This is a genomic window from Vibrio sp. Isolate33, from assembly GCF_022397895.1.
In the GTDB taxonomy this organism is placed as follows: domain Bacteria; phylum Pseudomonadota; class Gammaproteobacteria; order Enterobacterales; family Vibrionaceae; genus Vibrio; species Vibrio pomeroyi.
Genome location: NZ_JAKEUP010000020.1, coordinates 1 through 85,875, shown reverse-complemented (window position 1 = coordinate 85,875; position 85,875 = coordinate 1). Strand labels below are relative to the sequence as shown.

General features: G+C 44.5%; 76 protein-coding genes and 1 pseudogene. 40 read left to right on the top strand and 37 right to left on the bottom strand.

What is annotated here, in order from left to right; all coding sequences use genetic code 11:
• Positions 1 to 218 precede the first annotated feature (218 nt).
• The 10 genes from L1D37_RS20805 to L1D37_RS20760 form a co-directional block, all read right to left on the bottom strand.
• Positions 219 to 1,439 (bottom strand): ammonium transporter, encoded by a 1,221-nt coding sequence (locus L1D37_RS20805; RefSeq protein ID WP_239849037.1) that lies wholly within the window; start codon positions 1,437 to 1,439, stop codon positions 219 to 221.
• A 377-nt stretch (positions 1,440 to 1,816) separates the two neighbouring features.
• Positions 1,817 to 2,233: a hypothetical protein gene (locus tag L1D37_RS20800; RefSeq protein ID WP_048658737.1), complete on the bottom strand. Its 417-nt coding sequence runs from the start codon at positions 2,231 to 2,233 to the stop codon at positions 1,817 to 1,819.
• Positions 2,217 to 3,290 (bottom strand): formate dehydrogenase subunit gamma, encoded by a 1,074-nt coding sequence (locus L1D37_RS20795; protein WP_102478359.1) that lies wholly within the window; start codon positions 3,288 to 3,290, stop codon positions 2,217 to 2,219. The genes L1D37_RS20800 and L1D37_RS20795 overlap by 17 nt, the downstream gene beginning before the upstream one ends.
• Before the next feature lie 13 nt (positions 3,291 to 3,303).
• Positions 3,304 to 3,912 carry a formate dehydrogenase FDH3 subunit beta gene (gene fdh3B, locus L1D37_RS20790; protein ID WP_004742271.1) on the bottom strand — a complete coding sequence of 203 codons (609 nt, stop codon included), beginning with the start codon at positions 3,910 to 3,912 and terminating at the stop codon, positions 3,304 to 3,306.
• Between the two features lie 11 nt (positions 3,913 to 3,923).
• Positions 3,924 to 6,779, bottom strand: coding sequence for a formate dehydrogenase subunit alpha (locus tag L1D37_RS20785; protein WP_239849036.1), 2,856 nt, complete (start codon positions 6,777 to 6,779; stop codon positions 3,924 to 3,926).
• Between the two features lie 10 nt (positions 6,780 to 6,789).
• Positions 6,790 to 6,990, bottom strand: a complete 201-nt coding sequence (locus L1D37_RS20780; protein WP_008217926.1) for a twin-arginine translocation signal domain-containing protein — start codon at positions 6,988 to 6,990, stop codon at positions 6,790 to 6,792.
• 78 nt (positions 6,991 to 7,068) lie between these two features.
• Positions 7,069 to 7,722 carry a molecular chaperone TorD family protein gene (locus L1D37_RS20775; RefSeq protein ID WP_239849035.1) on the bottom strand — a complete coding sequence of 218 codons (654 nt, stop codon included), beginning with the start codon at positions 7,720 to 7,722 and terminating at the stop codon, positions 7,069 to 7,071.
• Positions 7,723 to 7,731: 9 nt separating this feature from the next.
• Positions 7,732 to 9,399 carry a 4Fe-4S dicluster domain-containing protein gene (locus L1D37_RS20770; RefSeq protein WP_239849034.1) on the bottom strand — a complete coding sequence of 556 codons (1,668 nt, stop codon included), beginning with the start codon at positions 9,397 to 9,399 and terminating at the stop codon, positions 7,732 to 7,734.
• 301 nt (positions 9,400 to 9,700) lie between these two features.
• Positions 9,701 to 10,369, bottom strand: coding sequence for a DUF3306 domain-containing protein (locus L1D37_RS20765; protein WP_239849033.1), 669 nt, complete (start codon positions 10,367 to 10,369; stop codon positions 9,701 to 9,703).
• On the bottom strand, positions 10,359 to 10,823 hold the full coding sequence (locus L1D37_RS20760) for a DUF3305 domain-containing protein (protein WP_239849032.1): 465 nt from the start codon (positions 10,821 to 10,823) through the stop codon (positions 10,359 to 10,361). The genes L1D37_RS20765 and L1D37_RS20760 overlap by 11 nt, the downstream gene beginning before the upstream one ends.
• Positions 10,824 to 11,221: 398 nt before the next feature.
• Here L1D37_RS20760 and L1D37_RS20755 point away from each other — a divergent pair, with 398 nt between their 5' ends.
• The gene (locus L1D37_RS20755) at positions 11,222 to 12,046 is read left to right on the top strand and encodes a formate dehydrogenase accessory sulfurtransferase FdhD (protein ID WP_239849031.1); all 825 of its coding nucleotides are present in this window, start codon (positions 11,222 to 11,224) and stop codon (positions 12,044 to 12,046) included.
• A 250-nt stretch (positions 12,047 to 12,296) separates the two neighbouring features.
• The gene (locus L1D37_RS20750; RefSeq protein WP_239849030.1) at positions 12,297 to 14,162 is read left to right on the top strand and encodes a methyl-accepting chemotaxis protein; all 1,866 of its coding nucleotides are present in this window, start codon (positions 12,297 to 12,299) and stop codon (positions 14,160 to 14,162) included.
• A gap of 159 nt (positions 14,163 to 14,321) precedes the next feature.
• Here L1D37_RS20750 and L1D37_RS20745 read toward each other — a convergent pair whose 3' ends face one another.
• Entirely contained in the window at positions 14,322 to 15,905 is a 1,584-nt protein-coding gene (locus tag L1D37_RS20745; RefSeq protein WP_176681954.1) for an ABC-F family ATPase, read from the bottom strand.
• A gap of 461 nt (positions 15,906 to 16,366) precedes the next feature.
• On the opposite strand from L1D37_RS20745, the gene L1D37_RS20740 reads away from it, so the two are divergent.
• Both L1D37_RS20740 and L1D37_RS20735 read left to right on the top strand, forming a co-directional pair.
• Entirely contained in the window at positions 16,367 to 18,712 is a 2,346-nt protein-coding gene (locus L1D37_RS20740) for an ATP-binding protein (RefSeq protein WP_239849029.1), read from the top strand.
• 1 nt (position 18,713) lies between these two features.
• Complete coding sequence (locus L1D37_RS20735; RefSeq protein WP_123301710.1) at positions 18,714 to 19,601, top strand: mechanosensitive ion channel domain-containing protein; 888 nt, start codon at positions 18,714 to 18,716, stop codon at positions 19,599 to 19,601.
• Positions 19,602 to 19,733: 132 nt separating this feature from the next.
• Here the strand turns inward: L1D37_RS20735 and L1D37_RS20730 are convergent, their stop codons facing one another.
• The 3 genes from L1D37_RS20730 to L1D37_RS20720 form a co-directional block, all read right to left on the bottom strand.
• A complete protein-coding gene (locus tag L1D37_RS20730; protein WP_239849028.1) occupies positions 19,734 to 21,353 on the bottom strand; it encodes a methyl-accepting chemotaxis protein in 1,620 nt (539 codons plus the stop codon).
• A 273-nt stretch (positions 21,354 to 21,626) separates the two neighbouring features.
• On the bottom strand, positions 21,627 to 23,654 hold the full coding sequence (locus L1D37_RS20725; protein ID WP_239849027.1) for a cache domain-containing protein: 2,028 nt from the start codon (positions 23,652 to 23,654) through the stop codon (positions 21,627 to 21,629).
• Positions 23,644 to 25,107, bottom strand: a complete 1,464-nt coding sequence (locus tag L1D37_RS20720) for a sigma-54 dependent transcriptional regulator (RefSeq protein WP_239849026.1) — start codon at positions 25,105 to 25,107, stop codon at positions 23,644 to 23,646. The genes L1D37_RS20725 and L1D37_RS20720 overlap by 11 nt, the downstream gene beginning before the upstream one ends.
• A gap of 302 nt (positions 25,108 to 25,409) precedes the next feature.
• On the opposite strand from L1D37_RS20720, the gene L1D37_RS20715 reads away from it, so the two are divergent.
• The 5 genes from L1D37_RS20715 to L1D37_RS20695 all read left to right on the top strand — a co-directional run bounded on the left by L1D37_RS20715 (position 25,410) and on the right by L1D37_RS20695 (position 30,237).
• Positions 25,410 to 26,216 carry a substrate-binding domain-containing protein gene (locus tag L1D37_RS20715; RefSeq protein ID WP_150878019.1) on the top strand — a complete coding sequence of 269 codons (807 nt, stop codon included), beginning with the start codon at positions 25,410 to 25,412 and terminating at the stop codon, positions 26,214 to 26,216.
• Positions 26,217 to 26,429: 213 nt separating this feature from the next.
• Complete coding sequence (locus L1D37_RS20710) at positions 26,430 to 27,128, top strand: ABC transporter permease (RefSeq protein ID WP_239829805.1); 699 nt, start codon at positions 26,430 to 26,432, stop codon at positions 27,126 to 27,128.
• Positions 27,129 to 27,138: 10 nt separating this feature from the next.
• Complete coding sequence (locus tag L1D37_RS20705) at positions 27,139 to 27,858, top strand: energy-coupling factor ABC transporter ATP-binding protein (protein ID WP_176681197.1); 720 nt, start codon at positions 27,139 to 27,141, stop codon at positions 27,856 to 27,858.
• On the top strand, positions 27,836 to 28,420 hold the full coding sequence (gene mobA / locus L1D37_RS20700; RefSeq protein ID WP_239849025.1) for a molybdenum cofactor guanylyltransferase MobA: 585 nt from the start codon (positions 27,836 to 27,838) through the stop codon (positions 28,418 to 28,420). Before L1D37_RS20705 ends, mobA begins: the two co-directional genes overlap by 23 nt.
• Positions 28,420 to 30,237 (top strand): bifunctional molybdopterin-guanine dinucleotide biosynthesis adaptor protein MobB/molybdopterin molybdotransferase MoeA, encoded by a 1,818-nt coding sequence (locus L1D37_RS20695; protein WP_239849024.1) that lies wholly within the window; start codon positions 28,420 to 28,422, stop codon positions 30,235 to 30,237. Before mobA ends, L1D37_RS20695 begins: the two co-directional genes overlap by 1 nt.
• A gap of 119 nt (positions 30,238 to 30,356) precedes the next feature.
• Here the strand turns inward: L1D37_RS20695 and L1D37_RS20690 are convergent, their stop codons facing one another.
• On the bottom strand, positions 30,357 to 32,567 hold the full coding sequence (locus L1D37_RS20690; protein ID WP_239849023.1) for a GGDEF domain-containing protein: 2,211 nt from the start codon (positions 32,565 to 32,567) through the stop codon (positions 30,357 to 30,359).
• Between the two features lie 179 nt (positions 32,568 to 32,746).
• On the opposite strand from L1D37_RS20690, the gene L1D37_RS20685 reads away from it, so the two are divergent.
• Positions 32,747 to 33,013 (top strand): DUF2960 family protein, encoded by a 267-nt coding sequence (locus L1D37_RS20685; protein WP_017063882.1) that lies wholly within the window; start codon positions 32,747 to 32,749, stop codon positions 33,011 to 33,013.
• 181 nt (positions 33,014 to 33,194) lie between these two features.
• Here L1D37_RS20685 and nagK read toward each other — a convergent pair whose 3' ends face one another.
• Both nagK and L1D37_RS20675 read right to left on the bottom strand, forming a co-directional pair.
• Positions 33,195 to 34,103 carry an N-acetylglucosamine kinase gene (gene nagK / locus L1D37_RS20680; protein ID WP_048658721.1) on the bottom strand — a complete coding sequence of 303 codons (909 nt, stop codon included), beginning with the start codon at positions 34,101 to 34,103 and terminating at the stop codon, positions 33,195 to 33,197.
• A gap of 163 nt (positions 34,104 to 34,266) precedes the next feature.
• A complete protein-coding gene (locus L1D37_RS20675; protein WP_080967676.1) occupies positions 34,267 to 35,013 on the bottom strand; it encodes a tRNA-uridine aminocarboxypropyltransferase in 747 nt (248 codons plus the stop codon).
• Between the two features lie 72 nt (positions 35,014 to 35,085).
• Here L1D37_RS20675 and L1D37_RS20670 point away from each other — a divergent pair, with 72 nt between their 5' ends.
• Complete coding sequence (locus L1D37_RS20670; RefSeq protein WP_239849022.1) at positions 35,086 to 35,883, top strand: sterol desaturase family protein; 798 nt, start codon at positions 35,086 to 35,088, stop codon at positions 35,881 to 35,883.
• Between the two features lie 24 nt (positions 35,884 to 35,907).
• On the opposite strand, the gene L1D37_RS20665 is transcribed toward L1D37_RS20670, so the two are convergent.
• The 3 genes from L1D37_RS20665 to L1D37_RS20655 form a co-directional block, all read right to left on the bottom strand.
• Positions 35,908 to 36,555, bottom strand: coding sequence for a PAS domain-containing protein (locus L1D37_RS20665; RefSeq protein WP_176681202.1), 648 nt, complete (start codon positions 36,553 to 36,555; stop codon positions 35,908 to 35,910).
• Positions 36,556 to 36,645: 90 nt separating this feature from the next.
• The gene (locus L1D37_RS20660; protein WP_239849021.1) at positions 36,646 to 37,920 is read right to left on the bottom strand and encodes an L-serine ammonia-lyase, iron-sulfur-dependent, subunit alpha; all 1,275 of its coding nucleotides are present in this window, start codon (positions 37,918 to 37,920) and stop codon (positions 36,646 to 36,648) included.
• A gap of 40 nt (positions 37,921 to 37,960) precedes the next feature.
• Positions 37,961 to 38,341, bottom strand: a complete 381-nt coding sequence (locus tag L1D37_RS20655; protein ID WP_176681204.1) for a RidA family protein — start codon at positions 38,339 to 38,341, stop codon at positions 37,961 to 37,963.
• A gap of 303 nt (positions 38,342 to 38,644) precedes the next feature.
• Between L1D37_RS20655 and L1D37_RS20650 the strand changes: the two genes are divergently transcribed.
• Both L1D37_RS20650 and L1D37_RS20645 read left to right on the top strand, forming a co-directional pair.
• Positions 38,645 to 39,382, top strand: a complete 738-nt coding sequence (locus tag L1D37_RS20650) for an AzlC family ABC transporter permease (protein WP_176681205.1) — start codon at positions 38,645 to 38,647, stop codon at positions 39,380 to 39,382.
• A 2-nt stretch (positions 39,383 to 39,384) separates the two neighbouring features.
• A complete protein-coding gene (locus L1D37_RS20645; RefSeq protein WP_176681206.1) occupies positions 39,385 to 39,720 on the top strand; it encodes an AzlD domain-containing protein in 336 nt (111 codons plus the stop codon).
• 104 nt (positions 39,721 to 39,824) lie between these two features.
• On the opposite strand, the gene L1D37_RS20640 is transcribed toward L1D37_RS20645, so the two are convergent.
• The gene (locus L1D37_RS20640; RefSeq protein ID WP_239849020.1) at positions 39,825 to 41,879 is read right to left on the bottom strand and encodes a methyl-accepting chemotaxis protein; all 2,055 of its coding nucleotides are present in this window, start codon (positions 41,877 to 41,879) and stop codon (positions 39,825 to 39,827) included.
• A gap of 104 nt (positions 41,880 to 41,983) precedes the next feature.
• On the opposite strand from L1D37_RS20640, the gene L1D37_RS20635 reads away from it, so the two are divergent.
• A complete protein-coding gene (locus L1D37_RS20635; protein ID WP_057622409.1) occupies positions 41,984 to 42,469 on the top strand; it encodes an NlpC/P60 family protein in 486 nt (161 codons plus the stop codon).
• Between the two features lie 87 nt (positions 42,470 to 42,556).
• Here L1D37_RS20635 and L1D37_RS20630 read toward each other — a convergent pair whose 3' ends face one another.
• The gene (locus L1D37_RS20630) at positions 42,557 to 42,901 is read right to left on the bottom strand and encodes a DUF3802 family protein (protein WP_017629902.1); all 345 of its coding nucleotides are present in this window, start codon (positions 42,899 to 42,901) and stop codon (positions 42,557 to 42,559) included.
• 546 nt (positions 42,902 to 43,447) lie between these two features.
• On the opposite strand from L1D37_RS20630, the gene L1D37_RS20625 reads away from it, so the two are divergent.
• The gene (locus L1D37_RS20625) at positions 43,448 to 44,314 is read left to right on the top strand and encodes a fructosamine kinase family protein (RefSeq protein WP_132761904.1); all 867 of its coding nucleotides are present in this window, start codon (positions 43,448 to 43,450) and stop codon (positions 44,312 to 44,314) included.
• 63 nt (positions 44,315 to 44,377) lie between these two features.
• Positions 44,378 to 44,581: a CPXCG motif-containing cysteine-rich protein gene (locus L1D37_RS20620; protein WP_017059600.1), complete on the top strand. Its 204-nt coding sequence runs from the start codon at positions 44,378 to 44,380 to the stop codon at positions 44,579 to 44,581.
• Between the two features lie 108 nt (positions 44,582 to 44,689).
• Here L1D37_RS20620 and L1D37_RS20615 read toward each other — a convergent pair whose 3' ends face one another.
• Positions 44,690 to 45,298, bottom strand: coding sequence for a riboflavin synthase subunit alpha (locus L1D37_RS20615; protein WP_239849019.1), 609 nt, complete (start codon positions 45,296 to 45,298; stop codon positions 44,690 to 44,692).
• A 439-nt stretch (positions 45,299 to 45,737) separates the two neighbouring features.
• Here L1D37_RS20615 and L1D37_RS20610 point away from each other — a divergent pair, with 439 nt between their 5' ends.
• A complete protein-coding gene (locus L1D37_RS20610; protein ID WP_176681209.1) occupies positions 45,738 to 47,108 on the top strand; it encodes an MATE family efflux transporter in 1,371 nt (456 codons plus the stop codon).
• A gap of 124 nt (positions 47,109 to 47,232) precedes the next feature.
• Here the strand turns inward: L1D37_RS20610 and L1D37_RS20605 are convergent, their stop codons facing one another.
• Positions 47,233 to 48,078, bottom strand: a complete 846-nt coding sequence (locus tag L1D37_RS20605; protein WP_345779451.1) for a DNA ligase — start codon at positions 48,076 to 48,078, stop codon at positions 47,233 to 47,235.
• 334 nt (positions 48,079 to 48,412) lie between these two features.
• On the opposite strand from L1D37_RS20605, the gene L1D37_RS20600 reads away from it, so the two are divergent.
• The 21 genes from L1D37_RS20600 (at position 48,413) to L1D37_RS20500 (ending at position 74,943) form a co-directional block, all read left to right on the top strand.
• Positions 48,413 to 48,742 carry an STAS domain-containing protein gene (locus L1D37_RS20600; RefSeq protein WP_019823092.1) on the top strand — a complete coding sequence of 110 codons (330 nt, stop codon included), beginning with the start codon at positions 48,413 to 48,415 and terminating at the stop codon, positions 48,740 to 48,742.
• A 62-nt stretch (positions 48,743 to 48,804) separates the two neighbouring features.
• Positions 48,805 to 49,638 (top strand): OmpA family protein, encoded by an 834-nt coding sequence (locus L1D37_RS20595; protein ID WP_239849017.1) that lies wholly within the window; start codon positions 48,805 to 48,807, stop codon positions 49,636 to 49,638.
• A complete protein-coding gene (locus L1D37_RS20590; protein WP_239849016.1) occupies positions 49,635 to 51,734 on the top strand; it encodes an SLBB domain-containing protein in 2,100 nt (699 codons plus the stop codon). Before L1D37_RS20595 ends, L1D37_RS20590 begins: the two co-directional genes overlap by 4 nt.
• Complete coding sequence (locus tag L1D37_RS20585; RefSeq protein WP_048658709.1) at positions 51,734 to 52,423, top strand: tyrosine-protein kinase family protein; 690 nt, start codon at positions 51,734 to 51,736, stop codon at positions 52,421 to 52,423. Before L1D37_RS20590 ends, L1D37_RS20585 begins: the two co-directional genes overlap by 1 nt.
• Before the next feature lie 552 nt (positions 52,424 to 52,975).
• Entirely contained in the window at positions 52,976 to 53,968 is a 993-nt protein-coding gene (locus tag L1D37_RS20580) for an ABC transporter substrate-binding protein (RefSeq protein ID WP_048658708.1), read from the top strand.
• 159 nt (positions 53,969 to 54,127) lie between these two features.
• Positions 54,128 to 55,027, top strand: a complete 900-nt coding sequence (locus tag L1D37_RS20575) for a proline/glycine betaine ABC transporter permease (RefSeq protein ID WP_048658707.1) — start codon at positions 54,128 to 54,130, stop codon at positions 55,025 to 55,027.
• On the top strand, positions 55,020 to 56,252 hold the full coding sequence (locus L1D37_RS20570) for a glycine betaine/L-proline ABC transporter ATP-binding protein (protein WP_239849015.1): 1,233 nt from the start codon (positions 55,020 to 55,022) through the stop codon (positions 56,250 to 56,252). Before L1D37_RS20575 ends, L1D37_RS20570 begins: the two co-directional genes overlap by 8 nt.
• Positions 56,253 to 56,587: 335 nt before the next feature.
• Complete coding sequence (locus L1D37_RS20565) at positions 56,588 to 56,992, top strand: Hpt domain-containing protein (protein WP_239849014.1); 405 nt, start codon at positions 56,588 to 56,590, stop codon at positions 56,990 to 56,992.
• Between the two features lie 164 nt (positions 56,993 to 57,156).
• Entirely contained in the window at positions 57,157 to 58,671 is a 1,515-nt protein-coding gene (locus L1D37_RS20560; RefSeq protein WP_239849013.1) for a sigma-54 dependent transcriptional regulator, read from the top strand.
• Positions 58,652 to 59,794: a glycosyltransferase family 4 protein gene (locus L1D37_RS20555; protein ID WP_239849012.1), complete on the top strand. Its 1,143-nt coding sequence runs from the start codon at positions 58,652 to 58,654 to the stop codon at positions 59,792 to 59,794. Before L1D37_RS20560 ends, L1D37_RS20555 begins: the two co-directional genes overlap by 20 nt.
• Before the next feature lie 195 nt (positions 59,795 to 59,989).
• Positions 59,990 to 61,363: an O-antigen ligase family protein gene (locus L1D37_RS20550; protein ID WP_239849011.1), complete on the top strand. Its 1,374-nt coding sequence runs from the start codon at positions 59,990 to 59,992 to the stop codon at positions 61,361 to 61,363.
• Positions 61,364 to 61,456: 93 nt separating this feature from the next.
• Positions 61,457 to 62,242, top strand: coding sequence for an acyltransferase (locus L1D37_RS20545; protein WP_239849010.1), 786 nt, complete (start codon positions 61,457 to 61,459; stop codon positions 62,240 to 62,242).
• Positions 62,235 to 63,353: a glycosyltransferase gene (locus tag L1D37_RS20540; RefSeq protein ID WP_239849009.1), complete on the top strand. Its 1,119-nt coding sequence runs from the start codon at positions 62,235 to 62,237 to the stop codon at positions 63,351 to 63,353. Before L1D37_RS20545 ends, L1D37_RS20540 begins: the two co-directional genes overlap by 8 nt.
• The gene (locus tag L1D37_RS20535; protein WP_239849008.1) at positions 63,350 to 64,774 is read left to right on the top strand and encodes a chain-length determining protein; all 1,425 of its coding nucleotides are present in this window, start codon (positions 63,350 to 63,352) and stop codon (positions 64,772 to 64,774) included. The genes L1D37_RS20540 and L1D37_RS20535 overlap by 4 nt, the downstream gene beginning before the upstream one ends.
• A gap of 316 nt (positions 64,775 to 65,090) precedes the next feature.
• The gene (locus L1D37_RS20530) at positions 65,091 to 66,191 is read left to right on the top strand and encodes a glycosyltransferase (protein ID WP_239849007.1); all 1,101 of its coding nucleotides are present in this window, start codon (positions 65,091 to 65,093) and stop codon (positions 66,189 to 66,191) included.
• Positions 66,188 to 67,375, top strand: a complete 1,188-nt coding sequence (locus L1D37_RS20525; RefSeq protein WP_239849006.1) for a glycosyltransferase family 2 protein — start codon at positions 66,188 to 66,190, stop codon at positions 67,373 to 67,375. Before L1D37_RS20530 ends, L1D37_RS20525 begins: the two co-directional genes overlap by 4 nt.
• A gap of 9 nt (positions 67,376 to 67,384) precedes the next feature.
• Positions 67,385 to 68,044 carry a sugar transferase gene (locus tag L1D37_RS20520; RefSeq protein WP_239849005.1) on the top strand — a complete coding sequence of 220 codons (660 nt, stop codon included), beginning with the start codon at positions 67,385 to 67,387 and terminating at the stop codon, positions 68,042 to 68,044.
• 176 nt (positions 68,045 to 68,220) lie between these two features.
• Positions 68,221 to 69,099: a LysR family transcriptional regulator gene (locus L1D37_RS20515; protein WP_048658695.1), complete on the top strand. Its 879-nt coding sequence runs from the start codon at positions 68,221 to 68,223 to the stop codon at positions 69,097 to 69,099.
• A gap of 99 nt (positions 69,100 to 69,198) precedes the next feature.
• Positions 69,199 to 70,308, top strand: coding sequence for an efflux RND transporter periplasmic adaptor subunit (locus L1D37_RS20510; protein ID WP_239849004.1), 1,110 nt, complete (start codon positions 69,199 to 69,201; stop codon positions 70,306 to 70,308).
• A 9-nt stretch (positions 70,309 to 70,317) separates the two neighbouring features.
• Positions 70,318 to 73,428, top strand: a complete 3,111-nt coding sequence (locus L1D37_RS20505; RefSeq protein ID WP_239849003.1) for an efflux RND transporter permease subunit — start codon at positions 70,318 to 70,320, stop codon at positions 73,426 to 73,428.
• A gap of 12 nt (positions 73,429 to 73,440) precedes the next feature.
• Positions 73,441 to 74,943 (top strand): efflux transporter outer membrane subunit, encoded by a 1,503-nt coding sequence (locus L1D37_RS20500; RefSeq protein WP_239849002.1) that lies wholly within the window; start codon positions 73,441 to 73,443, stop codon positions 74,941 to 74,943.
• A gap of 94 nt (positions 74,944 to 75,037) precedes the next feature.
• Here L1D37_RS20500 and L1D37_RS20495 read toward each other — a convergent pair whose 3' ends face one another.
• The 13 genes and pseudogenes from L1D37_RS20495 to artP all read right to left on the bottom strand — a co-directional run bounded on the left by L1D37_RS20495 (position 75,038) and on the right by artP (position 82,659).
• Complete coding sequence (locus tag L1D37_RS20495; RefSeq protein ID WP_239849001.1) at positions 75,038 to 75,253, bottom strand: DUF6434 domain-containing protein; 216 nt, start codon at positions 75,251 to 75,253, stop codon at positions 75,038 to 75,040.
• A 58-nt stretch (positions 75,254 to 75,311) separates the two neighbouring features.
• Positions 75,312 to 75,644: a YnfA family protein gene (locus L1D37_RS20490; protein ID WP_132968395.1), complete on the bottom strand. Its 333-nt coding sequence runs from the start codon at positions 75,642 to 75,644 to the stop codon at positions 75,312 to 75,314.
• A gap of 43 nt (positions 75,645 to 75,687) precedes the next feature.
• Positions 75,688 to 76,101 carry a hypothetical protein gene (locus tag L1D37_RS20485; RefSeq protein ID WP_239849000.1) on the bottom strand — a complete coding sequence of 138 codons (414 nt, stop codon included), beginning with the start codon at positions 76,099 to 76,101 and terminating at the stop codon, positions 75,688 to 75,690.
• A gap of 44 nt (positions 76,102 to 76,145) precedes the next feature.
• Complete coding sequence (locus L1D37_RS20480) at positions 76,146 to 76,568, bottom strand: hypothetical protein (protein ID WP_210444150.1); 423 nt, start codon at positions 76,566 to 76,568, stop codon at positions 76,146 to 76,148.
• 242 nt (positions 76,569 to 76,810) lie between these two features.
• Positions 76,811 to 77,029 carry a hypothetical protein gene (locus tag L1D37_RS20475; protein ID WP_239848999.1) on the bottom strand — a complete coding sequence of 73 codons (219 nt, stop codon included), beginning with the start codon at positions 77,027 to 77,029 and terminating at the stop codon, positions 76,811 to 76,813.
• A gap of 66 nt (positions 77,030 to 77,095) precedes the next feature.
• A complete protein-coding gene (locus tag L1D37_RS24045; protein ID WP_275665548.1) occupies positions 77,096 to 77,230 on the bottom strand; it encodes a hypothetical protein in 135 nt (44 codons plus the stop codon).
• Between the two features lie 186 nt (positions 77,231 to 77,416).
• A pseudogene (locus L1D37_RS20470) lies at positions 77,417 to 77,877 on the bottom strand (GNAT family N-acetyltransferase).
• Positions 77,878 to 78,034: 157 nt separating this feature from the next.
• Positions 78,035 to 78,472, bottom strand: coding sequence for an NUDIX pyrophosphatase (locus L1D37_RS20465; protein ID WP_239848998.1), 438 nt, complete (start codon positions 78,470 to 78,472; stop codon positions 78,035 to 78,037).
• Between the two features lie 128 nt (positions 78,473 to 78,600).
• The gene (locus L1D37_RS20460; RefSeq protein ID WP_239848997.1) at positions 78,601 to 79,485 is read right to left on the bottom strand and encodes a hypothetical protein; all 885 of its coding nucleotides are present in this window, start codon (positions 79,483 to 79,485) and stop codon (positions 78,601 to 78,603) included.
• 228 nt (positions 79,486 to 79,713) lie between these two features.
• Positions 79,714 to 80,382: an arginine ABC transporter permease ArtM gene (gene artM / locus L1D37_RS20455; protein ID WP_176681233.1), complete on the bottom strand. Its 669-nt coding sequence runs from the start codon at positions 80,380 to 80,382 to the stop codon at positions 79,714 to 79,716.
• A complete protein-coding gene (gene artQ, locus L1D37_RS20450) occupies positions 80,379 to 81,065 on the bottom strand; it encodes an arginine ABC transporter permease ArtQ (protein ID WP_176681234.1) in 687 nt (228 codons plus the stop codon). Before artQ ends, artM begins: the two co-directional genes overlap by 4 nt.
• A gap of 1 nt (position 81,066) precedes the next feature.
• Positions 81,067 to 81,798 (bottom strand): arginine ABC transporter substrate-binding protein, encoded by a 732-nt coding sequence (locus tag L1D37_RS20445; protein WP_008217791.1) that lies wholly within the window; start codon positions 81,796 to 81,798, stop codon positions 81,067 to 81,069.
• Between the two features lie 132 nt (positions 81,799 to 81,930).
• Complete coding sequence (gene artP, locus L1D37_RS20440; RefSeq protein ID WP_239848996.1) at positions 81,931 to 82,659, bottom strand: arginine ABC transporter ATP-binding protein ArtP; 729 nt, start codon at positions 82,657 to 82,659, stop codon at positions 81,931 to 81,933.
• Positions 82,660 to 83,183: 524 nt separating this feature from the next.
• Between artP and L1D37_RS20435 the strand changes: the two genes are divergently transcribed.
• Complete coding sequence (locus tag L1D37_RS20435) at positions 83,184 to 85,019, top strand: ABC transporter ATP-binding protein/permease (protein WP_239848995.1); 1,836 nt, start codon at positions 83,184 to 83,186, stop codon at positions 85,017 to 85,019.
• Positions 85,020 to 85,181: 162 nt separating this feature from the next.
• On the top strand, positions 85,182 to 85,646 hold the full coding sequence (locus L1D37_RS20430; RefSeq protein WP_017061819.1) for an acyl-CoA thioesterase: 465 nt from the start codon (positions 85,182 to 85,184) through the stop codon (positions 85,644 to 85,646).
• Positions 85,647 to 85,875: the final 229 nt, after the last annotated feature.

The following is an 85,875-nucleotide window of genomic DNA, read 5'->3' as shown; positions in this document are numbered from 1 at the left end:
CGCCACAACGGTTATGTGCGATAGCATGGAAGCAATGTTTACCTAGGTCGATACCTAAAATATGAATAGAAGACATATGGTTCACCTCATTCTGAGAGCCTACTCTAAGCTTAAGGGCTTGAGAGTGAGGCGGACCATATAATTAAGCGACCGAGGCCGCTTAGTTCTATATAACAGTTGTCTACTTGGTTCACTTTAACCCATCAAAGTGAACAAGGTTAGTCTTCGTTGATAGACGAGATCTTATGGATTGAAAGATCCGCACCGTTGAACTCATCTTCTTCACTCAAACGTAGGCCTGTTAGTTTGCTCAGTACGCCATAAACAATCAAAGCGCCAATTAGAGCAACGGAAATACCCGCTAGAGTGCCGACAACTTGAGAAGCAAAGCTCACACCGCCTAAGCCCCAGAATGTTTGCGAGCCGAAGATACCTGCTGCAATGCCACCCCAAGCGCCACATACGCCGTGTAGAGGCCACACACCTAATACATCATCAATTTGTGTTTTGTTTTGCATGTAAGTGAACAGGTAAACGAACAATGCGCCTGCCACGCCGCCAGTCACTAACGCGCCCAATGGGTGCATTAAGTCTGAACCTGCGCAAATCGCTACTAAGCCAGCCAAAGGACCATTATGGATAAAGCCCGGGTCATTCTTACCTGCAACAAGCGCCGCTAGAATACCGCCGACCATTGCCATCAGAGAGTTCATCGCTACCAAACCGCTGATACCATTGATCGCTTGTGCAGACATCACGTTAAAGCCAAACCAACCCACACATAAGATCCATGAACCTAGAGCTAGGAAAGGAATGTTCGATGGTGCAAAGTTAGTGTGTTTACCCGCGCGGATACGACCTTTACGCATACCAAGGAAGTAAACCGCAACCAATGCAATCCAACCGCCAACACCATGAACAACCACAGAACCTGCGAAGTCATGAAATCCATAGCCAAATTGACCTTCTAACCAATCTTGGAAGCCAAAATTACCATTCCAAATGATGCCTTCGAAAAATGGATAGATGAAACCGACCGTAAACAGTGTCGCAATCAAAATTGGATAGAAACGAGCACGCTCTGCGATACCACCAGAAACAATCGCAGGAATTGCAGCCGCGAAGGTCATTAGGAAGAAGAACTTAACCAGTTCGTATCCATTACCTTGTGAGAGCGTTTCAGCGTCGGCAAAAAAGTGAGCGCCGTAAGCAACCCAGTAACCGATAAAGAAATAAGCGATGGCGGAGACACCAAAGTCGGAAAGGATCTTAACCAGCGCGTTGACTTGGTTCTTCTTTCGGACGGTACCGACTTCGAGAAACGCAAAGCCAGCGTGCATCAGGAAGACCATGATTGCGCCGAGTAATAGGAATAAAGTGTCTGAACTTTGGGTAAGGGTTTGTACTGCACTATGAACTTGAGTCACCGTTTCACTCATTAAAGCATTCTCCTTCGCTTTATCTGATTTGCACTGATATCGTGCGATTTAATGTTGTAATTAATTAAAGACTCAACAGTGAACGCAAGATGTGTTCCAAGTGTGAAGGGTAATTTTCGTGCAACAGATTTCGTTTTTAACTTATTGATTATTAGAGTCTAAATATTTAGGTGCACTTTTATGGTTCTTGAACCCCCAAAAAATCACAACGACAATTGCACCAAATAAGGGAGTTGCACCATATTGAAGCGGTCAATAAGTAGGTTCTGATGCAGATAGCGGCTGACGACTATTTACTGTTCTAGAGGCTTAAAAACAAAAAGCCCAGTGAAATGAATCACTGGGCTTTCTTTAGGTATGTCGTAAACGTGTTAGCGTTACAGGTTTGGTCCTGTCGACGGGTTTTGCGGTAGATTTTGACTTAAACGCTGCATGCCTTGATACATGCGGATAAACCAAACCACAATCGCAACACCACCGAACAGCATGCCTACATACGGGATGTAGTAAGCGATGTCATCGATAATATGGTTTTGATACCAGTAATCGTTCACACCGATTAACACGCCATTAGAGGTCGCTACCGTTACGATAAGCACCACAAAGAACGTCAGGTTCAAGAAGAACGAGCGAATCAAGCCATAGTAATGGGTATCCACTACTTCGCCGTCTTCGCCTTTATCTAAACGATAGCCCGCGTAGATGATGGCAACCACACCAGAGAGGAGGCAAGTAAATGGTGTAAAGCAGCTTAGTATGTAAGCGACCCAAATACCTTTATGAGGTTTGTTCATTCTTATTCACCCCTTCCGTTTTCTCTGTAGTTGCGTTAGCGCTTTGTTCAACGCCGTTTTTCTCTTGTTCCATCACTTCTTTGTACCAAAGGTCATGGTGCTCTTTAGCCCAAGTCTCATCAACTTCGCCTGTTACCATGCCTTCTAGTGCCCCTTCCATACCGAACAAGCCGATGTAGATGTGGAACACGAAACCACAGATAAGGATCAAAGCAGCCAGCATGTGGACTAAGTTTGAAAGCTCCATATCTCGACGCGTTTGACCGAAGATTGGGAAGTCTAAAACCAAGCCACTGATCGCAGCCACACTACCCATAACAATCAATAACCAGAACAGTGCTTTTTCACCCGCGTTCGAAAACTCTGCAGATGGATGAGAACCTTTATGTTTTCCGACCATACCACCCAGCTTCATGAACCACTGGATATCGACCATCTTGAAGATAGACTTGCGCCACCACTTGATAAGAACAGCCATCAACAGCACGTAGAAAATCGGGCCGATGTAGTTATGGTATTGCTTAGCCAGTAGAACGATGAAGCCCCATAGATCCGTTGGGATATAAGGTTTCAAGAAGTGTTTACCGTAAACCAACATCAAACCACTGAAAGCCAGTGTTAAGAAGGTAAACGCCATGCTCCAGTGCAATGCACGATCAAGTCGAGACCAACGTTTGATCTTACGCCCTGTTCTTGGTGCACTTAGCATAAGCGGGCCAATCACAACGTACATCAAAGTCACAAAAGCAATACTGCCAAAGATAGCGACAGCACCGGCTGGTGACATCCACTTCTCTTTCAATATGTACCACGTTTGACCTGGAGTACTGATTAACACACCGTGCTCAGCCGATTGAGATGTGGTGTAACCTTCCTCACCATTTCTTACTTGTCGCCAAAAATCGGCACCAGCAAGTTGTGTGATTTCTCGTTGAGCAGAGCTCGATTGAGTTTGTGATGAGTTCGTCTCAGATGCATGACTCATAGGAGAAAGCATTGTTAGTGCTGCCAACATTGGCAGCACAACAAGGAAGAGACGCTTAAACATTGTAAGCATATGTCTCTCCTACTTAGCTCTTAGTCGCATCGTAAGAAAGGTCGTTGCCGTCTGTCCAACCTGCACCTTTCGCACCACGTTCAACTACACGCTGACGGAAAACATCAGAAACTTTCTCTGCGTCACCCGCTAGCAGTGCTTTTGTTGAACAAAGCGAAGCACACATTGGCAGTTTGCCTTCAGCAATACGGTTCGCACCGTACTTTTGACGCTCTTCAACAGAACCTGGCTCTGTTTCTGGGCCGCCAGCACAGAAGGTACATTTGTCCATCTTACCGCGCTCACCAAACGCTTCCTGTTTAGGGAATTGAGGTGCGCCAAACGGACAAGCAAACAAGCAGTAACCACAACCGATACAAAGATCTTTATTGTGAAGTACGATGCCGTCTTCTGTATGTTCAAAACAGTCTGCAGGACAAACTGCCATACAAGGCGCATCAGTACAGTGCATACACGCTACTGAGATAGAGTTTTCACCCGGTTCGCCATCGTTCAGTGTCACAACGCGGCGACGTTGAATACCCCATTCCAGAGCATCATCATTTTCATTCTTACATGCAGTGACACAACCGTTACATTCGATACAACGCTTGGTGTCACAAAGAAATTTCATTCTAGCCATTTTAAGACTCCTTACGCTTTACGAATATTACAAAGGGTTACTTTCGTTTCCTGCATCAACGTGACAGGGTCGTAACCATAAGTGGTTGCTGTGTTAGCAGCTTCACCAATAACGTAAGGATCAGTGCCTTCTGGGTATTTAGAACGCAAATCTTCGCCTTGGAACTTACCACCGAAGTGGAATGGAATGAACGCCAGACCTGGTTTCACACGACGTGTTACCATCGCTTTCACCTTAATACGGCCCTTCTCTGCGCCCTCAACCCAAACATCGTCACCGTCTTTAAAGCCGATGTCGTTTGCGTCTTTCGGGTTCACTTCAACAAACATCTCTTGTTGAAGTTCAGCTAGCCATGGGTTTGAACGTGTCTCTTCACCACCACCTTCGTACTCAACCAGACGACCAGAAGTCAGGATAATCGGGTATTCACCAGACTTGTCTTGCTCTTGAATCGACTTGTAAAGCGTAGGTACACGGAAGATCGCTTCTTTGTCGTCCCACGTTGGGTAGTCAGCAACTAGGTCGCGACGTGGCGTGTAAAGCGGCTCACGGTGCAGTGGTACGCGGTCTGGGAATGTCCAAACAATCGCACGTGCTTTTGCATTACCAAACGGGATACAACCGTGCTTGATAGCCACACGTTGAATACCGCCAGAAACGTCGGTCTTCCAGTTTTTACCTTCAGCTGAGGCTTTCTCTTCTGCTGTTAGGTCATCCCACCAACCCAGTTGTTTCAGTAGTTTGTCACTGAACTCTGGGTAACCGTCTTTGATTTCGCTGCCTTTCGAGTAGCTGTCTTCAGCCAGTAGACTTTGACCTTCAAACTCCACACCGAAACGAGTACGGAAGTTACCGCCGCCCTCTGCAACAGGCTTAGACGTATCGTAAAGGATATGTGTGCCTGGGTGTTTCATCTCTGGGTTGCCCCAACATGGCCAAGGAAGACCGTAAGTCTCGCCATTCGCTGGGCCGCCTTCTGCAGCAAGTGTGGTTTTGTGGAACGTGTGCCAGTTTTGTTGGTGCTCTTTCAAGCGCTCTGGGCTTTGACCTGTGTAGCCGATCGTCCACATACCTTTGTTGAATTCACGTGTGATGTCTTCAATCAATGGTTGGTTGTTCTCAACACGGATGTTTTTGAACAGCTGATCAGAGAAACCAAGCTTCTTAGAAAGAAGGTACATGATTTCGTGGTCAGGCTTAGATTCGAACAGAGGATCTACAACTTTGTCACGCCATTGTAGAGAACGATTTGATGCCGTTACACTGCCGTAGGTTTCAAACTGAGTCGTTGCTGGAAGCAGGTAAACGCCGTCAGTACGATCGTTCATTACCGCTGCAACGGTTGGGTATGGGTCAACAATAACCATCATATCCAGCTTCTGCATCGCCTTCTTCATCTCTGGACCACGAGTCTGAGAGTTCACCGCGTGACCCCAGTAGAACATCGCGCGGATGTTTTCGCGCTGACGAATCTTGTCTTTATCTTCAAGTACACCATCAACCCAACGAGATACAGGGATACCTGCACTGTTCATTGGTTTTTGACCGCCGTATGCGTTGTCGTCGAAACGGCCTTTGATCCAATCAAAGTCTACGTCCCAAACTTTAGACCAGTGACGCCAAGAACCTTCAGATAAGCCGTAGTAGCCTGGAAGTGTGTCAGACAGTACGCCAAGGTCAGTTGCGCCTTGTACGTTATCGTGACCACGGAAGATGTTTGCACCGCCACCTGATTTACCGATGTTACCCAGCGCAAGCTCAAGTACACAGTAAGCACGTGTGTTGTTGTTACCTGTCGTGTGCTGAGTACCACCCATACACCAAACGATACAACCCGGACGGTTTTCAGAAAGTAGTTTCGCTGTGTGGTAAACGTCTTCTTCGCTCACGCCTGTTACGCGCTCAACTTCTGCTGGGCTCCATTTCGCGACTTCTTCACGGATCTCATCCATGCCGAATACACGTTGGCGGATGAATTCTTGGTCTTCCCATTTGTTAGCAAAGACATGCCATAACACGCCCCAGATAAACGCAACGTCTGAACCTGGGCGAAGTGATACATAGTGATCAGATTTCGCAGCAGTACGCGTACGACGAGGATCCGCAACAACGATCTTACAGTTGTTCTTCTCTTTCGCGATCAAGATGTGTTGCATCGCTACTGGGTGAGCTTCTGCTGGGTTTGAACCAATGAACAGCATCGACTTACAGTTGTGCATATCATTGAACGAGTTTGTCATTGCACCGTAACCCCAAGTGTTCGCAACACCGGCTACTGTGGTTGAGTGACAAATACGCGCTTGGTGGTCAACGTTGTTGGTGCCCCAAAGCGACGCCATCTTACGGAATGCGTAAGCTTGCTCATTACTGTGTTTTGCACTACCTAAGAAGTAAACCGAGTCAGGGCCAGACTCTTTGCGAAGTTCTAGCGCTTTGTTACCGATCTCTTCAATTGCTTGTTCCCAAGAAAGCTTCTTCCACTTACCGCCTTCCAATTTCATTGGGTACTTAAGACGACGCTCACCGTGGCCGTGCTCACGAAGTGCTGCACCTTTCGCACAGTGTCCACCAGCGTTAAATGGGTGATCGAATGCAGGCTCTTGACCTGTCCATACGCCATTTTGAACTTCAGCGTAGATACCACAACCCACAGAACAGTGAGAACAGATAGTACGTTTCACTTCTGTTTTCGCTTCAGGGTCGACTGCTTTAGCCTGTGCTTTCTTCATCATGCCCGGTGCGAATAGACTTGCACCTACCACTGCGCCACCAGCGGCTAATGAAGTGTTTTTCATGAAGGCACGTCGAGACACGCCTAACTGATTGGTTTCTTTGCTCACACTATCGGAGCGTTTGACAAGTTTCATCCGTTATCTCCTAAAGTGTGTCGTAGTAATCGCGAATATGTTGCGTTTCACGATACCCAGTCTTCTTCACGTCTTCTTTCGAAATTTCAACAGTTTCTGAAGCGGTTGCCACTTTAGTTGTACCAGCGACAACGGCACCAGCTACGGCTGCAGTCGTCAAGCCTTTGAGTAAGTCCCTACGGCTTGTATTTATATCTTTATTATCTTTCATCATTGCTTCCTTACCTTACGGTAGATCTTTTTTTGGAGGCTTAATGCCCCTCTATCGATATAATCGCGTACTGCTCGATTACTCGTAATCAGTGACGTTTTTCACATCAATCTTTAATTTGTGCTTACTGCTTCTTGTATTCACGCTAAAACGAACTTGCTCTAACGTTAGGAATGCTTCACACAGCTGAGCTGCGGCTTTGTAGAAGTTCGCGCTTTCTGCCCCTTCAAGCTGACGCGTGAAAGGGTTAAACCAAGGGCCAAGGTGCTTATTGAACACCGCTTGTTGCAGGGCTTCTTCTTCAGCCGTTAGCATGGCCATGACTTCACACAATGCTGCGATATGATCTTCTGGCTCTTTCACTTGCTCGTCACGCTCAATGCCTAAAAGCTCTAAGTCATGACGAATCTCTGCCAATGGTTTTTCCATCATGGCGCCAGTGCGATGCCAAGAACCAAATGGAACGACCTCTCCACGACCAATGCCGATGAACAAATCTTGATATTCGTCTTCAAGAGCTTCACGGTTTGATTCTGTTGCCGCTTGTTGAATGGCAATCCAAGCCTTTTGCATAGCACTTTCAGACGCTTCAATGTCTAGTGTTTTTAGAAAGTCGATCACCTCTTCAGAAGGTGCGCTACGAAACAGTGCTGATAGAACCAAATAGATCTCTGTTCTTAGTGTCTGTTCTTGATCCGACTCGCTTTGTGCTTGATCTAAATGAGTATTCAAGGCCAACTCCTAGTATTTCAATTGTTTCAATGGGTCTTGAGCCATTGAATCGAACATATCCACCACACGACAGTCTTCACACATCGCGATACGATTAATCGCTGCTTCATCTGAAAAGTGAGAGTGACCGCGTAACTTGTTCTGTAACATGTCAATCATAGATTGTGGTGCGAATGGTTTATGGCAACGTACACATTCCGCTGCTTTCTCTTCATGAATCACAACCGCTTTCTGACGCTCCTCTTTCACCCAGTTCATACGAGGCGTTAGAGTCAGAACATTCTCAGGACATGCTTTTTCACACAGACCACATTGAATACAGTCTTGTTCTACAAATTTAAGTGATGGAGAAGCACCATCGGTATGAAGCGCACGTGTTGGACATACAGCCACACAACTCATACACAACGTACAATCTTTGCTTTCACACGAAACCGTGCCATATGGCGCATTCGATGGAAGCTCAACAATGTTCTCAACTGGAATACGAGCCGAAGACATCGCATCAAGTGCAGTGAATAGACGTTGACGCTTATTACCGTGAAGAACGCCAAGTGCTAGGTCGAACGAATCAACACACAATGTTGGAGGACCTTCACGTAGAGATTCTAAGTACAGAATATCGATCGTTTCTTTTGGAATACCGATTTGGTCTAGTAGCTCTTGTGCAATCCCTACTTCGTTATTCAGAACACGAATGATCGTTTCTGGCATAAAGCGAGATGCGGCAAACAGAACTTGAGTCGCGCCATTGACGAGAGCTGCAAACCAAGTATCGATACCAATAGAAGGCAGTTCTTCGACAACAATCGGAATCACGTTATCTGGTAGCGCTTTAAGAGCCATCACGTTGTAAGTTTCATGACGTGAGCTACAGATAAGTACGATTGGATCCAGACCGCCCGCTTGCTCGTAGTTAGCTAGCGTACGTTCGATGAATTTTTGAGTATCGTCAGGATTAGGCAATGCGTAAGAGATAGCTTCTGTAGGACAGCTCGTAGCACAAGTACCCACGCCTTGACATAGGTAAGGGTTAATCTCGATCTTGTGACCCGTCTTATCTGAGCCTTCACTTGAAAGCGCGCCAGCAGGACAAGCATCAACACAACGCTCACAACCTTTCACGCCACGAGAACTGTGCGCACATAGGTCTGTGTCTAAACGGAAGAATTTAGGCTTATCAAACGTGCCCATTAACGTAGGAATCTCTTCCAACGCTTCAGCCAATTTAGGATAGCCGCGCCCTACTGGGTAATAACCAGGGACAGGCACTTCTTCAGTCATACAGCTGCTTAGGCATAAATCCAAAACCACATCGAAGCAGTCATGATTAATCGCCACTTTCGCTAGGTTATTGGTTAGGCCTTTGCTCTCGATAAGAACTTCGAACGTACCAAGGAAACCAGAAACTTGAACCGCGTTTGCGTAGTAAAGCTCTGACTCAGTATTCGTCGCTTTCACACCATCGGTTGAAAGCAGTGTCAGGCTTGTTAACTGAGGTAATTGCGCCGCAGCACTTTCGATGATCGCAGTTGGACCAATAATCAGCGTATTACCACCGCTTTCATAACTGACTGTCGGTGGAATAAGGTTTGTTAACTCAACTGTATTTTCAAATGCATACAGCCTTGCTTTCGCGTTATTTGAAGTTGCTTGTTCTAATAATTGTTTAAGCATTGCTCAGTTCCATCTTTGGATATGGATAATCTGTACAACCTTCATTGTAGTTAGCGTTAGAGAACTTGCTGAGTAATCAGTTAACAACTAACGGTCTCGCTAGCTATTCATTATCCAGTCAACCTTACTCAGGCTATCTACAAAAAAGTTGATAATGAACGATATTTAGCAAATGCCATGCCAATTTAATAATTCATTATTTTCAATGAATTAGCGTAAATTTAAGTCTGTTTGGACAATAAAAAAACCGCTTGGGACATTTTGTCGCAAGCGGCTCATTGAGTGTTTAGTCAAAATGTACCTATTCTTTGTGTGGTATATTTTGTCCCACCTCTTTTAAGTCATCTTCTATAGATTCGGTGTCGTTATTATTCGATACTGTGTTTTTATACAGCTCTTTTTCTTGCCCGGTAATTTCGTCACTTTCAACAAGCTCTGATTCTGTTTCTTCAACGTTATTAGCTGAGTCTTCTTCTTTATTTTCAATGTCTTGAGATGATTCCTCATCGGTATCTTCTTCCGTCTTATCTTTGACCCAATCACGTAATGTTTCAGCGACATCTTCGGAAAGTGACTTAAGATTGCTGTAATCGTCATCATAATCATCTAAGCCATCACGCACATTAAACTCCTCTGAGAGAAATAATTTACGCAATGCGGCTTTTTTTACGCTTTCTGAGGCTTCTGATACCAATAGTTGAGCAACAGACAAATTTTCACTTGCTTCAGTGGCTCCATCTTGCGTGGCTTCAATCTCAGTATCTGGAGCGTTTTCTAATGACTCAGATGTTTCTACGTCAGCAGAAGAAAGCGCATCAGACGAGGTTTCAGAAGTTGGAGTCTCTGAGGGCGTCACTTGAACATCTTCAAGCTTTTGCTCGGTTTCTAATGTTTGTTCTGCTTGTGGCGCTTGATCGGCAGAGTCATCGAGTTTTCGTTGAGACCAACGGCTAAAGAAATTAGTTGCCATTTGATCTGCCCGCCCCTTTGCGCTTCTTACGTCTTGCTTCTAATAGCTCGCCATGACGGCCGATAAAGGCTTCCATCCAGGCTTGTACAGGCAAAGGCATGTCGTAAGACAGTACTTGGTTATCTCCGTCCATGTATTGCCCTGCAACGGTTTGTGAGGCTGTCAGCAATTGAATGATTGGCTTAACGCCTGAATCGACATTATCCATCACTAAGAAAAGCTTCGGTTGTTGAGAGCTTAAATTGAATCGGTAGTCAGTACGTTCGTCTTTGTGTAACTGAAGCAAACACACGTCTTGAGTCTCGTCTTCGGGTGACAGTTCAAATCCGGTCAATTCCCATTGAGTGGTTACCCAGATGCCCGTTTTGATCTCTTTCTCTATTCTTTGGACGCCGATAGGCCAAGCTGCTTCTGTTTTCTCATATTGTTCTTTGAATTCTTTTATCTCAGACATACTTCACCCAATTGATTTTCTTTGGTCTGAATGCACTTAGGACATTTTGTACTGAGCGCAATCATATAAGCCCTATAAAGCAATAAACACGCCAATAACCGCTAACCTACATCAACAAACATTGCTGCTTTTGTTAGTCAGGCACCCTTATAACGGTAGTCGATACGCGTAAATTCAGACAGCTCTACCCGTGAACTCTCATATTTTGCTCTATTTTAATCGAATGCTTCATGTTTTCTCGAATAGCCGCTATTTTGGAATGAGAATTGCTAAATGCTTGAGTTAAAGCTAAGACTGACTAAGTGACAGAGAACGCATGTATTCTAAAGAGTCGTATGATGACTCTTGCCTAACTCCTTATCTCTTAAAATCGCTATCTCATTAAGTAGGACGTGACTGTGGTAAAACCAAACATAATAAAAACCAGTGAAAACCCACTTCAGACCATCGAAGTTGAAGTGTTTGATGAATATGGCGAAAAGCTAACGAAACAAATCGCGTGCGAGCGCCCTCTTACCGTTATGTTGAACTGGAAAGAGATCGTAACCCTGATGACATTAGGCTCACGCCCAGAAGCGTTAGTCTTAGGTTACTTGAAAAACCAAAGCTTCTTGTCTGATCCAGAAGCCGTTGAATCAATCATCATCGATTGGGAAACCAGCTCTGCAGCGGTTATCACCAAAGAAGATACCAGCCAACTTGAACAAGCATTGAAGAAGAAGACGGTAACGTCTGGTTGTGGCCAAGGTACCATGTATGGCAACGTAATGAAGCAGTTGGAAGATTACCAAGTGCCTCAAACTAAGATTAAGCAATCTGAAATCTACACGGCTCTAGAAGCGCTGACTCATTACAACGATACCTACAAAAAAGCGGGTGCCGTTCATGGTTGTGCTGTTTGCAAAGACGATCAAGTGTTGTCGTTTGTGGAAGATGTGGGTCGTCATAATGCGGTTGATACCCTAGCGGGTGAGATGTGGCTTAACAAAGAAGATGGCGCAGATAAGATCTTCTACACCACGGGCCGTCTAACCTCTGAAATGGTCATCAAAGTAGCGCAAATGGGCATCCCTGTTCTGTTATCACGCTCAGGTGTTACACAAATGGGTTTGGACTTGGCGCAGAAGTTCGGCATCACTACGATCGCTCGTGCTAAAGGCTTACGCTTCCAAGTGTTTACTGGTGCAGACAAGATTAGCTTTGATGTCAAAGGCGAACAGTAAGCTTCAAATAGTGCTTACCTAATGATTAATGGTGCAGTATCAGCTGCACCTTTTTTTCATGCTTTTTAGTTTCTATCCAAATTTAGCTTCTAATCAAATATCCCCCACTATTTCCTTAAATAACCGATAGTTTGTTCATAGTTTGAGCGACTCTCCCTATCGTAAATCTTCTCGACATTAACGTTCATAAAATCTGAACGTAACAGCGCTACTTCCTGTTTTAGGGAAATCTGAAGTAGAACGACGAATTATGATCAATTCGATTGCGCCACACTGGGATGAGTTCATTCTAATCAACCTCACCCTATTCATTTCTGTGTTCATTTATGCCATCTATGAGCAGATGAGTTTGGACAAGCTCGAGTCATTAGAACGGGCTGCGAATGAAAATCTCAGGAGCTCGGTCGATCTCTTGATGTTGAGGCGACACGAAAAAGACTTCTTAGCTCGCAACGACCAAAAATACGCAGAACATTTTGATAAAACGGCCAACACGTTAAACCAAAGGCTGGTCACCTTGAACCAAACCCTCACCTCGCATGAGCTTCACTTATCCGATCAAATGACTCGGATTTCAGACACTCTCCATCAGTATCAAAAGCAGTTTCATCAGATAGTCGAACAAGTGAATGACATAGAACGCACAACCACACCATTGGGTTTTGTCGCTGTGTTAGATAGTAAAAGAACAGATTTAAAATCGGCAATTGAGCATGAATCCAGTTTGTCGCTAGAACTCGCTTTATTGGAACTGATTGAAAAAGACTTTCATTACCTTGCTCATACTAATGACCAAACCAACCGAGCTTTAGAAAATGCGCTCAAAGAGTTTGAACCTTACGCTCAAACCTCTATTGCGACAGAACAAGCTTTTGCAGACTACAAAGCTGCCGTTCAAGCGCTCTTAGTTGCCAATACCAACCTAGGCTTATCTGCCGATCTTGGCCTAAGAGGCGCGCTGCGTAGCAACGTACATGAAACGGAGCAAGCGATTGAAGCCGTTCAGACAGAAATAAGCCAAGCCATTACTTCGGCGAGTACCCACACCAAAAACACACTCCACCTTTTCGGCGCGGCTATCGTCGCTCTACTCTCTTTGTTATTGGTGTTCATTGGTCGAAACATACTTGCACGTATAAAAGCAATCAACGTGATGATGGAGTCGATTGCGAATGGCGATGGTGATTTAACGGTTCGAATGAACGCAAAAGGCACCGATGAATTAGCACAACTTGCGCATTCGTTCGATACCTTCATCAATAAACTGCATGGCAATATCAAAGAGCTGTCGAGTGTGATGAAAGTGTTGACCGATAGTTCGTGTAGCTCTGAGGAAGCTGCCATCAAAAGCATGAGCAACGCAGAAAAACAGAAGCAGCAATCTGAATCAGTAGCGACGGCAGTTAATGAGTTGGTGATGACCAGTAATGAGGTCACTGCGAACATAGAAAATGCAGCAACCAATGCCGAGACGATCAAAGACAACGCACATCAAGCGCTGCAAGAAACACAATCAACCAACGACAGCATTAATGTTTTGGTAGAGAACATTGCAGAGTCACAAAACTTCATTGTTCAGCTCGAAGAACAGAGTCGTGAAATCAATCAGGTCGTCACCACCATTCAGGGGATTGCGGAGCAAACCAACCTACTCGCACTTAACGCTGCGATAGAAGCTGCACGCGCTGGCGATCATGGACGCGGCTTTGCAGTCGTTGCTTCTGAAGTGAGAGAGCTTTCATTAATGACCAACGATTCAACCCATCAAATAGAATCGACCATTCACGGTTTAACCTCTGGAATCACCAAGACAGTTGCGAAAATGTCGGCAAGCTTAGAACAAACCGAGTTGGTGAAACACCAAACTAAAGATGTGGTTAACGCGATTGAAGGAATACACTTTCAGGTTGGGGAGATGTTCGACTTGAATAGCCAGATAGCGACTGCGTCTGAAGAGCAATCCATGGTATCTGTTGAGATTGATCGTAACATCACCGACATCGCTCACCTCGCGAGTGATACACATACTGTGGTGTCAGGGTCAGTGCGTTGCAGTGAACAAGTGTCAAACGTGAGTGTGAAATTAGAAAAGATTGTGGCTCAGTTTAAGTACTAATGCTTTCTCGCCTTGCTTGTAGGACATAACCAGTTTAGGCAACAAACCGCGGAAATAAAAAACGCCCTTATAGCTTTCACTATAAGGGCGTTTTAGTAATCGTAACTGCGGTTATCAATAGACAAGCAGCTCTAGCCTAAAAGACATGTCTGCTAGATATTAGCCACGAGCTTTTAGGAATTCAGCGTAAGTACCGCGGAAGTCGTTGATCTTACCGTCACGGATCTCAAGGATACGAGTTGCTAGAGAGTCTACGAATACACGGTCGTGAGATACGAAGAACAATGTGCCTTTGTAGTTCTCAAGAGCCAAGTTAAGCGCTTCGATAGATTCCATATCCATGTGGTTCGTTGGTTCATCCATAAGAAGGATGTTTGGCTTGTGCATCATGATCTTACCAAGAAGCATACGACCTTGCTCACCACCAGAGATAACCTTTACAGATTTCTTGATGTCGTCTTGGCCAAACAGCATACGACCTAGGAAGCCACGAACAACTTGCTCGTCTTCGCCTTCTTGGCGCCATTGGCTCATCCAATCAAACAGGTTCATGTCTGTCTCGAAATCGTGTGCGTGATCTTGAGCGTAGTAACCGATGTTTGAGTTTTCAGACCACTTGTACTCACCAGTGCGCGGCTCTAGAGCGCCAGCTAGTGTGTTAAGTAGCGTTGTTTTACCTACACCGTTTTCACCGATGATAGCAACACGCTCACCTACTTCGAAGATACCGTCGAACTTGTTGTATAGGTCTTCTTCAAAACCTTGAGATAGGTTTTCAACCACAAGTGCGTTACGGAATAGCTCTTTAGACTGTTCAAAACGAATGAATGGGTTTTGACGGCTAGACGCTTTAACTTCGTCTAGTTGGATCTTGTCGATTTGCTTAGCACGAGACGTTGCTTGTTTCGCTTTAGATGCGTTAGCAGAGAAACGAGATACGAACGTTTGAAGTTCAGCAATTTGTGCTTTCTTCTTAGCGTTGTCAGACAGTAGACGTTCACGCGCTTGAGTCGCAGCCGTCATGTACTCATCGTAGTTACCTGGGAATAGACGAAGTTCGCCGTAATCAAGGTCAGCCATGTGTGTACAAACAGAGTTTAGGAAGTGACGGTCGTGCGAAATGATGATCATTGTGCAGTTACGTTGGTTTAGCGTATCTTCCAACCACTTGATTGTGTCCATATCCAGGTTGTTCGTTGGTTCGTCAAGAAGCATGATATGCGGGTCTGCAAACAGTACTTGAGACAATAGAACACGAAGTTTCCAACCTGGTGCTACTTCGCTCATTAGACCGAAGTGCATAGATTCTTCAATACCTACAGCAAGAAGAAGCTCACCCGCTTTCGCTTCTGCCATGTAACCGTCCATTTCAGCGAACTGAACTTCAAGGTCGGCTACTTTCATGCCGTCTTCTTCGCTCATTTCTGGCAAAGAGTAAATGCGGTCACGCTCTTGCTTAATAGCCCAAAGCTCTTTGTGACCCATGATAACCGTGTCGATTACCGTGAATTCTTCGTAAGCAAATTGGTCTTGGTTTAGCTTAGCAACACGCTCGTTTGGATCGTAGCTTACGTTGCCAGAAGTCGGCTCTAGTTCACCAGATAGGATCTTCATGAACGTCGATTTACCACAGCCATTCGCGCCGATTAAACCGTAGCGGTTGCCTTCGCCGAACTTAACTGAAATATTTTCGAAAAGTGGCTTAGCGCCGAATTGTTGGGTGATATTTGCTGTGGAGATCAATGCCATTACCTTCTTAATGTGAAAAACGTCGCAACGTTACTTGTTCAGGGCTTTAACTGCAAGTATTGATTGCATTTACCCGCTATTAAGTGAGTGATAACCCAGCCAAATCATAGTTTGAGCTGACTCACATTTTTGATTTCTATTTTAAGCGCAATAAAACGCCAATATTCAATAGCTAGAAAGTCGCGAATGGCTGAGCAAAATCCGGTTTATATAAAGACATATACTGTGTAAATAATTAAATATATCGCACAATAAACTGTTACAACCAAACCTTCTTAATACCAAGCTATTTACAACATCATCTGATGCTCCAATATTAGCCTAACCTCTGACAATTTCATGACAAAGACCCAAGAATCAGGGATAAAGTACTCGCCCCTAAAAATGGGTTCGATTTCACAAAGCGAAATTAACTAACTATAGTAATCCTAACCTCATAATTTTAAGAGACTTTTATGCGTTCATTCATGCGCTTCTTATTATTCACTTTAGCCATCGTTTCTTGGCCGGGTCTTGCTAACTTAGACTACGACTTACAATCCCAACCTCAGGTGTCTGAAGCGGCCCAAGATCTGGCTAACCGGATTGATGAACTCCCCGATCCTCTGTTTATGAATATGGCAGACAAACGCAAGGTCAACATTTTGTTGTCCCAAGTGCTCCGTATCCAAAAGCAACAGATCGCGACGTTCGACCAGCAGCTAAAAACGTATCGAGAGAAGAACGATGCCGAGCAATGGTTTGAGGTGGAGTCGAGTTACATCACGCTAAACAGCCTGAACGTCAGCAAGCAATATCTGCTTGAGCAAACCACGACCGCCAACAAAGAACGCCTTACTGGTTTCGGGCCTTATGGTGTGACTCAATTTAAGCAAGAGTGGCAATTGACTCAGTTGAACGTGGAGTATCTTGTCTATTTCCAGACTCGTAGCTTCAAGGCGTTGATCCAAGACATCTTCATTTCACCGGTTCCAGTGATTTGGGCATCTCTGAAAGTCTTGTTTATCTACTTTGGTTTGGTGTGGTGGCTTTCAAACGGCACTCGTTTAATCGAACTGTTTAGAATCAACTTCCTAGAAACTAAACAGAGCCCACCGTTTTGGGTGCGTTTGATCTGGTATGTGAGCCGCGCGCACAGAGCGATCGCTTGGTTAATCGCGATTACGATCTCTTTGCGTATTCTGTCGAGCTTGCCAAGCCTGCAGCACTTAATCTTCCTAGAGATTTTTACATGGTGGATTCTTGGTGGCTCGATTGCGATCAGCTTCATTCTTGAATTTGCGTATCGCATTAGTCGTACCTCAAACAACGAAGTGAGAGCGCTTCGACTGTCGAGCATCCGCCGCTATGTGTGGAGCTTCATTGTCGCTGGTGTGATCATGCAGGTCTCTATCAGAACCTTAGGTAAAGGCACGATTTACAGCTGGATCTACAGTGCCCTGTTCTTCTGGTTTGTTCTGGTAACAATTTCTGTTTTAAGACTGTGGCGAGCGAAAGTCTTTGAAGCTTTAGAACACATCACTGACAGACCAGTGTGGGTGAATTGGGCGGTTAACCGTCAGAATACCTTCGCGCTTAATATTGTCGCGACAGCGATTGGCGCAGTGTGGTTGATGGTCTACAGCTTCCAACATCGGATCATGGCGCTGTTGTCTGGCTTTACTCTGTTTAGTCAGGCTCTTGCTTACCTGTTTAGAATTGAAGTGGCTAAACAGTCTGACTTGGATAAGAACCAACAGAATCTAGTCAGAATCAAGGGCGACCAAACCTTTGAATACGTTCTACCGGGTTCAATAGACAGTGAACTGATTGATTATGCTGGCGATGAAGTGAAACAGCTTTCTCGTTACCTAATGTCTGACAGCCCTGCGATTTGTATTCTGTCTGGCGAGCGTGGCGTTGGTTCAACGACTTTGCTTTACACCCTATTACACAAGGTATCGAATGCTGAGCCTATCTACGTAAGTTGCCCTTATGCGGGTTACCAAGAACTGCTTTGTCACTTAGCGGTAAGTATTGGTTTAGAAGAGGACGCGACTGAGATTCAAATTTTGGCGCACCTACGTAAAAGTGAAACAACTTACTTAATCGCGATTGATAATGCGCAGCGTCTTGTTAAACCTATGGTTGGCGGCCTATCCGATTTGATTCGCTTAACCAACTTGTTACGTCGTTCTAAAAAGAACCACCGCATTGTAATGTCGATTGCGAAATCGAGCTGGCGCTTTGTAGACAGAGCGCGTGGTGAGCGTCTGTTGTTTGATTTGGTTTGCTTCCTTCCTCGTTGGACAGAGAAGCAAGTCGGTGAACTGCTAACAAGCCGTATCAACACACAACTGGAAAAGCCTCTGTCGTTTGATGGTTTGGTCGTACCTAAACAGTGGGACCAAGATGAGATGTCAGAGGAAGAACGTGCGCGCCAAGGCTTCTATCGTATCTTGTGGCACTACTCAGATGGTAACCCAACTGTTGCCCTGCGTTTCTTCCGTTTGTCTCTGAATCGAAACAAAGAGACGGATCAGGCCGTCGTGAGATTGTTCCACGTACCTGAAGCACAGGAGCTGGAAAACATGCCGAAACCTATGTTGGCTGTGTTGCGCTCTATTGTGCAACTGGAGATTGCGTCTCCTGAGGTATTGTCTGAATGTACTCAGTTAAGCATTGCGGAAATAACCGGGATTCTGCGCTACTTCGAGAGCCGTGGTTACATTGGTTGGAATGAAGACAAGGCCAAGATCTCCGATCACTGGTTCCGTCATATTACTAACGTTCTTGACCGTCAACATTTATTGGTGAAGTAAAATGAAGAAGTTATTTGTCCTATTACTTGTTGGCTTAGCGACGGCGGTGAGTTTCCCGACTTACGCAACGGAAGAGTTAGCCAATGTAGAAAACATCTCAAAGATTGCGAGCCTAGTACGATGGAGCGGCGTGTTCTTCTCGCTCATCGTGATTGGTGCGATGTGGTTATTGCTTAAGTTCATCAACTCGATGGTGACAAGCTTTGGTAGCCAATTCGTGCAATACCGAATGCTGCTGCAAAAGCTTCAGTCGTTCATGCAGTTCTTCATCTACGTGAGCACGGGTCTTATCGTGTTCATGATGAGCTTTAGAATCAATGACCAAATACTGGCCCTGATTGGTGGTACCCTCGCCGTGTCTGTCGGTTTTGCGCTTAAAGACTTGGCAGCATCATTCATCGCCGGTATCACGGTAATGATTGATAGACCGTTCCAAGTTGGTGACCGTGTCACGTTTGAAGGTAACTACGGCGACATTATCACTATCGGTTTACGTTCTGTTCGTATGAGGACTTTGAATGACGACATCATTACGATTCCGAACAACAAGTTCTTAAACGAAGTGACCACCAGTGGTAACTATGGTGCCTTGGATATGCAGGTGGTGATTCCGTTTTATGTTGGAATGAATGAAGACATCACCCTAGCCCGCGACTTGATTCAAGAAGCGGCGTCTTCGAGTCGTTACATCCACTTACCAAAGCCAGTCACTGTGCTAGTTAAACAGACGATCACCGACAACTACCTCGCGATACAGTTGACGTGTAAGGCTTATGTGGTGGATACCGCGTATGAGAAGTTGTTTGAAACCGATATTACCTTGCGTGTGATGAAAGAGTTTAAGAAGCACAACATCAACCCACCGAAGATTTCAGTGGCAGCGCATTAGTCGCAGTTGGTTTAACGCTCGGAGAGTGAATTAATCTCTTAGCCAGCAACAAACAAAAACACCTCCGAACTTATGTGCGGAGTTGTTTTTTTTATGAGGTTTTGTCTGTGGTAACGCTAAGTGGTTTTGGATTTACACCTTAAAGTACTTCAACTGTTCTGTTAGATGCTCTGTGGTATTGGCCATTTTCTGACTGTCCTCCGCCAACGATTGTGAGGCTTGCAGAACTTCATTAGCGGCTAAGTGAATACCAGTGACACTCTCACTCATTTCAGTGGCTACTGTGCTCTGTTGTTCCGACGCTGCGGCAATCTGAGCCACCATGTCATTTGCGTTGTGCAGCTCATTTACTATCACATCCAATTGCTGTCGTGTTTCGTTAGAAGCAACAACACTGTGATCCACTTTCTCATTACTGCTTTGCATCGCTTTAAAGGTACGCTCAGCTTGCTGAGTCAATTTTTCAATGGTTGATTGCACTTCGTTGGTCGAGTTCTGAGTGCGACTCGCTAGGTTACGCACTTCATCTGCAACAACCGCAAAACCCCTACCTTGCTCACCCGCACGTGCTGCTTCTATCGCTGCGTTGAGTGCTAACAAGTTTGTTTGTTCTGATACATCACGAATCACACCAACAACTTGGCTAATCTCAGTCACACCAGATTGCAGATCTTTGACTAGGTTATTCGCTGTCGAGGTGTTCTCTGAAACCTGAGAGATGGTTGTCGACGTTACCTGCATGTTTTCGTCGTTCTGATTTGCATGGTCGACGACCTTATTGGTGCTTGCGGCTGTGTTCTCTGCATTGACTGCTACATCTGAGATAGTGACGCTCATCTCTGTCATCGCAGTAGACAGTAATTCCAGCTGCGCGTGTTGGGAGTTAACACTGGTTGCGGCCTCTTCACTGGCTTGTGCAATGTGACTCGCCATGTTGCTAGACAAATCTGCAGATTCATTGGCAGTGCGAAGCGTGCTTTGAAGTTTATCGAGCATGGTATCGATCTGATGGCTCATATCACCTAGCTCATCTTTGCGTGTCATGTTCATTCGCACACGAAGGTCGCCATCGGCAATCTTATGGGTGTTATCGATAAGCTTATTCAGTGGCACAAGGATGTTGTTGGAAATAGCGTAACCCATTGCGAACAGTAAGCCTGACAAAACAACCGCAACCATTCCTTCCTTAATGGCTAAGGCATAAAACGCCTCTTGGATATCCGCGACTAAGATTCCAGAGCCGATCACCCAGTTCCATTCTGGAAACAGCTGAACGTATGAGATCTTGTCTTTGAGTTCGCCTTGGGGGCTCATCCATTGGTAATCAAGAAAGCCTTTCTCTTCAGGTGTACGAGAGATGGTGACCATTTCTCGCCAGTGATGCTTACCCGCGCCATCTCGTAGGTTTCCGGCATTGGTGCCATTGAGTTCAGGCTTTAATGGATGGCTGATGATGTTGAGCTGCTGGTTTAGAATCCAGAAGTAATTGGTGTTGTCATAGCGAAGCGTCTTGATAGCTTGTAGCGCACGATCCTTTGCGACTTCTTCACCCAGTACACCGCGTTGGCTGTAATAATAGCTTGCCAAACTTACTGCGGTTTCGACTTGTGCACTGAGCTTATCTTGTCGCTCTTCCATAGAGCTTGCTCGCTGCTGCATTAAATTAAAGGTGGATGCCATTACCAGTAGAACGACCGATAAAATGACGATTGATACGAGTTTTGATTTGATAGATAGGTTACTTAATTTCATAGCTGACTGACTTTATTATTTGTTTTGATTATGGATTTTCGACCAAGTTATCAAAAATTCGTACAGTTCAGATGATATGCATCAAGATCGAAAGATATACACTGTGTTACATAACCAAAAAGAGGTATACGTCAAACAGGCAGAGGTTGAGATTTGGCTGGCGATAGATTAGTAGTGCGGGAATTTCGTGCTTGGGCTAAAACGTTCGTGTAATAGCCCAAGCGCGTTAGAAATATTATCGGGTGATAATATCGGTGAATGGGTTGTTAGAACTTATAGATTTGATACCAGCAATTGAGGCGTGGCTTTTTGTTGGAGGTAGATGCTAAAGCGACTTCCTTTACCGACTTCGGATTCAACACGTATTTCACCGCCCGTTTGGCTCAAGATACTTTGAGAAACGGATAAGCCTAAGCCTGTACCATCTCGCTTGGTGGTGTAGAAAGGCGAGAAAATGCGTTTCAGCTGCTCTTCCTTGATGCCGCAACCTTCATCTTCCACGTGAACAATTGCCCCATGAGACACGCCATTCTCGACCCAGTCTTCACTTGAGATCGTTAATGTACCCTGTCCGTCCATTGCGTGAATCGCGTTCATCTGTAGGTTAACCAGAATTTGCAGCAATTGATTGCGGTTAACTTCGACAGACGTTTTTGCGTGTAGCTGTGACACGTACACAATCCCTTTCTTCTTGGCACCCGTTTTCACAAGCGTAATACTCTCATCCACGATTGGGTTGATGTGTTGCCAAGTAATTTCATCTTGTACACCGCCGTGTCGGCTGTATTGAAGCAGACTTCGTGTGATGTTTCGGATGCGATCAATCTGCTCCATGATGGCGTGGACTTCTTCTTCTACACGGCTCACTTCATCACCCAGCTCAAACTTCATCAGCTCAACGTTGCCAAGAATCACAGCCGTTGGGTTGTTGATCTCGTGGGCAATGCCCGCGGTCAATTCACCTAGCGCAGCTAACTTTTCATTCACCACCAGCTTATCTCTGGCTTGATTGAGAAGTTTGATGTGCAGCTCGAGCTCTTCCGTTTTCTCTTTCAAGCTCGCCGTGCGTGAGTGAACTTTACATTCCAGCTCAGAAGCCGCTTGTTGAATCTCTTGATTACGTTCATGAAGCAAATCCAACATCTTGTCGAACTGTTTAGCGAGCAATGTTAGCTCGTGTTGATCATCTAAACCGAGCGTACCAATTCGCTTGTCTTGCCCCATCTGGACTAGCTTGACCACTTTATGGATGCGTTCGATTGGGTTGAAAAGATCACGCGCGCCACGATGAACGATCAAACCTGAAGCCAACAATAACAGCACAATGGTAATGCTGATTTCACCAAGGTTAGTCAGATACGTTTCGATAAGCGGCCAGATGAGATAGCCGGTATAAAGCATGCCAATCACGTTATCGAATTGGTCATGTATGGGTTGATACGCGGTGATGTACCACGCGTCGTAAACATACGCACGGTCTAACCATTCTTTACCTTCGTTTAAGACTTTGGAGTGAACCTCATGTGATACACGCGTACCAATCGCGCGCCCTGCGCTGTCTTCACTGCTCAGCGGTACATTGGTGCTAACACGCAGGTCATCAAGGAACACAGTGACGGTACCAATACGGCGGTTGAACCCATCGCGTTGCGGATAGATCAGGTTGCTGATTTGATCGACAAGCTGCGTGCTGTTGTTGAGCAGAATGCCGCCATCAAGAAAGCCAATCACGTGTTCATTCTTATCTCGAATAGAAACCACGGTGCGACTGACCAAGCCTCGTGTTTCAACGCTCTTCCCTTTTAGCATCGGCACTTCAGCTTTCTTTGCGAGCTCACGATCTAAGGTATTGAGCTCTTCTTGACTCAATACGCTGAAAAACGATTCTTTGTGAGTCAAGTTTAGGTATTCGAGCTTCTTCTCCATGCTCTCAACACTTCGCCAGCGAAGAAAGTCGAGTTCATAGCGAGATTTGTTTTCAGAAACCCAACGAATAAGATCCTCTTGCGAAAGATCACTCGCGAGTTTGACTCGGAAGTTGTATGACTCGGCAAACGCACGCACGTTGTAAGCTTGTTGACTTTGAATCAGATGAATACTGTTATCCGCTACGTCTAGGCGCTCATCGACATCGATCAACGCACCCTGCCACGTGTAATGAACCGACCAATACAACGTGATAGCAACAAGTGCACACAATGTCAGAATGATCGGCGCAGATGTCAGAAACAATAAACGGTAACGCACCATGGTCTTGAAGCGGAACGCCCACTTTGACCACCACTGACGTCTAATCGGCATATTCAGAGCCTTCTGTATTCCAATCTTTGTATTTACGCTCTAGCGTTTTACGTGCAACGCCAAGATCTCTTGCTGCAGCAGACTTATTGCCATCATGGAAACTTACCAACTGTTCTATATGGGATTTTTCCACTTCTTTAAGCGTCCAAGTGTTTGGGTAGCCCTCCGCGGCGTCAGAGTTATTCAAGTTTGGCACTTCCGCGCCGTGTGACACCGTCACTGAAATACTGGCTGGTGCTGGGTCGCCATTTACTTCACGCCAATAATGAGCTGGTGGCTTGTCTAGCAGAATGCAGCGCTCTACTAAGTTCTTAAGTTCACGGATATTGCCCGGCCATTCGTATTCGTTCATCGCCAAGATGTCTTCATGTGCCCAGTTTGGAACCGGTATGCCTAGCTCACTCGATAATAGACGAGTGAAGTATGGAACCAGCTCAATCAGATCCGATGGACGCTCTCTTAGTGGCACCACATCAATCTTCAATACATTCAATCGATAGAACAGATCGCGACGGAAGTGTCCTTTATCTACCTCTTCCTGAAGGTTTCGGTTGGTCGCCGCAACGACACGTACGTCGACTGCAATCTCTTTCTCGCTGCCGACGGGTCGGATTGTGCGTTGTTCTAACACACGTAAAAGCGCAGCTTGCATTGGCAGTGGCATTTCACCAATCTCGTCAAGGAAAAGTGTGCCGCCGCTCGCCACTCTGAATAAACCTTCACGGTTCTTCTTGGCACCAGTAAACGCGCCAGAGGTGTGACCAAACAATTCGCTTTCGAGAAGTTCTGGGGCAATCGCACCACAGTTAATTGGTACAAACGGCCCTATTCGCTTGCTGGCTTCATGCACGCCACGTGCAACCAACTCTTTACCCGTGCCTGACTCACCTTCAATAAGAACCGATGCTCGTGATGGCGCGAATTGGCTGATGAGCAGCTTTAGCTGTTTGGTTTTGTCTGAACTGCCGATCAACTCGGTTTTAATATGACGGCTAACATCACGCTTCAACGCGTATTGCATTCTTTGGTCTAGGCGTTTATCCATGCAACGCAGCACAGCTTGTATCATCTGCTCTAGATTGAACGGTTTTAGAATGAAGTCAGAAGCACCAAGCTTAAGTGCCGAGATGGTCATCTCTAAATCGGCATAGCCAGTCATGAAGATCACATCAGCTTTTCGGTCACTGTCGTTAAAGGCTTCTTCCCATTCAATACCAGAACGCCCTGGAAGGTTGATATCGAGAACAATGAGATCGAAGTGTTCGTTGCAACGTAGAACCTCTGCTTCTTCTACTGAACCTGCGCTCGACACCTTGCCAAAGTACTTACCTAGTGCTTTTTTAAGAATTGCCTGCATGCCAATTTCATCATCAACAACCAAGACAGAAAATGCCTGATATTGAGTCAATGTGTTTGAATTGAGATGAGACGTACTTGAACTAGGTAAAGACATAATGATCGGCCGATAGGGAAAGTTGGGACAGAGTGTACCAATTAACCTTTTGATCAACAGGGTCAAAGTGCGACATTTTGTCCTAGCTCATGTTTTGATTCATTTTATAGGGTCAAATGGCGCAGTTTTGTCCGAAATAACAGCAATTTAATGAAATCTGATGCATCATTTATTGGCATTAAGCTTGCTTATAAGGTGATGATTTCTAATTACAAGAATTAGCATCTTATGTACATGCCCTTCTTTGAGCCCTTTAAAACGAAGGCATGTCATTCATTTATAACAGAATGGACATAATAATAATGAAAGCAATTCCCCTAACTATTGCAGCTCTATCTATCGTCAGTTACTCGGCTAGCAGCGCAGAAGACACCACGCATATTAAGCTTGCGACAACGACAAGTACTTATCACTCTGGCCTACTGGATTACCTACTGCCTGAATTTGAAAAAGATTCTGGCATCAAAGTAGATGTTCTAGCTGCGGGTACGGGTAAATCTCTTCGCATGGGTGAAAATGGCGATGTGGATTTGGTGATGACACACGCACCAAAGGCTGAAGCGAACTTTGTTGAAAAAGGCTACGGCGTTTTACCTCGTAAACTGATGTACAACGACTTTGTGATTGTTGGCCCTCAAAGCGATCCGGCAAAAATTGAATCTCAAAAAGCGGTAGCTGATGTGTTCAAAGCAATCGCAACCAACAACGTGACGTTTGTGTCTCGTGGTGACGATTCAGGTACGCACAAGAAAGAGATGGGCATTTGGGCACAGACCAAAATGGAACCAAACTTTGGTGGCTACCGCAGTGTTGGTCAAGGCATGGGCCCTACTCTGAACATGGCGTCTGAAATGCAAGGCTACACCATGACAGACCGTGGCACGTGGTTGGCTTACCAAAACAAACTGGATCTTAAAATCCTTTTCCAAGGCGATAAGAACCTATTTAACCCTTACCAAGTAATCCTTGTTAACCCTGAGCGCTACCCAAGCATTAACTATCAAGCGGCGAAAGTATTCAGTGATTGGTTGGTGAACCCTAAAGGTCAGAAACTGATTAACGACTTTAAACTGCATGGCAAACAGCTGTTTGTCGCGAGCGCAGAGTAGTTTTTAGTAAGCGTAGATTCGTTTATAACAAGCTGAGAATGGTTTGTTATAAGTGCTAATGCCAATTAGCACTACGCTTAACTAATCAGTTAACTGAAGCAATTAAAGAAACAATAGCTGGCCAATATAATAGGCTCAATAATATTGTGTCAGCTATGATTAACATCAGTCATTACCGATAAAGACCCATTATCGATTCACACGAGATACTTCATGACCCTATGGCAAACAACGCTTGATGCATTGAATTTACTAGTCAGTTTTGACCACGAACTGTGGCAAATTGTAGCGGTATCCTTCAGCGTATCTTTGTCCGCCATTTCATTGGTGATTATTCCTGCAATCATCATGGCTTTCATCTTGGCTTATACCGAGTTCCCCGGTAAATGGGCGCTGCTGTCGGTGATCAACACCTTACAAGCTATCCCTACCGTGGTAATTGGCTTGCTGATGTACATGATGCTCTCTCGTTCTGGCCCACTCGGTGACTGGCAATTGCTGTTCACTCAAAAGGCGATGATTCTGGGTCAGATGCTGATCTGTTTCCCTATTCTGGTTGCTATGATGCACGGTGCGCTGCAAGCCAGTGACCGTCGCGCGGTAGAAACGGCACGTACTCTTGGAGTTTCTACTACTCGAGTTGCGTGTACCTTGATCTGGGAAACCCGTTTTCCTCTACTTGCGGCTGCCATTGCTGCCTTCTCTCGTATCGTCACTGAGGTGGGTTGTTCAATGATGGTAGGTGGCAACATTATGGGAATGACTCGAAATATCCCAACGGCTATTGCTATGGAAAGTCACAAAGGCGCATTCGCACAAGGTGTCGCGCTTGGCATGGTTTTATTGGCATTGGCATTAGCCCTTAACTTTTTCCTTTCCAGTGTGCGAGGAAAAGGCTATCTAAGAACTTAGGAACGCTGTCATGAGTATAAAAATAACAACGCAGCAAATTTCAATGCGCTACAAAGAGCGTGTTTTGTTCCATATCCCTGAACTGTCGATCGGCCCTAACGATGCTATTTATCTGAAGGGTGACAACGGTGTTGGCAAAACGACCCTACTTAAAATATTGTCAGGTTTGATCAAACCAAGCTCTGGCCGTATTCAATGCCCAACACAAAGTTGGCAACACAACCTGTTTCCTAGACTAAAATTCAAAGACATCATCTATCTCCATCAAACCCCTTACCTATTTGATGGCTCTGTGTACCAAAATGTCGCTTATGGCATTCGCTTTAACAAAGAGAGCCAAAAAGATAAGCGAGCTCAAATAATTAATGCTTTGAGGATGGTAGGTTTAGAAACCCTAGCAGACGAGCACATTTCCGTGTTGTCTGGTGGTGAGCGTCAACGCGTAGCAATGGCAAGAGCTTGGATTCTCAAGCCTTCAATCTTGCTAATGGACGAACCAAGTGCTTCTTTAGACAAAGAATCTATTGAAAGATTGGTGATTATGGCCGAAGATCTTCTTCAGAGAGGCGCGAGTTTAGTCATTACCAGTCACCAAACCAACGCGTTAACCGATTTGTGCAAGAAGCAATGGTGGATCAAAGACAATACCTTGACCGAATCACCGCTTCTGCAAGTAATTAAAAAGAACAAAGCACAAGAGAATATTTATGCTGCTTCCAACGCAAACTAGTTGGGTTATTTTGGCTGGCGGACAAGCCAGCCGTATGGGCGGAAAAGATAAAGGACTCGTTGAGCTCAACGGTTCCCCGCTTATTCAATACGTTATAGACAAGCTGTCACAACAAGATGTCAGCATCACCATCAATGCCAACCGTAACCTCGACAGTTACCAAGCATTCGCTCCGGTTGTTTCCGATTCGTTCCCTGATTACCCAGGTCCTTTGGGTGGCATTCACGCTGGCCTTAAAAACGCGTCGACAGATTGGGTTGGCTTTGTTCCTTGTGACAGCCCGCAAATCAGTGACGACCTTGTTGAGCGTTTTTGCGCTGCAGTAAAAGAAGATAGCGACATTCTTGTGGCTCACGATGGTGAATATAAACAGCCGGTTTTTACCCTATTTCACAAGCGCGTACTTCCAAAGTTAGAAGCCTTTTTAGAACGTGGCGACCGCAAGATTATCTTGCTGTACAAAGAGTGTGTGACGGAATACGTCGATTTTAGCGACGCGCCAAACTGCTTTGTAAATCTAAATACGCCAGAAGAACTCACCCAATTCGGAATGCTTCAATAATGAAAGATTCAAAACAACGCCCTAACCTGCCTTTATTAGGTTTTGCTGCTTACAGCGGTACAGGTAAAACAACCGTACTTGAAGCGTTACTGCCTTTGCTTACCAACGCCGGTTTGAAAGTGGGTGTTCTTAAACACGCTCACCACGATTTCGATGTCGATAAGCCAGGTAAAGACAGCTACCGCTTACGTAAAGCGGGCGCAAATCAAATGCTGATCGCTTCGCGTAACCGTCATGTCATGATGACAGAAACGCCAGAAGCCGAAGCAGACTTTGATTATCTGCTTACGCGTTTCGATACCAACACGCTGGACTTAATTTTGGTTGAAGGCTGCAAGAACATCGCCTTTCCTAAGATTGAGCTTCACCGTGATGAAGTGGGTAAACCTTGGCTTTATCCAAACGATGACAACATCATTGCTATCGCTGCAGACAGCAACGTTGAATCTGACCTGCCACAAATGGCGATCAGCGACTTAGAAGCGATTCGTGATTTCATCATCGACTACGCTCAATCGTTCGACCCTGTTTCGAAAACAAATAAAGTCGCCGCGTGTGCGTCTTCAAAAGACAACACGCCAGTTGTGTGTTGTGACTCTTTCTCTCCAACCGGCTTAACGGTGACTCAAGGTCAGCAAAAGATTGTTGATAGCATTGACGCACTAGAGCTTGTTGAATCTGTTTCGCTAGAACAAGGCTATGGTCGAGTATTGGCCGAAGATGTAATCTCCCCAATCAACGTGCCTCAGAACACTAACTCTGCGATGGACGGCTATGCCATTCGTGGTGAAGATTTAGAGCTAGATAGCTACCACGTTGTTGCTGAAGTGATGGCAGGACACAGCTACGACAAGGCCGTTCAACAGGGTGAAGCTGTTAAGATCATGACTGGCGCGCCAATGCCTGAAGGTGTTGATGTGGTTGTGATGCGTGAGCAAGCCGTTCAAGAAGGCGATACAGTTAGCTTTCCAGATGCGAAAATCTCAGTAGGACAAAATGTCCGTATGGCGGGTGAAGACCTCGAAATTGGTCAACCTGTCTTTACGCGTGGAACACGAATTGAAGCACCAGAAATGGGCATGATGGCGTCACTGGGTTTCGGTACCTGCCCTGTTTTGCGTAAAGTGAAAGTCGGCGTGTTCTCGACAGGTGATGAAGTTCAAGCTCCGGGTAGCGAGCAGAAGCCAAACTCTATCTACGACTCAAACCGTTTTACTATTATCGGTATGCTTCAGAAGCTAGGTTGTGACATCGTTGATTACGGCATCATTGAAGATGACGAACAGAAGATGATGGATGTACTTCACGCGGCTTCTTTAGAAACGGATATGGTTCTGACGTCTGGCGGTGTGTCTGTTGGTGATGCTGACTACATTAAACTTGCGTTAGACAAACTAGGCGAGATTAACTTCTGGCGTATCAACATGCGTCCGGGGCGCCCTCTTGCTTACGGTAAAATTGAAGACAAACCTTTCTTTGGCTTACCGGGTAACCCAGTTGCTGTGATGGTGTCGTTCATTAACTTTGTTGAGCCTGCAATTCGTAAGCTGCAAGGTCAAACTAATTGGACACCAGTGAAAGCAAACGCGGTTGCAACAGAGCAATTACGTTCTCGCCAAGGTCGTACTGAGTTCAGCCGTGGTGTGTTCTCAATGAATGAATCTGGTGTGCTTGAAGTGAAGACGACGGGTAAACAAGGCTCAGGTATTCTGCGCTCAATGAGTGAAGCAAACTGCTTAATCGAAATCTCACCAGCGGTTGATACTGTCAAAGTCGGTGAGACAGTGACGATCATTCCACTGCAAGGTCGTGTTTGATTTAGCACGCCTCGATTCAACACAGCTTCACAAGAAACAGAGACGCCGGCTTATATCAAATATAAGCGGGCGTCTTTTTTGGTTCGTATTGAGAAAACTAGAGTGATAGACCGAGTAGCTTAAACAACCGTGGGTTTATCTAACGGACAATTGGATAAGTCACAGTTATTCAGATAGCAGTCGATAAGGTTGTAATTGTTACGTCCACTCTCTTTCACTCGGTACAATTGCTTGTCTGCAATGTCACAAATCATCTTGAAGTTGCTATCCACGTTGTCGCTAACAAGTTCAACGTTTACCCCACCGATTGATAAGGTAAGCTGCTTGGCTCTGATCGCTTTCGGGCTAACCAACGCCAACTCAGACAATGTATTTCTAAGCGTAACGACTTTCTCTTCGATATCTTGGCTACTTTGACCAAAGCAGATAGCCATAAACTCATCCCCACCATATCGGAACAAGTAATCGTTCTTGGTCGAGAATGTACTTCTCAGTAAACGACTAAGAATACGCAGCGCTTCATCACCTTGTAAGTGACCGTGAAAATCGTTGTAGGCTTTGTACTCATCAATATCAATCATCAATACTGCAAGTGACCGTTTTTGCGTATAAGCATTACGAATCAACACTGGTGTAATTTTGTCGAGTTGATATCGATTCGATAAACCCGTTAATGGGTCTGTCGTGCTCAACACTTCAAGCGTTTGATTGGCATTCTCTAAGCGCTGTCGTTGCTTTTGATTCTCAAGCGACACGGCAATGAAACTCGCCAGATGCTCGATTAGTTGACAATGGTGTTGTTGATACTGATTAGGTAAATGATGCTGTACGGATAACAGTCCTATCACTCTTTCATTGAGAATAATCGGCGTCAGAATGATGGAGTTGGTGTCCGGTTTGTCTTTAACAACCACCAAGTCATCATCTTTACGCGAGGCCTTATCAACATAGGGCTCTAGTGCATCATCGGTGACACTGTTCAAATGCACGGTCGCGCGCTTGCGAATCACATAAGTGCCGACGGTTTGATTATCTTGGCAAGTGACCTTGAGGTTTTGTACCAAGCCTTGAGTATCAACAAAGTATTGGTAGTCGAGTATGTCAGACTCGTCGTCGTACAGTGCAATACCAAATTCGAACGTCGGCAGAATCGTGTTTATCTTGCTTAGGATCTCAGGAAGCACGTTATAAAGGTCAGGAGCGGTAGCAATGAACTGACCAATATCAGTAATCGCGCCCATGTACTTTTGCATTTGGGTAAACACTTCGTGCTGTTGTTTGTCTCTAAGAGTATCCACGCTTTGCAAAATACGATCGCTTTGTTTGCGTTCGTATGCCTTTAGGTATTTTTCTGAAAGCTCGATATGTTCCGTTTGCAGTGATGCGAGACCATTACAGTCTTGTTGATGGTGAAAGATTTTCGCCTTGGCCTTCGCGTAAATACTGTAGAAGTGGTAACTGTTTTTTAGCTCAAAGTTTTGCTCAAGGAAAAGACATCGTTCTTGAGCTTGCTCAAGCTCCCCTATTTCCACCAAATATTGAAACCAACACACCAAGTTTTCCATTCGATTATGGTCGTCGTTGATTTTCAGGAAATACTGTTCCGCTTGATAAAACGCATCGAGCACATCACTTGGAGTAAAACCGCCCTGTTGAACTTCATCTTGCTGAACCCTACCTTGCTGAACCATAGTTTGAGCTAGGTATCCGTGACACAGTGCGAACGTTCTATTGCTTGAGAGTGACTCGGCTATCTTCTTCGCTTCAGCGATTGCTCGAATCGCTTGGTCAAACTCTCCGGTATACGCACAACCATAAGCGAGGTTAAGGTGGCTCACTGCACAATCTAACTGGCGGTTAGCATTCTGAGATGACGTTACCGCTTTACGTGCATATTGTTTGGCTTCTTCGAACTTCCCTAAGCTCAAATGCATGTCGCTTAGGTTGCAGTAGATGAGCGCTCGAATGTTGTCATCAACAAGATGTAAGTTCTCTAACGTCTTTGCATAACACGCATAAGCCGATTGGTAGTCGCCACAGTCGTTATAAACCGATGCTAATAGACCGTTGACGAAAACAGTGAGTTGAACTTCTTCTGGTTGGGTTGCATTTAGGCAGGTTTTATAATGTTCGACAGCATCAAGTAGATTGTCTTGGCGATCACTTTTGTACGCCTTCAGAAAAAGCGCAATAGATTCTGGGAACGGTTGATTATGGTCACGGCATATCTTTCTTACTCGCGCATCAACTTCTTCTAATCCTTTGATTCCAGGATAGTTTTGAATTCGAGTGATGATTCCCATAATCTGAGGGTAAAGCGTATTGATCATAAATTAGATTTAAGCCGATCAAACATATAAATTGTACATAGTGTACCATAAAATATTTTTGCGACTTACTGCACGCTTTATTGATATCGCTAATATTTCAAGATTTTTTATCATAACCTTGAGCCACGTACTGTTTTTATGTAGAGTGCGCGAAAGTAATAATCCTATTGGAGAGCATCATGGCTCGTACCATTCTGTATACCTATAAAGACGAAGACAAAGAGTTACTGTTTTCTAAACAAGAACACCGCACGATCCAAGAAGCTGTAGCTGCAGCTGAAGGCATCGATATCTCTGAGTATCTTAAAACTGAGCAACAGCTTGAGTTGATTTCTGATACGAAAGCGGTTCGTAACTACCAAGATAACTACTTCCGCAAGCTTGGCTTTACTAAGCTTACGTTGAAGCAAAAAGACAACCTTGGTGTTGGTAAAAAGAAGAAGTAAGCCCTCTGGCTCTTTTTCTTGATATTTAGCTTCTAAGCTCTAGCTTCAGGCTTTTCGTTTTGGCGTTACTAGTTAAGAGTTAAAGAAACGAAAACACCAAACAATAAAAAATGCCGCAACCTCTTTCGAGATTGCGGCATTTTTATTTATGCTTTTCAACTAGCTCAACGTTAAGTCGCGATTACTTAATGTTAAGGAATGCAGCACCACGAACGCCGCCTGAATCACCGTGTTTCGCTTTGATGATCTTAGGACACTTCGCTACAGACAGTAGGTACTTAGGCACACGCTTTGGCATCTCTTCATAGATAAGCTCGAAGTTTGAAAGACCGCCACCCAGTGCAACAACATGTGGGTCAAGACCGGTAAACAGGTTCGCGAAACAGATAGCCAATAGTTCCATGAAGCGATCAACGTGCTCAGCCGCTTTTGCTTCGCCTTCGTTGTATGCTTGAATGATCTCAATCGCTTTCTTCTTCTCGCCGTAGTAATGCTCGTAAATCAACTCAAAGCCACGACCGGATAGGTAGCTGTCTAGACAACCTTTCTTGCCACAGCCACAGCCTAGTAGCGGTGCGTTGTCGCCAAGGTGGAACCATGCATCGATAGGAAGGCGCATATGACCTAGCTCACCTGCAACGTGGTTACGACCAGAGAACACTTTACCTTCGTAAACTAAACCACCACCGAAGCCAGTACCTAAAATTAGGCCAGCAACTGATGGTTCATCTTTAAGCTCATCATCCCACGCTTCTGAAAGCGCAAAACAGTTTGCGTCGTTCTCGATTTTTACACTACGACCAATAAGCGCTTCTAAATCTTTACGTAGTGGCTTACCTGTTGAAGCTGGTACGTTAACAACCAGCATTGTGCCGTCGTCTGCGTTTTCCATGCCAGGAAGACCAAGGCCAATTTTGCCTTCGCAAGAGAATTCGCTATCGTACTTTTTTACTAAACCAGCAATCGTATCAAGCAGTAATTGATAATCGTCTGTTGGTGTTGGAACACGCTCTGTTGCTACTCGCTCAAGTTTCTCATTGAATGCACCAAACTCAATTTTTGTGCCGCCAACATCGAAGCCGTAATACATGAAATCTCTCCAATTTTTCCCTAAATTCGGGCAAATAAATTCTTTAAATAAAACAACTGAGGAACATTATCCATAACACTCCCCCTACAAACCGTGATAGATAACAAACTTATCTCGTGTTCGAGTCTGTTTGAACAACAAGTCAGCACAAAGCGGTTAAAGGTTAGAGTGAAGTCTCACTTTTACTGTGCTCTATGAAAGCGTTCAGGCTAGGTTTGGTCGGATCCGACTTATAACGCGTCTTACTTAGCATGTAGCTTTCGCGAAATGCTTCAAACCAAAGTTGTAAAGTCTTAGCGCCCTGCTCTTCACCAGCTTGTTTTAATACCAAGCTCGCCACTTCCGCCGTTGAAAGGTGTTGGTCGTTGTCTGACTTACGCATCATGTATTGAGAAACCGACTCAGGCTCAATCGATAACACAGGTAAATCTTGAAGGTACTCAGAACGTCTAAAGATGCGTCTTGCTTCACGCCAGCTACCATCGATGAAAATCAGCAGCAGCTTTTTATTTGGGTCACGCATTTGTGGCAAGTCTTGCACCACTCGCGTTTTGTCATCGGTGTAATCTTCAGGGAATACAATGACAGGTTGATACTTTTCGTCTTTCAGTACATCCAACATTTCTGCGTTGGGTTCAGTTCTGTGCCAAAGGTAAACGTGGCTGTCTTTTACGGTATCCACAATCAAACGGCCTGTGTTACTCGGCTTTAAGATTTCGTTGTCTGACAAGATCAACATGGTCGCGACGTTCGTATCTATGTCTGGTTGATGTTCACAGATACAACTGTCTTGTTTGATTTTGCAGTATTCACATCGCACCACTTTACATCCGCGCGCGTTAAACGGTTTGGTTGAAAGAGATAAACGGTGTTGGTATAAACGGTGGAAAGCGTGGATTCTCATGGACAATAACGACAGATAGAACTAGAAAAGTGGCACGATTGTACTTACAGTGGCTTGATAATGATAGAAGGAATTCTTATGCAGGACCCATCGCTACTTCGCCTTGTCTGTTTTATCACCGCTTTCATCTTGTGTGCGCTGTGGGAGTACCGTGCTCCTAGAAAAACACTGACTCAAAACAAGTGGTTTCGTTGGGGAAATAACTTCTCGTTGATGGCGGTTAATAGCATTTTGTTGGCAACATTAATCCCCGTTGCAGCGTTTCAAGCGGCGCTGATTGCTGAGCAAAACCAATGGGGACTGTTTAATAACATCGCGCTTCCTTTTGAACTCACGGTGTTTCTTTGTGTCGTGTTGTTAGATCTTGCCATTTATACTCAGCATCTTGTCTTCCACCGCATTCCTCTGCTTTGGAAGCTTCATCGTGTTCATCACGCAGACTTGGATATTGATGTAACGACAGGCACACGCTTCCACCCGATTGAGATGATCTTATCGATGCTGATTAAAGTGGCGTTGATTTTTGTACTCGGTGTTCCGGCATTAGCGGTGGTGATCTTTGAAGTGGTGTTGAATGTGAGTGCGATGTTCAACCATAGCAATGCCCGTTTACCACTATGGTTCGATAAGCAATTACGTAAAGTGATTGTCACGCCAGACATGCATCGAGTTCATCACTCTGTGATCGTCAAAGAAACGCACTCTAATTTTGGTTTCTTCATATCAGTGTGGGATATCTGGTTTAAGACGTATCGCGCTCAACCTAAGCTTGGTCACGATAAGGTAAACATCGGTGTACCGGAAATTCGTGATGGGAAGGAACAGAGGCTGGATAAACTGATTACCCAGCCATTTAGATACAGCCAGAACAAATAGACTTAGATAGCTAACCAATAAACATTAGGCTTTTAGCTCACGCAGGTAGCGGTAGATGGTATGGATAGAAATATCGAGCCCTTTTGCCGCGATTTGCGCACTGTCTTTCAAATCAAAAATACCCATCTCATGCAATCGAGTCACAATCTCACGGCTCTTCTTCGACGGTGCGATATCTGCGTCTCCAGTCACCTGCTCTCGCACAGTTTCAATTGAGCTGTGCATCATCTCTTCGTTACTGCGAGCAAAAGTCTCAGGCGTAGTTTGAGGTCTTTCTAAGTGTGGAAGTAAACAAGGAACCAGTGAATGCATTACTTCTTGGAACGGTGCATCGAGGTTGGTGTTAATGCATAGCAAGCCGATGGCTTTTTGCTGCGGGTTACGAATTATGGTGGTCATCGAACGCAAAGTTTTGCCATCGGGACATTTTGTCATGTAAGCGCCCGATACATCTTTACCCTGAGTCAGCTTCATTAGCGCTAAGTTAGTAATAGGTGCACCTACGTCTCGGCCTGTGACATGACTGTTCGCGATTTTGATAATCGAAGGATTACGAACATCTAAACTGTGCAATAACACTTCCGTATGCTCGCCATACATTGCAGCAATCCCGTCAACGATGTTTTCGATTGAGTGCAAAATATCATAATCACTTTGAGCTAATTCGAACACTGAGTCCTTCCTCTTCTGGCGAAAAAACCGCTAAGTAGCAATTACCAAGCGGTTTGATTTATTAAAATCATCTGATTCTAAAACGTTTGATTACGCAGACATTATATCAATAATCGTTGAGTCTGTAACACTCATACCAGCGGTAACCAATTTTCCAATATTGCGGATACTGGTCTCGACATCATCGGCAACAATGCCTTGGTTGTGCGCTTCATTACAACGCATCGCCATTAAGAACCCGTTTACCGCAGCACTGGTCGAGGTTTTCACCTTCATCGCACATGTCGACTTAGCACCATCACAAACCATTCCAGAACAATCACTTAGAACGTTCTGAATCGCGTAGCAACTCTGTTCAAATGAACCCTTAGCCAGATACACCATTGCCATCGCAGCAGCAGCACTGGTCACCGTGTTACCACAAAACGCAGAAAGCGGTGGATAGTACGATTTAATGTAGATCGCGCCAAGGTGACTCATGATAAGTGCACGCGCCAGTTGCTCTTGAGATGATTTGAAATGCTCAGCAATTACCGCGACAGGAATCGTTGCAGCAATGCCTTGGTTACCACTGCCGAAGTTACTCATCGCAGGCAGAGTTGCACCACCCATTCGAGCGTCAGACGCGGCAGCAGTTTGCATGATGATCTTGTTCATCAAGTCTTCACTCATCAGGCCGAGCTGAATACCCTGTTCCATAGTGCGACCAACCTCCAGCCCATAAGCGTGAGCCAGGCCTTCTTGCGATAGCTTGCCGTTAAGGTCAGAAGCTTCGAGGATAAACTCAATGTCTTTGAATTCAGCACTGGTGGCATAGTTATAGATGTTACCGATATCAATATCGATTCCTTCACAAATCGAACCTGTTGAAACGGTTTGGTCGCAATCTTGACTGAAAAGAACCGTGCCATTTAAGGTTTTTTTGATGATTTGTGTATGGCCGCCGCTGATTTCAACTGTCGCGACTTGCCCTTCACATTCCACTTCAGCGTAACAATAGATGAATTCGTCTACATCTTTACGATGCGCACTCACCTGTCCGGCATCGATAAGAGCTTGCGCTTTCTCAACATCTTTTGTGCTGATCTTCGCTAACACCTCTAAACCAGCGTGTGGGTCCCCACCAATCGCACCAACAGCAGCAGCAATGGGTAAGCCTATCTTTCCTGTCCCCGGAACGAACACGCCCATAGAGTTTTTGTATAAATTGTCCGACACATACACTCGAACTTTATCCGGTGTACCCACAAGCATCTTGGCAGCGACTGAACAAGCGTAAGCTGCGGAGATGGGTTCTGTGCAGCCAAGAGCTGGTTTAACGACGGTATTTAAAATCTCTTTATACTGTTGCCATTGTTGTTTCATAGTAAGGACCTCACACTATTCTTTGTTTACTTACGACTAGCTATTTACGACCAGCAATCGCTTCAATTTCGATTTTCACACCTAGAGGAAGATCCTTCACTGCAAAGCAGCTACGAGCAGGACAATCCTTTTCAAAAAACTCTTTGTAGACTTCATTGAAAGCCGCAAAATCGCTAATGTCTGATAAGTAACACGTTGTTTTTAGTACCGCGTCTAGGTCACTGCCCGCCGCTTGTAAAACATATTGAAGGTTTAGTAACGACTGACGGGATTGTTCACTAACGCCACCTTCTACAACACCGCCTTTTTCTCTACACACGGGTAATTGACCTGATGTGAAAACGAGGTTTCCGAATGCGTTGCCGTGCGAGTATGGGCCGATGGCTTCTGGTGCTTTGTCTGCTGTAATGACTTCTTTCATGTTTATTCCTGTTCAGAGTTGCTAAATATTTCAACTACAGTTTAAACATTGAAATCGTTAAAATGCAAAAATAGTTGCAATAATTATCATAAAATACCTTCAATCAAAGATCTCAAAAATGAAATCCACCCTAAATCATTGATTTTTAGGTTTTTATTTAATTGGCAATGATTTGCTGATTTGAGAATAACGATCTAAATCAAATAAATTTTAATCTTGGTTTGAAAAATATTTTAATCAGCAATACGATTCTCGCCATAATTTGCAAATAAATTTGAATTTTTTAATTTTGGGTGAGCAGTCATGAATAAACAACAGATCCAGGCAGGGTTAAGAGCAATCTTTCCTTTATGTGTAGGCGCATTTCCATTTTCATTCATCGTAGGAGCAGTCAGTATCACAGCGGGAATGACCGTTACGCAAAGTACTTTATGGTCGTTCACTGTGTTTGCAGGATCTTCGCAAATGGTGGCGCTAGGGTTAGTTCAATCCTCTGCGAGCATCGTCGTTATCATGTTTACAACGTTCATCATCAACCTACGACACATGCTCTACAGCGCGTCGATGTCGGAACACATGAAGGCGTATCCCATTCATATGCGTATGTTGATGTCTTATGGCTTAACGGATGAGGTTTATGCCGCAACGATTAACGACATGAAGCAAGAGAAACAAGGTCGCCATTGGTTTTACCTAGCAGCGATGGGCGGGTTTTGGCTTAACTGGGTGGTAGCTGATTTCCTTGGTGCTCTGATTGGTTCGTCGTTCCCAGAGATCGCAAACTACGGCTTAGATTTCGCGATGGTTGCAGCCTTTATCGCCATTGTGATTCCACAAGTGAAAAGCCGTGAATGCATTGTGGCAGCCATTGTCGCGACTTTCACCGGTGTGCTTCTTGCTGAACTTCCCTACTCACTTGGTCTCGTTATTGCGGCTGTGGTTGGTGTTTATGCAGGCTACCGCATGGACTTGTCGACAGAGAAAGCAGAACAAGAATCCGCACAAACAGGCCTATTAATTGAAGAAAATGGAGTAGCGTAACCATGAATACTACAACTTTTATTCTTATTACATTCGCGATGGCGGCCGCAACCTTCATCATTCGTTTTTCTGTGATTGGTATGGCGGGCAAGTTTGAGATGTCAGAGCGTTTTAAAAAGACGTTGCGCTTTGTACCCGTTACGGTTCTGCCTGCGATAATCGCTGTGGAGATTCTAGGCGCTGGGCCTGAAATGGAATTCGACCTACACAACCCAAAGGTTTTGGCTGCGATTGTTTGTACGCTGGTCAGCCTTCGTTTCGATCTGATTTGGGTGGTGATCAGTGGTGTTGCATCACTTATCTTCTTTCAACACATCATGCCTACTCTGTTTATGTAAACATGAATCATTAATAGGCAGCAAACAAACGAAAGGCAGAGTATCGAACTCTGCCTTTCTGCTTTTGCTTAATGAGTGAATACTGAAGCCGTCAGTACTTGTGGTTATTTCACTGCATCAAACTGGTATTTATGAAGCATAGCTTGCTGGTGTCCAGCGATTTCTGCCACTTGCTCTGAGCTTTCAATCATGGATTCAAGCTGTAACTTAGTATTCTCGCCTTGTTCAGAAACACGAGTGATCGAATGTGTCACATCGACTGTTGCACGCGCTTGTTGCTCTGTTGCCACCATGATTTGTTCAACACGTCCTTTAATCTGGCTAACCGCAACCTCAATTTTTTCAAAAGCTTGCTTCACATCACCACTGGTTTGCAGTGCGTTGGCCATTTCACTTCGAGATTCAGTCACAGACGTTCGAGAACGGTCAGCCGCAGCCACCAGCTCATTCATCATATTGCGAATATTGGTAGTTTGTTGAGATGTGCCACTCGCCAATTTACGCACTTCGTCGGCAACGACAGCAAAGCCGCGGCCTTGCTCTCCTGCTCGCGCAGCTTCAATGGCAGCATTCAGTGCTAACAAGTTTGTGTTTTCTGCAATGCCACTGATCATATCGACCATTTCACGAATCTGCTTCACACGGCCATCAAGGTCGGCCATTGATTCTTCGTTCATGCTTAGTGAATATTCTAACGCTTGCAAACGTTGCTGGTTAAGCCCTACCACCTGGCTACCATTGACTGACTCGTCTTCGGCAACCTGTGCATCGTCATTGGATGCATTCGAAATACGTGCAATTTCACCGATTGACGCTTCCAGCTCAGTAATCGTGGTGATCATGTTCTGCAGCGATTCGTTTTGCTCGTTCAAGCTAGAATTGGTTTGCTCCGCAGCGTCGTGGCTAACTTCAGCTGTTTGGTAAAGCGTTTCACAGTTACGAGTCACCAAGCGAACTGAGTCTGCGGTCGAATCGACAACGGTATTCAGTTTCGAGGCAATCACTTGTAACTCTAATGGACCTACCAATGCACTGTGTTTCGAGAAATCGTGGTTTGCGAGCAAGCTTAATTGTTGCGTAATGTTTTTCAGCCCTTTGTTTACCCAGCGGCGCAGTACTAACCATGAGATCACAATGATCACGGCGATCACTAGTCCACTAATAAACAACACACGGTCGATGTTGGTGATGGTTTGATTTACGACCAATTCGCTTTCATCAATCAGGTGTGCAGCGGTCGAAGATAATTGGTTGAGTGTACTAATAACGGTATTCGCCAAGGTAATTACTTGGGCTAGGTTCTGCTCTTGCTGCTTAACCAGTTCCAATTTAAGCAGTATTTGTCTAATCACGCCTTCTTCTGTGAAGCCCTCTTTAACCATCTCATAAGGTGCGGTAAGGCTTGCGAACTCCGCGATGTCTGGGTGCCAATCAGCAAAGTCGCTGTAAGCTAAGTTAAGGCCCGCGATTCGGTTTCTCAGTTGGCGGTATTCGTCTTGTGCTTTATCGATATCAGATTGCATCATTAGCATTAAGAAGGTGTTGGCCATTGCTGACGCGCTCGATGTAAAGCGGTTCGCAGCATCACTTGCTTCTGGGTTGTCTTCGACTAAAAATGAACTGATACGGTTCATTTCTGGTCCGATAGAGCCGACACCGTAACGAAACTCGCCCATTTTGCTGTCGATCAGATTCTGTTTACTTTGAATATCAATTTGCGCCAACAGAACCGTATTAGTCATCTGTTGAAGCTGTGCCATATCATCAATAAGGGTTTGTTGCTGTTCTAACGAGATCGCATCAGGAAAAGATTGGGAAATAAAAAGGAGTTCCTCTAGGATTGCGTTACTCTCGGAAGCGAGTTGATCAATGGAGCCTCGTGTTGCGTTAAGTGTGTCTAAATCGGTTGATTGGGTGCTGTAAGTGAGAAGTTTGACTTGTTCTAATACGCTTTGTGTTAATTCTGCGTTGTGAAGTGCGAGTGGTAACGCCTGTTCCGATAGCGTATCGAAATACCCTCCTACTCGCTCAACACCTCTTATACTGACCATAGATAAAAAGCTGACAAGTAACAGAATGGAAATAAAGACAGCACTAACGGTTTGGATGAGCGAGAATGTATAACGTGAGGGTTTTATTGATAAATTTGTGTCGGGCATGTGAAATCCAGTTTGACTACGAAAAGAGATATCCTTAAGTTAGTCCGTATACTAGAAGTCCTTGATGACGTTTTTATTTCATTTTTTTTTCAGAAGAGTTACATATGAAATTCAGAAAAATGCTTGCAGTTACAATAACTTTCGCAACATTAGCTGCATGTAGCTCGACCCCGTCTCCTTCTCAGCTTAGTCAAACCGCACAGAAACCTTTATCAAAGTCAGAACAATTGACTACAAATGCTTATATGAGCGTGTATGAGCAGTGGAAAGGTGTGCCGTACCATTTCGGCGGAACTTCATTTAGAGGTGTCGATTGCTCCGCTTTTGTACAGATTGCCGTCCAAAATGCGACCCAACAAGCCCTACCAAGAACCACAAAAGACCAGAGTCAAAAGGGAAAAGAAATTGCGTATGAACAGGCAACGAGTGGCGACTTGGTGTTTTTTAAGACATCGATGACTGTGCGACACGTTGGCGTTTACTTAGGAAACAATCAATTCCTACATGCTTCTACATCGAAAGGTGTGATTATATCGAGGCTGGACAACCCTTATTGGGCTTCTAAGTTTTGGCACTTTAGGCGTTTATAGCGGTTCAAGAGATTCACCGCTGAACGACATAACATCAAACGTTACGGCTTAAACGCCTTTTACTATTTTGGATTGATACGCGAATAGCTAGTCGTATTTAGCGACAGCCGTATCAAACAGGTTTTTCACTAACGCGATGTACTCGTCTAGGAATACGATCTGTTCGTTAGTCGCTTTCTTAGCCCATACACCAGCTAATACTTCACCTAAATCCGCAACAACGGCGTCTGCTTCTTTCAGCAGTTGAAAACGTACACTCGCGTGCAGTTCAGGGTTTTGTTCGAAGATAGCCATGATGTTCGTTGAAATCATGTCTGTAATAATGTCTTCGACACTTTCATTTCCTGTATCACCATTACCATTGGTAAATACATCTAGGTTGAATGATAGGTGCTCGATTAAAGCTAGGTAGCCATCGGTTTCTACAACCACAATAAATCTCCGTTTTAAGCTCTTAAGCAGATTAACACGTTCTAGGCTAATACTATGTAAATGAAGTCATTTGTCATCATTTTATTGCTAAAAGTAATATTAAAATGATCTTTGCTAGCATTTAAGCTCAAAATTGAATCAATCTACAAACAAAGCAGAGAAATAGGACTTAACAACGGTTTCAAGTGCAATCTTGATGGGCACTCACCCCGCCTTCTACACGACGCAATTAGTGGACTATTAGTAATAGCTAAAATTTAAGCGTAGACAATAGCAACCCACCTGCGATTTTCTAGTGAACGACCTCGAATTCGATGTCGAATGTGAAGCTAGTTCCAAACTGAAACTCATTGCCACTCTGCATTTTTTGTCGATTAATCAAAGGCATTGAAACAGTGCGAGTTCACAAATCCACCAATTGATTCATATTGATATGAATTAGAGCTGAGAACATTGACCAGTACGTCTATAAATTACTCAGATTTATCCTAAACTATTGCTATTAAACGATAGTATTTCAAATCAACAGTTCTGTGAGGATTTCCTATGTGGCAGGCCATTTCTCAACAGCTTTCAGATACGCTTTTGTTCAACTTTCAAATTACTGAACGTACGAAGGTCTCTGGTGGTGACATTAACGATTGCTATATGATCAGTGATGGTAATGAACGTTACTTTGTTAAAGTGAATCAGCGTGAATTTCTACCCAAGTTTGAAATTGAAGCTGAGAACCTGCGTTTATTAAGAAATACTTCCACCGTGTATGTGCCCGAGTTGGTTCTTATTGGGAAAACCAAAGAGTGCTCGTTCATTATCCTCAATTACTTACCAACCAAACCACTAGAAACAGGTAACAACAGTTTCGATTTTGGTGTTCAACTCGCTCAGCTTCATCAGTGGGGAGAGCAAAAAGAGTTTGGTTGCGATCAAGACAACTACATCGGCAGTACCCTTCAGCCTAATCCGTGGCATAAAAAATGGGGACGCTTTTTCTCAGAGCAACGCATCGGTTTCCAACTTCAATTGTTAAAAGAGAAAGGCATTGAGTTTGGTGACATCGACGATATTGTCGATGTGGTGAATATGCGACTTGCAGGCCACAACCCCCGCCCTTCTTTGCTTCACGGCGATCTTTGGAATGGCAATGTCGCGAACTCTGCGTTTGGCCCAATTTGTTACGACCCGGCTTGTTACTGGGGTGACCATGAGTGTGATTTGGCGTTAACCGAATTGTTCGAAGGCTTCCCTAAAGAGTTTTATGAAGGTTACCAAAGCGTCATGCCGCTCGACGTTGGCTATACTGATCGAAAAGATATTTATAACTTGTACCATCTTCTCAATCACTGTAATCAATTTGGCGGTCATTACTTGGCACAAACCGAAGCGTGTATTCAGAAGATTCAAGCAGTTTAATACCAATTACAGCTGTTTATAACCGAATACGATTGGTATCAGTTACAGTGAGGAGAATTTGCCATGCATAAATACACAGAGAAACATGTCTCCTGTCCGCATTGTGGACACGGTATCAACATCACGCTTGATGCATCTAATGGTAGCCAAGACTTCTATGATGATTGTCCAGCGTGTTGCAATGCCATTCATTTGGATATGCAGGTCGACGAGGTAAGAGACAGAATCAACCTTTCGATTGATGCCGATGATGAACAAGTATTTTGACAATCAGTTTCTCGTTTAAACCAAGATCAAAAAAGAGCACCTCATGTGCTCTTTTTTAATTTGGTCATCGATATGATTTTATCGCCACCGATTCAATGCGCTTACTGGCTATTTCTGGCTCGCTAATACACGCTCTACCGTATCAACGATAGCTTGAGTTTGTGGGTCGAACTCGATGTTTACTTGGTCACCGACTTCACGGCCGCCAAACAGAGTACGATTCAGCGTTTCTGGAATTAGATGGACAGAGAAACGGTTCTCTTCCACTTCACCTATCGTCAATGAACAACCATCAACGCCAATATAGCCCTTGCTCAACACGTACTTCATCGATTCTTCTGGCAGTTCGAACCAAAGTGTACGGTTGTTCTCAGTCTTAATCACATCAACTAGGTCAGCCATCAGAGTAATATGGCCAGACATGCTATGGCCGCCAATTTCGTCACCAAACTTTGCTGCACGCTCAACATTCACTTTATCACCAACATTCAGCTGGCCTAAGTTCGTCAATCGCAATGTCGCTTGCATTAAATCAAAAGCAATCTGGTTACCTGAAATTTCCGTTACCGTTAAGCAACAACCGTTATGAGCTACTGAAGCTCCAATGGCTAATCCTTCAGCCATTTCGTCACTTAGCTCAATGGTATGAGTTTGAAACGACTCTTTTTTGTTGATAGCAACCAGTGTTGCCATGCCTTGAACGATACCTGTAAACATAAGATTCCTATTTAGCATTCTAGGGCGTGTTGACCTTTCGTGGTTAAATTTTGTTCGGATGGGGACGCCCAGTCAAAAGCGTTTTAATCGCGGCGAGGGGGAAGTAGCCTAGTCATTCTAAGTAAATCTCCCTCAACAAAGAGTAAAACGCTTTTTGCGGGGGCGCCCAGCTCGAACCCTTCGGGCAGCGTTTGCTGGTCATTTTTACTACGTTATCGGCTTCTCATGTAGGCTAGCTACACATCGACAAACACCCAGCAACTCGCTGCAAAAATCAGCTCGAAAGATCAACACGCCCTAATAACAGTTTTTCATAGCAGTTATTGTGACATTTCTTTATGATTCGTCCAGTGGAAGCTTAAGATCATTGTCTCTGATTCCTTCAGAATGTCCTTTCCTACACTATTATTCTAATTTTCTCTCTTATTTGGAGTTGTTTGTGCATCGTTACAAAGAAGAATCCTCGAATCTAATCAAACTTGCGACCCCAGTATTGATCGCATCCGTTGCACAAACTGGAATGGGTTTTGTTGATACCGTAATGGCCGGTGGCGTAAGTGCTATCGATATGGCGGCGGTTTCGATTGCAGCAAGTATCTGGCTACCATCAATCTTATTTGGTGTTGGTCTATTGATGGCGTTGGTTCCTGTCGTTGCACAACTGAATGGTTCTGGTCGACAAGTAAAAATTCCATTCGAAATTCAACAAGGCGCATTTTTAGCGCTCGTCATCTCCCTTCCAATCATTGGCGTACTTTTTCAGACACAATTGATATTGGAGTGGATGGACATTGAACAACTCATGGCAGAAAAAACCATCGGTTATATGAATGCGGTGATGTTTGCTGTACCCGCTTTCTTGTTGTTCCAAACCTTGAGAAGCTTTACCGATGGTATGTCTCTAACTAAGCCTGCAATGGTGATTGGTTTTATTGGCTTGCTATTAAACATCCCGCTTAACTGGATGTTCGTATACGGAAAGCTTGGTGCTCCTGCATTGGGTGGTGTTGGCTGTGGCGTTGCAACGGCTATCGTGTACTGGGTGATGTTTGCACTGCTGTTTGCTTACGTTTTAACTTCAAAACGTTTAGCGAAAATCAACATCTTCGGTACGTTCCATAAGCCGCAACTTAAAGCTCAAATTCGTCTGTTTAGACTTGGCTTCCCTGTCGCAGCCGCAATCTTCTTCGAGGTAACCTTGTTTGCGGTTGTTTCCTTGTTGGTAGCCCCACTTGGCTCATTGATTGTTGCCGCGCACCAAGTCGCGATCAACTTCTCTTCACTGGTCTTCATGATTCCAATGAGTATTGGTGCCGCCGTGAGTATTCGTGTTGGCCATAAGCTAGGTGAAAATAATACCGAAGGTGCGAAGATCGCGACACACGTGGGTATCATTGTTGGTTTAGTGACTGCATTAATGACGGCAGCATTGACGGCAATTTTCAGAGAGCAGGTTTCATTACTGTACACAGAGAATACCGCGGTAATTACCGTTGCAATGCAATTACTGTTGTTCGCAGCGGTTTATCAATGTACCGACGCCATTCAAGTTATCGCTGCAGGTGCTTTGCGTGGCTACAAAGATATGCGTTCGATCTTTAATATTACCTTTGTGGCTTACTGGTTGCTTGGTCTTCCTATCGGCTACATCTTAGGAATGACAGATTGGATTGTTGAGCCTATGGGAGCACATGGTTTCTGGGTTGGCTTCATTATTGGTTTATCTTCAGCGGCGACCATGCTTGGTATGCGCCTTCATTGGATGCATAAACAAAGTGATGAAGTACAACTGGAATTCAGTTCTCGATAATCTAGCCAGAAACAATTGTCATAACTAGCATTCGTGTAACCCGTTAAGACATAAAACAAAAAAGAGCTCTGATTTTCAGGGCTCTTTTACTTTCTAAATGATTAAAATCGGATGACTAAACGACTCAATAATCACTCTTCTCTCTGACAAACCTTGCGAACTTTGGCTTTCCGTTTTGAGTGAGGCCGTTGTAGCGAAAAGTAATACGACTACCAATCTCGGGTGGCGACAATCTCATTTTGTCAGTAAACCCGCTGCCAATGTAAAACTCAACGCCCTGCTCGTTGTGAACTAAGATTGAGCCCATCATTCCTTTGTGTTTGCCCGTCCCTGTTTTATAACCAATCACAGTGGCTTCAGCATCATGGTGTCTTTTGAGTTTTAATAAGTCATTGCTGCGACCTGCTTGATAACGGCTAGTGATCTTGCGAAGCATCAAACCCTCGCCGTGTCGCTCATCTACGTTGTCTAGTTGGTGAAACAACGCTTCTTCATTCTTTATGGGTGAATGTTCAACATAACCGACGTGTGACTCATCGATTACGCTCACCCAATGCAATATGTTGTAATAACGCTTTTGGTAATCTCCGGCTGCACCTGGCATATCGAAGAGCATGAAGTCGATCTGTCGCCAAGCGTTATCGCTAGGTGTGTGATCTAACACAGTAGATTGAACAAGATGGAATTTCCCTCGTCCAGCCCACAGCTCTCCCTCTAAGTGCACTTGTGGCAAGCTCTCTGTAAACCACTTTGGTGCGTAAATTCGATTACCATTTCTTGTATAAAGATGCTTTCCATCCCATAAGGCTCGAATACCATCGAGTTTCTCACTCGTCCAATACTCAGAGACATCTATTCCTTGTTTATAGGTATTGGCTAATACTAACTGTTCAGGTGGTAAATAAGATGAGTGAGATGGCAATGAAAATGCCCAGAGTGTTGCGACCGCCAATTTGGTTAATCTCATCATCTACTCCCTATTCGTTCACTGTCTCGATTTACTCTTTATCTCGAGTACTTTTTCCTTCAAGTATTTTTATCCTATGTGGTCTCGAATTGCGGTACGTGAGATTTCCTTAGAGATGCGATCCAATCTTCAGTCTTATTTAACTTAACGTTTCATTCGCAATATCAATCAATTGTAACTCTCAAAAATTCATTCATTTTTACTTCTCATATTGAGAAGTGGCGTTTCTCAATATGACACCCACCCACAGAAAAACTCTAACTCATTGAAAATAAACAATATAAAAGTTGGCACATTCAGTGCAATTCTAAACTCATGCATTCAAGGAGATATCATTATGGAATTACGTAAAATTGACCTAAACACAACAACGCTGACTCTTTCTATTTTCGGAGATTTAGACGCAGCGGGTAGCCGCGATGCACAGACAGACATTGACGATGTGATTTCAAATGATGGTCACCAAGAGATTGAAGTCGATTTCAGTGAAGTGCAGTTTTTGGACTCTTCAGGTGTAGGCGCGATTGTTTATATGTTCAAACGCCTAACTGAACGTGAAAGAAATATGCGCTTGGAAAACGTATCAGGTCAGCCACTAGAAATTATGAATCTACTGCGTATTGGTCACGCTATCCCTGTTAACTCAAAAAATCCTACCAATTCATGAAGATCCACTAAGCTAGAAGTAACTAAAAATAATAATAAAAAGAAAAAACAAAGGACGTTGGCATGAAAAAACTTAAAAACTACATAGCCCTTTCTCTGTCTGTCCTAGTTCTGGGTTGCACAAGTTACCCAGAACAAGGCACCGGAGGTTTGGCAGAAAGTTATGACTCGATTAACTATCAGAACTCTGACTTCTCTCCTGTCATGCCCGATGAGCCGCTTGGTCCTGAACACGGACTGCGTTTTGATTGGCAACTGGCAAAGCTACATTTAGATGCCTTAATCCAAGAAGGTGCGCGCTGGTGCTTCCCTGCTGCCGTTGTTCAAGCCATAGAAAAGCAAAATCGTATTGCTCGTGAGCTACAAGGTGGTCTGTTACTGGATGCCGCCAACGACCTTGTTATCCAAAGAAAACGCCTTAACGAACTTGAAGTCCAACTCGACTACGTCACATCCCAAGCGCGCTGCGAACCGCCTAAAAATGAAAACAAATTCCGTATGCAGTTGTCTGTGATTGAACAACTGTATGACCTGTTAAATGTTGATAATCAATTCGCGCAAGACTCTACCGAAGTCAATCCTAAGTACATGGGAAAACTGGCGGAAGCATCTTACATTCTAAAAGAAAACAAATCGTTAGACTTAATTGTAACCGGACACGCAGATGCGACAGGCACTGAAGAGTACAACGATAAACTAGCACTTGGGCGAGCAAAGCAGGTCGAACGTTACCTAACCATCTTTGGTCTTAGCCCACAACGAATCAAGGCAGTGTCTGTGGGTGAAACGGTACCGCTTTTCGAGGGTGAAACCGCAGGTACTCTACTAACCAACCGCCGAGTGAGCATTGAAATTATCTCGCCTAAGAACGCGGCGAAGATGGGAGGTGCACTATGAAAACACTGATCACATTGTTCATCACATTCTCTCTTTTCTTTGCGAGTTTTGTTCAAGCTAATGACGAGTTTTCAGACGCTGTGCAAGTTGGTGACCTGATCCAAGTTAATGTTCCTGGCGAAAGCAGCCTAAACACAGGCTTTCAAGTCGATAAGCGTGGACGTATCACCCTTCCAGAAGTGGGAACAGTATTCGTTGCAGGTTACGACACTGAGCAGTTGAACAAAGTTGTCCTAGAGGCTCTGTCTACCGCTTATAAAGATCTGTCGAATGCATCTGTATATGTGAAAGAACAGCAAATCATCATTTATGTTCAAGGCTATGTAGAACAACCGGGCGAGTACACTCTTGCATTGGGTTCTAGTATCCAAATGGCGCTGTATGCGGCTGGCGGTTTGCGTCCGGGCGCACAACTCGACAAGCTGATCTTAAAACGTGGTGCCGACAAAAAAGAGTTCAACTACAAACGTTTTCTAGATTCCGGTGACGAAGCTAACCTACCGACATTGCAATCGTTAGACTCTCTGTTTGTTCCAGCGTCTCCACTAGTAGGCAACATCGAGCAAGAGTTTGATGCAGCAAAGCTTGCTAACTCAGGTGACAGTGCCGATTCTCGCAACGCCATCAAGGTGTTTGGTGAAGTAAACGCGCCCGGCTCATTTACCTATAAAGAGAACACTGATCTAGTTGACGTTCTGATGCGATCTGGCGGCGTAACCCGTTATGCCAGCGTCGAGCAAATTCGCGTCATTTCGAACAACACACCCACTCTGTTCAACCTTAAGCGCTACCTAGATTCTGGCGATGAAAGCTTGTTGCCAACTCTGCAACCCGGCTCGACCATTTTTGTTCCGAAACAAGAAGAAGAGATTAAATCGGGTGCGAACATGGTTTACGTAATGGGTGAAGTTGCTGCTCCCGGCGCTTTCGAAGGCAAACGCGATGCGACCTTTATGGATATCCTTGCGAATGCAGGCGGCCCAACTCGTTTTGCGGAGTCACGACAAATCCGAGTAATCAAAGCGGATGGCAGAGTGCTTAAGTTTGACTTAGCGGCTTATACAGAAGGCCTACCTAACTCTAACCCACCGAGTATTAAAGCTGGCGATGCGATTTTTGTTCCTGAAAAAACTGACATGAATGAGAAATCTTGGTTGAAGATTACCCCAGACAGAGCGGTTAATGTTATTGGTGAGGTAAACCGACCTGGTCGTATTGAATGGTCAGATGAAATGAACTTCATGGGATTACTCGCTCACGTTGGTGGCCCTACGCTACGTGCTGACACATCAAAAATTGAAGTTGTGACCGGTAGAAAGCTAGTTGTGTTTAACCTAGATGATTTTATCCGTAATGGTGCGCCAAGAGACCAAATGCCTCAGATTCGCGCGGGTTCTATTGTGCGTGTTCACGACTTACCACAAGATCCTTCAGACAATAAATCACAATGGGTTCGTCAAAGCTCAGATGCGTCAATCTACATCTTCGGACAAGTGAATGCACCTGGTCGTTACCGCTTCACCAAAGATATGCACTTCCTTGATATTTTGTCAGCAGCCGATGGCCCAACCAAAGATGCCGACATACACAATGTACGTGTGACTCACCGTGATAAAACCTACTCCCAAGTCAGTAAGTTAAACCTATCACTGTACTTCGAAACAGGTGATGAATCGTTATTGCCAAACGTTACCACTGGCGACACTATCTATATTCCTGAGAAAGGCAAAAACTGGTTAGATACACCCAAAGAAGAAACGGTTCGAGTACTGGGTGCAATCAACAACCCGGGTCGTTACGTGTTTAACGACAACATGACCATCTTAGATATCTTGGCAGAAGCGGCTGGCCCTACTGACAATGCTTACGTAGAGAAGATTACCATTGTGAACATGTCTTGTTGTCAAGGCCAAGCTCGTACCTTTGACCTTGTTGAGTTCAGTAAAACGGCGAACATCTACAACCTACCAGTGTTACGTGCAGGTGATACGATTTACATTCCAGACCGTCGTGAAAGCTTTATTGAGAAAGCTCGTGTTGGCTTAGATGACATCCTACGTATTACCACCACGATCGTGTTAATAGGAGCGTTATAATGACTATTTCAGCAACGCATGCCGAAGTTGAACAACTGTACTTAGCTTCTGAATTGAATGGACAACGCTCAATCTGTGTGACGGCTTGCCATTCAGGTGACGGCGTAACATCTATCGCAACAGCATTGGCCGAGCGCTTCTTGTTAGCGGGTCACTCTACCTTGTATGTTGACCTTAACCTATTCAACTCTGCGTTTAAGAACTTGCACATGCTTGAAGAAGAACACACAGCGCAGCTTATTGAGCACGTAGAATCTCAACGAACGTTTATTGGTGTCCCTGCTCCACAAGTTGCATCAACTCAGTTAGCTTACAAAGATCCAGCGACGCTTAAAAAAGCCGTGACTCAGTGGTTAAGCAAATACGATCGTGTGGTCATCGATACGTCGCCATTACTTAATATCAACAAAGGCAATATTCCTGCTCAATCTGTTGCAAGCGCGTGTGATTGTGCGTTACTTGTCGTTGCTTATGGTGAAACGTCGAGTCATCACCTAGAGCAAGCTAAGAAGCTTCTCGATGCACAAAGCATTTCACTGATGGGTTGCGTAATGAACATGAAGAGTAATCCAAGCTTCGCCCAAGAACTGATTCGACAAATTAATCGAATGAAGTTTCTGCCGTCTAAACTTCGTGACCGCTTAGCCAACAAGCTTTATCAAAATGAGTTTTTGAATCTACCTATGTAGCATCTCCTATAGGGTATGGCGCCTCATTTTAAAAGTGACAGCCTCCACTCTGGTTGGCTTTAGAAGCAATTCCCGCTGTGTCTGAATAAATCTTAGTTTGTTATTTTTGACGAAATTAATGCTAAAAATAAGATTTTTAAGAACATTCAACGCATTTCACACACGCCAATTATGGTCTTACCACCTTCAATTCCACTCAAAGATCAACAGCCCCTAGCCTAACTTTCACGGTAATGTGACACAGACTGTTAAAGCGCCATGTAAATCGCATCAAAGATGGAATTCGTACGATTATTCCCTAAGATTATAAATAGAGGTGGTTTTTGACGAATTTGTAATAGTTTGACAAAGTTATCCGATGGCTGTGAAACACAGTGGATAAATCAAGCAAATCACACTTTATGCTTTGTTGGTTTACCTACTCATACTCCCGCCATCCCTCCTTCTGCTCAAATGGTTCAAATACACGGAAAGGATCACCATCGAGCAATTTAGTTAGTCAACAGACCTTGATTAGCTTGGTTGTATTATTAAAGAGAAAGGAAACTCAATATGAAATACAAGTTAAGCTCCGTATTTTTGTTAGTTGCAGCAGCCAGTGGTCATGCTAACGCTGGAGAATGTGGCAGCGTAACAATCGCAGACATGAACTGGAACTCTGCAACTTTAATCGCCAACATTGACCAATTTATCCTAGAACACGGATACGGTTGTGATGCTGAACTTATCCCTGGCGACACAATGCCAACTGGCACGTCGATGATTGAGAAAGGCCAACCGGATGTTGCACCAGAACTTTGGAGTAACAGCCTGAAAGATGCCCTTGATAAAGGTGTTGAAGAAAAACGTCTTCGCTACGCAGGTAAAGCACTTGTGAATGGTGGTGAAGAAGGTTTCTGGGTTCCAGCCTACCTCGTTAAACAAAACCCAGAAATGGCAACCATTGAAGGTGTACGTAAAAACGCATCTTTGTTTAAGCACCCTGAAGACCCAGATACATCCGCATTTTACAGCTGCCCAGCAGGTTGGAACTGTCAAATCAGTGCCGCTAACTTGTTTGACGCACTTAACCTAGAAGACAGTGGCTTTACTATTGTTGACCCAGGCTCGAGTGCCGGTTTATCTGGTTCTATCGCGAAAGCTTACGAACGTGAAGAAGCTTGGTTTGGTTACTACTGGGCACCGACTGCGGTTCTTGGTAAGTACGACATGGTGAAAGTCGACTTTGGCAGTGGCGTTGATAAAGAAGAGTTCATCAACTGTACGACTCAAGAAGGCTGTGAATCACCAAAAGCGACCATGTACCCGCCTTCACCTGTCCACACTATTACCACTGAAAGTTTTGCGTCACGCGCACCGGAAGCGTATGACTACTTTACAAAACGTGGTTTCACCAACGATAAAATGAACGCACTTCTTGCTTGGATGGAAGACAACCAAGCCGATGGTGAAGAAGCGAGTATACATTTCTTAAGCGAGTTCCCAGAAGTATGGCACCCATGGGTTTCAGACGAAGTCGCTAAGAAAATTGAAGCTGAGCTGTAACTGCTAGATTTTAAAACTAGCTATATTTCAGCAAAAACTAGACTTCACTAAAACGGAAATAACGTCGCTATACTTGATGTTATTCATAATTCGGAGCCTTGTTCTTACTCATATTCAACGAATGGAAGGACAAGTTACTCCGAACTATAAGGATATAAAATGGCCGACAGCAATTGGTTATCAAGCTTTCCAGAGATGGAACGCTCTGATTTACGAGCAATAAAAAAAGCGCTAGATGGTGCTTACCGCGAATTTTCCCGTGAATACGGCGAAACGATTGAGTCATTATTTGACCCTCTTCTCTCTTTCCTTGTTTGGTTTGAAAAACTCCTCATTTCTACTCCATGGCTGATCGTTCTTGGTGTGTGTACTGCTTTGGTGTACGCCGCGAGCCGATCATGGAAACTCGCATTAGGTTGTGTCGTTTCACTGCTTCTCATTGGTTACTTTGGAATGTGGGAAGATACAATGCGGACACTCAGTATCATCACTGTGTGTACCCTAGTCTCGATTTTCCTCGGTATCCCGATTGGTATTGCGATGGCACGTTCTAATCGTGTGCAATCCGTCGTGACACCGTTACTCGATATTATGCAGACCATGCCTGCATTCGTTTACCTCATCCCAGTGGTTATGCTACTTGGTATCGGCAAAATCCCAGGTCTAATCGCTGTAGTTATCTACGCAATCCCTCCTGTTATTCGCCTAACTAACCTAGGCATCCGCTTGGTTGATAAAGAAGTGTTAGAAGCGGCGACCGCATTTGGCGCGAGCAAGAAACAGCGTTTGTGGGGTGTTCAATTACCGCTAGCCATGCCAACGATTATGGCGGGCATCAACCAAACTATCATGATGGCACTGTCGATGGTGGTTATTGCGTCTATGATTGGTGTTAAAGGCTTAGGCCAACCGGTTCTTAAATCCATTACCAACCAATACTTCACTTTGGGCTTAATGAACGGTTTTGCCATCGTGGCACTTGCGATTCTATTTGACCGAGCTTCACAGGCTTATGCGCGAAGAACCAATGCGCACCTAGGAGGATTCAAACATGACTAAACCATTAATCGAAATTAGTGGCCTGTTTAAAGTGTTTGGCCCTAAGCCGCAGTCTGTGGTGAACCGAGTTAAGAACGGTGAACACAAAGACGAGATTCTTGCAGATACTGGCCACACCGTTGGTTTGAAAGAGATTAACCTCGAAATCAATCGTGGCGAAATCTTCGTTATCATGGGTCTTTCAGGTTCTGGTAAGTCGACTTTGATTCGACACTTCAACCGTTTGATTGACCCAACTGAAGGCAAAATCACGGTTGAAGGCATTGATGTAATGAGCCTCAACACTAAAGAACTGGAAGAGTTCCGCCGTCATAAAATGTCGATGGTATTCCAGCGCTTTGGCCTAATGCCTCACCGAACTGTGGTCGAAAACGTTGCATACGGATTGGAAGTTCAAGGAATCAAGAAAGAAGATCGTTTAGCGAAAGCCAACGAGTGGTTAGAGACTGTGGGTCTGAAAGGCTACGGTAATCAGTACCCTGCCCAACTTTCTGGCGGTCAACAACAACGTGTCGGCTTGTCACGTGCTCTGTGTACTAACGCTGAAATCTTGCTGATGGATGAAGCTTTCTCGGCTCTCGATCCTTTGATTCGTAGTGAAATGCAAGATCAACTTATCGAGCTTCAAGAAAAGCTTCATAAGACGATTGTTTTCATCACCCATGACTTGGACGAAGCTCTACGTTTAGGTGACCGAATCGCAATCCTTAAAGACGGTGAGTTAGTACAACAAGGTACCCCACATGAGATTCTGTTGAACCCTGCCGATGATTACGTCGAAGCGTTCGTAAAAGACGTTAACCGTGCTCGAGCCCTGACTGTAGAAACCGTGATGCAGCCCCCTTTATACCGAATCACAGCAGAAACCATTGAAGGCGCGCTAGCGCAAATGAAGATGCTTAAACACGATTACGCATACCACGTAACTGATGATGGTTATCAAGGGCTTGTGACCAAAGAGAGCTTGCAAGATGCGGTAGAAGATTCAACGGTGCACGACTTCAGCGATGAGATATATGAAGAAGTGCCAGCGGTTCTGCCTGATGCGGTGATTGAAGAAGTACTGCCAGACACCATGTCTTGTGACTACTCGCTCCCTGTTGTCGATGAGGAAGGCAACCTTAAAGGTGAACTTGAGAGAAGTGCTGTAGCGGATATCTTCTCTGAAAATAGCGAGGAAGATGTAGAACCTTCCCCAAAGCCAAAGATCGATAAAGCCTCTTAGCTTAACAAGGTACTACTTACAAACTTAACCTAGGCCACTGTATTGATTTGATGCAGTGGCCTTTTGTTTTGTTCAGCCTTTTCTAAGGCCGCTCCTCTTTGCGAATCGTTTGTTAGACACTTAAGTTCATATTTCATAAGTAAAAACACGTGAAATCAGATCGTTACATCCATAGCTTGAGCCTTATACAACGCACCTTAACATGATTCAATGGGATAGTTTTTAAGGCAAGCAGTTGAAATTATTCTAGAAAATGACTAAAACTTAATAGTACCTATGGATATTAAGCTCAAGCAGACGTATTGGATTACGACTTAACAAAAGGACTTCGTTTGATGAATTCGACTTTAACGTCAGACACACCTCAAAATGTAACTAACCAAGTAGACCTCGAGCTTGTTGATGAAAGCGTTCTGGAGCAAATGATTCGGGACACCAGTGCGGACATCATCCCCATATTAATCGACCATTACGTGGCGGAATCACAAACTCGTTTAGTGGCGATCAGAGAAGCAACAAGCAATCGAGACGCTCAAACACTCGAGTTTGAGGTACATACTCTCGGCAGTACTGCGCTTTCGTTAGGTAACCGTCCATTAGGCGAGTTATCACGTGCTTTAGAGCAACAATGTTTAGAGCAGGAACATGACGAAGCGTTTCTTCGAATTGATGAGTTGCTCGAACTTGCAGATCGCTCAATCAAAGCCCTACTTGAACGAAAAGAAGTGGGATTCAGCTGATCGTTTTCTCACAGCTCATGTATCTATGCACAACGCACTCCCACAACACAAAGTGATATTAAGAGATTGCATGCGGTAGATAACAATTACATTCGAATCGTATTGATGGTTACATGTCACTATGTTATTGATTGGTTAGGACAAAGTTTCAAAAGGAATACACAATGCGCCCTAAAGTATTGTTAGTTGAAGACTCCACCTCCCTCGCCGTACTGTACAAACAGTACGTTAAAGACGAGCCCTACGACATATTTCATGTCGAGACAGGTGCGGAAGCCAAAACATTTATTGAAAGACATTCTCCACAGCTGGTTATCCTAGATTTAAAACTACCCGACATGCCGGGAGAAGAAGTTTTGGATTGGATCAGCGAAAACGATATTCCTACGGCAGTTATCATCGCAACGGCGCACGGCTCTGTGAATATTGCCGTAGACCTCATTCAACGCGGTGCGGAAGACTTTTTAGAAAAACCCATTCAAGCCGACCGTTTAAAAACGTCTGTGAGTTTGCATCTACGTAGAGCCAAGCTAGAAAACCTTGTCGACAACATTCAAAGCAAATTCGATCGTGACCGTTTTCATAACTTCATTGGTTCGTGCTTACCAATGCAAGCCGTGTACAAGATCATTGATTCCGTCGCCCCTACTACTGCTAGTGTATTCATCAATGGTGAAAGTGGTACAGGTAAAGAAGTATGTGCTGAAGCCATTCACCAAGAGAGCCAACGTGGCGATAAACCTTTCGTAGCCATTAACTGTGGTGCGATTCCTCGTGACTTGATGGAAAGCGAGATCTTTGGCCACGTTAAAGGTGCGTTTACCGGCGCGACAACAGACCGTAAAGGCGCAGCAATGCAAGCACACGGTGGCACACTGTTTCTCGATGAGCTTTGCGAAATGGAATTGGAGATGCAGAAAAAGCTTCTTAGATTCCTACAAACCGGTACCTTTACGCCACTGGGCGGTAACCGCGAAATTAAAGTCGATGTCAGAATCATCTGTGCGACAAACCGAGATCCATTAGTCGAAGTGGAAGAAGGTCGATTCCGTGAAGACCTCTACTACCGCGTGCATGTAGTGCCTATCGAGATGCCACCGCTTCGTGAACGAGGAGGTGACATTGTCACTCTATGCAATCACTTCTTAAAGCTGTACGCGAAACAAGACAAGAAGAAATTCAAATCGATCGACAAAGAGACTCAAGCGCTTCTTAAACGTTACACGTGGCCAGGTAATGTTCGTCAATTGCAAAACATCATTCGTAACATCGTGGTGTTGAACAATGAAACGAGCGTAACCAAAGAGATGCTGCCTCCGCCAATTAATAAAGCAGAAAGCACAAAACCAAAGAGTGTCACACCGATACGAAACGTAGCGCCAGTAGCTGTTAACGCCCCTGCTCCTGTAGCCGAAACTAAACTGCCACCTATCACACCTGAAGAGTTGGAACAGACACCAGCACCTCAAGTGCAAAGCGAACCGATGACACCTGCGTTTACAACTACGGAAGGGGCTATTCGTCCAATGTGGCAGATTGAACGTGAGGCCATTCAACATGCGATTAATCATTGCGATGGCAACGTGTTGAATGCAGCTGTGTTATTGGAGCTTAGCCCTTCTACGGTTTATCGTAAGAAACAGGCTTGGGAATCGGAAGATGAGTACAATCAAGCCTAACCTTGAAGGGCTTAACCAAAACCATTCTGTTCAGGCTCAGGAGGTTGTAACCCCTGAGCCACATGAGATTTGGCTGTTAATCGACAGCCAAACCTTTGGAGGAATCGAAACTCATGTCATTGAGTTAGCATCAGGCTTGATTGAGCATCAATGTAAAGCAAGAGTGATACTGCTTACCAAGTTCCAGCCTCTTCCTCCTATCATCACTCGTTTGACTCAACTTAAACTTCCTTTTTGTCATCTCAGCGACATCGCACCAGGTCAAGGTAATGCCTTGTCACAGCTGAAACTGGCTATTACTCAATTCCAACCATCACACATCCATGCTCATGGTTACAAAGCGAGTATCGTCGCTAAGCTGGCCAAGTTAACGACGAGTAGTTCAGATAAGCCACGTCAAATATCAACTTATCACGCTGGCGAAACTCCAACTGGAAAAGTGTGGTTCTATGACTTTTTAGATCGCTACACGAGCGTGATTTCGGATCATTCACTGGTGGTAAGCGATAAAATTAAACAAAAGCTCCCTTCGAAAAGCACCCTACTCAACAATTTCATCGCGATTCCTGAACATCTCTCCCCTAATGTTTCTGACGAAACTCAGATTGAAGATTCGACTTGTCACGTTGGATTCGTTGGTCGCTTAAGTCATGAAAAGGCACCAGACCGATTTGTTACGCTTGCTCAAGCTAACCCTGATCACCATTTTCATCTATTTGGTGATGGTCCGGAAAGACAAGCGTTAGAAAGCAGTAACTTGAAAAATCTCACGTTTCATGGTCATCAAACAAACATGACCAATGCATGGCAAACTATTGATGTTTTGGTTATTCCATCCAGATACGAAGGGTTACCCATGGCAGCGCTCGAAGCCATGGCGCGTGGAATACCTGTTATTGCAACAAACGTTGGCAACCTCCCACAGTTGGTTGAACATCAAACCAACGGCTATATCGCACAAAGCGAAACACAACTGCAAACATGCTTAATTGAATGGCTTGGCCTTTCTAATCAAGAAAAAAACGTCATGAGCCAAAAGGCTAGAAACACGATTATTGAACAGTACTCCCCTCAAGCTGTCATTCCACAAATCTTGGCGTGCTACGGTAACCTAACGACTTAAACTCCGCATGCCTCTGTGAATAGTCTTTGACTCATACCGCTGCCAATTTGATTCTCATTTTGAATTACACTCAAACAGGCGATTTACTTACCTAAAATAGCTATTAAATACAGTTATTTAAATATAAAACATATCTGGCATTTACCTTGCTATTACTTTATTTAGTTGGAAGTGAGCTAGGTGAAGGAAAATACAATGCGAGACCAAGTGAATCGAATACCGTTGATTGTCGGGCTTTCCTTCTTGAGCCTGATTATTGGCGTTGCTTGGTATCTGATCCCTCACCCAGTAGTAGTGATTGTCCTTGCTTTCATTCCTTTGGGTGCTCTTTTCGTTATCAACAAAGCGTTTTGGTTTGTACTTTTGTTTGTGGTGTTTTCCTTCTTCCGTATTCATGAGGCGTTACCACAACTTTATCCGCTTAAAATACCTCTGCTGTTATCGATGGGCGCTCTGTCCGCCCTTTTATGGCATTCAGTGGTCAGTAGAGAACTGAAGATCTTTTGGCACCATTCATTCAATTGGCTTGCGATATTCTGGGTTTTAACCACCATAGGGGTTGTTTTTGCCTCGAATAGACCTATTGCATTAGCAGAATTCACGGGCGTTTATTGGAAGATCATTGTCATGACCCTCGCGATTGCTTGGCTCGTGAATACCACAGAGAATTTGGCGAAAACGGCGACGACTATCATTTACGCCGGAGCCTTAGTCAGCGCAATTGCGGTCTACAACTCCATAAACGGTATAGGATTGGTTGAAGGTTCAAGGGTCACAATAGGACGAGATTTTGGTTCTATGCTCGGTGACCCGAACGATCTGTCGCTGGTACTTATGTTTCCACTCGCTTTCACAATCAGCCAAGCAAGTACACCGGGTATTTCCTATTTCAAACGAATTATCAGTGCTTTAGTGTGTATTTTGTTGCTTGCAGCAATTATAGCGACTCAAAGCCGCGGTGGATTATTGGGGTGTATCGCTGTAATTGGTATTTTTGCCTGGAAGTTGGTTCGTTCTAAAGTCTTGTTGATTTCGTTAGGTTCAGTTGCCGCCGTTGTACTTTATCTGGTTGCGGGAATCTCCGATCGAGCGTCTGGCGGCGCAGCAGAGCAAGGCATCGATGAATCCGCCATGGGTAGAATCTACGCATGGGAAGCAGCGATAAAAATGGCGATAGACAATCCACTGACCGGCGTTGGGCTAAACAACTTCTTCTCTAACTACTTCTTTTACAGCTCTCATTGGGACGGTCTGAATCACGCAGTGCACAGTACTTGGTTTGGCGTTTTAGCCGAAACGGGCTTCATCGGCCTGATTGTTTTTGTCATTCTGATTGTCTCCTTGATTAAAACCTCTCGTGCAACGCTCGCAAGGCTTTCAAACTCTACGACACGCGTGCCACCGGAACTTAACGCTGTGGCTTACGCTGTTTACGCTGGCCTTATCGGTACTATTGTGTCGGGAACCTTCCTAACTCAAGGCTTCAATTGGCCCATTTACATCCTCGCCGCACTCACTGTATGTGTTTCCAACGTATCCCAAACTGCTTGTCAAAATGAGAAAAGCTAAAAGCCAAACTTTAACCAATTGAAAAATAATGAATTAGTTTATGGCACAGTATATGAAAGTACTCCTATATAACAATACAAAAGGAGTTTCATTATGACGTCAGCATCTATCCACCAATTCAAACATTGGCTTAAGTTTCACCCTAATTCTCGAATTCGGAATGTGTTTTTCATTTTGAAAAATATCAGAAGTGCAGAATTACCGACCCCTAAAATTCTCAATCGCGCTCTATACCAAGTACACAAACTTATTGTGAACATCATCGGCGGGGTTACGCGCTTTTGTTATTGGACGCCTGCATTCAAAGGACGAGTCGCCCAATGCGGTAGACGTTTATATCTGTATGGCGGTCTGCCGTTCGTAAGCGGCCCACTACAAATTTCTATCGGCGATGATTGTCGAGTGTCTGGCCACACAACATTTTCTGGATGTACCCAACCACTAGAAGGTTTAGAGCACCCACTGTTGTCTATTGGTAACAATGTCGATATCGGCTGGCAGTCAACGATTGCAGTCGGTAAGCGCGTAATCATCTCAGATAACGTTCGTATTGCAGGTGGAGCATTCCTGTTTGGTTACTCTGGCCACCCTCTCGATGCGAAACGCAGAGCACAAGGCGAAGGCGACGACCCACAACAAATCGGCGATATCATTCTTGAACAAGATGTATGGCTAGGTACGAATGTTACGGTAAAAGGCGGAGTCACCATTGGTGAAGGCGCTGTGGTTGCTGCAGGCAGTGTCGTAACGAAAAGTATCCCTGCTTTTGCTATTGCTGCGGGTAACCCGGCGCGAGTGGTAGGACAGATAAAATCAGTAGAAGTGACAGAGTCAGACGTATTCGATTCATTAGAAACTCATGGAGGTGACCATGCGTGATCTCATTGTATTCGGAGAAGACTTCGGTGGCCTTCCATCATCAACACAACATCTGGTGCGTCATTTGGCACTACGCCATAAAGTGTTATGGGTTAACTCGATTGGCTTAAGACAACCGAAGCTGTCAGCAAAAGATGCCACACGAGCGTTTAACAAGTTGTTTGGTAAGACTAAAGCGGTAACGCAGAACATGCTTGATTCTGAGGGGCACGACAACATTACCGTCGTTAACTTAAAAACGATACCCGCACCAGACTCCGAAATCTCAAGAAAGCTGGCCAAGTTTATGATGTTACATCAGTTAAAACCGATCATTGCTGAACTCAAACTGGAAGCGCCGATTCTATGGACCTCCCTTCCTACAGCGGTTGATTTGTGTGGGCACTTAGGTGAGTCATCGGTGGTTTATTACTGTGGTGATGATTTTAGTGCGTTGGCTGGTGTCGATCACAACACGGTAGCCAAGCATGAATCAGAGCTAATAGAAAAAGCAGACCTAATCTTTGCAGCTAGCGATAAGTTGATGACTAAGTTCCCAGAAGACAAAACACAGCTTTTGCCGCATGGTGTTGATGTGAGTCTTTTTTCAACGCCCGCGCCTCGAGCAACAGATCTGCCAAGCAGTCATCGCCCTATTGCTGGTTTCTACGGCAGCCTTTCAAAGTGGCTCGATTACGACATGATAGAACGCGTCGCCAGTGCAACGCCTGAATGGGACTTTGTATTCATTGGCCCAAACGAGCTTGATACGCTAATGCTACCAAAGTTGAGTAATGTGCATTACTTAGGCCCTCGCCCACACCACACTCTGCCAAGCTATTCGCAGCACTGGGATGTGAGCTTATTACCGTTCGTTGATAATGAGCAGATTCGAGCTTGTAGCCCACTTAAGCTTATGGAATACCTAGCAGCAGGAACGCCAATCGTAGCTACACCATTTCCTGCTCTGGATCCCTATCAAGAGCACGTAACCACTGTAGGCAGTGCAAACCAAATGATTTGTGCACTTGACCATGCGCGCCACCTGAACAATTCACCCATCTCTGTCGTTGAAAAAGATAGCTGGAAAAACCGCGGTAACTTCGTGCATTGGATGTTGGAGCTATTATGAATAACCTAAAACTACGACTGTTGGTTCTATTAAATGCAGCTTGGCGTCAACGTTACGTTATCTTGGTGCCGATTCTTATTCTGCCTTTCGTTGGGTTTGGTGTGAGTAAGCTAGCCCCAACCAAATACGACGCGCATACCAGTATGTTGATTCAAGAAACCGCTAAGATGAACCCTTTTCTTGAAGACATCGCGGTATCCACCATGCTGAAAGACCGCATGAGTGCACTTCGCACCCTATTGCACAGTCGACATGTACTTTATTCTGTGGCGCAAGAACTTGAGCTAACAACACCCGATATGTCGGATATAGAAAAACAAGAGATCATTACTGACTTATCTCAACGTTTGTCCGTCACACAACTAGGGAAAGACTTCCTAAAGATAAGCCTAAGCTCAGATACGCCAGTAGGCATGGAGGCAACGCTGCGTTCGGTCAGTGAACATTTCATTGAGCAACTCCTAGCGCCAGAACGCTCTTCTATCCAAGACTCCAGTAGTTTCCTTAAAATTCACATAGATGAACGAAGCGCTGAACTCGCACAAGCAGAAGAAGCACTCGCGTTGTATGTGAACGAAAACGTCCATTCAACTCCAGAAGTTCAGAGTCAAAGTTTGAATCGATTAGCCTCGTTGAAACAAACACTGGCTGAGAAAGAAGCCGAACTATCAGGCGTACAAAAAAGCCTCGGTTCGATAGACCAACAACTTTCAAAAACGAACCCTGTTATCGGACGATTAGAAGATCAGATCATCGATATCCGTAGCGCTTTGACTTTGTTACAAGCCAAATACACTGACCAACACAGCGCAGTGCAGGCAAAAGTTCGCGAGTTAGAACGACTTGAAAATGAAAGAAAGGTGTTATTAGAACTAAAACAACCAAGCATGAATAACGACCAGTTGTGGGATATCGCAAGTAGTACCACATTGAATAATCTTTCAGATACAAAACCTTTATTAGTCACCCAATTACACAGCCTGCAATTAGTTCGAGCACGTTTTGAATCTTTAAATGAAGAAACCAAAAGCCTTCGCACTATGATTTTTGAACTCGAAAACAAAGCCAATAACTTTGGTGAAAACGCCAAAGAGATGTATCGCTTGCAACGTGATGTGAATATCAAACGTCAACTTTATGATGAACTGACTGAGCGTTACGAAATGGCGCAGTTAACGGGATCTCTTGGTGTATTTGAAGAAAACAAACGTGTGAAGATCATTGATTTACCCTTTACGCCGAGCATCAAATCTAACATGCCGACATTCATATTTATCCTTGCTGGTTTAATTGCGGGTATTGGCTTAGGTGCAGGTTTAGCTATCCTGTTCGAACTTTTCGACTCTTCAATCAAACGCAAAAGCGAAATTGAAGACATTTTGGGTGTTCCTGTGATAACCGTTATTCCCAAAATGAGTTAAGTCGTTGGGTCTTTGTTAACCAGCTAATCATGTATGCGAAAACACCAACAACACGTTGGTGTTTTCGTTTCTGATATTGCTTGTTAAGGTAAGGCTCCTCCAAAGGTTTCACACCCTTCAACCTTCTTTCCGCAGCTCCATACTTGCCTTCTGTTTTGATTCCCATTTTGAGAATTAATCACCACCTAACAACTGAGAGTTGTAACCCCATGAAAAATAGCAACTAATTATTTGGCACGCAGCGTGCAATGATAACTTCAGACCGATTTTAGAAGCTTAAAAGAAACATTAGAACGTTAGCGTAAGGGGCGAAGTTATGGGAAAGCAACTCACAAAGAATGGCAAAAAGATAATACATGTTGTTCAGCACCTTGCACCGGGCGGCTTGGAGACACTGACCCTAGACCTACTGCGCCTTGCTAAGCCAACCGATCAAGTGTTGATCGTCAGTCTTGAAGGCACTAAAGAAGAATCCATCAAAAATTGGCCGAAGCTCAAGCCCTACCACAATCAAATAGTGTTTTTAGACAAAGAGCCCGGCGTTCAATTCAACGTCATCATAAAGCTCATCAAAGCATTTAGAGGAATTCGCCCTGACGTTGTACACACGCATCACATAGGTCCTCTGCTCTACGCAGGTTACGCGGCTCGTGTATCGGGGGTTTCTACTCGAATTCATACTGAACATGATGCTTGGCACCTTCAAGACGACAAGCGCCGACGCTTACAAGCATTAGCACTCAAAGCAGCTCGTCCTACTTTAGTGGCAGATGCTACCCGTGTTTACAACCAACTCCGTTCTGCTTTCGCATATGAGAACATCATTACCATCAAGAACGGCGTGGACTGCAGCAAGTTTAAGCCGATGTCGAAAATAGACGCACGAACAACGTTAGGCCTGCCACAAGACAAGAACATCGTTGGTTGTGCAGGTCGATTGGAGCACGTTAAAGGTCAAGATCAACTGATTCAAGCGCTTGCACTGCTGCCTAAAAATACCATCGTCGCTTTTGCTGGCGACGGCTCTAAACGCAACCAATTAGAACGATTGGCTAACAACCTCAACTTGAGCGATCGGGTCATCTTTCTTGGATTGGTTGATGACATGACGACTTTTTACGGTGCGCTCGATACTTTCTGCCTACCTTCACGTCATGAGGGATTACCGCTTTCAACGCTTGAGGCTCAAGCATGTAACATCCCTACCGTCGCTATGAATGTAGGCGCTGTCGATGAAACCTTATGCCCAATCAGCGGTAAGCTAGTGAAAAGTGGAAGTATTATAGGGTTAAGCCATGCCTTGTTAGAGAACGAACGTGCACGATTTCTTTCTCCTCGTTCTTATATTCTGAAAAACTTCGACATCATCAAAATGGTTTCGTCTTACAACGACATCTCAGAAGGAGCTTACGCATGATTGATTGGGTACTCGCTGGTTTATGTTTGTTCGCAGGAATGCTGATTATTTACCATCATGCGGCCTATCCTATTTTGCTGCGTTGGTACGCGAAACGTCATCCTGCACGCCAAGTTGCTGAAAGCTCGCGTTGTTACAAAGAGGCACAACAAGACTGCACACTTCCTACTATCACCATTCTTGTTCCCGCTTTTAATGAGGAGCAATGGATAGCAGACAAGATTCGTAATCTCGCTTCGTTAGATTATCCAAAGAAGAAGTTGGAAGTGATCATTGCTTGTGATGGTTGTACCGATAAAACCGTCGACATTGCTCAGATGACCATCCAAGAAGCGATGTGTAGCGACATCCATTTTGAGATACACGACCACACACAAAACAGAGGTAAAGTGGCCGTAGTAAACGAAGAAGTGACAAATATTACTAGCGACATTACAGCACTTAGTGATGTTTCAGCACTGATTTCATTGGATGCGTTGCTAATTGCAGCGGCTCACTTTGAAAGTGACGCGGTGGGTGTAGTAAATGCAACATACCAATTATGCCCAACAGGTAACGAGGGAGAAAACACCTACTGGCAGTATCAAACAGCCGTTAAACAGTGTGAGGCATCACTGGGGTCTAGCCTAGGTTCGCACGGAGCATTCTACCTGTTCAGAACCGCACTCTTTACGCCACTGCCACTTAATACCATTAACGATGATTTCATTTTACCTATGCAAATCGTTAAACAAGGTTATATCGCAGAGTACGAAACACAGATGGTCGCGTTAGAGCTAGAAGAGTCCAATTTAAAGACTGATTTTAACCGACGCTTACGTATTTCAGCAGGCAACATGCAGCAAGCGATACGTTTGTTCGGCTTGTTCAGCCCCAAGTTTAAAGGCATCGCTTTTGCGTTCTTCTCTGGCAAAGGCCTACGACTGCTAACACCATACCTAATGATCGTATGTTTGGTGTGCTCAATCTTGCTTAAAGACTACCTGCTATTTGAAGTGTTGCTTTGGGCGCAAGTTGTTGTATACAGCATCGGTTTATTGGGATGCATTCTACCGAAAAGCCTAATCAACAAACCTATTTCGTTAATTTCATACTTAGTCGTTGGTCATTACGCCAACTTTATTGGTGGCTTACGTTACCTACTTGGACTAGAAAACTCACCTTGGACTCGAGCTAATCGTTAAGGACTGACCATGATAAACATAGACCAACTATCTACCCAAAACCTATACCAATACAAAATCTCACGTGCTAAACGTACTTTCGATTTCATAAGCTCACTGATTGCTTTGATTTTGCTAGCACCAGTGTTTCCGTTGATTGCGATGGCGATTGCACTCACTTCTCGTGGCCCTATTTTCTACCGTCAACTGCGTGTAGGTAAATCGACACCGGAGAAAATGGAGATATTTGAAATCATGAAGTTCCGCAGCATGTATGAAGATGCAGAAACTCGCTCTGGTGCAGTTTGGGCTACCGCGAATGACCCACGAATCACACCCGTTGGACGCTTCTTGAGAAAGACACGTCTTGATGAGCTACCACAGTTGTTCAATGTGCTTAAAGGTGAAATGTCGCTAATTGGCCCTCGCCCAGAACGCCCTACTTTTTACAACAAGCTAGAGAATGAGATTCCGTACTTTGCTGACCGAACTTATGGCGTAATGCCTGGTATTACAGGGCTTGCACAAGTAAACCAAGGTTATGACACCTGCATTGAAGATGTGCGTCGTAAAGTTGGCTTCGACCACAGTTATGCATTAAGCCTGTGTTCAATGAAATCTTGGATCGCTGCTGACCTAAGCATAATTACTAAGACCATTGTAGTGATGGTCGATGGCCGAGGCCGTTAAAACTAGACTTTGCAGTCAATTGTCAGTATCCGTCTCACCTAGTCCCACGGTTTTTGATTCAAGCCCTATTAAAACCAATGAGTCGTTAATTACTCATTGGTTTTTTTTCGATTTTATATACCATTTGATATACGATACCGCGAAACATTCTTAGCCTGTGTTCGAAGGACCTTTCAATGAAAATCGAAGATCTTAAATTGTTCACCACCGTGGTTGAGCTGGGTAGCTTTACCGCTGCTGCGAATGCATTAGACCTGCCAAGAGCGAACGTTAGTCGCCGCATCAATGACTTAGAGAAGTCTTTGAACATTCAGTTGTTCTTTCGTACAACACGCAGTTTGTCAGTCACAAAATCTGGCGAACTCTATTACAACGAGCTATTGAAAGCCTTAAGCGCACTTGAAAAGGCCAATCACATGGCTTCCAACTTGTTGGAAGTACCACATGGTCGAGTCAAAATAGGTTTGCTGCCTGAAACCGGTGACATCGTTCAAGCCACCCTATTCAAATTCCAAGACCTTTACCCAGAGATTGAACTTGATATTCGCAGCATCAGTAACGGTTTTATCGACATGTATCGACAAGGGTTAGACCTTGCGATGCATGGCGGTCGTTTGAGTGATTCTAATGTTGTTGCGCGTAAGGTCATGGATTTACAGCGTATTTTCGTTGCTAGCCCTGAATACATTGCTAAATCAGGTAAACCTACAACGCTTGAAGAGCTGTCTAAATTTCCGTTTGTCTGTTTCCGTTGGCCAAGTGGTGATGTTGATAAGGAATGGGAAATATCAGGCCAAGTTGTAAAGGTAGAACCGTCTATCGTTAGTGACAGTATTGGTTTTGTGAAAGGTGCGTCTACCCGTCATCGAGGTATCGCGTTATTGCCTCAATTGATGGTGAGACAAGAACTTAAAGAAGGCTCGCTGATCAATCTTTTTCCTGATCACACCATGCAACAAGAAGAAGCTTGGTTGTTGTATCCACAACGCAAAGCACTCAGCCACGCCAGCCAATTATTGATTGATTTCTTATTACAAGAATTACCAAATCTCTAATTATTGTCACGAATAGTGTGACAGTGTTATACCATTAGCACTGATTATCTCTAGTCTTCATCTCGATAGAATTGCTCCATCAATATTTAGGAGCAATTCATGATGTCCATCTATCGCTACTCTCTACTCGCAGCCACTCTTCTCCCTCTTATCGGTTGCAACCAGTCTGTTTCTACGGAGCCAACAGCAGATTCATCTAAAGTAACGGAAGAGCGTCCAATTCAAGTCGTACAACTTGAGTCGAAACCTCAACAAGCCAGCAAAACCTTCACAGGCAAACTTCAGTCGGTTGAAACGGCAGGTGTGGCTTTTCGTGTTCCCGGCACCATTCAAGAATTACTAGTCAAAACTGGCGATAGCGTGAAAAAGGGTCAAGCGATTGCTCAGTTAGACCCACACGATTACCAAGTGGCGTTGGAAGAATTACAAGCACGCGCGTTAGAAGCCAAATCAGCACATAAACTCGCAAAAGCAGAATTAGCTCGCGTAAAACAAGCGATTGATGACAATGCGATTGCGGACGTAAACCTAGACCGAGCGATCAGCGGCTATGAACGCAGCGAAGCCGCCGTAAAAGTAGTTCAACAAAACATACGACGAGCAAAAGACTCGGTTCGCTACACTCGTCTGCTTGCCCCATTCGGTGGTGTGGTGGCTTCTTCTAATTTCGACCAATACGAACAAGTGCTGCCGGGTGTTTCGGTTTTCACTATCCACAAGCCAGAACAGCTTGAGGTGACCATTGATGTACCTGAAAACCTGATTCATCAATTCAAAGCCGAACAACAAGCAACCATCAGTTGGTATCACGCAGAGAAGTCTATTACTGGTCATGCGACTGAGATTTCTACACTCCCTCATCCAATCAAACAAACTTATTCGGTCACCTATCGTCTAGACGATTTAACAAATGGTGACACTCTCAGTCTGTTGCCAGGTAAAGCGGTTACCCTCACCACACAACTGGGTGAAAGCAGCGACAATTTCTGCCTGCCTTATTCGTCTATAGTTAACCAGTCAGGCAACGAACAGGTATTCACCATCAAGAACTCGCAAGCCATCTCTGTGCCCGTCAATGTCGCGTCATTCGGTAAGAATACCGCGTGTGTCGAATCAGAACTTCACAATGGCGACTATGTGGTGGTGAGTGGCGCGCAGTACGTGCAAGAAGGTCAACATTTCTCATCAATCCAAGTAAAAGATCTGTAGGTACGCACCATGAACTTAGCTGACTTTGCCATAAAGCAACGAACCTTCGTCCTGTTCTTCACTGTATTAAGTGTTATCGCTGGCCTGTACTCTTATTTTGACCTCGGTAAGCTCGAAGACCCTAGCTTCACTGTCAAAACGGCCGTTGTTGTTACGCTCTACCCCGGTGCCTCAGCCGAAGAAGTGGAACAACAGGTAACAGATACGGTTGAAACAAAGCTTCAAGAAATGGCGAACTTAAATCGCCTACGCTCGTTATCCCGCCCCGGTATGTCGATGGTGTTTGTCGATTTAAAAGAATCGTTGAACTCAAAAGAACTGCCACAAGATTGGGATTTACTGCGTCGAAAAGTATCTGACATGAAAATGCTTCTACCGAGCACAGCACAAATCAGCATTGTGCAAGACGAGTTTTCTGAAGTGTACGGCATGCTTTTCTCTGTGTACGGCCAAGACGCTTCTCCTTCAGAACTACGCACTTATGCAGAAGAGTTACAACGTCGCATTAAAACCGTAGACGGCATTAAAAAAGTAGAGCTGCATGGCGTTCAACCTCGCGTAGTGCATATCGATATTCCGGACGAACGTTTAGCGCAATATGGTTTGTCGATGGCTCAGGTTTGGAGTCAACTCAATACACAAAACGCAACATTTGATGCGGGTAAATTTGCTGCGGGCAGTGAGCGTATTCGTGTTCAGCAATCTAGCCAATTCACTTCACTCGCTGATATTAACAACCTTATGATCAAAGGTGGTGTCAGTGATTTGGGGACAGGTCTAATTCGACTTGGTGACATTGCTGATGTGACTATGGGTTACCAAGAACCAATGATGACGGAAAACCGCTACAACGGCGTACCAGCCGTCACTCTTGCAATGAGCCCTGTATCTGGCGTAAACGTTGTATCTTTGGGTGACGATATCAATCGAGTGGTTGACGAGTTCCAAGCATCGCTGCCCTTAGGTGTGGAAGTCGCAACCGTTGCAAACCAACCTGAAGAAGTTCAGAAATCGATAGATAACTTCGTAAGCAACCTACTTGAAAGTGTCGCGATTGTGTTTGTTGTGTTGTCGATTTTCATGGGTTTAAAGAGTGCAACGATTGTTGGTTCAAGCCTGCTATTGACGATTCTACTCACGCTTATCTACATGAACATCGCGGCGATCGATTTGCACCGTGTGTCGCTGGGTACGTTTATCCTTGCGCTTGGTATGTTAGTTGATAATGCGATTGTAATTACCGATATGATGATCGTGAAGATCAACAAAGGTATCGACCGAACTACAGCAGCCATTGATTCTGTTAAAGAGACCGCGACACCCTTGTTTGGTGCAACAGTGATTGCGATTATGGGTGCGAGCCCGGTTATCTTCTCTCAGACCGATGCCGCTGAATTTGCCAGTTCAGTATTCTTAATCATTGCGTCTTCGCTACTGTTGTCTTGGTTCGTAGCAATGACCTTCACCGCTCTAATGTGCTGGATGTTCATCAAACCAACCAAACAAAAAACCGACACTAAAGTGAGCTTATACCGTAAAAGCGTCAACTGGACGGTCGATAATCCAATCAAAGCGTTGACTGCACTCGTCCCACTTATTCTGGTCACCGCGTTGGCAATTCCGAATATAGCGATCAACTTCATCCCGCAAGCGGATCGCCCTATCTTGTTCCTTGATTACTGGCTACCGAATGGAGCGAAGATAGAGCAAACCTCACAAGACATTGAACGCATTGAAGCATGGCTACTTGAACAACCAGAAGTGACTAATATTTCAACCTATGTGGGCGCTGGCGCACCGCGTTTCTCGGTAACCATTGAGCCTGAACCGTTCGACCCTGCTTATGGTCAGATCTTGATTAACGCTGTTGATTATCAATCACTCAGCACCCTGATTGCTCGTGGTGACAAGTGGCTAGCGAAAGAGTTTCCCGACGCTGATCCGCGATTCCGAGGTTTAAAACTAGCGACCTCAGATAAATTCAGTGTCGAAGCTCGCTTTTCAGGCCCAGATGTTGCCGTGCTGCACGATCTGTCGAACCAAGCGAAAGCCATCTTAAGAGCGCACCCTGATACCAAATACGTGCGTGACGATTGGCGACAAAAAAGCAAAGTGCTTGAGCCAATCATCAACCAAGACAAGATTCGTCAGGCTGGTATCAACCGAGCAGACATCGCATTCGCTATGAAGCGCGCTTCCGAAGGCATGCCATTGGGTCGAATGAACCTCAACGATGAGCTGATCACCATTCAACTTCGAGGCACAGATCGTAACCTAGAATCACTAGAAACATTGCCTGTTCGTTCACTATTGGGCTTACACAGCGTGCCTTTAGGGCAAGTGGTGGATGGTTTCGAACTGACGAGTGAAGAAACCATGATTTGGCGTCGTGACCGAGTGAAAACCATTACCGCACAAGCCGGTGTTGGCCGTTACACCACTCCTGCTGCCGTTAGAAACTCAGTAATCGATGACATTGAAGCCATCGCGCTTCCACCGGGCTACAGCCTTGAATGGGGTGGCGAATACTACGACGAGCATAAGGCGGTCAGTGACATCCTAAAACAACTGCCAAAAGCGATGCTGTTGATGGTGATTATTCTGGTCGCGATGTTTAACGGCTTTAAACAACCAGTGATTATTCTGACCACTCTACCGCTTGCGGCGACGGGTGCGACATTCAGCTTGTTGTTATTGGATAAACCATTCGGCTTTATGGCATTGATCGGCGCGGTCACGCTAACAGGCATGATCATCAAAAACGGCATTGTACTAATGGACCAGATTGAACTTGAACGTCAAGACGGTCGTTCATTGTCGGAGGCCATCAAAGAAGCAACGGTAAACCGTACTATGGCAATCTCAATGGGCGCACTCACCACTGCACTTGGCATGATCCCGCTACTTACGGATCTACTGTTTGACCAAATGGCCGCAACGATTATCGGTGGCTTGGCGGCTGCAACCGTGTTGTCTCTGTTCGTTATGCCTGCGTTATACAAACTCTTCTACCAAGCTGAAGAGAAGGTAAGTGTGTCTGACGCCATTAAAGATGCGGTGGTCATGCTTGATGCAACGCCTAGCAATAAAGACAACCAGCAAACCAACATTACTCAATAAGGAGCAATAAACATGTATCTATTACCTAAGTTTAAAGTGGCTCCTATTGCCCTAGCCTTGTTACTGACAGGCTGTGCGGTTGGACCTGAATACGAAGAGCCGCAAACCACGATGGCAGAGACCTTCTTGTATAGTCAAGACAGTGAAAGCCATAGTGAGGCAAATCAACAACACAACCATTGGTGGATGCAGTTCAATGACCCGACACTCAACCAGTTAGTTTCTGATGTGCAAAGCCAAAACATACCACTCAAACTAGCTGCTGAGCGGATCAATATGGCGAACTCCTATAAGAGTGTTGTTGAATCTTTTAAAGTCCCGACCGTAAATGTCGGTGGTGGTTACTACAACTACCAACTCAGTGAGAATGACTCCCTACTCGGCCCTGTATTTGGAGCATCAGACGCAGTTGAATCGGCCACAGGTATGTCGTTGCTTGAAGCACAACACGATGGTGGCTTTTTAGGCGCAAGTATTGCGTGGGAAATGGATTTGTTTGGGCGTATCGACAGACAATCCAACGCAGCAACAATCCGAGTAGAACAAGCTGAGATATTCCAATCAGGCTTAAACACACTAATCACCGCAGACGTGATTCACAACTACCTGCAATACCGCGGCGCGCAAGAACGCAAAGCGATAGCAATGGACAACATCCAAGACCAACAACGCACACTTGAGTTGGTAACCAAAGTGGTTCGCAGCGGTTATGGCTCTGAGTTAGATCTCGCACAGGCCAAAGCGATGCTAGCAGCTACAGAGTCGATTGTTCCGCAGTTAGAAATTGCCGAACAAGTTCACAAGCAGCGTATGGCGGTGTTGTTGGGTGAATCGCTAGCGAACGTCAACCAGCGTTTATCGGGCGAGTTTACCTTACCAAGAATGAAAGATGTTATCCCAACAGGGATACCGTCTGACTTGTTAGAGCAACGCCCTGACATCAGGATTGCCGAACGTGAAATGGCTGCGATTAACGAAGAGCTTGGTGCGAGTATTGCCAATCGCTATCCAAAGTTCTTCCTAACTGGCACACCAGGCGTAACAGCGGGAAGCTTTGATGACTTGTTCAGTAGCGATTCACTGGGTTGGGCTGCGTCTGTAGGCATTAGTTGGAATGTGTTCGATGGTGGCCGAGGTGAAGCTTTGGTAGATATGAACGAGGCAAGATTTCGCTCAGCAGCACTCAACTACCAACATTCGGTAGACAGCGCATTCGCTGAAGTAGATTCAAGCTTGTTCGCATACGGTCGCAGCCAGGAGAATCAAAAGCGCATTGATGAAGCCACCCTCGCTGTCGATAACGCAGTCAGCAAAGCCAAGTCGTTATACAAGGCTGGCTTAGTGGACTACTTGTCGGTATTGGACGCTCAAAGGCAACAAAAAATGATGCAGGACCGCCAAGTGGCCGCTAAATTACAAACGGCTAATACCACAATCGCAGTGTACAAAGCACTGGGCGGTGACTGGAAAGTCGCAAGCGAAACACAAAGTGTCGAAGTAGCTTCTCTGAATTAGAAAATCGATACACTACTCACCTAAGCAATAAGCAATAAGCAAAAAAATACCGCTGAATCCATCAGCGGTATTTTAGTATTCATCTCAAACGAAACTATTTGACTTGGTTGCGCTTCGCCCACTCTTGCACGGCATCACCCATCGTCAATCCTGTTGAACTCTTCATCCAATGCATGAAATCACGGTCAAACTTAAACTGCTCACCAAACTGGGATTTGAAAAATCGACGAACATTCTGAGTCGTTTTGTAGCTATCCGTGATCAACGTATTCTCATCAATATGATTCTTGTGCCAATCAACTTTTTCCATACTACCTAACTCTTCCTTAAGAATACGCGATTCAACACTCGCCAATACTATTGTCTGATTACACGTTTCTAGGTGCGAACATAATAATCGCCATACCAAGCAGTGCGATCGAGCCGCCAACCATATCCCACGTTGTCGGTTTTTCACCATCAACTAGCCATAGCCAAACTAATGCCACCGAAATATACACACCGCCGTAAGCCGCATAAACACGCCCAGTCGCCGTAGGATGCAACGTGAGTAACCAAGCAAATGCGGCAAGGCTTATTGCCGCGGGGATCAGTAACCAAATACTCTTATCTTCCCTTAGCCACAGGTAAGGTAAATAACACCCTACTATTTCCGCTATCGCCGTAACGACAAAAAGACCTACCGTTTTAAATTCAATCACAACTTACCTTACCAATAAAAACCAACGCGTGTATTTCGTTTCGCTAGACGCACTTGCTCAAGGCGCGCTTCAAGTCTTCTGTATTCTTACAGCCGATATAAAGCTGTTTGCCATCACTTAAGCTTAACTTCAACGCCGAGCCAATTGATGCATTATACAGCCATCCATCACTCAACATTCGGATACCAATCCCTTGATACCACTTCGTTTGGTAAAAAGATGTGTCGAGGATTTCAGATACCTTCACTGTTTTGCGTAAGAACCCAAAGCCGAAATACCAAGTCAGTATGTCGCTTTTGAGTTCAATGGTCATGGAGAAAAACAGAACGGCAATTAAGGCATTGATTGACAGAGCAAACAAGGCTCCGTAACCACTATCAGAGGTTAAAACGATAAACACGCTAATCAGACCGAGGATCAAAAGTAATCCTTTGTTTAATTCCTTACTGTAAAACATCGTTCAAACTCCTTTAGGCGAACGTGTTAATAGTAGAGCTAACCTTATCTTACAGTTAGCTTTCTAAATATCAGAGGTACGTAATGCAGACATATGGCAACAACCAAGCCAAGTAACATCGCCTTGATACTGCCAATCCAAAGTATCAAACCTGAATAGCCTTGAGCAGGCCCTAACCCGTCTTTGTTAACCACATCTGTCAACATGAATCCGTTCCAAAATAAATGGAGCAGCGCTGTAAAGAGATGCACGCAAATTGCGACGGTTCCGAGTAACGTATATCTATCAGCGACACTATCTCGACAAAATAAGAAAACCAATACAAAGGTAAAAATCAAAGGTGCAGCCAACGCCAACGACACAGTGATCGCTTCTAAGTCTCTCTGGCTTCCATAGCTATAAGTGTTAAATACCAATGCCATTGATAGCAAAACCGGTACAAGCGCAGTCCAAGTTATTCTGTTCATTTCCGTTCCCTGTCTTAATAGTTGGTTTGATGAAAATTCGATAATCGACAGGGAATGTTAATTACCAAAAATAGCGCACCTGGAATGCACTTATCACTCGACTACTCGATGAGTGACTCAGACTTTTATCAAACCAATGTAACGCGAGGATTAAGTTCCGGACTAAATGGCACCTTGGTTATACCAATTCTTGTCCAATGTAAGAGTTCAAGAAAACCTAAAGCTCTACTCTCAAACCTACTTTACTGTTTATTCAGACTTTGAATACGCGTTAGCAATAATTCAGCTTCGTAAAATATATCTAAAATATGATCATGGTCTGGGGTCTCTGGAGACAATTTATCTTTGTCACTCTGTACCCCTTTTCGCATTCCATCGACCAGACCCGGATTACCACTTTCTAACCTTTGTAGTAAGCCTGTTAGTAGATACAAAGAAGCATCTGCTTTTGCATTTTTCATAGTCGATCCTTGTCAATATTGAGCTTTAAGAAAACACATAAAGTTAGGCAGTTACCCTAGTAGGCTCTATTTGTGATTTTCTTTGTCATCTAAATGCTCAGCATACTTTTTAGAAACCCATTGATGGATATGAAGCCCTGTTTTACGAACCAGGTACCAATCTATCGCCACTAAAACGATCAAGCCTATTAGAGTTCCCATCTATCCACTCCATGAACAATTTATTAGTCGGTAAATCCCAAGATAACACTTGTACTTGCTGCCACCTAGCTTTGTAGCCACTTGTCATTTTGTTGTAGTTCTCGTTTGTTCATACTGGGCTAATACATCATGCTAAAGGTGAAGAAGATTGAAATGAATCACTGACGCAGATTGTAATCAGACAGCCTACAACGCGAGTTTGAACCCTTCATGCGTTGCTTTGAATCCAAGTTTTTCATAGAACCTGATTGCATCAGGGCGCTGCTTGTCACTTGTTAACTGAACGATTGTACAGCCTTTGTTTTTTGCCAGCTCGATAGCGTGTCCGAACATTTGCTCACCGAAACCTTGTCCACGATAGTCACTATGGATTCGAACACCTTCGATAAGACAACGCCAACTACCAATATGCGTCAGATACGGAATAAAGGTTAGTTGAAGCATCCCAACTAGAGAGTCTTCCAGTTCAACAACAAGTAATTCGTTGTTTGGGTCTCGTGCAATCGCTTCGAACGCTTCAATATAGCCACGATTCAACGGTATAGACGCATCTTCTCTTTTACTACCAAGTGGGTCATTTGAAAGCAAAGCAAAGCAACAAGACTTTCCAAATCTTCGAACTCGGCTGAACGATACTTTAATTCCATTTATAGATCCTTTTTACTTCTGACTACTAAAGCCGCATTTAAGCACGAGAAATGCGACGACAAAGCTTCAACTTACCACCGTAAAAACCGAACTCAACTATGGGATGGAAAATGACATGCGTTGTGAATCACATTTAACAGATTGTCATGCGACTTTTCAAAGCATGCGACTGAGCCTTTGGTTTAGCTCCCACAAGGCTATTCTGTTTGAGTCATATTTCAGAAGTTCACTAGCTTCTTGAAAGCCGCACCAACGAAGTTTTATATGCACATTTGATAGATTAGGCTCAATAGACACCCGAACTGAAAAACAATATTCAGGCACTACAAACGGATGATTAGCCCAATCTTCATGACCAGAATAGTACACTTTGGGAAGCATACACATTGAGTCCAATTGCTCCCAATTACAGCCAATTAAACTAGCTTCTTCTTCAAGTTCGCGCTTTGCTGCCTCAAGAGTGGTTTCACTATCTTCACCACCGCCTGAAATAGCTTGCCATACAACATTATCACTTCGTTGCCCGATTAAGTAACGAGGTTGTCCATTGAGTATTTGATACGGAAATATTAATACTTGAAACGGTGCTCTCATTGATTTATTCCTTTAATCGAATCACGCCGCATTAAAGTTGGAGCAACGCTACAAAACCACATCAATAAACGCATAGCAAAAAATGCCGAGAGCTAGGAATCAACCTCAAACGCATTGTTATGCCAAATTCATATGTGTGGTGTCAGGCGAGCTGGACCGTGCCATCGAAAGGAATTAAGCACGTTATGAAATAGTTCACTAAAATATGCGAGCGTATTTAAGCTAATTTCAACCTCTTGATACGAACCGTCGTCAATCGTATACCCCAAACGGTTACCATTTAAACAACTTAACGCTAACACCCCTGATTCTGATTTGATCATGCCATTATCAACTGGCTTCAAGTCCATTTTTTTCTTTTTTCGAACATCCGCAGGCTTACCATAACCTCTTGATCTATCCTCACTATGCTGTGCACTGTTTCGAACCTTTCTCAAGGCAGGTAAGTTTGTATTTAGTTCTTCTACTATTTCAGAAACTACAGATAGTTCACTTTCTTCTGCAAGTACATTTAGGAACTTTGAGAATGAGTCAGCTGAAGAGATAAAACTGTGAGCATGAATAAAAACATATCGACGTTCATAAGAGCTTGGGGTGATGCCTCGCTTCAGCTTTTCCTCCCGTACAAGTTTTTCGATTTCAGCACGGTGGTAATCATAGTTCTGATAAATTTCATTCTCAAATGGCAAACTCTGTTTGTAATGACTCTCGACTTGCTGACGTAACTCTCTATCCCTTTCCCACTCTCCCTGGTGATCACGGTGAACTGATGAGCGATTTGCTGCCTCTTCAAACATTGTTAAAGAAATCGCCATGTCATTTAGGTGCGTTTCCATTGACGATAACAAATTATTTAGCTCAAACGCTTTATTATCATTGTCAGATTGAATCCAGGTGCCTGGATACTCAATATTAACTACGTACAAATGAACCTCACTATTCGGTATAACAGCTATCAGACCGAAAAATTCTGCACTTAAATACAGAATTATTCCATCTAGTTTCATATGCATGGCAATCTATCACGATTAATCACATTATTTCAGTGACTTAAAACATAGATAAGCGCGTTAAATAACAAAACATAGAGTATTTCCATATGGTATGAATCTAGCGATAATCCTCTCGCACTGTACGTGCTCTCAGCCTTCCTGACCATGTTGAAAGCACAAAAAAGCCTGCCATCTATGCGAACATAAATGGCAGGCTTTATACGTTAATTAGACTCGTGAGTGGCTAGATTATGCAGCTTCGAATGCTAGGGCTTTTTTCTCTATTTGGCGGAAGATCAGCGTTAGAATGCCGTTTACTGCTAGGTAGAATGCGCCAGCAATACCGAACACGGTTAGTGTGTCGTAGGTTTGGCCGTTAATACGCTGAGCGTAGCCCATCAAATCCATGATGGTGATGGTGCTTGCTAGTGATGTGCCTTTGAAGACTAGAATCACTTCGTTCGAGTAAGCTGGAACAGCGCGGCGCAGTGCGTATGGCAGTAGCACTTTAAGTGTTGCGATTTTGTCCATGCCTAGTGCACGACATGCTTCCCACTGCCCTGCTGGAATCGCGTTGAATGCCCCTCTGAACAGTAGCGTGCTGTATGCCGCAGTGTTCAAAGCCAAGGCTAACATTGCGCAGAACCAAGGTTGGCTCAGCCAAGCCCACATAAAGCTTTCACGAATCCAATCGAACTGACCTGGGCCGTAATACACCAAGAAGATTTGAACCAATAACGGCGTACCAGTGAACAACGTGATGATGCCACGTGTTACCCAGTGAATTGCAGGTAATCTTAAGATCAATGTTACCGTCATCAACAGAGACAAGATACAACCAACAAGTAGTGAAGCGCCGGTCAGTTGAAGACTGGTGGCTAAGCCTTCAAGCATTTGAGAGAGGTATTGTTGATTCATGCCATTGCCCCTTTGTTACCCAAACCTTGAATAGAGAACTTACCATCAATCACTTTTACTGCTCTTTGCGTAATCAATGTGATGATTAGATAAATAGCTGCCGCCGTTGCGTACCAAGTGAATGCTTCGTGCGTTGCGGCTGATGTTAACTGCGCTTGCTTCAGTAGATCGGTGACGCCAATCAGTGAAACCAGTGCGGTGTCTTTTAATAGAACCAACCATTGGTTCGTTAAACCTGGCAGTGCGTGTCTTACCGCTTGTGGCAATACGATTCTGAAAAATGCGCGAGATTGAGGAATACCCAATGCACTCGCCGCTTCTCTCTGCCCTTTACTTACTGCTTTCAATGCACCACGAATGGTTTGTGAAGCGTAAGAAGCGAAGATAAGTGACAACGCAACAACACCAGATAAGAACGGGCTAACTTCAATAAAATCACCAGTGATCATGAAGAGAACTTGTGTTGAACCAAAGTAGATAAACAAAACTACCAAGATTTCTGGTAGACCACGTACGATTGTTACGAACGCGGTTGTCGGCCATTTGATTGCAATACGACGAGACATTTCACCGCCAGCAAACAGTACCGCTAAAACTAATCCAACCAATAGGCTTACGAATGCAAGCTGAATTGTCATCCAGCTTGCCTCGACGAGCCCTAAAGAGTAACCCGTTAACTGCATATTACTTACCGAAGTACTTGTTGAAGATCTTGTCGTATTCGCCGTTCGCTTTCACTGCTGCAAGTGCTGTATTCAGCTGTGCAACTAGCTCTGGGTTGCTCTTGTTTACTGCGATGCCGAAACCGTTACCGAAGTATTCTTGGTTTGTTACTTGCTCACCAACGTACGTCAGGTTGTCTTCTTTCTTAAACCATTCCGCTACTACCGCTGTGTCACCGAATACAGAATCGATACGACCGTTTTTCATGTCGATGAAAGCATCTTGGTAGCTTGAGTAAGGTACAGCTGTCACACCTGGCAGTTGCTCAAGTAGGTAGCTTTGGTGAGTAGAACCGTTTTGAACACCGATACGCTTACCTTCTAGTGCTGCTTGGTCTGCTACTTTGCCTTCAATAGAGATGAATGCTGCAGAGTTGTCGTAGTAAGCGTCAGAGAAGTTTACTTGTTGAAGACGTGCTTCAGTGATGTCCATTGCCGAGATAGCTGCATCGTAACGTTTGAATTTAAGAGCTGGGATCAGGCTATCGAACGCTTGGTTGTGGAAAGTACATGTCGCTTTCATCTCTTCACAAAGTGCGTTTGCTAGATCTACGTCAAAACCTTGGATTTGGTTGTTCTCATCCATGTATTCGAACGGTGCGTAAGTTGCTTCCATTGCGAATTTGATTTCTTCTTGAGCCGCTGCATTGAAAGAAGCAAGACCGATAAGTGAAGCTAGTAGAATCTTTTTCATTTTGTTACTCCGAATACATTGTGATAGTGGCCTGTGGCCATTCTTATAATTTGATTGTTCTAATCGATGTTGTGTTTAGGTAAATCTAGTCAGTGACTTAATGAGTAAGCTTAGGTTTAATGAGCGACTTACTTAGTGAGTCAAATATTCAGCAAACTCTGGAGTCTGCGGATTAATAAATGCGTCGCTGGTGCCGTGTTCCACGATGTAACCCTTCTCAAGGTAAAGAACATGGCTTGCAATCTTCTTGGCGAAATCAACTTCGTGAGTCACAACAACCTGAGTGATCCCAGTGCCGCTTAGCTCTTTGATGATGCTAACAACTTGGTTAGTGATCTCTGGGTCAAGAGCTGCCGTTGGTTCGTCAAACAACAATACATCTGGCTTCATCATAAGAGCACGTGCAATCGCAACACGTTGTTGCTGACCACCAGACAGTTGCAATGGCCAAGCGTCTGCTTTGTCTGCAAGCTGTAACGTCGTTAATACCGTTTGTGCTTGCTTAATCGCTTCTTCTTTATCTAAGCCAGCTACTTTAGTTGGCGCTTCAATCAAGTTTTCCATTACAGTCATGTGTGGCCACAAGTTGTATTGCTGAAAAACCATGCCGACTTTACGACGAAGTTTAAGCCCCTGCTTCTCTTGGATCTGGTTAGAAAAGTCGAATTGCTCATCCGCAATGTCTAATTCGCCGTTGTCCGCAATTTCTAGCAGGTTCAAAACACGCAGTAGTGAACTCTTACCAGCGCCGCTCGGGCCAAGCAGTACCAAGGTTTCGCCACTCTCACAGTTAAAACTGATGTCGTGAAGAACTTGGATATCGCCATATGATTTGTTGATGCTCTTTACTTGAATACTCATGCCAGATTACTGCATTAATTGTCATTTGTTGGTTATTCTATTTAAACTGAACTTTTATGCAAGAAAAATGTATAAAAAATTAATTTGTTGAATTTTTGTAACAAATATTGCGTAAAAAACAGTCTCAATGACTGGTCTAACATCTATAAAATACAAGTCATTGATAAAGCTCGTTTCTAGATAAAAAGCAAACGTTTGATCATTGATTAATAAATCAACAGGCACAGAGATAACTATGAACGCACTTCCCTATTACCGCCGATTTACTTGAATAAAAATAAGGGTTAAATAACCCAATAGTCTTTCAAATCACGAAGATCAGAATGACTAATTTTTCTTTTAGCCAATCTCGTATGAGTTACTTTGCCTTAATGAAATTTGGGAAATTGAGCTTCCATAGGAGCGTCCACCTGTAATAAATGCTTTAATGGGTTCTATTCTCAACAAGTGCTTCCCAGTGAACAACACGCACTACAAGCAACAAGTCATCTATTCTTAAAGCGACAATACATTAAGGCAGTAATATGCAAAACGATGTCTCTTCAACGCTCGAATCCACTCAGCGACAGACTCAGCGAACAACTCAACAAGCACCAGAACCCAAACCTGAGAAGAAAAGCCTCAGTATTTTGCTAGAGCTGAGCAAATTTATTCAGCCCTATAAAGGCCGTGTGATTGCAGCGTTGATTGCGCTGATCTTCACCGCGAGCTTAACGCTTTCGGTTGGTCACGGTATCCGTCTTCTCATCGACCAAGGATTCAGCCAACAATCTCTATCAGACTTAGGCAGCGCGATTCAATTCATCATGGTCGTCGTCGTGTTGATCTCGATTGGTACCTTCTTCCGCTTTTACTTGGTCTCTTCTGTTGGGGAACGTGTCAGTGCGGATATTCGCTTATCGGTTTTCAATCATGTTGTGACACTTCACCCGAGTTACTTTGAAACCAATGGCAGTGGCGACATCATGTCGCGCATTACAACAGACACGACTCTGCTCCAAAGCATTATTGGTTCTTCGTTCTCTATGGCGATGCGTAGCGCGCTGATGTGTGTTGGTGCAATCATCATGTTGTTTGCGACCAACATTAAGCTAACGCTGATCGTGTTGGCCTCTGTGCCGTTTATCTTGATCCCGATTTTGGTCTACGGACGTCGAGTTAGAGCGCTCTCTCGTCAAAGCCAAGATTCAATGTCTGATGTGGGTTCTTATGCAGGCGAAGCGATCGAACACATCAAAACCGTACAAAGCTACAGCCGAGAAGCACAAGAGAAAGCATCGTTCGCGATTGAAGTTGAAAAGGCTTATGAGATTGGTCGTCAACGCGTAAAACAGCGCGCGATACTTATATCAGGCGTGATTGTAATCGTGTTCAGTGCGATTGCTGGCATGCTTTGGGTTGGCGGTAGCGATGTAATTAACGGCACTATGTCGGCGGGCGATCTGGCAGCGTTTGTGTTCTACGCGATTATGGTCGCTTCATCGTTAGGAACGATTTCTGAAGTGATGGGTGAACTGCAACGTGCGGCAGGTGCAACAGAACGATTGATCGAAATTCTGCAAGTTAAAAGCCATATTGTCGCGCCTGTCGAAAACCCAACATCACTAGATAACTTAACACCAGAAGTCGCTTTTGACGATGTGACCTTCTGTTACCCATCAAGACCAGACCAGCCAGCAACAAGCAACCTCTCTTTAACTGCGCATGAAGGTAAAGTGTTGGCGTTAGTTGGTCCGTCTGGCGCAGGTAAAACCACCCTATTCGAATTGCTGCAACGTTTCTATGACCCTCAAGTAGGTAAAGTGACGTTAGGCGGTATTGAGCTGAATCAGTTTGATCCGAACGAGCTCAGAAAGCAGATGGCACTTGTCCCTCAGCAACCCGCGCTGTTCAGTAACGATGTGTTCCATAATATTCGCTATGGCAATCCAGATGCGACCGACGAACAAGTTATCGAAGCGGCTAAGAAAGCGCACGCACACGAGTTCATTCAAAATCTACCAGATGGCTATCATAGCTTTCTTGGTGAACGTGGCGTGAGGTTGTCTGGCGGTCAACGTCAGCGAATTGCGATTGCACGAGCCATCTTGAAAGACCCAAACATTCTGTTATTGGATGAAGCAACCAGTGCGCTAGACAGTGAAAGTGAGCATCATGTACAACAAGCATTGGAAGAATTAATGCGCGGCAGAACGACGATAATTATCGCCCACCGATTATCAACAATTAAACACGCCGACCAAATTGCGGTACTTGATAAAGGACAGTTAGTAGACATCGGCGACCACCAGTCGCTCATCAATAGCTGTGATTTGTACCAACGCTTGGTTGAGCTGCAATTCAAACACCTTAATACCTAACCATTGCCTGCATGTGTAACTAAGTGACTGACATTGTGTGATTTCGAGCTTCAAAAACTTGAATCACACGTGTTGCAGTTTTGTTAATTTGACGGTAGGGTTTTTATTCCAATAACAGCTTATTCCGACGAAGGATAAGTAAATAACAATAAGAGAGTTCGCATGGAAGCACTATTATCTGACTACCCGGTAGTAACAGAAATCCCTGTCGCTTGGGGAGAAATGGACGCACTTAATCACGTTAACAACGCGGTGTATTTTCGTTATTTCGAAACGGCTCGCTTAGACTTTTTCAAGCATGTCGAACTGATGGAAGAGATGGCTATCACCAAAGTTGGCCCTGTTCTTGGTGACACTTATTGTAAGTATTTCCGACCAGTTACCTACCCTGATACTTTGATGGTGGGTTCACGCGTCACCGATATTCAAGACGATCGTTTTACTATGGAATACGCGATTGTCAGTAAAGCTCAACAGAAGCTGACAACGGTTGGAACAGCGACTATCGTGATGTTTGATTTTGCTTCAAACCAAAAAGCACTGCTCTCACTGCGCTTAACAAACGAAATCGAAAAGATGAACACGTTGAAAAGCCCATGCTTCAAACAAGAAGCTGTGACTGAATAACGTATTCACAGACTAGAAACGACTCACAAAGTTTCAGACACTAAAAAGCCACTCGATTGAGTGGCTTTTTGCTTATTGGTGTACCGTCCTAACTATGGTTGACACATTTCCAACATGAAATTGGAGAGTGTCATGAAAACAACAAGTAGACGTACTCAACGAGATTATTCTCTTGCCTTTAAATTGTCAGGCGTAACCCAAGTTGAAAAAGGCGAAATGACTTATAAGG

Excerpts from the sequence above, each read along its gene's own strand:
- L1D37_RS20740 (WP_239849029.1), top strand. The coding sequence starts at position 16,367 with ATGCGTTCATTCATGCGCTTCTTATTATTCACTTTAGCCATCGTTTCT.
- artM (WP_176681233.1), bottom strand. The coding sequence starts at position 80,382 with ATGAATCAACAATACCTCTCTCAAATGCTTGAAGGCTTAGCCACCAGT.
- mobA (WP_239849025.1), top strand. The coding sequence starts at position 27,836 with ATGCTGCTTCCAACGCAAACTAGTTGGGTTATTTTGGCTGGCGGACAA.
- L1D37_RS20580 (WP_048658708.1), top strand. The coding sequence starts at position 52,976 with ATGAAATACAAGTTAAGCTCCGTATTTTTGTTAGTTGCAGCAGCCAGT.
- L1D37_RS20585 (WP_048658709.1), top strand. The coding sequence starts at position 51,734 with ATGACTATTTCAGCAACGCATGCCGAAGTTGAACAACTGTACTTAGCT.
- L1D37_RS20795 (WP_102478359.1), bottom strand. The coding sequence starts at position 3,290 with ATGCTTACAATGTTTAAGCGTCTCTTCCTTGTTGTGCTGCCAATGTTG.
- L1D37_RS20720 (WP_239849026.1), bottom strand. The coding sequence starts at position 25,107 with ATGTCTTTACCTAGTTCAAGTACGTCTCATCTCAATTCAAACACATTG.
- L1D37_RS20625 (WP_132761904.1), top strand. The coding sequence starts at position 43,448 with ATGTGGCAGGCCATTTCTCAACAGCTTTCAGATACGCTTTTGTTCAAC.
- L1D37_RS20730 (WP_239849028.1), bottom strand. The coding sequence starts at position 21,353 with ATGAAATTAAGTAACCTATCTATCAAATCAAAACTCGTATCAATCGTC.
- L1D37_RS20435 (WP_239848995.1), top strand. The coding sequence starts at position 83,184 with ATGCAAAACGATGTCTCTTCAACGCTCGAATCCACTCAGCGACAGACT.
- L1D37_RS20710 (WP_239829805.1), top strand. The coding sequence starts at position 26,430 with ATGACCCTATGGCAAACAACGCTTGATGCATTGAATTTACTAGTCAGT.
- L1D37_RS20475 (WP_239848999.1), bottom strand. The coding sequence starts at position 77,029 with ATGAAAAATGCAAAAGCAGATGCTTCTTTGTATCTACTAACAGGCTTA.
- L1D37_RS20725 (WP_239849027.1), bottom strand. The coding sequence starts at position 23,654 with ATGCCGATTAGACGTCAGTGGTGGTCAAAGTGGGCGTTCCGCTTCAAG.
- L1D37_RS20555 (WP_239849012.1), top strand. The coding sequence starts at position 58,652 with ATGAGTACAATCAAGCCTAACCTTGAAGGGCTTAACCAAAACCATTCT.
- artP (WP_239848996.1), bottom strand. The coding sequence starts at position 82,659 with ATGAGTATTCAAGTAAAGAGCATCAACAAATCATATGGCGATATCCAA.
- L1D37_RS20785 (WP_239849036.1), bottom strand. The coding sequence starts at position 6,779 with ATGAAACTTGTCAAACGCTCCGATAGTGTGAGCAAAGAAACCAATCAG.
- L1D37_RS24045 (WP_275665548.1), bottom strand. The coding sequence starts at position 77,230 with ATGGGAACTCTAATAGGCTTGATCGTTTTAGTGGCGATAGATTGGTAC.
- L1D37_RS20525 (WP_239849006.1), top strand. The coding sequence starts at position 66,188 with ATGATTGATTGGGTACTCGCTGGTTTATGTTTGTTCGCAGGAATGCTG.
- L1D37_RS20760 (WP_239849032.1), bottom strand. The coding sequence starts at position 10,823 with ATGTCTGAGATAAAAGAATTCAAAGAACAATATGAGAAAACAGAAGCA.
- L1D37_RS20705 (WP_176681197.1), top strand. The coding sequence starts at position 27,139 with ATGAGTATAAAAATAACAACGCAGCAAATTTCAATGCGCTACAAAGAG.
- L1D37_RS20595 (WP_239849017.1), top strand. The coding sequence starts at position 48,805 with ATGAAAAAACTTAAAAACTACATAGCCCTTTCTCTGTCTGTCCTAGTT.
- L1D37_RS20650 (WP_176681205.1), top strand. The coding sequence starts at position 38,645 with ATGAATAAACAACAGATCCAGGCAGGGTTAAGAGCAATCTTTCCTTTA.
- L1D37_RS20620 (WP_017059600.1), top strand. The coding sequence starts at position 44,378 with ATGCATAAATACACAGAGAAACATGTCTCCTGTCCGCATTGTGGACAC.
- L1D37_RS20805 (WP_239849037.1), bottom strand. The coding sequence starts at position 1,439 with ATGAGTGAAACGGTGACTCAAGTTCATAGTGCAGTACAAACCCTTACC.
- L1D37_RS20495 (WP_239849001.1), bottom strand. The coding sequence starts at position 75,253 with ATGGAAAAAGTTGATTGGCACAAGAATCATATTGATGAGAATACGTTG.
- L1D37_RS20430 (WP_017061819.1), top strand. The coding sequence starts at position 85,182 with ATGGAAGCACTATTATCTGACTACCCGGTAGTAACAGAAATCCCTGTC.
- L1D37_RS20465 (WP_239848998.1), bottom strand. The coding sequence starts at position 78,472 with ATGAGAGCACCGTTTCAAGTATTAATATTTCCGTATCAAATACTCAAT.
- L1D37_RS20540 (WP_239849009.1), top strand. The coding sequence starts at position 62,235 with ATGCGTGATCTCATTGTATTCGGAGAAGACTTCGGTGGCCTTCCATCA.
- L1D37_RS20505 (WP_239849003.1), top strand. The coding sequence starts at position 70,318 with ATGAACTTAGCTGACTTTGCCATAAAGCAACGAACCTTCGTCCTGTTC.
- L1D37_RS20510 (WP_239849004.1), top strand. The coding sequence starts at position 69,199 with ATGATGTCCATCTATCGCTACTCTCTACTCGCAGCCACTCTTCTCCCT.
- L1D37_RS20750 (WP_239849030.1), top strand. The coding sequence starts at position 12,297 with ATGATCAATTCGATTGCGCCACACTGGGATGAGTTCATTCTAATCAAC.
- L1D37_RS20485 (WP_239849000.1), bottom strand. The coding sequence starts at position 76,101 with ATGTTTTACAGTAAGGAATTAAACAAAGGATTACTTTTGATCCTCGGT.
- L1D37_RS20765 (WP_239849033.1), bottom strand. The coding sequence starts at position 10,369 with ATGGCAACTAATTTCTTTAGCCGTTGGTCTCAACGAAAACTCGATGAC.
- L1D37_RS20535 (WP_239849008.1), top strand. The coding sequence starts at position 63,350 with ATGAATAACCTAAAACTACGACTGTTGGTTCTATTAAATGCAGCTTGG.
- artQ (WP_176681234.1), bottom strand. The coding sequence starts at position 81,065 with ATGCAGTTAACGGGTTACTCTTTAGGGCTCGTCGAGGCAAGCTGGATG.
- L1D37_RS20515 (WP_048658695.1), top strand. The coding sequence starts at position 68,221 with ATGAAAATCGAAGATCTTAAATTGTTCACCACCGTGGTTGAGCTGGGT.
- L1D37_RS20660 (WP_239849021.1), bottom strand. The coding sequence starts at position 37,920 with ATGAAACAACAATGGCAACAGTATAAAGAGATTTTAAATACCGTCGTT.
- L1D37_RS20530 (WP_239849007.1), top strand. The coding sequence starts at position 65,091 with ATGGGAAAGCAACTCACAAAGAATGGCAAAAAGATAATACATGTTGTT.
- L1D37_RS20655 (WP_176681204.1), bottom strand. The coding sequence starts at position 38,341 with ATGAAAGAAGTCATTACAGCAGACAAAGCACCAGAAGCCATCGGCCCA.
- L1D37_RS20735 (WP_123301710.1), top strand. The coding sequence starts at position 18,714 with ATGAAGAAGTTATTTGTCCTATTACTTGTTGGCTTAGCGACGGCGGTG.
- L1D37_RS20770 (WP_239849034.1), bottom strand. The coding sequence starts at position 9,399 with ATGCTTAAACAATTATTAGAACAAGCAACTTCAAATAACGCGAAAGCA.
- L1D37_RS20520 (WP_239849005.1), top strand. The coding sequence starts at position 67,385 with ATGATAAACATAGACCAACTATCTACCCAAAACCTATACCAATACAAA.
- L1D37_RS20550 (WP_239849011.1), top strand. The coding sequence starts at position 59,990 with ATGCGAGACCAAGTGAATCGAATACCGTTGATTGTCGGGCTTTCCTTC.
- L1D37_RS20605 (WP_345779451.1), bottom strand. The coding sequence starts at position 48,078 with ATGATGAGATTAACCAAATTGGCGGTCGCAACACTCTGGGCATTTTCA.
- L1D37_RS20500 (WP_239849002.1), top strand. The coding sequence starts at position 73,441 with ATGTATCTATTACCTAAGTTTAAAGTGGCTCCTATTGCCCTAGCCTTG.
- L1D37_RS20615 (WP_239849019.1), bottom strand. The coding sequence starts at position 45,298 with ATGTTTACAGGTATCGTTCAAGGCATGGCAACACTGGTTGCTATCAAC.
- L1D37_RS20480 (WP_210444150.1), bottom strand. The coding sequence starts at position 76,568 with ATGAACAGAATAACTTGGACTGCGCTTGTACCGGTTTTGCTATCAATG.
- L1D37_RS20695 (WP_239849024.1), top strand. The coding sequence starts at position 28,420 with ATGAAAGATTCAAAACAACGCCCTAACCTGCCTTTATTAGGTTTTGCT.
- L1D37_RS20565 (WP_239849014.1), top strand. The coding sequence starts at position 56,588 with ATGAATTCGACTTTAACGTCAGACACACCTCAAAATGTAACTAACCAA.
- L1D37_RS20560 (WP_239849013.1), top strand. The coding sequence starts at position 57,157 with ATGCGCCCTAAAGTATTGTTAGTTGAAGACTCCACCTCCCTCGCCGTA.
- L1D37_RS20600 (WP_019823092.1), top strand. The coding sequence starts at position 48,413 with ATGGAATTACGTAAAATTGACCTAAACACAACAACGCTGACTCTTTCT.
- L1D37_RS20640 (WP_239849020.1), bottom strand. The coding sequence starts at position 41,879 with ATGCCCGACACAAATTTATCAATAAAACCCTCACGTTATACATTCTCG.
- L1D37_RS20590 (WP_239849016.1), top strand. The coding sequence starts at position 49,635 with ATGAAAACACTGATCACATTGTTCATCACATTCTCTCTTTTCTTTGCG.
- L1D37_RS20545 (WP_239849010.1), top strand. The coding sequence starts at position 61,457 with ATGACGTCAGCATCTATCCACCAATTCAAACATTGGCTTAAGTTTCAC.
- L1D37_RS20575 (WP_048658707.1), top strand. The coding sequence starts at position 54,128 with ATGGCCGACAGCAATTGGTTATCAAGCTTTCCAGAGATGGAACGCTCT.
- L1D37_RS20570 (WP_239849015.1), top strand. The coding sequence starts at position 55,020 with ATGACTAAACCATTAATCGAAATTAGTGGCCTGTTTAAAGTGTTTGGC.
- L1D37_RS20715 (WP_150878019.1), top strand. The coding sequence starts at position 25,410 with ATGAAAGCAATTCCCCTAACTATTGCAGCTCTATCTATCGTCAGTTAC.
- nagK (WP_048658721.1), bottom strand. The coding sequence starts at position 34,103 with ATGTATTACGGCTTCGATGTTGGCGGCACAAAAATTGAGTTTGGTGCA.
- L1D37_RS20800 (WP_048658737.1), bottom strand. The coding sequence starts at position 2,233 with ATGAACAAACCTCATAAAGGTATTTGGGTCGCTTACATACTAAGCTGC.
- L1D37_RS20445 (WP_008217791.1), bottom strand. The coding sequence starts at position 81,798 with ATGAAAAAGATTCTACTAGCTTCACTTATCGGTCTTGCTTCTTTCAAT.
- L1D37_RS20690 (WP_239849023.1), bottom strand. The coding sequence starts at position 32,567 with ATGATCAATACGCTTTACCCTCAGATTATGGGAATCATCACTCGAATT.
- fdh3B (WP_004742271.1), bottom strand. The coding sequence starts at position 3,912 with ATGGCTAGAATGAAATTTCTTTGTGACACCAAGCGTTGTATCGAATGT.
- L1D37_RS20685 (WP_017063882.1), top strand. The coding sequence starts at position 32,747 with ATGGCTCGTACCATTCTGTATACCTATAAAGACGAAGACAAAGAGTTA.
- L1D37_RS20670 (WP_239849022.1), top strand. The coding sequence starts at position 35,086 with ATGCAGGACCCATCGCTACTTCGCCTTGTCTGTTTTATCACCGCTTTC.
- L1D37_RS20635 (WP_057622409.1), top strand. The coding sequence starts at position 41,984 with ATGAAATTCAGAAAAATGCTTGCAGTTACAATAACTTTCGCAACATTA.
- L1D37_RS20780 (WP_008217926.1), bottom strand. The coding sequence starts at position 6,990 with ATGAAAGATAATAAAGATATAAATACAAGCCGTAGGGACTTACTCAAA.
- L1D37_RS20645 (WP_176681206.1), top strand. The coding sequence starts at position 39,385 with ATGAATACTACAACTTTTATTCTTATTACATTCGCGATGGCGGCCGCA.
- L1D37_RS20460 (WP_239848997.1), bottom strand. The coding sequence starts at position 79,485 with ATGCATATGAAACTAGATGGAATAATTCTGTATTTAAGTGCAGAATTT.